The 113917-nt window shown below is 60.3% G+C and carries 109 protein-coding genes and 1 pseudogene (2 of these 110 running past the window's edge); 51 read left to right on the forward strand and 59 right to left on the reverse strand.

All coding sequences use genetic code 11. The annotated features are described in order from the left end of the window. Positions 1-103: the final stretch of a Tim44 domain-containing protein gene (locus V6M90_RS05825; RefSeq protein WP_003177010.1), read on the forward strand. 767 nt of this gene lie to the left of the window's left edge; the window shows 103 of its 870 coding nt (coding positions 768-870); its start codon lies beyond the left edge, outside the window; its stop codon occupies positions 101-103. A 135-nt stretch (positions 104-238) separates the two neighbouring features. Next, a complete protein-coding gene (locus V6M90_RS05830; protein WP_078735291.1) occupies positions 239-646 on the forward strand; it encodes an SMI1/KNR4 family protein in 408 nt (135 codons plus the stop codon). Positions 647-728: 82 nt separating this feature from the next. Here the strand turns inward: V6M90_RS05830 and V6M90_RS05835 are convergent, their stop codons facing one another. Continuing rightward, positions 729-2492 (reverse strand): cation:proton antiporter, encoded by a 1764-nt coding sequence (locus tag V6M90_RS05835; RefSeq protein WP_003177012.1) that lies wholly within the window; start codon positions 2490-2492, stop codon positions 729-731. 294 nt (positions 2493-2786) lie between these two features. On the opposite strand from V6M90_RS05835, the gene V6M90_RS05840 reads away from it, so the two are divergent. Next, a complete protein-coding gene (locus tag V6M90_RS05840) occupies positions 2787-3272 on the forward strand; it encodes an acyl-CoA thioesterase (RefSeq protein WP_003177014.1) in 486 nt (161 codons plus the stop codon). 83 nt (positions 3273-3355) lie between these two features. On the opposite strand, the gene pdxY is transcribed toward V6M90_RS05840, so the two are convergent. Next, positions 3356-4228 (reverse strand): pyridoxal kinase PdxY, encoded by an 873-nt coding sequence (gene pdxY / locus V6M90_RS05845; RefSeq protein WP_078826632.1) that lies wholly within the window; start codon positions 4226-4228, stop codon positions 3356-3358. Positions 4229-4345: 117 nt separating this feature from the next. Here pdxY and V6M90_RS05850 point away from each other — a divergent pair, with 117 nt between their 5' ends. Next, positions 4346-4741, forward strand: a complete 396-nt coding sequence (locus V6M90_RS05850; protein WP_003177016.1) for a DUF3301 domain-containing protein — start codon at positions 4346-4348, stop codon at positions 4739-4741. Here V6M90_RS05850 and V6M90_RS05855 read toward each other — a convergent pair. The 3 genes from V6M90_RS05855 to zigA are packed head-to-tail and all read right to left on the reverse strand — an operon-like array spanning position 4735 to position 7591. Beyond that, positions 4735-5697: a CobW family GTP-binding protein gene (locus V6M90_RS05855; RefSeq protein WP_332846195.1), complete on the reverse strand. Its 963-nt coding sequence runs from the start codon at positions 5695-5697 to the stop codon at positions 4735-4737. The genes V6M90_RS05850 and V6M90_RS05855 overlap by 7 nt on opposite strands. A 44-nt stretch (positions 5698-5741) precedes the next feature. After that, positions 5742-6386, reverse strand: a complete 645-nt coding sequence (locus tag V6M90_RS05860; protein ID WP_332846196.1) for a DUF1826 domain-containing protein — start codon at positions 6384-6386, stop codon at positions 5742-5744. Next, entirely contained in the window at positions 6386-7591 is a 1206-nt protein-coding gene (gene zigA, locus V6M90_RS05865) for a zinc metallochaperone GTPase ZigA (protein ID WP_003177019.1), read from the reverse strand. Before zigA ends, V6M90_RS05860 begins: the two co-directional genes overlap by 1 nt. Positions 7592-7746: 155 nt before the next feature. Here zigA and V6M90_RS05870 point away from each other — a divergent pair, with 155 nt between their 5' ends. Then, positions 7747-8115 carry a hypothetical protein gene (locus tag V6M90_RS05870; RefSeq protein ID WP_003177020.1) on the forward strand — a complete coding sequence of 123 codons (369 nt, stop codon included), beginning with the start codon at positions 7747-7749 and terminating at the stop codon, positions 8113-8115. On the opposite strand, the gene V6M90_RS05875 is transcribed toward V6M90_RS05870, so the two are convergent. Then, a complete protein-coding gene (locus V6M90_RS05875) occupies positions 8112-9314 on the reverse strand; it encodes an N-acetylmuramoyl-L-alanine amidase (protein WP_003177021.1) in 1203 nt (400 codons plus the stop codon). The two genes, V6M90_RS05870 and V6M90_RS05875, sit on opposite strands and share 4 nt — an antisense overlap. 129 nt (positions 9315-9443) lie before the next feature. Between V6M90_RS05875 and folE2 the strand changes: the two genes are divergently transcribed. From folE2 to V6M90_RS05905, 6 genes are read left to right on the forward strand one after another with little or no spacing between them, the layout of a single operon-like run. Beyond that, positions 9444-10334 carry a GTP cyclohydrolase FolE2 gene (gene folE2 / locus V6M90_RS05880; protein ID WP_078735298.1) on the forward strand — a complete coding sequence of 297 codons (891 nt, stop codon included), beginning with the start codon at positions 9444-9446 and terminating at the stop codon, positions 10332-10334. Beyond that, positions 10331-10999 (forward strand): metal ABC transporter ATP-binding protein, encoded by a 669-nt coding sequence (locus V6M90_RS05885; protein ID WP_141062823.1) that lies wholly within the window; start codon positions 10331-10333, stop codon positions 10997-10999. Before folE2 ends, V6M90_RS05885 begins: the two co-directional genes overlap by 4 nt. After that, a complete protein-coding gene (locus V6M90_RS05890; RefSeq protein ID WP_003177024.1) occupies positions 10999-11865 on the forward strand; it encodes a metal ABC transporter permease in 867 nt (288 codons plus the stop codon). The genes V6M90_RS05885 and V6M90_RS05890 overlap by 1 nt, the downstream gene beginning before the upstream one ends. Before the next feature lie 11 nt (positions 11866-11876). Further along, entirely contained in the window at positions 11877-12755 is an 879-nt protein-coding gene (locus tag V6M90_RS05895) for a metal ABC transporter substrate-binding protein (RefSeq protein ID WP_332846197.1), read from the forward strand. Further along, positions 12752-13312 (forward strand): gamma carbonic anhydrase family protein, encoded by a 561-nt coding sequence (locus V6M90_RS05900; RefSeq protein ID WP_003177026.1) that lies wholly within the window; start codon positions 12752-12754, stop codon positions 13310-13312. Before V6M90_RS05895 ends, V6M90_RS05900 begins: the two co-directional genes overlap by 4 nt. A 3-nt stretch (positions 13313-13315) precedes the next feature. Further along, a complete protein-coding gene (locus tag V6M90_RS05905; protein WP_078826641.1) occupies positions 13316-14653 on the forward strand; it encodes a dihydroorotase in 1338 nt (445 codons plus the stop codon). Here V6M90_RS05905 and V6M90_RS05910 read toward each other — a convergent pair. Next, a complete protein-coding gene (locus tag V6M90_RS05910) occupies positions 14650-15171 on the reverse strand; it encodes a DUF3617 domain-containing protein (RefSeq protein ID WP_078826642.1) in 522 nt (173 codons plus the stop codon). The genes V6M90_RS05905 and V6M90_RS05910 overlap by 4 nt on opposite strands. 131 nt (positions 15172-15302) lie before the next feature. On the opposite strand from V6M90_RS05910, the gene cls reads away from it, so the two are divergent. Further along, entirely contained in the window at positions 15303-16742 is a 1440-nt protein-coding gene (gene cls / locus V6M90_RS05915; RefSeq protein ID WP_305428124.1) for a cardiolipin synthase, read from the forward strand. Positions 16743-16811: 69 nt separating this feature from the next. Here the strand turns inward: cls and cfaB are convergent, their stop codons facing one another. The 8 genes from cfaB to hflK (V6M90_RS05955) form a co-directional block, all read right to left on the reverse strand. Beyond that, complete coding sequence (gene cfaB / locus V6M90_RS05920; protein ID WP_078826644.1) at positions 16812-17996, reverse strand: C17 cyclopropane fatty acid synthase CfaB; 1185 nt, start codon at positions 17994-17996, stop codon at positions 16812-16814. Between the two features lie 87 nt (positions 17997-18083). Beyond that, positions 18084-18872, reverse strand: a complete 789-nt coding sequence (locus V6M90_RS05925) for a DNA-binding domain-containing protein (protein ID WP_332846198.1) — start codon at positions 18870-18872, stop codon at positions 18084-18086. Then, positions 18863-19708, reverse strand: a complete 846-nt coding sequence (gene bufB, locus V6M90_RS05930; RefSeq protein ID WP_003177032.1) for an MNIO family bufferin maturase — start codon at positions 19706-19708, stop codon at positions 18863-18865. The genes V6M90_RS05925 and bufB overlap by 10 nt, the downstream gene beginning before the upstream one ends. Before the next feature lie 66 nt (positions 19709-19774). Further along, positions 19775-20026, reverse strand: a complete 252-nt coding sequence (gene bufA2, locus V6M90_RS05935) for a BufA2 family periplasmic bufferin-type metallophore (protein WP_003177033.1) — start codon at positions 20024-20026, stop codon at positions 19775-19777. A gap of 117 nt (positions 20027-20143) precedes the next feature. Beyond that, the gene (locus V6M90_RS05940; RefSeq protein WP_332846199.1) at positions 20144-22030 is read right to left on the reverse strand and encodes a cation-translocating P-type ATPase; all 1887 of its coding nucleotides are present in this window, start codon (positions 22028-22030) and stop codon (positions 20144-20146) included. After that, positions 22027-23061: a protease modulator HflK gene (gene hflK, locus V6M90_RS05945; protein WP_332846200.1), complete on the reverse strand. Its 1035-nt coding sequence runs from the start codon at positions 23059-23061 to the stop codon at positions 22027-22029. The genes V6M90_RS05940 and hflK (V6M90_RS05945) overlap by 4 nt, the downstream gene beginning before the upstream one ends. Next, positions 23058-24047 (reverse strand): protease modulator HflC, encoded by a 990-nt coding sequence (gene hflC / locus V6M90_RS05950; protein WP_181408562.1) that lies wholly within the window; start codon positions 24045-24047, stop codon positions 23058-23060. Before hflC ends, hflK (V6M90_RS05945) begins: the two co-directional genes overlap by 4 nt. 9 nt (positions 24048-24056) lie before the next feature. Continuing rightward, positions 24057-25982 (reverse strand): protease modulator HflK, encoded by a 1926-nt coding sequence (gene hflK / locus V6M90_RS05955; protein ID WP_332846201.1) that lies wholly within the window; start codon positions 25980-25982, stop codon positions 24057-24059. 225 nt (positions 25983-26207) lie between these two features. On the opposite strand from hflK (V6M90_RS05955), the gene V6M90_RS05960 reads away from it, so the two are divergent. The 9 genes from V6M90_RS05960 to V6M90_RS06000 all read left to right on the forward strand — a co-directional run bounded on the left by V6M90_RS05960 (position 26208) and on the right by V6M90_RS06000 (position 33500). After that, the gene (locus tag V6M90_RS05960; RefSeq protein WP_003177038.1) at positions 26208-26831 is read left to right on the forward strand and encodes a CDP-alcohol phosphatidyltransferase family protein; all 624 of its coding nucleotides are present in this window, start codon (positions 26208-26210) and stop codon (positions 26829-26831) included. A 10-nt stretch (positions 26832-26841) separates the two neighbouring features. Beyond that, the gene (locus tag V6M90_RS05965; protein WP_078826652.1) at positions 26842-28596 is read left to right on the forward strand and encodes a bifunctional alpha/beta hydrolase/class I SAM-dependent methyltransferase; all 1755 of its coding nucleotides are present in this window, start codon (positions 26842-26844) and stop codon (positions 28594-28596) included. A 2-nt stretch (positions 28597-28598) separates the two neighbouring features. After that, entirely contained in the window at positions 28599-29897 is a 1299-nt protein-coding gene (locus V6M90_RS05970; protein ID WP_003177040.1) for a phosphatase PAP2/dual specificity phosphatase family protein, read from the forward strand. Beyond that, on the forward strand, positions 29887-30330 hold the full coding sequence (locus tag V6M90_RS05975) for a hypothetical protein (protein ID WP_003177041.1): 444 nt from the start codon (positions 29887-29889) through the stop codon (positions 30328-30330). The genes V6M90_RS05970 and V6M90_RS05975 overlap by 11 nt, the downstream gene beginning before the upstream one ends. 9 nt (positions 30331-30339) lie before the next feature. Continuing rightward, positions 30340-30960: a lysophospholipid acyltransferase family protein gene (locus V6M90_RS05980; RefSeq protein ID WP_332846202.1), complete on the forward strand. Its 621-nt coding sequence runs from the start codon at positions 30340-30342 to the stop codon at positions 30958-30960. A 1-nt stretch (position 30961) separates the two neighbouring features. Beyond that, positions 30962-31894 (forward strand): phosphatidate cytidylyltransferase, encoded by a 933-nt coding sequence (locus tag V6M90_RS05985; protein WP_017528659.1) that lies wholly within the window; start codon positions 30962-30964, stop codon positions 31892-31894. Positions 31895-32057: 163 nt separating this feature from the next. Continuing rightward, positions 32058-32522, forward strand: a complete 465-nt coding sequence (locus V6M90_RS05990) for a helix-turn-helix domain-containing protein (protein ID WP_003177044.1) — start codon at positions 32058-32060, stop codon at positions 32520-32522. Next, complete coding sequence (locus V6M90_RS05995) at positions 32513-33100, forward strand: mobile mystery protein B (RefSeq protein ID WP_141062814.1); 588 nt, start codon at positions 32513-32515, stop codon at positions 33098-33100. Before V6M90_RS05990 ends, V6M90_RS05995 begins: the two co-directional genes overlap by 10 nt. Before the next feature lie 199 nt (positions 33101-33299). Further along, positions 33300-33500 (forward strand): DUF3077 domain-containing protein, encoded by a 201-nt coding sequence (locus V6M90_RS06000; protein ID WP_003177046.1) that lies wholly within the window; start codon positions 33300-33302, stop codon positions 33498-33500. A gap of 10 nt (positions 33501-33510) precedes the next feature. Here V6M90_RS06000 and V6M90_RS06005 read toward each other — a convergent pair whose 3' ends face one another. Next, positions 33511-33984: an Lrp/AsnC family transcriptional regulator gene (locus V6M90_RS06005; protein ID WP_332846221.1), complete on the reverse strand. Its 474-nt coding sequence runs from the start codon at positions 33982-33984 to the stop codon at positions 33511-33513. A 137-nt stretch (positions 33985-34121) separates the two neighbouring features. Between V6M90_RS06005 and V6M90_RS06010 the strand changes: the two genes are divergently transcribed. The 3 genes from V6M90_RS06010 (at position 34122) to pbpC (ending at position 42923) form a co-directional block, all read left to right on the forward strand. After that, positions 34122-34751, forward strand: a complete 630-nt coding sequence (locus V6M90_RS06010) for a LysE family translocator (protein WP_332846203.1) — start codon at positions 34122-34124, stop codon at positions 34749-34751. Positions 34752-34828: 77 nt separating this feature from the next. Next, on the forward strand, positions 34829-40645 hold the full coding sequence (locus tag V6M90_RS06015; RefSeq protein ID WP_332846204.1) for an alpha-2-macroglobulin: 5817 nt from the start codon (positions 34829-34831) through the stop codon (positions 40643-40645). Next, positions 40626-42923 carry a penicillin-binding protein 1C gene (pbpC, locus tag V6M90_RS06020; protein WP_332846205.1) on the forward strand — a complete coding sequence of 766 codons (2298 nt, stop codon included), beginning with the start codon at positions 40626-40628 and terminating at the stop codon, positions 42921-42923. Before V6M90_RS06015 ends, pbpC begins: the two co-directional genes overlap by 20 nt. 7 nt (positions 42924-42930) lie before the next feature. Here the strand turns inward: pbpC and V6M90_RS06025 are convergent, their stop codons facing one another. From V6M90_RS06025 to mnmG, 18 genes are all read right to left on the reverse strand, one after another. Beyond that, on the reverse strand, positions 42931-44133 hold the full coding sequence (locus V6M90_RS06025; RefSeq protein WP_157135748.1) for a Fic family protein: 1203 nt from the start codon (positions 44131-44133) through the stop codon (positions 42931-42933). A gap of 127 nt (positions 44134-44260) precedes the next feature. Next, positions 44261-44626, reverse strand: a complete 366-nt coding sequence (locus V6M90_RS06030; RefSeq protein ID WP_003177057.1) for a hypothetical protein — start codon at positions 44624-44626, stop codon at positions 44261-44263. A gap of 62 nt (positions 44627-44688) precedes the next feature. Continuing rightward, positions 44689-46521 (reverse strand): glutamine--fructose-6-phosphate transaminase (isomerizing), encoded by a 1833-nt coding sequence (gene glmS, locus V6M90_RS06035; protein ID WP_003177058.1) that lies wholly within the window; start codon positions 46519-46521, stop codon positions 44689-44691. 10 nt (positions 46522-46531) lie between these two features. Then, positions 46532-47299 carry a DeoR/GlpR family DNA-binding transcription regulator gene (locus V6M90_RS06040; RefSeq protein ID WP_003177059.1) on the reverse strand — a complete coding sequence of 256 codons (768 nt, stop codon included), beginning with the start codon at positions 47297-47299 and terminating at the stop codon, positions 46532-46534. 228 nt (positions 47300-47527) lie between these two features. Next, complete coding sequence (gene glmU / locus V6M90_RS06045) at positions 47528-48895, reverse strand: bifunctional UDP-N-acetylglucosamine diphosphorylase/glucosamine-1-phosphate N-acetyltransferase GlmU (protein WP_003177060.1); 1368 nt, start codon at positions 48893-48895, stop codon at positions 47528-47530. A 125-nt stretch (positions 48896-49020) separates the two neighbouring features. Then, positions 49021-49437 carry a F0F1 ATP synthase subunit epsilon gene (locus tag V6M90_RS06050; protein ID WP_003177061.1) on the reverse strand — a complete coding sequence of 139 codons (417 nt, stop codon included), beginning with the start codon at positions 49435-49437 and terminating at the stop codon, positions 49021-49023. A 44-nt stretch (positions 49438-49481) separates the two neighbouring features. Further along, positions 49482-50858 carry a F0F1 ATP synthase subunit beta gene (gene atpD, locus V6M90_RS06055; protein ID WP_003177062.1) on the reverse strand — a complete coding sequence of 459 codons (1377 nt, stop codon included), beginning with the start codon at positions 50856-50858 and terminating at the stop codon, positions 49482-49484. 27 nt (positions 50859-50885) lie between these two features. Further along, on the reverse strand, positions 50886-51746 hold the full coding sequence (atpG, locus tag V6M90_RS06060) for a F0F1 ATP synthase subunit gamma (protein WP_003195829.1): 861 nt from the start codon (positions 51744-51746) through the stop codon (positions 50886-50888). 50 nt (positions 51747-51796) lie between these two features. Further along, entirely contained in the window at positions 51797-53341 is a 1545-nt protein-coding gene (gene atpA, locus V6M90_RS06065; protein WP_003177064.1) for a F0F1 ATP synthase subunit alpha, read from the reverse strand. 21 nt (positions 53342-53362) lie between these two features. Then, positions 53363-53899, reverse strand: coding sequence for a F0F1 ATP synthase subunit delta (locus V6M90_RS06070; RefSeq protein ID WP_003177065.1), 537 nt, complete (start codon positions 53897-53899; stop codon positions 53363-53365). A 12-nt stretch (positions 53900-53911) separates the two neighbouring features. Continuing rightward, positions 53912-54382 carry a F0F1 ATP synthase subunit B gene (locus tag V6M90_RS06075; protein ID WP_003177066.1) on the reverse strand — a complete coding sequence of 157 codons (471 nt, stop codon included), beginning with the start codon at positions 54380-54382 and terminating at the stop codon, positions 53912-53914. A 57-nt stretch (positions 54383-54439) separates the two neighbouring features. After that, positions 54440-54697, reverse strand: a complete 258-nt coding sequence (gene atpE, locus V6M90_RS06080) for a F0F1 ATP synthase subunit C (protein WP_002555987.1) — start codon at positions 54695-54697, stop codon at positions 54440-54442. A gap of 133 nt (positions 54698-54830) precedes the next feature. Then, positions 54831-55700 (reverse strand): F0F1 ATP synthase subunit A, encoded by an 870-nt coding sequence (gene atpB / locus V6M90_RS06085; protein WP_034101609.1) that lies wholly within the window; start codon positions 55698-55700, stop codon positions 54831-54833. Positions 55701-55716: 16 nt separating this feature from the next. Beyond that, a complete protein-coding gene (locus V6M90_RS06090) occupies positions 55717-56124 on the reverse strand; it encodes a F0F1 ATP synthase subunit I (RefSeq protein ID WP_003177069.1) in 408 nt (135 codons plus the stop codon). A 148-nt stretch (positions 56125-56272) separates the two neighbouring features. Then, on the reverse strand, positions 56273-57145 hold the full coding sequence (locus V6M90_RS06095) for a ParB/RepB/Spo0J family partition protein (protein WP_017528672.1): 873 nt from the start codon (positions 57143-57145) through the stop codon (positions 56273-56275). 9 nt (positions 57146-57154) lie between these two features. Beyond that, a complete protein-coding gene (locus tag V6M90_RS06100) occupies positions 57155-57952 on the reverse strand; it encodes a ParA family protein (protein WP_003177071.1) in 798 nt (265 codons plus the stop codon). An 18-nt stretch (positions 57953-57970) separates the two neighbouring features. Beyond that, positions 57971-58615 (reverse strand): 16S rRNA (guanine(527)-N(7))-methyltransferase RsmG, encoded by a 645-nt coding sequence (gene rsmG, locus V6M90_RS06105; protein ID WP_003177072.1) that lies wholly within the window; start codon positions 58613-58615, stop codon positions 57971-57973. Beyond that, positions 58612-60504, reverse strand: coding sequence for a tRNA uridine-5-carboxymethylaminomethyl(34) synthesis enzyme MnmG (mnmG, locus tag V6M90_RS06110; protein ID WP_141062811.1), 1893 nt, complete (start codon positions 60502-60504; stop codon positions 58612-58614). Before mnmG ends, rsmG begins: the two co-directional genes overlap by 4 nt. A 542-nt stretch (positions 60505-61046) precedes the next feature. Here mnmG and V6M90_RS06115 point away from each other — a divergent pair. The 3 genes from V6M90_RS06115 to V6M90_RS06125 all read left to right on the forward strand — a co-directional run bounded on the left by V6M90_RS06115 (position 61047) and on the right by V6M90_RS06125 (position 65017). After that, positions 61047-61553 carry a sigma-70 family RNA polymerase sigma factor gene (locus tag V6M90_RS06115; RefSeq protein WP_003177074.1) on the forward strand — a complete coding sequence of 169 codons (507 nt, stop codon included), beginning with the start codon at positions 61047-61049 and terminating at the stop codon, positions 61551-61553. Continuing rightward, positions 61553-62497, forward strand: a complete 945-nt coding sequence (locus V6M90_RS06120; protein WP_332846206.1) for a FecR domain-containing protein — start codon at positions 61553-61555, stop codon at positions 62495-62497. The genes V6M90_RS06115 and V6M90_RS06120 overlap by 1 nt, the downstream gene beginning before the upstream one ends. A gap of 135 nt (positions 62498-62632) precedes the next feature. After that, positions 62633-65017, forward strand: coding sequence for a TonB-dependent siderophore receptor (locus V6M90_RS06125; protein WP_332846222.1), 2385 nt, complete (start codon positions 62633-62635; stop codon positions 65015-65017). Between the two features lie 19 nt (positions 65018-65036). On the opposite strand, the gene mnmE is transcribed toward V6M90_RS06125, so the two are convergent. The 5 genes from mnmE to rpmH all read right to left on the reverse strand — a co-directional run bounded on the left by mnmE (position 65037) and on the right by rpmH (position 68986). Further along, positions 65037-66407 (reverse strand): tRNA uridine-5-carboxymethylaminomethyl(34) synthesis GTPase MnmE, encoded by a 1371-nt coding sequence (gene mnmE, locus V6M90_RS06130; RefSeq protein WP_003177077.1) that lies wholly within the window; start codon positions 66405-66407, stop codon positions 65037-65039. A gap of 79 nt (positions 66408-66486) precedes the next feature. Further along, positions 66487-68190 (reverse strand): membrane protein insertase YidC, encoded by a 1704-nt coding sequence (gene yidC / locus V6M90_RS06135; RefSeq protein ID WP_003177078.1) that lies wholly within the window; start codon positions 68188-68190, stop codon positions 66487-66489. Positions 68191-68192: 2 nt separating this feature from the next. Then, a complete protein-coding gene (gene yidD, locus V6M90_RS06140; protein WP_003213574.1) occupies positions 68193-68438 on the reverse strand; it encodes a membrane protein insertion efficiency factor YidD in 246 nt (81 codons plus the stop codon). Continuing rightward, positions 68431-68838, reverse strand: a complete 408-nt coding sequence (gene rnpA, locus V6M90_RS06145; RefSeq protein WP_020302575.1) for a ribonuclease P protein component — start codon at positions 68836-68838, stop codon at positions 68431-68433. The genes yidD and rnpA overlap by 8 nt, the downstream gene beginning before the upstream one ends. Before the next feature lie 13 nt (positions 68839-68851). Next, positions 68852-68986 carry a 50S ribosomal protein L34 gene (gene rpmH / locus V6M90_RS06150; protein WP_003213577.1) on the reverse strand — a complete coding sequence of 45 codons (135 nt, stop codon included), beginning with the start codon at positions 68984-68986 and terminating at the stop codon, positions 68852-68854. Positions 68987-69572: 586 nt separating this feature from the next. On the opposite strand from rpmH, the gene dnaA reads away from it, so the two are divergent. The 4 genes from dnaA to gyrB are packed head-to-tail and all read left to right on the forward strand — an operon-like array spanning position 69573 to position 75778. Beyond that, a complete protein-coding gene (gene dnaA, locus V6M90_RS06155; RefSeq protein ID WP_141062808.1) occupies positions 69573-71090 on the forward strand; it encodes a chromosomal replication initiator protein DnaA in 1518 nt (505 codons plus the stop codon). Positions 71091-71128: 38 nt separating this feature from the next. Beyond that, entirely contained in the window at positions 71129-72232 is a 1104-nt protein-coding gene (dnaN, locus tag V6M90_RS06160) for a DNA polymerase III subunit beta (RefSeq protein ID WP_003170701.1), read from the forward strand. A gap of 20 nt (positions 72233-72252) precedes the next feature. Beyond that, complete coding sequence (gene recF, locus V6M90_RS06165; protein WP_003170702.1) at positions 72253-73356, forward strand: DNA replication/repair protein RecF; 1104 nt, start codon at positions 72253-72255, stop codon at positions 73354-73356. A gap of 4 nt (positions 73357-73360) precedes the next feature. Beyond that, entirely contained in the window at positions 73361-75778 is a 2418-nt protein-coding gene (gene gyrB, locus V6M90_RS06170) for a DNA topoisomerase (ATP-hydrolyzing) subunit B (protein ID WP_003170703.1), read from the forward strand. A gap of 107 nt (positions 75779-75885) precedes the next feature. On the opposite strand, the gene V6M90_RS06175 is transcribed toward gyrB, so the two are convergent. Further along, a complete protein-coding gene (locus V6M90_RS06175; protein WP_332846207.1) occupies positions 75886-76608 on the reverse strand; it encodes a response regulator transcription factor in 723 nt (240 codons plus the stop codon). A gap of 447 nt (positions 76609-77055) precedes the next feature. Here V6M90_RS06175 and V6M90_RS06180 point away from each other — a divergent pair, with 447 nt between their 5' ends. Continuing rightward, complete coding sequence (locus V6M90_RS06180) at positions 77056-79338, forward strand: CHASE2 domain-containing protein (RefSeq protein ID WP_141062785.1); 2283 nt, start codon at positions 77056-77058, stop codon at positions 79336-79338. A gap of 178 nt (positions 79339-79516) precedes the next feature. Here V6M90_RS06180 and V6M90_RS06185 read toward each other — a convergent pair whose 3' ends face one another. From V6M90_RS06185 to glyQ, 4 genes are all read right to left on the reverse strand, one after another. Next, positions 79517-80287 carry a lysophospholipid acyltransferase family protein gene (locus V6M90_RS06185; RefSeq protein ID WP_141062784.1) on the reverse strand — a complete coding sequence of 257 codons (771 nt, stop codon included), beginning with the start codon at positions 80285-80287 and terminating at the stop codon, positions 79517-79519. Positions 80288-80370: 83 nt separating this feature from the next. After that, complete coding sequence (gmhB, locus tag V6M90_RS06190; RefSeq protein WP_332846208.1) at positions 80371-80907, reverse strand: D-glycero-beta-D-manno-heptose 1,7-bisphosphate 7-phosphatase; 537 nt, start codon at positions 80905-80907, stop codon at positions 80371-80373. A gap of 2 nt (positions 80908-80909) precedes the next feature. Further along, positions 80910-82964 carry a glycine--tRNA ligase subunit beta gene (gene glyS / locus V6M90_RS06195; protein ID WP_141062783.1) on the reverse strand — a complete coding sequence of 685 codons (2055 nt, stop codon included), beginning with the start codon at positions 82962-82964 and terminating at the stop codon, positions 80910-80912. Next, on the reverse strand, positions 82961-83914 hold the full coding sequence (gene glyQ, locus V6M90_RS06200) for a glycine--tRNA ligase subunit alpha (RefSeq protein ID WP_003170711.1): 954 nt from the start codon (positions 83912-83914) through the stop codon (positions 82961-82963). Before glyQ ends, glyS begins: the two co-directional genes overlap by 4 nt. A gap of 81 nt (positions 83915-83995) precedes the next feature. Between glyQ and V6M90_RS06205 the strand changes: the two genes are divergently transcribed. Both V6M90_RS06205 and V6M90_RS06210 read left to right on the forward strand, forming a co-directional pair. Beyond that, a complete protein-coding gene (locus tag V6M90_RS06205) occupies positions 83996-84553 on the forward strand; it encodes a DNA-3-methyladenine glycosylase I (RefSeq protein ID WP_003170713.1) in 558 nt (185 codons plus the stop codon). A gap of 40 nt (positions 84554-84593) precedes the next feature. Continuing rightward, entirely contained in the window at positions 84594-85481 is an 888-nt protein-coding gene (locus V6M90_RS06210; protein WP_078826670.1) for a lysophospholipid acyltransferase, read from the forward strand. 47 nt (positions 85482-85528) lie between these two features. Here the strand turns inward: V6M90_RS06210 and V6M90_RS06215 are convergent, their stop codons facing one another. From V6M90_RS06215 to def, 5 genes are all read right to left on the reverse strand, one after another. Further along, positions 85529-85840, reverse strand: a complete 312-nt coding sequence (locus V6M90_RS06215) for a hypothetical protein (protein WP_003170717.1) — start codon at positions 85838-85840, stop codon at positions 85529-85531. An 18-nt stretch (positions 85841-85858) separates the two neighbouring features. Continuing rightward, positions 85859-87232 (reverse strand): Trk system potassium transporter TrkA, encoded by a 1374-nt coding sequence (gene trkA, locus V6M90_RS06220; protein WP_141062782.1) that lies wholly within the window; start codon positions 87230-87232, stop codon positions 85859-85861. A gap of 22 nt (positions 87233-87254) precedes the next feature. Then, positions 87255-88565 (reverse strand): 16S rRNA (cytosine(967)-C(5))-methyltransferase RsmB, encoded by a 1311-nt coding sequence (gene rsmB / locus V6M90_RS06225; protein ID WP_003170720.1) that lies wholly within the window; start codon positions 88563-88565, stop codon positions 87255-87257. Continuing rightward, positions 88562-89515, reverse strand: a complete 954-nt coding sequence (gene fmt / locus V6M90_RS06230; protein WP_003170723.1) for a methionyl-tRNA formyltransferase — start codon at positions 89513-89515, stop codon at positions 88562-88564. The genes rsmB and fmt overlap by 4 nt, the downstream gene beginning before the upstream one ends. Positions 89516-89584: 69 nt before the next feature. Continuing rightward, positions 89585-90091: a peptide deformylase gene (def, locus tag V6M90_RS06235; protein ID WP_042943972.1), complete on the reverse strand. Its 507-nt coding sequence runs from the start codon at positions 90089-90091 to the stop codon at positions 89585-89587. A gap of 135 nt (positions 90092-90226) precedes the next feature. Here def and V6M90_RS06240 point away from each other — a divergent pair, with 135 nt between their 5' ends. From V6M90_RS06240 to V6M90_RS06250, 3 genes are all read left to right on the forward strand, one after another. After that, complete coding sequence (locus V6M90_RS06240; RefSeq protein WP_332846209.1) at positions 90227-91003, forward strand: peptidoglycan-binding protein; 777 nt, start codon at positions 90227-90229, stop codon at positions 91001-91003. Between the two features lie 63 nt (positions 91004-91066). Beyond that, positions 91067-92170, forward strand: a complete 1104-nt coding sequence (dprA, locus tag V6M90_RS06245) for a DNA-processing protein DprA (RefSeq protein ID WP_332846210.1) — start codon at positions 91067-91069, stop codon at positions 92168-92170. A 75-nt stretch (positions 92171-92245) separates the two neighbouring features. After that, positions 92246-92803 (forward strand): L-threonylcarbamoyladenylate synthase, encoded by a 558-nt coding sequence (locus V6M90_RS06250; protein WP_003170728.1) that lies wholly within the window; start codon positions 92246-92248, stop codon positions 92801-92803. Between the two features lie 148 nt (positions 92804-92951). On the opposite strand, the gene V6M90_RS06255 is transcribed toward V6M90_RS06250, so the two are convergent. Then, a complete protein-coding gene (locus tag V6M90_RS06255) occupies positions 92952-93929 on the reverse strand; it encodes an NADPH:quinone reductase (RefSeq protein ID WP_003170729.1) in 978 nt (325 codons plus the stop codon). Positions 93930-94088: 159 nt separating this feature from the next. Here V6M90_RS06255 and hemF point away from each other — a divergent pair, with 159 nt between their 5' ends. Together hemF and aroE are read left to right on the forward strand one after the other, a co-directional pair. Next, positions 94089-95021, forward strand: coding sequence for an oxygen-dependent coproporphyrinogen oxidase (hemF, locus tag V6M90_RS06260; protein WP_078826678.1), 933 nt, complete (start codon positions 94089-94091; stop codon positions 95019-95021). Continuing rightward, positions 95021-95839 carry a shikimate dehydrogenase gene (gene aroE, locus V6M90_RS06265; protein WP_332846211.1) on the forward strand — a complete coding sequence of 273 codons (819 nt, stop codon included), beginning with the start codon at positions 95021-95023 and terminating at the stop codon, positions 95837-95839. Before hemF ends, aroE begins: the two co-directional genes overlap by 1 nt. 34 nt (positions 95840-95873) lie before the next feature. Here aroE and V6M90_RS06270 read toward each other — a convergent pair whose 3' ends face one another. From V6M90_RS06270 to betC, 3 genes are all read right to left on the reverse strand, one after another. Beyond that, the gene (locus V6M90_RS06270) at positions 95874-97442 is read right to left on the reverse strand and encodes a SulP family inorganic anion transporter (RefSeq protein ID WP_003170733.1); all 1569 of its coding nucleotides are present in this window, start codon (positions 97440-97442) and stop codon (positions 95874-95876) included. A 99-nt stretch (positions 97443-97541) separates the two neighbouring features. Next, a complete protein-coding gene (gene choX / locus V6M90_RS06275) occupies positions 97542-98456 on the reverse strand; it encodes a choline ABC transporter substrate-binding protein (RefSeq protein ID WP_305428154.1) in 915 nt (304 codons plus the stop codon). 16 nt (positions 98457-98472) lie between these two features. After that, a complete protein-coding gene (betC, locus tag V6M90_RS06280; RefSeq protein WP_003170735.1) occupies positions 98473-99987 on the reverse strand; it encodes a choline-sulfatase in 1515 nt (504 codons plus the stop codon). A 103-nt stretch (positions 99988-100090) separates the two neighbouring features. On the opposite strand from betC, the pseudogene V6M90_RS06285 reads away from it, so the two are divergent. From V6M90_RS06285 to V6M90_RS06310, 6 genes and pseudogenes are all read left to right on the forward strand, one after another. Beyond that, positions 100091-101040 (forward strand): annotated as a pseudogene (locus tag V6M90_RS06285) (choline sulfate utilization transcriptional regulator). 31 nt (positions 101041-101071) lie between these two features. After that, the gene (locus V6M90_RS06290; RefSeq protein WP_332846212.1) at positions 101072-101398 is read left to right on the forward strand and encodes a DOPA 4,5-dioxygenase family protein; all 327 of its coding nucleotides are present in this window, start codon (positions 101072-101074) and stop codon (positions 101396-101398) included. 165 nt (positions 101399-101563) lie between these two features. After that, entirely contained in the window at positions 101564-102523 is a 960-nt protein-coding gene (locus V6M90_RS06295) for a 2-dehydro-3-deoxygalactonokinase (protein WP_003170738.1), read from the forward strand. Between the two features lies 1 nt (position 102524). Continuing rightward, positions 102525-103145, forward strand: coding sequence for a 2-dehydro-3-deoxy-6-phosphogalactonate aldolase (locus V6M90_RS06300; protein ID WP_003170739.1), 621 nt, complete (start codon positions 102525-102527; stop codon positions 103143-103145). 48 nt (positions 103146-103193) lie between these two features. Continuing rightward, on the forward strand, positions 103194-104342 hold the full coding sequence (dgoD, locus tag V6M90_RS06305; RefSeq protein WP_003170741.1) for a galactonate dehydratase: 1149 nt from the start codon (positions 103194-103196) through the stop codon (positions 104340-104342). A 115-nt stretch (positions 104343-104457) separates the two neighbouring features. Then, complete coding sequence (locus V6M90_RS06310) at positions 104458-105768, forward strand: MFS transporter (RefSeq protein ID WP_003170742.1); 1311 nt, start codon at positions 104458-104460, stop codon at positions 105766-105768. 39 nt (positions 105769-105807) lie between these two features. On the opposite strand, the gene trpA is transcribed toward V6M90_RS06310, so the two are convergent. Then, positions 105808-106617: a tryptophan synthase subunit alpha gene (gene trpA / locus V6M90_RS06315; protein WP_332846213.1), complete on the reverse strand. Its 810-nt coding sequence runs from the start codon at positions 106615-106617 to the stop codon at positions 105808-105810. Then, positions 106617-107843, reverse strand: a complete 1227-nt coding sequence (gene trpB / locus V6M90_RS06320) for a tryptophan synthase subunit beta (protein ID WP_332846214.1) — start codon at positions 107841-107843, stop codon at positions 106617-106619. The genes trpA and trpB overlap by 1 nt, the downstream gene beginning before the upstream one ends. Positions 107844-107955: 112 nt before the next feature. Here trpB and V6M90_RS06325 point away from each other — a divergent pair, with 112 nt between their 5' ends. After that, positions 107956-108852, forward strand: coding sequence for a LysR family transcriptional regulator (locus V6M90_RS06325; RefSeq protein ID WP_332846215.1), 897 nt, complete (start codon positions 107956-107958; stop codon positions 108850-108852). Positions 108853-108860: 8 nt separating this feature from the next. On the opposite strand, the gene V6M90_RS06330 is transcribed toward V6M90_RS06325, so the two are convergent. Further along, the gene (locus V6M90_RS06330) at positions 108861-109187 is read right to left on the reverse strand and encodes a DUF883 family protein (RefSeq protein ID WP_003170746.1); all 327 of its coding nucleotides are present in this window, start codon (positions 109185-109187) and stop codon (positions 108861-108863) included. Positions 109188-109344: 157 nt separating this feature from the next. On the opposite strand from V6M90_RS06330, the gene V6M90_RS06335 reads away from it, so the two are divergent. Together V6M90_RS06335 and V6M90_RS06340 are read left to right on the forward strand one after the other, a co-directional pair. Continuing rightward, the gene (locus V6M90_RS06335; RefSeq protein WP_003170747.1) at positions 109345-109560 is read left to right on the forward strand and encodes a dodecin; all 216 of its coding nucleotides are present in this window, start codon (positions 109345-109347) and stop codon (positions 109558-109560) included. A 115-nt stretch (positions 109561-109675) separates the two neighbouring features. Beyond that, positions 109676-109900: a DUF1161 domain-containing protein gene (locus V6M90_RS06340; protein ID WP_003170748.1), complete on the forward strand. Its 225-nt coding sequence runs from the start codon at positions 109676-109678 to the stop codon at positions 109898-109900. Between the two features lie 67 nt (positions 109901-109967). Here V6M90_RS06340 and V6M90_RS06345 read toward each other — a convergent pair whose 3' ends face one another. After that, entirely contained in the window at positions 109968-110969 is a 1002-nt protein-coding gene (locus tag V6M90_RS06345) for an LLM class flavin-dependent oxidoreductase (RefSeq protein ID WP_003170749.1), read from the reverse strand. 216 nt (positions 110970-111185) lie between these two features. On the opposite strand from V6M90_RS06345, the gene V6M90_RS06350 reads away from it, so the two are divergent. After that, complete coding sequence (locus V6M90_RS06350) at positions 111186-111617, forward strand: OsmC family protein (protein ID WP_003170750.1); 432 nt, start codon at positions 111186-111188, stop codon at positions 111615-111617. Between the two features lie 155 nt (positions 111618-111772). Next, positions 111773-112012, forward strand: a complete 240-nt coding sequence (locus tag V6M90_RS06355) for a DUF1161 domain-containing protein (protein WP_141062771.1) — start codon at positions 111773-111775, stop codon at positions 112010-112012. Here V6M90_RS06355 and V6M90_RS06360 read toward each other — a convergent pair whose 3' ends face one another. Further along, positions 112013-112435 carry a PA0061/PA0062 family lipoprotein gene (locus V6M90_RS06360; protein ID WP_003170752.1) on the reverse strand — a complete coding sequence of 141 codons (423 nt, stop codon included), beginning with the start codon at positions 112433-112435 and terminating at the stop codon, positions 112013-112015. A gap of 74 nt (positions 112436-112509) precedes the next feature. Between V6M90_RS06360 and V6M90_RS06365 the strand changes: the two genes are divergently transcribed. Then, positions 112510-113553 carry an aminopeptidase gene (locus V6M90_RS06365; RefSeq protein WP_003170753.1) on the forward strand — a complete coding sequence of 348 codons (1044 nt, stop codon included), beginning with the start codon at positions 112510-112512 and terminating at the stop codon, positions 113551-113553. 109 nt (positions 113554-113662) lie between these two features. On the opposite strand, the gene V6M90_RS06370 is transcribed toward V6M90_RS06365, so the two are convergent. After that, positions 113663-113917, reverse strand: partial view of an HAD family hydrolase gene (locus V6M90_RS06370; protein ID WP_003170754.1) — the end only. The gene runs 405 nt beyond the window's last position; the window shows 255 of its 660 coding nt (coding positions 406-660); its start codon lies off the right edge, out of view; the stop codon is at positions 113663-113665.

The following is a 113917-nucleotide window of genomic DNA, read 5'->3' on the forward strand; positions in this document are numbered from 1 at the left end:
GCGCTTCGATCAGGGCGAAGCGTTCAGCGAAAGCTGGAACATGGAACGCGCCCAAGGCGACGACCAGCCATGGCTGGTCGCCGGTATCCGCCAGAACGGCTGATCTCCGTACACATGTGCAAGCTGTAACAAAACCCCGGACTTGTTCCGGGGTTTTCTATTTCACGGTTGCACTTATAGCGAGCTACTGTATAAAACGCCCCTATTAACCGCGCCATCTAGCAAGAGGATCCCGGCCGTGGAAGAAATCATCGAACAACTGCGTGAAGCCAACGAACCGGTCCCGGTTCCCTTGGAGCTACCTGACGAAGATCAACTGGTCGAAATCGAAGAACAGCTGTTCATCGATATCCCATTTGTCTTCCGCGAATTCCTGCTGACCGTCAGCGACGTGGTCTACGGCAGCCTGGAGCCGGTCACCGTTACCGACCCACAATCCCACACCTACCTGCCGGATGTGGCCGCCAACGCCTGGGATGCCGGCGTGGATCGCAGCATGATCCCGATCTGCCAGGACGGCGACGACTACTACTGCGTCGAGGAAGACGGCACTGTGGTGCTGTGGTCCGCCGAAGAAGAACTCGTCCAGGAAGAAACCTGGGAATCGGTCTGGCACTGGGCGCGGGACGTCTGGCTGGAAAGCTGATAACCGCCCCCTATCCACCAGACTTGCTGTGGTGAGCGGGCTTGCCCCGCGCTGGGCCGCGTAGCGGCCCCCATCAGAGCCATTAGTGCTCCGGCGTGTCCTTGTGGTTATCCAGCGTCTCCAGCAACGCGACCTGCATCCGCGTATGCACGCGGATGAACCAGCGCCAGAGCACGGCCGCCACCGCCGCCGCGACCACGGCAATCAGCACCAGCAACTTGTTGGTCGGCAGAATACTGGCCGACAAGGCTGCCAATAGCAGGAAGATCACCAGCAGCGACAAAATGGGGATCAGCTCTGCAATTACCCGGCGCACGCGCTGGGTATGCCGCCCGGCCATCTCCGGTTTCACGCTCATCTGCGCCAGCAACATCGAGAGCGCCTTGAGCTTGCGGTACGCCGCGATCAAGAACGGCAGCGACAACAGCAAAGCCCCACCCCAGATCAATGCCTTCTGCCAGCTTGGATCGCTGATCCAGCCCTGCAGATAGCCGCCGATACGTGTTGCGAAAAAGCTGCCGGTGAAGAAGATCGCAATCACCAGCGCCAAATTGATCCCCACCTGCAGGATGATCTTGCGGATCATCGACGCCAGCATCGCGCCCTCGCCTTGCGGCTGAATGCTGCGCAGCCATTCACCATACATACCGAATACCCGGCTCATGCGCTGGGGCATCAACGCGGCAAGCTTCAATGACAACGGGTCGGCACCGCGAATCAGGTAAGGCGTGAGCAGCGTGGTAATCGCCGACACCGCGACCGCCACCGGATAAAGAAAATCGCTGGTGACCTGCAAGGTCATCCCCAACGCGGCGATGATGAAGGAGAACTCGCCAATCTGTGACAGCCCCATGCCCACACGCAGTGAGGTCCGACCATCATTGCCAGCGATAAACGCCCCCAGGCCGCAGGACAGCATCTTGCCCAGCACCACGGCCACGGTGATGACCGCGATTGGCCAGGCGTATTGCAGCAGGATCTGTGGATCGATCATCAAGCCGATCGCCACGAAGAAGATGGCACTGAACATGTCGCGAACCGGCTCGATCAGGCGCTCGATCTTAATCAACTGTCGGGACTCGGCCATGATCGCGCCGATCAGGAACGCCCCCAGCACCATGCTGTATTCGAGCTTGACCACCAACAGGCAGAAACCGAAGCACAGACCCAGTACCGTGATCAGCAGCATCTCATTGCTGTCGAACGTGGCCACGTAGGCCAGCAAACGCGGCACCAGCAAAATCCCGATGACCAGGGCGACGATCATGAACAGCGACAGCTTGCCGACGGTGGAGAATACTTCGCCGGAACTCACCGTGCCGCTGACGGCGATGCTCGACAGCAAGGCGATGATGCCGATGCCCAGGATGTCCTCGACGATCAGCACACCGAAGATCAGTTGGGCGAAGCGCTGGTCCTTCATCTTCAGGTCATTGAGCGCCTTGACGATGATGGTGGTCGAGGAAATCGCCAGGATTGCACCGAGGAACAGCGAGTCCATGGTGTTCCAGTCGAACCACTGGCCGATCTCGTAGCCGATCCAGATCATCAGGATGATTTCCAGGAAGGCCGCGATAAACGCAGTGGCGCCGACCTTGAACAGCTTGCGCAGGCTGAATTCCAGGCCCAGGCAGAACATCAGGAAGATCACCCCCAGCTCGGCAAGTGTCTTGATGGTGTCTTCGTCGTGAATCAGGCCGAACGGCGGGGTGTGCGGACCGATGATGAAGCCCGCGACGATGTACCCCAGCACCACCGGCTGCTTGAGGCGGTGAAACAGGACGGTGACCACCCCGGCTACCAGCATGATCACGGCCAAGTCCTGGATAAAGCTGATGGCGTGCATGGCGAGGGGCTCCTCCTTATGGGTACTGACGCTTTTGCCACGTCCACCTGCGAACATAAAAAGTCGCAAAGAGCGGAAGGAAAAGTCTGCCTTGATCGTAAGAAATACCCTGAGATGGGCTTTTGAAGGTTAACACCGCGACTTCCACCGGAAAGCCGGTGCAATATATGGAAACAGATCGGTCCAGGCGTGACGGCAAGCCGCCCACCGGCGTCCCGTAAGGGATGGCGCTGCAAAGATTCCAGCACCCGCAGAGGTGCGCCCCAACCAATGCCTACAACCCGTGAGTGTGCTATGGAACCCGGAAACGCCCAGCTGTCGATGACAGTACTGATGACCCCTGATATGGCCAACTTCTCAGGCAATGTCCACGGCGGCACCCTGCTCAAGTACCTCGACGAAGTGGCTTACGCCTGCGCGAGCCGTTATGCAGGCCGCTATGTGGTGACGTTGTCGGTGGATCAGGTGATTTTCCGCGAGCCGATCCATGTGGGCGAGCTGGTGACGTTCCTGGCGTCGGTCAACTACACCGGCAATACCTCGATGGAAGTGGGTATCAAGGTGGTGACCGAGAACATTCGCGAGCGCTCGGTACGCCATACCAACAGCTGCTTTTTCACCATGGTGGCCGTGGACGACCAGCGCAAACCGGCCGCCGTACCGCCGCTGCAACCGCACAACAGCGAAGACAAGCGCCGGTTCGTGCAGGCCCAGCAACGCCGGCAGATTCGCCAGGAGCTGGAGAAGCGGTATCAGGAAATCAAGGCGGACGCGCTGTAGGTCCCAACCTGCAAAGAGGGTCAAATGTGGGAGGGAGCAAGTCGAATCGTCGCACCGCCCCTCCCACATTGGGTTTTGTGTACTTACAGTCCGATCGGTGTTGCTTCAAACCGCACGCGCGGATGAGCAATACGATCCTGCGCCCGCACCAGTTCCAGTTCATAACTGGCACACGCCTGGGTTTCCAGCAGCACTTCATGTACCGCCGCCGCAGTGAACTCAAACGCCGCCAGCAGGCTATCGCCCAACAACACCCTTGCCAGAAACAAACCCGAAGTCAGGTCGCCCACGCCCACCGGCTGGCGCGGAAATGCCAGCAAGGGCCGGCGCAGGTGCCAACTGCCATCGGCCGTCACCAGCAGCATCTCGAAACCATCCGCCAGCTTGCCCGGGTAATCCAGGTGCTTGACCAGTACCGCCTTGGGCCCGCGCGCCAGCAACGCCTTGGCCATGGCCAGGCAATCGAACAGCGACTGCGGCTTGCGCCCGGCAAAGCTGTCCAGCTCCAGCTGGTTGGGGCACAGGAAATCAGCCATGGCGGCGGCTTCATCGAGCAGGAAATCGCTGACGTCCTGGGGCACGATGCAACCTTTTTCCGGATGGCCCATCACCGGGTCGCACAGGTACAGGGCCTTTGGGTTGATGGCTTTGATCCGCGCCACACCGGTAAGAATCGCCCGACCCTGGTCCGCACTGCCCAGGTAGCCGGAAAGGATCGCATCGCAGTTACCCAGCTCGCCAATCGCAGCGATGCCTTCCACCAGCGCAGGAATTTGCTGCGATGCCAACACTTCGCCCGCCCACTGTCCATACTGGGTGTGGTTGGAGAACTGCACCGTGTTCAGCGGCCACACATTTACCCCGACCCGCTGCATGGGGAACACGGCGGCGCTGTTTCCGGCGTGGCCGAAGACTACATGAGACTGGATCGCAAGCAGATGAGGTGTGCGTTTCATGCAGGGGATTTCCGTAAAGCCGTCGAAATTCTGGCCGCGCAGTATGCGACTAAACGCAGCCTGTACGACAGACCGGCGACGCAGTTAAGCTGCGCTCACTTTGTTGGAGTTTTTCACATGCTGACCCTGGGAAACATGTTCGTGTTGATGCTGCTGGCGACGGGCGCCGCCTGGGTATGGCACAACCACGGCTTGCGCGAGCGGGCGCTGGAGCGGGTCAAGCAGCATTGCGCCAAGCTCGATATCGAGTTGCTCGACGGCGCGGTGGCCTTGAAGCGCATAGGCTTTGTGAAGGATGCCAGCGGGCGGCGACGTTTGGCGCGTGTCTACAATTTCGAGTTCACGGTGACGGGTGAGGCTCGCCACAGCGGGACCATCACCCAATTCGGCGCCCACAGCGCGCAGATCGAACTGGCGCCCTACCCGTTCGAAGCCAAGGAACCGCTGCCCAGCGCGGACGTGATCGAGCTGAGCCAGTGGCGTCAGGACCACGCGACCAAGAAGCGTCAGTAACGGCAGGCCGCCAGTGCGGCCTGTAACGCGGCCAGGTCCTGTGGTGCGCTGAAAATCAATTCAATACGCGAATCTCGCCGCCACTCGCTGGGTTGCCAGACGAACGGGCTGTTATCCACAGAATTAGCGCTGAGCCATGCGTCACGGCTGTGGATAACCAGTTTGGCGCGGCGCCAATCAAGGCTTGTCAGCCATAAGACCAGGCGTTGCGGGTCAAATGGCTGGCTCGGGTGCCAGCGCCAGCCCACACTCCAGCCACCCTCCTGGGCCTGGCTCAAGCAAATCGGCACGGCGGGATCGCTCCAGATCGCCGGCATTTGCGCCAATCCCTTGGGTATGTCGAGGTTATCCACAGCCCCCTGCGCTTTTGCGTCCAGCCCCGGTAAACGTGCCAGCGGCAACTGCGCCTGATGGGTCCAGTGAAACGGGCAATCGGGTAGTTGCCGTTCGATTGCCTGGCGCTGTGCGGCGTTGAGCGCTTCGTCCTTGTTCAATACCAGCAACCCGGCACTGACCAGCGCCTGCTGCTGAGCCTGCGGCAAGGGTTTGCCCGCCGCCAGGGCCTGTGCATCGAGTACCAACACGCAGGGCTGAACGGCCAGCACGGTCTGCCACGGCGCTTCGCGCAACTGCTTGAGCAACTGCGCGGGGTGGCCCAGGCCCGAGGGTTCGATAAACAGCCGATCCGGCTTGGCCTTACGCAGCAGGCGACCCAGGCCTACCTGAAACGGTGCACCGTTCACACAGCACAGGCAGCCACCCGCCACTTCCCCAATAGCTATGCCGTCGTCATCCAGGGTCAGCAACGCGGCGTCCAGGCCTATCTGGCCGAACTCGTTGATCAACACCGCCCAGCGCTCGTTGGCCGGGCGTTGGGCAAGCAGGTGCTTGATCAGGCTGGTCTTGCCGGCGCCCAAAGGCCCGGCAATCACGTGAGTGGGAATGTTCTGCAGCATCAGGGGCATCGTTCGGGCCGTGTAGAGCGTTTGATCCTACGCGGTTATGCGAGCCAATCCAGCGTCAGAATCAATCGGCGCTCATCGGCTTTCAGGGCGGGTGAGCGGTGAATCAGGCCATGAGCTTCGTTGCCATGCCATTTGGTGCCCTTGAGCAACGCCACTTCGCCACACTGGATCTTCTCAATCCGCTCAAGGGGTTCGGCGTCCGGTTGGCTCAGTTTGCGTCGGTCCATAACGCCTTCACGCAACCATTGGCTACCGACGCCGGCATAGGTGGTGATCAACCGAACCGGCACATGGTCGACGTGAAAACGCGGGCACATGGCTTTGTCCAGCAAGCGCAGGCGCACGCCGATGCGCTTGGCGCCGAGCAGGCAGGCAAACGCGCTGACCAACCATGCCACATCGGCAATAAAGCCTTCATAGCCTTCAAGATCGCGGCAACTGGACGCCAGACCGCGCAAGTTCGGTTCGGCGTCTTCGCTGTTGAGCTCAATGACCATCGAGTCGGCCAGCGGCTCGTCAAGCGCCACCAGCAAGGCGCCGAATTCGGCGATGTGCAGCGGCAATTGGCGCTGCCACAGCGCCAGGTTGACGCCGTCTTCGAGGATCTCGGACAGCGCCAGCGGGGTGTCGCCACGGGTCTGGCGAATCACCGGACGCAAGGGGGTAAGGGGTGCCAGCATCAGGCTGCCTCTTCATACCAGGGGCCAAATGGATCAGCCAGCAGGCGCCAGCCTTCAACACCCAACGCCATTTCTTCATCAGTGAGCAGGCAGGCGTCCAACTCGGCACGCATCTGTGCAAAGTCGATGTGCTGCCCGATAAACACCAGTTCCTGGCGGCAGTCGCCGGTGCTCAGCTGCCAATTGCCCATGATCGCCGCGACGCTTTCTTCGTCCTGCGGCCATTGGCTTTTCGGCACAAAGCGCCACCAGCGTCCGGCAAAACCGTGGCGCATCAGGCCACCGGCCTGGGACCAACTGCCCGCATCCTGGTGCTTGCTGGCCAACCAGAAGAACCCCTTGGAGCGCAGCAATTTGCCGTTGACCCAAGGGCGGTCGATAAAATCAAAAAAGCGTTGCGGGTGGAACGGGCGACGGGCGCGATAGGCGGTGGAGGCGATACCGTATTCCTCGGTCTCCGGCACATGTTCACCACGCAGCTCCTGCAACCAACCCGGCGCTTGCGCGGCGCGTTCGAAGTCGAAGCGGCCGGTGTTGAGGATCTTGTCCAACGGCACTTCCCCCATGACCATCGGGATGATTTGCGCCTGGGCGTTGAGGCGTTCGAGGATCGCCATCAACTCTTCGCGCTCATGGCTGCCGATCAGGTCGATCTTGCTGATCAGGATGACGTCGGCGAATTCGATCTGTTCGATCAGCAGGTCAGTAATGGAGCGCTCATCCTCTTCGCCGAGGGTTTCGCCCCGTGAGGCCAGGCTTTCGGCGGCTTGGTAGTCGAGCAGGAAATTCATGCCGTCGACCACGGTAACCATGGTATCCAGCCGCGCGATATCGGCCAGGCTTTGCTCGTTTTCATCGCGGAAAGTGAAGGTTTCGGCCACCGGCAAAGGTTCGGAGATGCCAGTGGATTCGATCAGCAGGTAATCGAACCGACCTTCCCTGGCGAGTTTTCCGACCTCTTCGAGCAGGTCCTCACGCAAGGTGCAGCAGATGCAGCCGTTGCTCATTTCCACCAGTTTTTCTTCGGCACGATTGAGCGTGACGTCGCGCTGCACCTCACTGCCGTCGATATTGATTTCACTCATGTCGTTGACGATCACAGCCACCCGCAGGTTTTCGCGGTTGCGCAGAACATAGTTGAGCAGCGTGCTTTTACCGGCGCCGAGAAAGCCGGACAACACGGTAACGGGGAGACGATTGGGCATCAGGTGGTTCTCATCAGGGGTGGCCGATCATGGCAAGCGGTTCACGGGTCAGGCTGTTTTTAATGTTATAGTATAACAACACAAATAAGCCAATCCCCTTGTTCCTTACGACGAAGGGCGCAATGCTTGAACCCTTCCCCGCCCCGAGGAACCTTATGAAATACCTGGTGTGCGCCCTCTTAATCACAGCGGCGGGACCTGTCTGCGCCCAAGCACCAAGCCTGCTGGCCAACTGCACGCGCAGCGCCAATCTGTTGGCCTGTAAGGATCCGCTGGGCAATGCCTACAGCGTGGCGACCGCAGGCAACACCACGTACTTGCGCGGTTTCGAGGTCGTCGGCAAACGCTACTGGGCACAAACCAATAGCCGCTATGGGCAGCTGACGTTCTTTACCGGGTTGGCTTCGGACGGTGAGGCGTGGGTCGGCTATACGCGGCGCGTGGGCTGGACCACCATCAACCGGTTTTCCAGCTCAGGCGGTGCCAGCGCCAAGTTCACCTGCAGCCGTATCACCGGCTGTTAAGCCTGGACGCCCTTCTGCTCCTGGACCCAGGCCATGTAGCTGTTCATCGGCGGGTTCTTCTGGAAGTAGTTTTTCAACCCTTCGAACAGGCCATCCGCCACCGCTTGTTGATGGCGTGCCGTTACCAGGCGCTGGGCATCGCGGGCATTGGAGATAAAGCCGGTCTCCACCAGGATCGACGGTACATCCGGTGACTTGAGCACGGCGAACCCGGCCTGCTCCACACGCTTTTGATGCAGGCTGGTGATGCCTTGCAGGCTACCCAGCACCGAGCTGCCCAGTTGCAGGCTGGAGGCGATGGTGGCGTTCATCGACATGTCCAGAATCACCCCGGCCAGCATCGGGTCCTTATCTTTGAGGTTGAGCAGCGTGGTAGCGCCGAGCAGGTCAGCGCCGTTTTCGCGCTGGGCCATAAAGCGTGCCGTGGCCGACGTGGCGCCGCCCTCGGACAACGCATACACCGAGGCGCCCGAGGCCGTGAGCCGTGGCGCCGCGTCGGCATGCACCGAGATGAACATATCGGCCTTGTGCTGGCGGGCGATGTCCACACGCTTGCGCAGCGGCACGAAGAAGTCGTCGTTGCGCACCAGCTTCACGTCAAACCCCTTCTCGCGCTTCAAGCGTTTGGCCAGCAACTGGGCGATCGACAACACCACGTCTTTTTCGCGCTGGCCCTTGGAGCCGATCGCGCCCGGGTCTTTGCCGCCGTGGCCGGGGTCGACCACCACGATGATGTCGCGCTTGGGATGGGCCTTGTCCACCAATGGACTGGGCTCATGCGCAATCTGACGAGGCGCCTGGGTAGCGCTGGTGAGATCGAGCACCAGGCGATGCCCCTGCCCGTCCTGGGGCGGCAGTACAAAACTGTTGAGCTGCATCGGCGCGGCCAGGTCGAGCACGATACGCGTGTCGTTCGAACCAAAATGCCCCGAGCGAATCGAGGTGATGCCGCTGTTCTTCAACTCCAGCTGAGAAAAGTCACCGCTGAGCCCCGCGCCGCTCAGATCAATGATCAGGCGTTCCGGCGCAGTCAGGGAAAAGGTCTTGTATTGCACCGGGCCACTCAGATCGAAGACCAGCCGCAGCTTGTCGTCCGAGCGCCATAGGCGCGCGTTGCGAATCTGCGTGGCATTCGCCGCGAACGGCAAGGTGAAGAGCGGGCTGACCAGGAGCAGGTTAAGGAGCTGACGTCTGTGCATGACAAATACCGCAAATAAAAGGAGCGTCCGTACTCGACATGACTGAAAAAAGACCGGTGCAGAAAATTCATCGTCGGCTCTATTGTTATACTATAACATGTCTAATTATTTCCAACGATGGACCTGCTTATGAATGCGCTGACTCTGCCGGATATCGCCGCGCAGGCTTCACGCCAAGCCTTGCCACTCGATTGGGTGGGCATGTGCGGTATCGCCCTACCGATCCTGATCGACGGTCAGCGTCTGACCGCCACCGCCGATGCCGGCGTCAGCCTGGACGATGGCACCGCCCGTGGCATTCATATGTCACGTCTGTACCTGGCGCTGGAGATGTTCGACGAGCAACCTCTCACGCCCGCACTTCTGCGCAATGTACTGCAGCGTTTTCTTGAGAGTCATGAAGATTTATCTAAGAACGCCTACCTGCGTCTTCATACGAATTTACTGCTCAAGCGCCCAGCGCTGGTCAGCCCTTTGGCCGGTTGGAAGCGCTATCCGATCAGCATCGAAGCGCGTCTGGAAAACCAGATGTTCCACGTGGAACAAAAAATTGACGTGACTTATTCATCCACTTGCCCCTGCTCCGCCGCCCTTGCCAGGCAGTTGATTCAGCAGCAATTTCTCGACGATTTCGCCAACACGCCGTTGCACCATGAAGATGTACTGACCTGGCTCGGCAGCGCCAACGGTATCGTCGCCACGCCCCACAGCCAGCGCAGCAGCGCGCAACTGCATGTGCACCTGCAAGGCGATCATCTGGCACTGACTGAACTGATCGACGCCGCCGAAGCTGCACTCGGCACCGCCGTGCAAACCGCTGTAAAGCGCGCGGACGAACAAGCTTTCGCCCTGGCCAATGGGCAGAACCTGATGTTCTGCGAAGACGCCGCCCGCCGCCTGAACCTCGCCTTGAAGCGCTCGGATGCCGTCAAAGCCTTCCACCTGAAAGTGATCCACGCCGAAAGCCTGCACGCGCACGATGCCGTGGCTGAAAGCCGCTGGACGAGAAACCCTGCATGATCACCTGCACCGCTTTGCGCTGGGGCGCCCCCGGCCAACCGCTTACGCCCGCTGTGGACTTCACTCTGGAAAGAGGCAGCCTCACCGGGGTGATAGGCCCCAACGGCTGCGGCAAAAGCAGCCTGCTCAAAGTCATCGCCGGACTGCAAAAACCGCTGGCGGGGAAAGTCAGCGTGGAGGTTCCACGCCGCGGTGGCCTGGCGTTCTTGCCGCAGCAGCAGCACCTCGACCGTCAATTCCCCATCAATCTGCAAGAACTGGTGGCCGCTGGTTTCTGGGGCACCCAACTCGCCCCACAGCAACGCAGCCAACGCCTGCACGCAGTACTGGAAGACTGGTGCCTCAGCGGTCTGGAGCAAAGGCCCTTGATGGCCTTGTCCGGCGGGCAACTGCAACGCGCCCTGCTCGCCCGCATGAGCCTGGCCGATTCGCCGGTGTTGCTGCTCGACGAGCCCCACGCCGCCCTCGATGAAGACGGCCAGGCGCTGTGCTGGAGACATATCCATGCCTGGCACGCCGAAGGCCGCACAGTGGTCGTGGTTTGCCACGATTTGGCTTCAGTCCGCCAGCATACCCAGCAGGTCGTGCAGATCAAAAGCAGCGGCTGCCTCGTCGGCCCCAGCAAAGAGCTGATCCGCCCACAGCCCCAGATGCAGGTGGCCTGATGCACTTCGCTGCCCACCTGTGGATGCCCTTTGCTGATTTCGTATTCATGCGCCGCGCCCTGCTCGGCGGGCTGGTGCTGGCGTGCAGCACCGCACCGCTGGGCGTATTCCTGATCCTGCGCCGCATGAGCCTGATCGGCGACGCGGTGGCCCACGGTATCCTGCCCGGCGCGGCCCTGGGCTTCTGGTTCGCCGGCCTCAGCCTGCCCGCGCTGACCATCGGCGGCCTCGGCGCCGGCCTGGGCATGGCCGGTTTGTCGGCCTGGATCACCCGCCGCACCGGTCTGCGTGAAGACGCCAGCCTCGCCGCCATCTATCCCATCTCCCTCGCCGCCGGCGTGCTGATCCTCGGCATCGCCGGCAAACGCCTGGACCTCCTGCACCTGCTGTTCGGCTCGGCCCTGGCGGTGGACGAAACCACCCTCACCGGCATGCTCTGGGTCTCCGGGTTCAGCCTGATCGCCATGGGGCTGATCTACAAACCGTTGCTGCTGGACACCCTCGACCCGCTGTTCCTGCAAACCGTCAGCCGCCTGGGCCCGCTGGCCCACGGGCTGTTTCTGACCCTGGTGGTGCTGAACCTGGTGATCGGTTTCCAGGCCATCGGCGCCTTGATGGTGGTGGGTTTGATGATGTTGCCGGCCATCGCTTCACGTTTCTGGAGCCGGCGCCTGCCGGTACTGATCGCGGTATCGGCGGTGCTGGGATGCCTGTCGGTGTGGCTTGGTCTGTTGCTGTCGTTTTACTACTCGTTGCCCAGCGGCCCGGCGATTGTGCTGGTGGCGGGTGCCGGGTATTTGCTGTCCGTGGTCTTCGGTCCGGTGCACGGTTTGCTGCGCCGCCCGCCTTTGCTGTCATCCCAATGAGGTGTTTCCCGATGCGCGCTCTACTCGTGCTGTTCAGTCTGCTGCTGCCGCTGTCGATGGCCCAGGCCGCCGACAAACTCCAAGTGGTCACCAGCTTCAGTATTCTCGATGACATCACCCATCAGATTGGTGGCGATCACATCCAGATCAGCAACATGGTCGGCCCCGACGCCGACGCCCATACCTACGAGCCGACGCCGGACGACGCCAAGGCGCTGCTCAGGGCCAAGCTGATCATCAAGAACGGCCTGGGCTTTGAACCCTGGCTGGACCGCCTGGTGACCAGCACCGAAACCAAGGCCACGGTGGTCACCGCCAGTAAAGGCGTGGTCTCCCACACCATGGACGAAGACGGTGAAACCATTCCCGATCCGCACGCCTGGCATAACCTGGCCAACGCCGAAATTTATGTGAACAACATCACCAAGGCACTGATCGCCGCCGACCCGGCCAACACCGCCGACTACCAGCGCAACAGCCAAACCTACCTGAAAGAAATCTACCGCCTGCTGGCCGAAGCCAAGACCAAGTTCGGCGCGCTGCCGCCGGGCAATCGCCGCATCGTCACCTCCCATGATGCCTTCGGCTACCTGGGCCAGGCCTATGGCATTCAGTTCCTGGCGCCGCAGGGCTTGTCCACCGAGCGTGAACCGTCGGCCGCCGAAGTGGCGGCGCTGATCACCCAGATCCGCAAGGACAAGGTCAAGGCGGTTTTCATGGAGAACATCAAGGATTCACGCCTGCTCAAACAGATCGCCGATGAAAGCGGCGCGCAGATCGGCGGCACGCTGTACTCCGATGCCCTCGCCGCAGAAGGCCCGGCCAGCACCTTTACCGGTCTGTTCGAATACAACCTCAACACCCTGTGCGCTGCGTTGGGCAAGCCATGATCCGCAAGAACCCTTCCGGCGATCTGCCGGTGATTGCCGAATCGGCCTACGTCGACAAGACCGCCATCATCTGCGGCAAAGTGATCATCGGCGAGAACGTGTTCGTCGGCCCTTACGCCGTGATCCGCGCCGATGAAGTCGACGCCAGTGGCGCCATGGACCCGATCACCATCGGGGCCAACTCCAATATCCAGGACGGGGTGGTCATCCACTCCAAGTCCGGCGCGGCAGTGACCATCGGCGAATTCACCTCGATCGCCCACCGCTCTATTGTCCATGGGCCGTGCAGCGTCGGTGACCGCGTATTTATCGGCTTCAACAGCGTGCTGTTCAACTGCGTCGTGGGTGACGGTTGCGTGGTACGCCACAACTCGGTGGTCGATGGCCGGGATTTGCCGGATGCGTTCTATGTGCCGTCCACCACCCGTATCGGGCCCAACACTGACCTGTCGCAGTTCCCGCCGGTGAGCGTCAGCGCCTCGGAGTTTTCCGAAGACGTGGCGCGCACCAACGTTGACCTGGTGCGCGGTTACAAAGCCTTGCAAAACGAGTTCTGAACCATGAGCCGCCTGCTGATCCGCAACGCTCGCCTGGTGAATGAAGGCCGGATATTCGACGCCGACGTACTGGTCGCCAACGGCCGCATCGAGAAAATCGCCGGCAGCATCGAGGGTTGTAACGCCCCCCTTGCCATTGATGCCGCCGGCCAATGGCTGCTGCCCGGGATGATCGATGACCAGGTGCATTTTCGTGACCCTGGCGCGCCGGACAAGGGCAGCGTTTACAGTGAATCCCGGGCGGCCGTGGCCGGTGGCATCACCAGCTTCATGGACATGCCCAACACCCAACCGGCGACGCTTGACCTGCAAGCCCTGGCCGACAAAAAGCGCCGTGCGGCGCTGCATTCGGTGGCCAACTACGGCTTTCACTTCGGTGTAAGCAATGACAACCTCGACACGGTTGCCGCCCTCGATCCGCGTGAGGTAGCCGGGGTCAAGGTGTTCATGGGTGCTTCCACCGGCAACATGCTGGTGGACGATCCGCGAATCCTTGAGCGGCTGTTCGCAGAAGTGCCGACCCTTTTGCTGGCCCACTGCGAACACACACCCAGTATCCAGGCCAACGAGCGGCGCCTGCGCGAACGTTTCGGCAATCACATTCCCGCCGTCGCGCACCCGCTGATCCGCGATGCCGAGGCGTGCTATCGCTCCTCGTCCCACGCGGTGGAATTGGCGACGCGTCACGGCACCCGCCTGCATGTGTTGCACCTGACCAGCGCCCGCGAGCTGGCGCTGTTTGAAGACAAGCCCCTGGCGCAAAAACGCATCACCGCCGAAGTCTGCCTGCACCACCTGCTGTTCGATGACCGCGACTATGCACGGCTGGGCCACCAGATCAAATGCAACCCGGCGATCAAGACACGCGCCGACCGCGACGCGCTGCGCCTGGCTTTATTGAGTGATCGTCTGGATGTGATTGGCACAGACCATGCGCCACATACCTGGGCGCAAAAGCAGTTGGAGTATCGCGAAGCACCGTCGGGGCTGCCACTGGTGCAACATGCGCTGCCGGCGTTATTGGAGTTGGTGGCGGACAGCGTTCTACCGCTGACCACACTGGTCGCTAAAACCAGTCACCGGGTTGCCGACCTGTTCGGCATCCCCGACCGTGGCTACCTGCGCGAAGGCTACTGGGCCGACCTCGTGCTGATCAAACCCGAACCAGAAGGCAAGCCGGTCCGCGAAGAACCGATCCTGGCCCGCTGCGGCTGGACCCCGTTCGCCGAACGCCGTTTTCGCCACAGCGTCAGCACTACCTTGGTGTCCGGCCACCTGGCGTGGCACAGCGGCCAGGTGGTCAACAGTTGTCAGGGCTTACCGTTGCTTTTTGAACGTTAGGCGCGAGGCTTGACCGTCCCGCAATTGTTGCCAAGCCACTGGGCGTGGGTATCCAGGCTGCCCTTTTGCTGAATACCGGTGGCATTGAAGGTGCCGTTGACGGTGGTGGTGAATTCCTTCTGGCTTTGGAAAGTGGCGACGCCGGTGCCCTGGGCTTTCGGGCAACTGAAGCGAAATTTCCACTGGTTGCCGGTCTTGTCGGTCACTTCTTGCTTGCAGCCCGATTGCGGGTCGGTCAGGGGGATCGAGTCGGAGGCAACCTGGGCGGGGGTGAGGCACACCTGCACGCCTTTGCCGGCCATGGTGATGCCCTGTTTCTCCAGCATGGCGCGCTGTTCGGGGGTCATCTGTTGCTTGAGCTGACCGAGGATCAGGGACAAGTCCGGCAGGTCCTGGTTATCGACCTTCATATTGCTGGTGGTCAATTCCCACAAGCCCGGCGCCAGCATCTGCGCCTGTGCTGCCACCGGCAGCGACAAACCAACAACCATGGCTAAACCAAGCAGACGAGCATTCATCGGGTAACTCCTGGGTAATTGTGGGCGTTAGACGCTGCAAACGTGCCAGTGTTGCATGGCAAATAAAATAGCGACATTCAAGGCCGAACATGGTCTGTTAGGGCACTGGATTGTCTGGAGTAACGTCGTCCATGGATTTCTTTGGCCCGCACCTGCTCGCCTACGTCATCGCCACGCTGCACTTTCTCGGGACCCTTGCCGCGATCCATGCGGTGCTGACCGTCAGGACCGCCCAAGGCTCGATCGCCTGGGCCTTGTCACTGATGTTCATGCCCTACCTCACGCTGATCCCCTACCTGATTTTCGGCCGCAGTACGTTCGACGCGTATATCCAGGCGCGCCGCCAGGCCAACCAGGAAATGCACACCGCCATCACCGCGCTGAACTGGCGCCCCTGGGTCGAGGAAGCCCTGGCCGCACGCAACTCCAGCGCCTACGCCTCGCTGCGCGCCATGCCCAAACTGGGGCGCATGCCGTGCCTGGCGAACAATGAAGTGCGCCTGCTGGTGAATGGCGACGCCACTTTCAGCGCGATCTTCGACGCGATTCGCGCTGCAAAAACGGCGGTGCTGTTCCAGTTTTTCATCATTCATGACGACGAGCTCGGCCGCCAGTTGCACGTCCTGCTCAAGGCAAAAGCCGCCGAAGGTGTCGCGATTCACGTGCTGTACGACCGCATCGGCAGCCATGCCCTGCCCCATCGGTATGTGCAATCGCTGCGCGACGCGGGCGTCAAGGTCAAGGCCTTCGCCACCCGCAGCGGCTGGCTCAACCGCTTCCAGGTCAACTTCCGCAACCACCGCAAGATCGTAGTCGTGGATGGCATCACCGGGTTTGTCGGCGGGCATAACGTGGGCGATGAATACCTGGGCAAAAAACCGCCGCTGGCGCCGTGGCGCGATACGCATGTGCAAGTCACCGGGCCGGTGGTGGCGTGCCTGCAAGAGTCGTTTGCCGAAGACTGGTTCTGGGCCGCACGGGAACTGCCGCCGATGATATTGCCCGACGCCTACCCCGAAGACGGGGTGCTCTGCCAATTACTCGCCAGCGGCCCGGCGGACCCGTATGAAACCTGCTCGCTGTTTTTTGTCGAGGCCATCCACGCCGCGACCGAGCGCGTCTGGATCACCAGCCCGTATTTCGTCCCCGATGAGGCGGTGTTTGCCGCCCTGCGCCTGGCGGTGCTGCGCGGCGTCGATGTGCGCCTGCTGCTGCCGTCGCGGCCCGACCACCGCATCGTGTACGCGGCCTCCAGCCTTTATGCGATCGAAGCCGTGCGCGCCGGGGTGCGGGTGTTCCGCTACACGCCAGGGTTTCTACATCAGAAAGTCGTGCTGGTCGACAGCGAAATCAGCGCCATCGGCAGCGCGAATATGGACAACCGTTCGTTCCGGCTTAACTTCGAGGTGATGCTGCTGACCGTCGACGAAGCCTTCGCCAAGGAGGTCGAGCACATGCTGCTGGGTGACTTCGCCCAGGCCCATGAAGTCAGCCAGGAAGAAAGCCGCGAGACGCGGCGGTTGCAGCAACTGGGCATGCGGGTGGCGCGCTTGATCTCACCGATTCTCTAACAAACAATGCGGTAGAAAATGTGGGAGGGGCTTGCTCCCTCCCACATTTAAATCTCCACCGGTCTTCAGTTACCGGTAGATATCTTCCCGTGTCCACGGCAGTTCATGGCTGCCATCGGCATGCGGTTTCACCGCCAGGATCTGATGCAAGTTGATCCAACCCCGCGCAAACGCATAGGCGCAGCCGGCCAAATACAGGCGCCAGATACGCAGCGCCTGCTCCGGCACCATCTTCGCCGCCGCTTCCAGGTTGTCTTCCAGGCGTTCGCTCCAATGGTCCAGGGTGCGCGCGTAATGCAGGCGCAGGCTTTCGACGTCGACCACTTCCAGCCCCACTTCGCTGATTTCGGCGGTCATCATCGCCAGGTGCGGCAGTTCGCCATTGGGAAACACATAGCGCTCGATAAACTCGCCAGCGCCACGCCCCACCGGGCGGCCATCGGTATGCTTGGCGGTAATGCCATGGTTCATCACCAGGCCGCCTTCGCGCACCGCGCCAAATAACGTCTGGCAGTACTGCGCCAGGTTGGCGTGGCCGACGTGCTCGAACATGCCCACGCTCACCACTTTGTCGAAGCGGCCGTCCTGGGGCAGGTCGCGGTAGTCGAGCAGTTGCAGCTCGACCTGGTCTTCCAGGCCTTCGGCTTTCACCCGCTCCCGGGCCAGTGCCAACTGTTCTTTGCTCAGGGTAATGCCAAATACTTTTACCCCGAATTCCCGTGCCGCGTAACGCGCCAGCCCACCCCAACCACAGCCGACGTCGAGCAAATAATCCCCCGGCTGCAAGCGCAACTTGCGGCACAGGTGGCGAAATTTGTCTTGTTGCGCCTGGTCGATGGATTCGCTGCCGGTTTCGAAATAACCGCAGGAGTACGCCATGTCCTGGTCCAGCCACAGCTGGTAGAACTCGTTGGACAGGTCGTAGTGATAGGAAATCGCCGCTGCGTCAGTGGCCTTGTCGTGGATCGAGCGAACCGGACGACTGTCTTCGTCGTCCTCGACCAGGGCGTGACTCAACTCGTCACACACCCGGATCACCTCGCTGATGGAGCCTTCCAGCTCCAGTTTGCCCTCGACGAAGGCCTCGCCCAGTGTGTCGAGCGTCGGATGGGTCAGTTGCGTGACGACCGTGGGGTCCTTCACCACGATGGTGACACTGGGCTCGGGGCCCAAGTTGAATTCATGGCCATCCCAGAGTCGAAGACGCAGCGGCAGCTGAAGATTCTGTAAGGCCGGTGGAAGTTGCGCGAGCATGAGTAGTCCCCCCTTGTTTCAGACGTCTGCTGAGAGGGTAGACCATCCCCAGAAAAAGTAGGAGGCTATCGATTTAATAGCCTTCTTCTATGGAGCTCGGCGTTGGAGTAACCCCTCCTGGAGCCATTGTTTGAGCCACGTAACAGCCTGCAACGGCGCCCCCTCAGAATAAGTGACTGCCAGTTGCTCGCACAGTTCTGCGAAGGTCCAACCGGTCGTCACCATGCCTGCCAGGGCGCACGATTCGGCGGGCTCCAGGCTACGGTAATTGCATACGTTCTGATGGCGCCAGACCAAGCAGATCTGCACGCAATCCAAGGCATGGCTGTCGGGAAAATCCGACTCACCCTTACTCGCTCGCCAGATCGCCAGTGTGTTGAAACGGCATAGCAGCGTCTGCACCGAAGGCGTCAGCTCGACCTGCAAACCCGGCCAGGCTTGCGGCGGCAGCACCGCCATATCCTCCAGGTTCAGCGGCGCGCCCTGTGGCGCATCGAACGCCAGCGTAAAGGCCCGCTCCAACCGCGCCAGCTCCGCCAACGGCGCGCTTTGCTCGGCCACAAAATGTTCGAGGATGAACGTCGGCAACCGCTCACCCAGCCAGCGCAGGCTGTAATGGGTCGACGGATAGCGACGCACATAAGCCTCGGCCAGCGCGGCAAACTCGTCATCTCCCAGCCAATAGAAAATGGCGCTGAAGTCATGGCGCAGTACCTCCTGCAACCGCGCCCTGTAGGCGTTGTGGTAGATCGCCAGGCCCGTGTCCACATCCAGCGTCGGCCCACCGAGCAAAGTGGCGGCGAAGCCACTGTCGGCCTCAGGCGTTTGCGCTAATAAATGCTGCTCAAAGGCCAACTGCCAATCGATCAGGCGCATAACGCCCTCCTGGCCAAGGCGCCGGCGCCCAGTGCGCGGGCCTTGCTCAATTCGCTGAGCAGCTCTTCGAAGGGCGGGAAATGGTCGTCGCGTTCCAGCAGCGTCGAGACCGGCCCCAGATGCTCCAGCGTTTGTTGATACAGGGCCCACACCGGATCGCACACCGGATGGTCATGGGTATCGACCACGTAGTCGCCATAGTCCATGTGCCCCGCCAGGTGCAATTGGCGAATGCTGTGGGGCGGCAAATTGCGGATGAACGTCCAGGCGTCGAACCCATGATTGCGCGAGCTGACATACACGTTGTTCACGTCCAGCAACAACTGGCACCCGGACAGGTGAGACAGCGCGTTGAGAAATTCCCACTCGGTGAATTCATTCGTCTTGGCGCGCACATAACTGGAGACGTTTTCCAGCACCAGCGGGCGCTGCAACACATCCTGCACCTGGCGAACGCGGCCAGCCACGTGGTAGAGGCTTTCTTCGGTGTACGGCAGCGGCAGCAGGTCATGCAACTGGTGCGCGCTGCCACGGCTCCAGCACAGGTGGTCGGAAACCCACGCCGGCTGGATACGCTCGGCGAGCTGTTTGATTTGCTTCAGATAACTCATATCGAGGGCGTGAGGCCCGCCGATGGACAGGGACACCCCGTGCATCACCAGCGGGTAGCGCTCGGCAATGGCGTCCAGGAAGTACAGGGCCTTACCGCCCTGCACCAGATAATTCTCGGAGATCACTTCGAACCAATCCACAGGCGGCGATTGTTCAAGGATCTGCTGGTAGTACTCATTGCGTAAGCCCAGGCCGTAACCCAGACTTGGAAGGCAAGCGGACATGACTCGCTCCTGAGAAACGTGTCCGCAGCGGTGGGGGGCTCCGCTGCGGTTGCACGCGTTGGCCGGTTATTCGCCGACTTTGCCGCCCGCCTTGGCGCACTCAGCCTTGGTCATGGCCTTGAAGCCGTGGCCCTTGCAGACGGCCTGGCCTTTGCAGGCGTTTTCAGCGGTCTTGCAATCGTTCATGCCTTTGCACGACGTCACGCCGTAGCAATGCACTTGCGCGTCTGCTGCTTGTACTTGGGTGGCAACACCGGCAAACATCGTAGCGGCGGCCATCGCGAGAGCAGCACCAGCAGCAGCGGATTTAATCTTCATTGTTGTATTCCTCATGATCGGTAGGGGTGTCGGTCTGAACGGATTGTTCAGTCTCGACACACCACTAGAGTGAGGCCCCCATCCGGCGTTACAGCCCTGTGCAAATATTTCTGGAATTTATTCGTCGAGCTTCAACAGAGGCTCTTGGAAGCGCAGCAAACGCCCGGCATTCCCCAGCACCAACAACGTACTAAGGTTGTGCAGCACCGCCGCAATCATCGCACCGGCCGCGCCCAACCAGCCGAATGCGGCAAACACCACGATCGCCAACGTCCACCCCAAACCGATGATCACATTGACCTGCAACGTATGCCGGCACTGGCGGCTCAAGCGCACGCAGGTGCCCAGTCGGCGCAGGTCGCTGCCAATCAACACCACATCCGCCGACGCCAGGGCGATATCCGCACCGCCCGCGCCCATCGCCACCCCCACCACTCCGGCCTTGAGCGCCAGGGAATCGTTGATGCCGTCGCCCACCACCATTGGCCGGAAACCGCTGGCGATTTCCCCCAGCACGCGGTTGAGCTTGTCCTCGGGCAACGCCTGGGCTTCGACATCACTGATGCCGACGTCCAGCGCCAGGCTGTCGGCCACGCTTTGACGGTCGCCCGTCAGCAGCAATTGGCGGCCAAGGCCCAGGTCGCGCAGCTCCTGCAGGGCCTGGCGCGCTTCCGGCTTGACGCTGTCGGCCAGCAACAGCCAGGCAAGGAGTTGCCCGTTCAACGCCAGCCCGGCAATCGGGCCGTCATGGGTTGGGACCGTGGTGGTGACGATGCCCAACTGTTCGAACAACTCCGGCCGCCCCAGCGCCGCTTCGCCCCGCTCGGTCTGCGCCACCACGCCGAGGCCCTGGCGTTCGCGAATATCGGTCAATGCCAGCAGGGATTCCTGAGCCGCCAGCCCGGCCAACGCACGGCTGACCGGGTGGCTGCTGGCCGAACCCAGGCTGGCCGCCAGGTTGAGCAGCGCCTGGCGATCGGTGAACGAGGTTTCGATGGACTGCAAACGCAGGGTGCCAAAGGTCAGGGTGCCGGTCTTGTCGACCACCAGCGAGGTCAAATCAGCCAGTTCTTCAAGGAACGCCGAGCTGCGAATCAGGATCCCGTGGCGCGCCGCCACGGCAATCCCGGCAATCGCCGTGGCCGGTGCCGACAACACCAACGCACACGGGCACGCCGCCACCAGCACGGCGAGCATCGCCTGGGCGTCGTTAGTCACAAACCAGGTCACCGCCGCCAGCAGCAATACCAACACCATATAGCTGCCCGCATAACGTTCCAGCAGCCGAGTGATCGGCGGCTTGGAACGTTCGGCGTTCTGCATCAGCGCAATGACTTTGCCCAGGGTCGACTCATTGCCGGTGCGCGTCACTTGCAAACGCAGCAGCCCGTCGAGGTTGATCGCACCGCCAAACACCTGCACACCCACGCTGGCTTCCAACGGCACCGACTCGCCGGTGATCGGCGCCGTGTCCAGGCTCGCCTGGCCGGACAGCACCATGCCATCGGCCGGCACGCGGTCACCGGCGCGCACTTCGACGATATCGCCGGTGTTCAGCGTGCCGTTGTCCACTTCGACGATGCTGCCGTCGGCCTGCACCAAGCGTGCGTGGCTGCGGGTCAGTTTGCCCAGGGCATGGATCGCCTCCTGGGAGCCGATCACGCTGCGCTCTTCCAGCACATGGCCGAAGATCATGATGATCGGCAGCAACGCAGCGGTCAGCAGATCGCCCGTGGCCCAGGCACCGAGCATGGCCAGGGCGATCAGTTGGTCGGTGATGCCATGCAGGCTGGGGAACCGCAGGCTGAACCAGGCCGAGCGCATCACCGGCACGGCCACCAGCAAGGACGCCACGCCCAGCAGCAGCTGGCTGACACCCGTCTGGTCCGGCGCCAGCCAGCGCCACGCCAGGCCCAGTAGGAGCAGGCCCAGCGCCAACATTGCCAGGGTCAATTGCCGGGCGGCGCTGCGCTGCTCGGCGGAGGTCAGCATGGGTGCGCTCATTGTTCGGCTCCCTGGATGATCAAGCGGGAGTCGTCTTTAGGGTCGACCGTGGTCACAGAACCGGCCTGCCCGAGAATCTTCGGCAGGCGCTCGCGGTACAGCCGCAACAGCAAGCCAGGGTCTTTGACCTGGGCAAGGCTGGCGACAGTGGCGGTTTGCGCCTGGGCATTGGCCAGGCGCTCGCTGGCCTGGGCATGGGCAACCTGCACCAGGCGGTCGGCGGCCTGAGTCGCGGTCTGGGTGAGTTTTTCCGCGTCGGTACGCGCGTTGGCCACCGCTTTGTCAGCCTGCTGGCTGGCGGTGAGCACCGCATTGAACGCATTCACCGCCGGGCTCGGCAGACTCGATTGCACGTCCACGCGGGTGACTTCGATGCCCAGGCCCAAGCCGCTGGCGGTGAGTTGCGCCACGCGTTTATTGATGCCTTGCACCAGGTCACCACGCAGACGCTCACGGCGCTCGGCGGCGCCGTTGTCAGTGCCGATCAACTCGGGGCGCGCCACCAGGATCGTGTCCAGGTCGCGCGCCGCCGTCAGGGCCACGGCGCTGCGCGTCACCAAGCGGTCCAGGGCCGGCAATACGTGGTCGCCCTGCAAGACAAAGGCATACGGCTGCGTGACCTTGTAGAACACCCGTACATCCAGTTGCACCACCCCGGCATCGCCGGTCAGCAGGTAACCGGAGCCGGCCAGGGCATCGCTCAACGGCGTCGCAAAACTGGCCACGCGGTCGGCCTGGATGGCGGCATCGGAACGCAGCAGGTTCTCCACCCGCCGCTCGATCACACGATCGGCCGCCGGCAACAGCACCACCTGCTCGAACGGTTGCGGCCAGGCCAACAAAAGCCCGGCGTTCTGGATACGGTCCAGGGCGCCAAAGTGCAGCACCACGGCACGGTTCTGCGGGTCGATCTGGCGCACATTGGAAAACGCCCAGGCCAACGCCGCCAATACCGTCACCGCGTAGAGCGCCATGAATGTCAGGCGTCCGGCCTGGATCCACGGGCTGTCCGGGCTGTCACGCTCGGTCATGGCTGAACGTCCTTGGGCCCATCCACCAGCGCGCGAAATGGCGCGGCGTCGGTGCGCAGGATAATTCTGGTGCCCGGCGTGACCACCGTGCCCAAGGTATCCAACGAACGCAGCAGGTTATACAACTGCGGATTGCCGGCGTAGGCCCGCCCGTAGATCTGCGCCGCCTCGACCCGCGATTGCGCTTCGATATCGGCGGCTTTCACCGTGGCGTCGGCCTGCACGATGCGCGCATCGCGCTCGGCGGCGGAGCGGATCTGCGCCGCTTCGCGCTTGCCCACGGCGGTGCGTTCGGTGGCGATGGTCTCGCGCTCGGCCCGCATGCGGTCGACGGTGGCGGTGAGCGTCACCGACGGCAACGTCAGGCGTTCGATGCCGACCTGCGCCACGCGCACGCCATAGGTGGTGAGCAGTTGTTGATCGATCTGCTGGCGCAACTGCGCCTCGAAATCGGCAATGCGCACCTCGCTGGCGTCGGTATTGATCAGGCTGGACAGGTCGAAGCTGGCCGCCGTGGTTTCCAGCGCCGAGCCGACAAACGTGCGAATCTGCCGCGCCGCTTCATCCGGCTGGTTCTGCACAGCCCGCATAAAGCGCTGAACATTGTCGGCATCGCCTTGTACCTGCCACGCCACGTAGGCCTGCACGATGATGCGCAGGCCATCGCGGGTGCCCACGTCCTGCAAACCGCTGGAGGTGGTGCGCAGGCGCAGGTCCACCGGGATCGCCGCTTCGAACGGCGCCGGCCAGCGCCAACCCAGGCCCGGCTCCAGCAGCACCCGTGAGGGGTTGCCGAACCGTGTGATTACCGTGGCTTCGCCGGAACGCACCTGCACCAGGCTGGCCGCCGCAACCGCAAACAGCACCAGCAATACCGCCCAGGCCATTCGCCGCCACGGAAAGGGGCCGGCAGCCTGTTCGTCGCCATGATGATGATGGCCGTGATGATGGTGATGACCGTGATCGTGAGAATGAGCGCTCAACAGACAGACTCCTTATTGAACGGCTTTACGCGGCACCGAGGGGTCGGCCGGCAAGGTAAAAGAACGCAGATCGATCGTCGGTGCGCCGTTGGCGCCCAGGCGGTGATCCAGAATCAGCAGCTTGGCGTGGGCCAGGCCTTGGCTCAGTTGGCCAAGGTATTGCTCCAGCACGAAGGCCTGGCCCGCGCTGGCGTAGGCTTTTTGTTCGGCGGCAAAGCGCAGGTTCGCCGCCTGGGCGCCGGCATTCACTTCGCGCGCGGTGGCCACGGCCTGGTCGCGGGCGGTGCTGGCTTGCAGCAACGCCTGGTTGGTTTGCTCACTGGCGGCGCCGCGTTCGCGGGCGATCAGCGCCTGGGCGCCGATTTGCGCGGCTTGCACGCCGTGGTAGGCATTGGCGGCACCGGCGGGTGGGTGGATGGCCTCCACCACAGTGGCGAGGATTTCCACGCCGCTGTCGAGTTTTTGCAGGTCGGCCTGCACGGCGCGGCCGATCTCGTCGGCCAGGAGGGTGCGCTGCTCACCGAGCAATTCGTCGAGGGTGCGCGAGGCGAAATCGTGGACCAGGATGCGGCTGGCGGTGCTGCGAATCAGGCTCGGCACATTCGCGCTGTGATAGGTCGCGGCCAGCGCGGCCTGGTCGGTCAGGCCGATGCGGTAGACGAAACGCACGTCCATATTGACGATCTGGAAGCCCTGCTTGTCGCCGCTGCTGCTGGCGATCACCTGGGATTTGTCATTCACATGGCTGGCGTCCCACAAGCGGTTGGCGATGGCGGGCGGAGGGCCTTCGGCGGCGGCCAGCTCAGGCGCGGCGGCTTCGCTGACGCTGGTGGCCAGCTCATGCACCACGCCGTTTTCCACCGGGATGACGCGACCCAGCGGCCATGGCAAGCCGGCATGCAGGCCGGGGCCGAACACCTGCACCGGTTTGCCGAAGCGCTCATAAATCCCACGGCCTTGCAGAGGCACTTCATGCACGCCGGTCAGCGCCCATCCCACGGCCAGCACCACCAGCAGTACCGGCAGAAAGGCGCGGCGCATGTAGGTAAAGGCCCAGATCTGACGCAGGTCGATGCCGAAGCGGTTATGCAATTCGTGCTGCAACGCCAGCAGCGGCTGAGGCGGCCAGCGCAGCAACCCGGCGATAAAACTCTGCGCCATCAGGCGCGGTTCGAGGCGCGGTTGGCGCGGGCTGAACAGCGACAACGCGGCCCTGAGCAGAAACTCCACCGCCACCAGCGCGGGTAGCAGGCCGATCAGCACGGCCAGGCGCAACGGCCACACCGATTCGGCACCGGCAAACAACAGGCAAACCGCACTGACCAGCAGGCAAATGATCGCCACACGGCTTAACTGTGCCAGTTGCGAAGCTTCCGGCCATTGCGCGGCGGTTTCCTGGGCCAGGCGCCGTTCAAACACCAGCAAACCAAATGCGAGTGCCAACGCCAGCGCCGCGCCGATGCTGGCGGACTGGCCGACCACCGCGGCCGGCAGCGCCAGGTTCCAGAATTCGATAATGCTGACCAGCGCCAGCAGCGACCAACCCGCGAGCCACAACACCGGCGTGCCGATCTGCGCCAGCAAGCCGCTGCCCAGGCGCCCGACGAGGCGCGCATAAGCGCTGGTGTCTTCAGCCGGCTGGGGGATCAACTCAACGGTCGGCTCTTCCAAGGCCTGGGCGCGCCAGTCCGCCACCCACCAGGCCGATTGCAACCCGGCCACCAACACCAGCAAGGCCGACGCACAGTTGATCAGCATCACCGGCCAGATCGACAACGATGCGAACAGCGCGACAAACAGCGCCAACACCCAACCACCGACGGCCAGCACCGTGAGGCTGATACCGGCCTGGCGCAACCGACGAGCATGGAACAGCCCCTGCTGAAAACGCGGCAGGCCTTCCACCGAAGCGCCGTCCGCTTCTAGATCCACTTGCATCGACTCAACGCCCGCTCATACACAGTTCGTTACGATATAACACGCGGCGTGAAATTTTTGTTTGTGAATACGTCACAAGCGCCCTCCCACATTTGTCCCCGTGCGCGTTCGAAATCGTGATTAACCCCCCATAAACACGAGCCATCACTGGTGCATGCTGCGTTTAATCGGCACACTCCCAACCAGCTTTTCGCGGGCCCACGGACAAGGAAGCGTCACCCCCCCATGATTTCGATCTATCAGCTCAAACCGCGTTTTCAAAATCTGCTGCGGCCTCTCGTGCAGCGCCTCTACGACAACGGCACCACCGCCAACCAGATCACCGTGCTGGCCGGGGTGGTTTCGCTGCTGGTGGGCCTGCTCATCGCCAGCTTCGCCCAGCATTTATGGCTGTTTGCGCTGATCCCGCTGTGGATGATCCTGCGCATGGCCCTCAACGCCATCGACGGCATGCTCGCCCGGGAATTCGGCCAGCAGTCGCGCCTGGGCGCCTACCTCAATGAACTGTGCGACGTGATCGCCGACAGTGCACTGATCCTGCCGTTTGCGTTGATCCCCGGCGTAAGCCTGGCGCCGGTACTGCTGGTGGCACTGCTCGCGGTATTCAGCGAGTACGCCGGCGTGCTCGGCCCCATGGTCGGCGCTTCGCGACGCTACGACGGGCCGATGGGCAAGAGTGACCGCGCGTTTGTACTCGGCGTGCTGGCCACCGGCGTAGCGCTGGGCTGGCTCGGTGCCGGTTGGGTCGACACGGTGATGTGGCTGGTCGCCGCCCTGCTCGCTTACACCCTGGTCAACCGGGTGCGTCAGGGCCTCAAAGAAGAACACTCCATTTCCCCTTCTGCATAAGGATTTTGCGATGCGCGAACAGCAACAGCACACCTTCAGTACCCATGATGGCGTCGAGCTTTTCTATCGACACTGGCCGGCCACCGCCTCAACGGATGGCGAGCCCCGCCAAGCCATCGTGCTGTTCCATCGCGGCCACGAGCACTCGGGGCGCATCGCCCACCTGGTCGATGAACTGAACCTGCCGCAATTCGATTTCTTCGCCTGGGACGCCCGCGGCCATGGCCAGTCCCCCGGCGAGCGCGGTGACAGCCCCAGCTTCGCCACCAGCGCCCGGGACGTGCAGACCTTCTGCGACCATATCGGCGCCACGTATGGCATCGAGGAAGAAAACTTCGCGGTGATCGCGCAAAGCGTTGGCGCAGTGATCGCGGCCACCTGGGTGCACGATTACGCCCCCCGGATCCGTGCGCTGGTGCTCGCCTCCCCGGCGTTCAAGGTCAAGCTGTACGTGCCCTTCGCCCGCCCGGGCCTGGCGCTGATGCGCAAGTTTCGCGGCAACTTTTTCGTCAATAGCTACGTCAAGGCCAAGTTCCTCAGCCATGACCCGGAGCGTGTGGCGTCCTACGACAGCGACCCGCTGATCACCAAGGCGATTTCGGTAAATGTGCTGCTGGGCCTGTACGAAGCGGCCGACCGGGTGGTGGCCGATGCCCAGGCGATCCAGGTACCGACCCAATTGCTCGTCTCCGGCTCAGACTTCGTGGTGCACCGCAAACCCCAGCAGCAATTTTTCGACCGCCTCGGCAGCCTGAAAAAAGAGCTGCACATCCTTCCCGGGTTCTTCCACGACACCCTCGGCGAACGCGACCGCGCCGTGGCCGTGAGCAGCGCCCGGCGCTTTATCCTGCAGAATTTCGCACACCCGCTGGACCGCGCCTCGCTGCTGGACGCCGACAAACTGGGCGCCACCTGTGCCGAGTCCGAATCCCTCGCAGCACCCTTGCCGCGCAATTCCCTTCGCGACCTGTACTGGCGCATGACCCGCGCCAGCATGGGCCTGGGCAAGAACCTGTCGGACGGCGTGAAACTGGGCTTCGACACCGGTTTCGACTCCGGCAGTACCCTCGACTACGTGTACCGCAACACGCCCACCGGTAAAGGTGGGCTGGGGCGGATGATCGACACCAACTACCTCAACTCCATCGGCTGGCGCGGCATCCGCCAGCGCAAGCTGAACGTCGAAGAACTGCTGCGCCTGGCCATGGCCAAGCTGCGCGCGGATGATCGTGAAGTGCGTATCGTCGACATCGCCGCCGGCCACGGGCGTTACATCCTGGAAGCCTTGCAGGGCGTGTCGCCGCTGCCGGAGTCGATCCTGTTGCGTGACTACAGCGATATCAACGTGCGCGATGGCGGCGCGTTGATTCGTGAGAAAGGCCTGGGGGACATCGCACAGTTCGTCAAAGGCGATGCATTCGACCGCCTGGACTTGGCGGCACTGGAGCCCAAGCCGACGTTGGCCGTGGTGTCCGGGCTGTATGAGCTGTTTGCCGACAACGGCATGGTCGGCGGTTCGCTGGCCGGCCTGGCCGAAGCGGTCGAACCGGGGGGCTACCTGGTGTACACCGGCCAACCGTGGCATCCGCAGCTGGAACTGATCGCCCGCGCCCTCACCAGCCACCGCCAGGGCCAGGCCTGGGTGATGCGCCGACGCAGCCAGGCGGAAATGGATCAGTTGGTCGAAGCTGCGGGCTTTCGCAAAATCACCCAACGCGTGGATGAGTGGGGCATCTTCACCGTGTCCCTGGCGCAGAAGATCTGAGCATGCGCGAACCCGGTTTATTAAAGCCCGCGGTCTTATGGCTGCTGCTGTTGGCGCCGCTGTTCTTCAGCACCTATGGCTTTGCCACCTGGGTCACCAGCCAGCGCAGCGACGTGGGCACGCTGGTGTTCGGCTGGGAAACCCATATGCCGTTCTGGGCGTGGACCATCGTGCCCTACTGGTCCATTGACCTGCTCTACGGTTTTTCCCTGCTGCTGCCCAACACCCGCCACGAACTCAAGCAACATGCCCTGCGCCTGCTGAGCGCGCAGGTGATTGCGGTGAGCTGCTTCCTGATCTGGCCGCTGCGTTTCACTTTCGAACGGCCGGAACTGGATGGCGTGTTTGGCTGGCTGTTCGCCGTGTTGGCGGGCTTCGATAAGCCGTTCAACCAGGCACCGTCGCTGCATATCGCGTTGCTGGTGATCGTATGGGTCATGTTCCAACGCCACACCCAAGGCTTCTGGCGATGGCTGGTACATGGCTGGTTCGCGCTGATCGGTATTTCGGTACTGACCACTTACCAACATCACTTTGTCGACTTACCCACAGGTGCCCTCGCCGGGTGGCTATGTGTGTGGTTATGGCCGGTGGAACACCCAAGCCCGCTGCTGAACGCGCGGTTAACCCGGGATTCTAAGCGCTGGCGGCTGGGGGCGCGCTACGGGTTGGGCGCGCTGGCGCTGATCATCGTGGCGTTCAGCCTGGGCGGCGGGTGGCTGTGGCTACTGTGGCCGGCGGTCTCACTGGGCTTGGTCAAGGCGAACTATTTCGTACTGGGCGCGGCGGGCTTCCAGAAACGCGCCGATGGCCGGCTGACGCCCGCTGCGCGCTGGCTGTATGCGCCTTACCTGGCGGCCGCATGGGTCAATTCGCGGTGGTGGACACGCCAGCATCCACAGCCGGACCTGATTGTGGATAACGTTTGGCTTGGGCGGATTCCTACCTCTACAGAGCAGGATTCGTTCAGTGCTATCGTCGATCTCTGTGCCGAATTGCCGATTAATCCACAAGCGCGAGCGTATCAATGTATCCCCGTGCTGGATTTGATCGCGCCGACTTCAGCCGAATGCCGGCACGCGGCTGAGGCCATCGAACGCTTGCGCGCAAGCGGCCCGTTGCTGGTGTGTTGCGCGCTTGGCTACTCGCGCAGCGCCACCGCCGTGGCCGCCTGGCTGTTGCACAGCGGGCGCGCTGCAACGGTGGAGGATGCGCTGACTATCATTCGTTCAGCGCGGACCGACGTTGTCCTGCACCCCGCTCACCGTGAAGCATTGGAGGGTCTGCCCCATGCCTGCTGATATGGAACTCCAAGTGGTTGCCAGCCTGTTGCGCCGTGGTCGCGCGCTGGATCAGTTATCCACAGGCCTGACCGTGGCCGGCGTAATATTTGGCCTGGCGCAATTGCTGATGCCGAGCATCACGCCGATCTGCCTGCTGCTCAGCCTGTGGATGATTATCCTCGGGCTGCTGCAAAAGTACTGGGCGCTACGCGTGGCCTTCGATGCCGACCTGTTTGCCCTGCTGGCACGCGATATCGAGCGCACCGCAGACCTCGACCAGGCCCTGCAGACCCTCGGCCTGCAATCGCCCAAACGTGCCGGCCGGCCCTGGGCTGAACGGCGTCGCGGTGCGCTCAAACTGCTGCGCAAACAAGCCTGGCTGCTCGGTGCGCAAGCGCTGCTGACCCTGGGTGTGATCCTCGCCAGCCCTTGGCTGCCTTTTGCCGGATAAGGAATCCCCATGTTCGAACCTGTGGTTGCCACGCTGATAACCTCCATGGCTCGCACTGTCACCGGTGCTCGCAGCCTGTGGCTGGGTTGTGCGCCAGTGCCGGTGCAGCGCATCTACTTCGCCAACCACAGCAGCCACGGCGACTTCGTGCTGCTGTGGGCCTCGCTGCCGCAAAACCTGCGCAAATTCACGCGCCCGGTGGCCGGCAGCGATTACTGGAACAAAAGCGCGCTGCGTCGCTACATCATCAACCGCGTGTTCAACGGCGTGCTGATTGATCGCGAGCGCAAGGATCCTGTGGATAACCCCTTGCAGCCGATGCTCGCCGCACTGGAGGGTGGCGATTCGCTGATCATCTTCCCCGAAGGCACGCGCAATCTGGAGGACGGCTTGCTGCCGTTCAAGAGCGGTTTGTATCACTTGGCGAAAAGTTACCCACAGGCCGAACTGATCCCGGTGTGGATCGCCAACCTCAACCGGGTCATGCCCAAAGGCCGCGTCTTGCCGCTGCCGCTGCTGTGCACCACCAGCTTCGGCGCGCCGCTGCAACTGGAAGACGGTGAAGACAAGGCGCTGTTCCTCGCCCGTACCCGCGACGCCCTGCTCGCCCTCGCCCCGGAGCATTCCTGACATGGATAGCCAAACCCTGATGTTGTTCGGCGGGATCGGCGCGATCCTCGTGCTGGCCTCGCTGATCGGCCTGATCCTCAAACTGCGCACCCGTGGCACGCCGAATGCGGTGATCGACAACCTCAACGCGCGCATCAACGCCTGGTGGGTCATGGTGGTGGTGATCGGTATCGCCTTCTGGCTCGGCACCGGCGCGGTGATTCTGCTGTTCTACGCGGTGTCGTTCTACGCCCTGCGCGAATTCCTCACCCTCACCCCCACCCGCCGCAGCGACTACCCGGCGCTGGTGGCCGCGTTCTACCTGGCGCTACCGCTGCAATACCTGCTGATCTATTCCGATTGGTACGGGCTGTTCTCGATCTTCATCCCGGTGTACGTGTTTTTGCTGCTACCCATCCTCGCCTCGCTGGGCGGCGACAGCACGCACTTCCTGGAGCGCGCCTCCAAGGTGCAATGGGGCCTGATGATCGCGGTGTTCTGCGTGTCGTTCGTGCCGGCGCTGCTGACCCTGGACATCCCCGGCTACGAAGGGCGCAACCTGCTGCTCATCGCCTATCTGGTGATCGTGGTGCAGCTGTCGGACGTGCTGCAGTACGTGTGCGGCAAGCTGTTCGGCAAACACAAGATCGCGCCCAACCTGTCGCCCTCCAAAACCGTGGAAGGCTTTGTCGGCGGGATTTTGCTGTCATCGCTGATCGGCGCGGCGCTGTGGTGGACCACGCCGTTCAACCCGTGGCAGTCGTTTTTGATTGCACTGCTGATCAACCTGCTGGGGTTCGCCGGTGGGATTGTGATGTCGGCGATCAAGCGTGATCGGGGGGTTAAAGACTGGGGCCATATGATCGAAGGGCACGGCGGCATGCTGGATCGGCTGGATTCGGTGTGTTTTGCGGCGCCGATTTTCTTTCATCTGGTGCGGTACTGGTGGACCTAAGCTTCCTGAAACGTTAAAAGCCTGAATTCATTTGTAAGCCTATCGGCAAACAGAATCATGTATTTTGTTAGCTTACAGGCTTATTTTTTATATTTTTTGTACGCCTATAGGCTAATATTTATTCCTATATTGATAGCCTATAAGCTTACAAAGGTCTTTTATGATGAATAAATCCACCCTCTACAAGCTGCGCCTCTCTCAAGTAGAGCGCGCTATCGAACCTTTTAATGCCGTTAAAGGCGCCCCCGTACCGCCAGGCGGTTGGCTGCGGTCTATCAGAGAATCGTTAGGTCGCTCATTAAAAGTTCAAGCCGAAATGGCGGGCGTCTCTTCAGTCACCTTGACCAAGTCCGAGCGCTCCGAGGCTGAAGATCGAATATCGCTGGCACAGCTAAGAAAACTGGCGGCAGCACTGGACTGTGAACTCGTCTACGGCCTTGTCCCCAAAAAGCCTCTGCATGAAGTCATCCAAGACCGCGCCGAACTCATGGCCAAGCAAGAAATCCTAGGCGTCGCACATTCCATGAGCCTCGAAGATCAACGCCCCTCTGATGCCTTCATCGAACGTCAGATTGATGAACGGCGCAAAGAACTGCTCGACGGTTCGTGGACACGTCTATGGCAATAGAGCTGGAACTTAAACCAGGCCAAACCCCGCTCGACCCCGACGAAGTCGCTGGCCTAAAACCGAGACACATCGCCACCCAGGGCGAATTGGATGAGTGGGAGGCGCAAAACATCCTCAAAGCTTCACGTTGGGTAGCTCGGCAAAAAAAGCTGGATGTGCTGAACGATCATTTCTGCCGTGAACTCCACGTGAAAATGTTCGACGACACTTGGAAATGGGCCGGCACTTTCCGCAAATCCGATAAAAGTATTGGCTGTGACTGGACGCAGATTGCCGTCAACTTGCGTCAGTTGCTCGACGACATGGCTTATTGGCTGGAGCACAACGTCTTCCCGCCAGAAGAGGTTGCCGTGCGCTTTCATCATCGACTTGTTTGGCTACACGCCTTCCCAAATGGCAACGGTAGACATGCTCGCCTCATGACCGACTGCCTGCTGAGGCAATGTGGTCTTGCTCCCTTCTCCTGGGGGCGCGCTAACCTGATGACCGCGAACGAAGTCCGCCAACGCTACATCCAGGCGCTTCGCGCTGCCGACGCCAATGAATACGCTCCGCTGTTGGCGTTCGTGCGCAGTTGAAGCGCCGATTAAGGATGACGGGCAAAGTCTGAAACTACCGCTCCTACATCCCACGTCCCTTTCTTTCGCAGGACATTTCCGAGAGAATCCCAGCCGCTTGTGCCCTGCCTTTTTGATGACTAGTCTGCGTTCGTCACTGCCAATTCAGTGACCGGGTTTAGCAGCTCGAATGTACATTGGGCTACTTGGAGTTGTCGAAATGACCAAAGTAAAGTCCAACCCACCCCATCCATTCTTCATCACCCATCCCGAACTCAGCCTCGAGGATGCCCTGGCCTATGCCTCCGACCTGCTGCACTGCGCCGAGCAGTTACTCGACTCCCGACAGGCTGCCGGCCATCTGGTCGAGATGGCCAAGGTCATGGTGGACCGCTCGCTGGACTGCATGAATCCGCAATAACCCTGTACATTTATTCTGGTAGATGCCCCAGCGGCAACGCCCCTGGGGTTTTTACCGTCTGGATCGCGAAATTACTGCGAATGTCCCTCACCCCCGGCAGCTTCAATAAACTGCCGGTCATAAACCGCTCATACCCGCGCAGATCCGGCACCACCACCTGCAACAGAAAATCCGACTCCCCCGACACCAGGAACGCCGAGATCACTTCCGGTAATGCGCTCACCGCCTCGCGAAAGGCATTCGCTTCGGTGTCGTTATGCCGCTCCACCTTCACCCCCACGAACACCATCATGCCCAGCCCCACTTCATCGCGGTCGAGGGTGGCCTGGTAGCCGCGGATCACCCCGGCCTCTTCCAACAGGCGAACACGGCGCAGGCAGGGTGACGCCGACAGGCCGATTTCGTCGGCCAGTTGCACATTGCTCAGGCGACCATCTCGTTGCAGGGCTTCCAGAATTCTGCGGTCAAAAGCATCAAGTTTCAGATTTGGCATAAGTGAATGGCCGGATAGCTATTAAGTGGCAGATAGTGCCAAGACTAGACAATTTTATGGCTGATTACGCAAGCACCTGCCCTGCCTTCCCGCCCTAGAATTAGCCGAGAAATCAAAAGGGGGTGGGGATGAAAGAGCTCTGGTTGTTCTTCATGGCGCTGTCGGTGGCATACCTGCTGCCGGGGCCGGACATGATCCTGCTGCTGCAAACCGGCGCGCGCCAGGGCAAGGCCTTGGCGCTGACCACGGCGATCGGTTTGGGCATCGCCCGGGCATGCCATGTGGCATTGGCGGCCACGGGCCTGGCGACCTTGTTCAAGGTGGCACCCTGGACCTTCGATGTGGTGCGCCTGTGTGGCGCAGCGTACTTATTGTGGCTGGGTGTTCAGTGCCTGCGCGCGCCCATGTTGCCTACCCTTGATCCGGCACAGGGTATTCCCGCAACAAAGGCCTGGCGCACTGCGCTACAACGCGGCCTGCTGACCAACCTGCTCAACCCCAAGGCGCTGTTGTTCTGTTCGGTGTTGCTGCCGCAGTTCATCAACCCCCAAGGCGGCTCGGTGGCGGCGCAGTTCGCCTTGCTGGGCATGATCCTGGTGGGCGTGGGTTTTATCTTCGACTGCGGCTATGCCCTGGCCGGTGCGCGTATGGGCCAGTGGCTGGCGCGCAATCGCTCGGTACAGCGTATCCAGCAGTGGTTATTCGGCAGCCTTTTGATCGGTTTTGCGGTGCGTCTCACTTTTGTGCAACACGCCTAGCAATACAGCGTATCGACGACATCTTTTGTAGCAAAGACGCGTGTAAGATACGCCGCACTTAGCCAGGGATGCTCACCATGTTCGATTCGCTCAAAGCCATCAGCCGTCGTGTTGTCGGTGTGTTTCTGACCGTGGCGAGGGCCGTTTTCGGACAATGGCAGCCGCCGCAATGGCTGCGCGCCGTCGGCCGTGGCGTGGCGAACCTGGGGGGTAAAGCCCGTGCTTACCCGCGCCAGACCGGTGCCGGGGTGCTCGGCCTCGTGCTGCTCGCCGCTGCGGGGTTCTACGGCTGGCACTGGTATTCCAACCTGCCGAAGCCGCACACCGCGAGCTATTCACTGCATAAACCGAACCTGACCGACTACACCCAGCCAACCCCGGTTGTGGATAACTTGCAGGTGCGCTTCGCCGAATCCGTGGCTCCACTGGCGGCCATCGGCAAACCGGTGACCGAGGGCATTACCCTCAAACCCGAGGTTGCCGGCACCTGGCGCTGGGCGGATGACCGCAGCCTGTTGTTCGTGCCGGAAAAAGACTGGCCCATCGACGCCCATTACACCTTGGATCTGGCGAAGAAAAACCTGCTCGCCGACGGTGTATTGCTCGACCAATACAGCACGCAATTTTCCACCCAGCCGTTCCGCGCCACACTGGCGCAAAACGAGCTGTACCAAGACCCGTCCAATCCGACGCTGAAACAGCTAGTTGCAACCTTCCATTTTTCCCACCCGGTAGATGAAGACAACCTACGCAAACGCGTAACAGTAACCCTCGGAAAAGGCTTGGCGTACCGCGACGCCCAGTTGCCCAACCGTCCGGAAATCACCTTCGACGAGAAAAAACTCAACGCCTACGTACGCTCCGCCGCCCTGGCGACGCCGCTGGAAAGTACCCCGGTCAGCGCCAAACTCGATGAAGGCATCAAGGCGCGCGACGGTGGCAATGCCAGCACCGCGCCGTTGGTGGCGGAAGTTACCGTGCCCGGCCGCTATCGCCTGACCTTTACTGGCGCCGAAGTCAGCTTTGTGGACAACGAGCGCGGCGAGCCCGAGCCGGTGCTGATGTTCAGCAGCTCCAGCGCCGTGGCCGATGAGACCATCGCCGGTAAGGTGCAAGCCTGGCTGTTGCCGGAAAAAGCCCAGGACGACACCCGCCCCTATAACACCAACGAGATCGACGACGCCTTGCTGGCCCGCAGCACCAAGGTCACGCTGACCCACGTGCCCAGCGTCGAACCGCTGAACACCCTGCACGCCTTCAAATTCAAGGCGCCGGCCGGCCGCGCGCTGTATGTGCGCGTGCCCGCCAACCTGGAAGCCATCGGCGGATATCTGGCGAAGAATCCTACGGCGTCGCTGGTGAGCATGCCGGCGTATCCGCGCACGTTGCAGTTCTTGTCTGACGGAGCCTTGCTCAGCCTCAATGGCGAAAAACGCCTGGGCTTCATGGCCCGTGGTGTACCCGGCGCCCATGTGGAAATCGCCCGTCTGTTGCCCAACCAGTTGCAACATTTGGTGGACCAGAGCAGCGGCAGCTTTGCCCGGCCGAACTTCGGCAATGAATACTTCGATCGCATGGTTGAGCGTCAGACGTTGGACATCCCGCTGTCGTCCAACGACCCGGCCAAAACCGTCTACGACAACGTGGACCTGAGCCACTACCTCACCGCCAATGGCGGCCGTCGCGGTATTTTTGTGCTCAAGCTCAGCCCACAGGATGAACCGGCCGAGCGCACCTTCGACTACGATCGCAGCAGTACCAGCGACCTGCGGTTTATCGTGGTGACTGACCTGGGCATCATTGCCAAGCGCTCCAGCGACGGCAGCCATGATGTGTATGTGCAGTCCATCGGCAATGGTTCGCCGGTGGCCGACGCGCAGGTCGACATCATCGGCCGCAACGGCTTGCCGGTGAGCAGCGGCCACACCGACGGCGAGGGCCATGTGCATTTCGCCAAGCTGGACGAACTGCGCCGCGAGAAAACGCCGCTGATGTATGTGGTCAGCCGCGGCAATGACCAGTCGTTTCTGCCGATTGCCCGTCAGTCCCAGCAACTGGATTTGTCGCGCTTCGATGTAGGCGGTTTGGAAGAAGACGGCGCGATTGATCGCCTTAGTGCCTACCTGTTTACCGACCGTGGCCTGTACCGGCCCGGCGAAACCGCGCACTTGGGCATGATCGTGCGCAGCGGCAACTGGAAAGGCGCCTTGCAAGGCCTGCCTGTGGAGTTGCAAATCACCGACCCACGCGGCCTGGAAGTGATCCGCCAACCGCTGAAGCTGTCGGCCAGCGGTTTTGAGACCTTTGATTTCCCGAGCAGCGAAGTCAGCCCTGCCGGGGAATACACCGCAACCTTGCAACTGATTGGCCAGAAGCAGACCCGCACCGACCTGGGCAGTGTCAGCTTCAAGGTTCGCGACTTCGAGCCGGACCGTATGAAAGTCAGCCTGAGCCTGCACGACACACCGGTGCAGGGCTGGATTCCACCGGACCAGGTGGTGGCCAAAGTCACTGCGATGCACCTGTTCGGCGCCCCGGCCGCCGGCCGTCGCGTGACCGCGAAGATGGCCCTGAGCCCGACGCTCGCGGCTTTCGAGCGCTACCCCGATTACCGTTTCCGTCTCAATGACTCGCTGGAAGACGCCAGCACCGAAGATCTGGCCGAAACCACTGTCGACGATAACGGCCAGGCCGTGCTCGACCTCAACCTGCAACGTTTTGCCAACAGCACCTATCGCCTGCAAGTAATGACTCAGGTGTACGAGGCCGAAGGTGGGCGCAACGTGGCCGCGCAAAGTGCGGTGCTGGTGTCGTCCGCGCCCTACCTGGTGGGTGTGAAAAGTCAGGATTCGCTGTCGTACGTCGCCAAGGACGCCCCGCGCCAGGTGCACTGGCTCGCCGTCGCACCGGACCTCACACCGCTGGCGGTGGACGGCCTGACCAGCGAAGTGGTCGAACACCGATATGTGTCGGTGCTGGTGAAGCAATCCAACGGCACCTACAAGTACGAATCGCGCATCAAGAACATCAGCCAACCGGCCGCACCGCTGGTGATGACCAAAGAGGGCGCCAAGCAGAGCCTGAACACCGGCACGCCGGGGGATTTCACCCTGCAACTGAAGGACGCCAACGGCAACCTGCTCAACCAGATCGACTACAGCGTGGCCGGGCGCGGCAACACTTCGCGTTCGCTGGAACGCAACGCCGAGTTGCAACTGCGCCTGGATAAACGCAGCTACGCCACCGGTGATGAGATCGCCATCAGCATCCGCGCGCCGTATACCGGCGCGGGCCTGATCACCATCGAGCGCGACAAGGTCTACACCCAGCAGTGGTTCAAGGCCGACAGCACCAACAGCGTGCAACACATCCGCGTGCCGGCCGGGCTTGAGGGCAATGCCTATGTCAACGTGCAGTTCGTGCGCGACATCGGCTCGGCCGAGGTCTACATGAGCCCACTGTCCTACGGCGTGGTGCCGTTCAGCATCAACCTCGATGCGCGACGCATGGCGCTGAAGGTCGAAGGCCCGGCGAAAATCGAACCGGGGCAGACCCTGGATATCAAGGTCAACGCCGACCGGCCAGGCCGCGCCGTGGTGTACGCCGTGGACGAGGGCATCCTGCAAGTGGCGCGTTACCAGACACCGGACCCATTGGGATTCTTCTTCCAGAAACGTGCGTTGGAGGTGGGTACCAGTCAGATCCTTGACCTGATCCTGCCGGAATTCTCCCGCCTGCTCAGTGGGGCGGCGCCCGGTGGCGATACGGAAGGCGCACTGGCCAACCACCTCAACCCGTTCAAACGTAAACATCAACCGCCAGTGGCGTGGTGGTCCGGGCTGGTGGATTTGCCGGCCGGTGAAACCGTGCTGCATTACCAGGTGCCGGACAGCTTCAACGGCAAGTTGCACCTGTTTGCGGTGGCGGTGGATACCGACAGCGTGGGCGTCAGCGAGGCCACCACCGACGTGCGTGGGCCCATCGTGATCACGCCAAACGTACCGGCCTTCGTCGCACCGGGGGATGTGTTCAATGTCAGCGCCGGGGTGTTCAGTAACCTCGACGCGGCGGCGGATGTGAAGTTCGAAGTGCAGACCAGCGCCGGCCTTGTGGTGCAGGGTGACAAGGGCAGCACTCTGTCGCTGCAACCGCGCAAGGAAGGCACTGCCGAGTTCAAGATCAAGGTCGGCGACACCCTCGGCTCGGCGGACCTGCGATTTGTCGCGGTATTGCCGGGTGGCAAGCGCATCCAGGTGGCGGAAACCACCTCGATCCGCCCCCTGAGCGAACACCGCGTGGCGCTGAGCCTGGGCCGTTTCGACAGCGCCAGCAAAGAGCTTAAACCGACGCGTGAGCTGTTCAGTCAACTGCGCGACGTACAGTTGGGCGTGGCCGCTTCGCCGCTGGTATGGGCCAACGGCCTCAAGCACTACCTGGATGACTACGGCTACGCATGCACCGAGCAATTGGTGTCCAAGGCCATGCCGGCGTTGATCTGGGGCGGCACCGCACCCGAGGCCGAACAGGCCTTCGCCAGCGCGGTACGCATGCTGCGCCAACGCCAGAACCAGGCCGGCGGTTTCGGTTTGTGGGCGGCCAACCCGGATGTGGCGCCGTACGCCAGCCTGTACGCCACCGACTTCCTGATCGAAGCCAAGGAACGCGGGCTGCCGGTACCGGAAGACCTGCTGGTGCGCGCCAATACCTATCTGACCGACCTGGCCAACGGCCCGAGCGAAGGCTTATCGGAATTGCGCAACCGCGCCTACGCCAGTTACTTGCTGAGCCGTCAGGGGATTCTGGTAAGCGGCGCCTTGAGCGATATCCGCGAACGCTACGAAAGCTACTTCAAGGACAGTTGGCAGAACGACCTGGGCGCCGCTTACCTGGCCGCCAGTTACAAGCTGCTCAAGCAGGATCGCCAGGCCGATAGCCTGTTCCGCAAGATCCCTTGGCGTTCACTTTTGGATAAGTGGGACAGCGACGGTCTGTACTACGACCCGCTGGTGCACGACGCCGAACACTTGCACCTGTTGGCGCGCCACTTCCCTGAGCTGATGGACGACGTGCCCACGGCGCTGCTGGATAAACTCGGCAAGCGTCTCAACGAGCAACGCTACAACTCGCTGTCGGCGGCCTTGTTGCTGCGGGCCCTGGACAACTATGGCCAGCGTGCGCAAAGCGACATGACCCTCAAGGCCACCGCCTGGCTGGGCGACAAACAGCAACAACTGCTGGAAATGGCCGGCCAGCCGCCCCGCGCCTCCGTACCGGGCACTACGCAAAAGCTGGTGATGGAAAAGTCCGACGGCCCAGCGGCGTTCTACATGCTCAGCGAAGCCGGTTTCGATAAAGGCGCCAAGCTCAAGGCCATCAACAATGGCCTGGAGATCATCCACGAATACCTCGACCTCAAGGGCGAGCCGGTGAGCAAGGTCGCGGTGGGCGATGAGTTCCTGGTGCGCCTGCGTCTGCGCGCTACCGACCGTGATCAGGTGCAGCAAGTGGCGGTCGTCGACCTGCTGCCCGGTGGCGTCGAGCCTGTGTATAACTTACCGCCGGAGCCGGAACCGCAAGCCGCCAACAGCGAGGAAAGCGAAGGTGAAGGCGAGGAATCCGAGTACGTGGAAGCCAGCGACGAAGCAGCCGACACCTGGCAGGCGCCAATCGGTGAAACCGAGCTGAGCAACTGGCAGCCGGACTATGTGGATGTGCGTGATGACCGCGTCGTGTTGTACGGCACCGCACTGCGTGATGTAGGCACTTTCGTGTACCGCGTGCGCGCTACCAACGCAGGGACGTTCAATACGCCACCGGCCTACGCCGAAGGCATGTACGAAACCACCCTGCAAGGGCGCGGTAAAGTAGGCCAGCTTGAAATTACCAAGCCTTAAACGCCTGACGCCGCTGCTGGCAACAGCGGCGGTACTGGCGGGGCTGCGATTGTGGCCCCATGCGCCACTGGAACAGACCGTCACCTCCTCCAGGGTGGTGCTGGCTGACGACGGCTCACTGTTACGCATGACCCTCGCGGATGACGGCCAATACCGCCTGTGGCTACCGCTGGAGCGGATTTCGCCATCATTGGTCCAGGCGCTGTTGCTCAAGGAAGACCGCAATTTCTACTGGCACCCGGGGGTCAATCCTGCGGCGTTGCTGCGTGCGGCCATGGCCACTTACAGCGGCGGCCAACGCCAGGGCGGCTCGACCTTGAGCATGCAACTGGCGCGACGCCTGTGGGACCTGAACACCCGCCAGATCCCCGGCAAACTGCAGCAGATGGCGTTGGCGCTGTGGCTGGAGGCGCGCTACAGCAAGCACGACATCCTTGAGGCCTACCTGAACCTGGCACCCATGGGCGGCAATATCGAAGGCGCCGAGGCGGCCAGCCGCATCTACTTTGGCAAGTCGTCGGCGCAGTTGTCGTTGTCCGAGGCCCTGGCCCTGGCGGTGATTCCGCAACAGCCGGGACGGCGCGCGCGCTTCGGCCCCTCACTGCAAACCGCGCGGCTGCGCCTGATGAATGACTGGTGCGAGACTTATCCACAAGACCCGCGCAACGACAGTCTGCTGGACCTGCCGCTGGAGGCGCGCAACCGCCAGCAAATCCCGTTTCTGGCGCCGCACCTGAGCGAACAACTGCTGGCGTCCCAGGCCGGCAATGAATTGAACAGCACGCTTAACCTGCCCTTGCAGCAGTTGCTCGAACGGCTGATCACAGGTTTTGTTGCCGAGCGGCGCAGCACCGGGGTGGAAAACGCCACGGCGATTCTGGTCGACAGCCGCGACCAGAGCGTCAAGGCGCTGGTGGGCTCGGCCGATTACTTATCCACAGGCATCCACGGGCAGGTCAACGGCGTGCTGTCGCGACGGTCTCCAGGTTCAACGCTTAAACCGTTTCTGTACGGGTTGGCGCTGGACCAGGGGGTGATCCATCCCATGAGTATCCTCAAGGACTTGCCGAGTAACTTCGGCTACTTCCAGCCGGAAAATTTCGACGGCAGTTTTGTCGGGCCGCTGACAGCACGCGACGCATTGATCCGGAGTCGCAATATCCCGGCGGTGTGGCTGGCCAGCCAGGTTAAATCGCCTTCGCTGTATGGGTTGTTGCAACGGGCCGGTATCAAGGGAATGCGCGACGAAAGCCATTACGGCCTGGCCCTGGCGCTCGGCGGCGGCGAGATGACGCCGGAGGAGCTGGCGCGGCTGTATGTGATGCTGGCCGGCGACGGACACCTGCGGCCGTTGCGTTATCTACAGGAACAAACGCCCTCTACCGGCGCGCAACTGCTCACGCCCCAGGCGGCCTTTATGGTGCGCGACATGCTGCGCCGTAACCCGCGCCCGGATGGCCTGCCTGGCCGACATTGGCGCGTCGCATGGAAAACCGGCACCTCGTGGGGCTTTCACGATGCTTGGAGCGCGGGCCTGGTCGGCCCCTATGTGCTGGTGGTGTGGGTGGGTAATTTCGATGGCCGGCCGAATCCGGCCTTTATCGGCGCCAAGACCGCCGCGCCGCTGTTCTTCCGCATCGCCGACGCCCTGCCGCTGGCTTTACCCAACGTCGCCGTCAAAGCCGATAAACCGCCCGCCGGGCTGGTGCGCATCGACGTTTGCGCGGCCTCCGGCGAACTGCCCAACCGCTGGTGCCCGCAAACCCGCAAGACGTGGTACATCCCTGGCGTTTCACCGATTCGCGTGTCCAACCTGCACCGCCCGGTGCTGATCGACACCCGCACCGGCAAGGCGGCGTGCCCGCCGTTCGATGCGCAGTACACCCGCGAAGAAGTGTTCGAGTTCTGGCCCAGCGACGTACAACGTCTGTACCGCGCCGCCGGCCTGCCCCGCCGCACACCGCCCAACGTGATGAAAAATTGCCAGCCCAACCGCATCAGCGACCAGAGCGAAGCACCGCAAATCCGCTCACCGCTGACTCAGGTGAGCTACCAGCTACGCCTGTCCCAGCCCCAGGAAAGCATCCCGCTGAATGCCAACGCCGCCAGCGATGCGGCGACCCTGTACTGGTTCGCCGACCAGACATTGATCGGCCAGGGTCCGCCGCAAACCACGCTGAACTGGCGTCCAGGCAAGTCCGGGGAATATCGGTTGCGGGTCAGTGATGATCAGGGGCGCAGTGCGAGTCGGGGGCTGCGGGTGGAGTTTGTGCCGTGAGTGCGGCTCAGTAAAAGCGTCGGTGAAGATCCGGAAAGATCATCTGTGCAAACCAGACAGGGAGCCCAGGAAAGATTGAGCGCGACTTCGCCGACGGCGCTTCGACCACACCCATATCAATCAATTTCTTAAGCTGGTCGCTCGCCACACGGTCATGCAGGCCAGTGAAAATCTTGAAGTCCGCTCGAGCGATCTCTCCCTGGGTAAGCAAGATGTGGATTGCCTTGGCCATTTCTTGCTTCACTCCGGATTCCACGAACCGCCCTTCAAGCCCAATCACTTTTTCGAGCCGGCGGCGCAGATTTACAAGATCCATCGCCTGCTCTACGTACTCCATTTGGTCAATACAGACCTGAAGCATGAACTCTACAAATTCGAACAACCCGCCCTGAGTGAGTTGACCGCGACCGTCTAGATCGCCTCGACGAGGTTGATCGGCAGCACGCAGACGTCCGTAGTATTCGTCCTGTTTTCGTGCCAGCCCGCGGGAAAGCGACCAAAGAGGCGATGCGAGCCCAAGTCGCATCAGTTGCAAATGCGTCATCATGCGCACCACGCGTCCGTTGCCGTCTTCAAATGGGTGAACGAACGCAAGACGGTGATGGTAAGCGAGGGCGCTCAAAATTCGGGCGGCGAGATCGGATTGCCCACCGTATACCTGTTGTAGGCGGGTGAGCATAGAAGTAACAGACTCCCACGCAGGCGCAGCATGGGCGCCGACCAAGACATTGCGTTGTGCTACATCTCGCAGTTGGCCCGGTACGAGTAAGCGCCCGTCATTTAGTCCCAGTTCTTCGTCACTGGCGCCGGCAAAAAGGCGACGGTGAATAGCAGAAAGGCATTCAGGCGCAAAAAAAACACCCCAAGGCGCCTGAATAGATTTCGGTCGCCGCACCGTTCGCTCAAGCAGCTCCTGAACACCAATATGACTTTCGGCGAGCTCCCGCAACTCTTTGGTATCGCGCCTCGGCACTCGTGCAGAAAGCGTGGCAGGCTCGGTGTACTGGCCTTCAATCAAGTTGCTGTAATAGCTATTGGTGATTCGCATGAGGCCGCCAATTCGGGCGGCGGTGCTGGCGGGCAATAAACCAGTCAGTTTGCCTGCACGAAACGACAGCGTTTCTGCAGTACGTAAAATCGACGCAGGGAAACCAGGGGATGGCCAGGCAGGTTCCAGCCAGTGGTTTCCGGATATGAATTTCTGCGTCATCTGACTTACCTTTTTCCGATTTATTTTCGGATCTATTTTTCCCGTAAGTCCAATAGTAATGGGATGGATAGAAGGTTTTATACAACTTTCTTCTTTAGTTTTTTCCGATTTATTTTCTGATTTCCGGCTAGCCAACCAGCTCGAGATAAGCGGACTCCCCGCCCCCCGCCGCCCCCGACAACCAACCCCAGACAAAACTCAGGCGAGTACGCCCAGACTTATCCACAGCCACCGTGCCCCGCGACCAACCGGACAGCAGTTCACCGTCCAATGTCAGGCAATGAAAAAGCAGCTCGAGGGTATCGGCACCGGTTACGCGTCCGACTTGCGTGCCCAGGCGAATTCGACCGCCCTGGTAGGTACTGGAAATGGCGTCACCCTCGACAAGGTAATGAAACACCGTGCCGGCACCGGATAACCCGTGGGTATTGTTGGAGACCGCAAATCGGCGATTGTGCAAACGCTCGCCGAGTTGGGAAAAGGGAGGTGTCATCACTGTCGCGTCCTTGCGTGGGCGTCTGGAGGTCCAACGCGGGCCTCCAGACGCAGGGCGGGTTATTCCACCGTCACCGACTTGGCCAGGTTGCGCGGCTGGTCAACGTCGGTGCCCTTGAGCACGGCCACGTAGTACGACAGCAGCTGCAGCGGGATGGTGTAGAGGATCGGCGACAGGGTGTCGTTGATGTGCGGCATGTTGATGACGTGGGTGCCTTCGCCGTTGGTCATGCCGGCTTTCTCGTCGGCGAAGACCACCAACTGGCCGCCACGGGCGCGCACTTCCTGCAGGTTGGATTTGAGCTTTTCCAGCAGTTCGTTGTTCGGCGCAACGGTGACCACCGGCATGTCGTCATCCACCAGGGCCAACGGGCCGTGTTTGAGCTCACCGGCCGGGTAGGCTTCGGCGTGGATGTAGGAGATTTCCTTGAGCTTGAGCGAGCCTTCCATCGCCACCGGGTACTGCGCGCCGCGGCCGAGGAACAGGGTGTGGTTCTTGTCGGCGAACAACTCGGCGACTTTTTCCACAACGCTGTCCATGGCCAGGGCTTCGCCCAGGCGGGTCGGCAGGCGGCGCAGTTCTTCGACCAGCGTGGCTTCGACGCCGCTGGCCAGGGTGCCGCGTACTTGGCCCAGGGACAGGGTCAACAGCAGCAGGCCGACCAGTTGGGTGGTGAAGGCTTTGGTGGAGGCCACGCCGATTTCGCGACCGGCCTGGGTCAGCAGGGTCAGGTCGGATTCACGCACCAGGGAGCTGATGCTGACGTTGCAGATCGCCAGGCTGGCGAGGAAGCCCAGCTCTTTGGCATTGCGCAGGGCGGCCAGGGTGTCGGCGGTTTCGCCGGACTGTGAGATGGTCACGAACAGGGTGTCGGGCTGTACCACCACTTTGCGGTAGCGGAACTCGCTGGCCACTTCGACCTGGCACGGGATGCCGGCCAGTTCTTCCAACCAGTAACGGGCAACCATGCCGGCGTGGTAGCTGGTGCCGCAGGCAACGATTTGCACATTGCGTACTTTGGCGAACAGCTCGGCGGCTTGTGGGCCGAAGGCGTTGACCAGTACGTGTTTGTCGCCCAGGCGACCTTCCAGGGTGCGTTGCACCACGGCCGGTTGCTCGTGGATTTCCTTGAGCATGAAGTGGCGGAATTCACCTTTGTCGGCCGCTTCGGCACCGTCGCGGTATTGCACGGCTTCGCGTTCGACGGATTGACCGTTCACGTCCCAAATTTGCACGCTTTCACGGCGAATGTCGGCGATATCGCCCTCTTCGAGGTACATGAAGCGGTCAGTGACCTGACGCAGGGCCAGTTGGTCGGACGCAAGGAAGTTTTCCCCCAGGCCCAGGCCGATCACCAGCGGGCTCCCACTGCGAGCGGCAACCACACGGTCTGGTTGGCTGGCGCTGATCACGGCCAGGCCGTAGGCGCCGTGCAGTTCCTTGACCGTGGCCTTGAGGGCGGTGGTCAGGTCGCTGTGGTCCTTGAGTTTATGGTTGAGCAGGTGGGCAATGACTTCGGTGTCGGTGTCCGAAGTGAATACGTAGCCCAGGCCCTTGAGCTGTTCGCGCAGCACTTCGTGGTTTTCGATGATGCCGTTGTGCACCACGGCCAGGTCACCGGAGAAGTGCGGATGGGCGTTACGCTCGCACGGTGCGCCGTGGGTGGCCCAGCGGGTGTGGGCAATACCCAGGCGACCCACCAGCGGCTCACCGGCCAGGGCCTGGTCCAGTTCGCTGACTTTACCCGGGCGACGCACGCGCTCAAGCTTGCCGGCGTTGGTGAAAACCGCCACACCGGCGCTGTCATAGCCGCGGTATTCGAGGCGCTTGAGGCCTTCGATCAGGATCGCGGTAACGTTACGTTCGGCAACTGCGCCAACAATTCCACACATGGTGTTTCTCCTAGATGATTGCCGCGCATATCAGCGTAATGCCGCGGGCTTGGATCTGGTCGCGGGCCTCCAGCGGCAGGCGATCATCGGTGATAAGGGTATGGACGCTGCTCCAGGGCAGTTCCAGGTTGGGAATCTTGCGGCCGATCTTGTCGGATTCGACCATCACCACCACTTCACGAGCGACCTCGGCCATCACGCGGCTCAGGCCCAGCAGTTCATTGAAGGTGGTGGTACCGCGCTCCAGATCGATGCCATCGGCACCGATGAACAGTTGATCGAAGTCGTAGGAGCGCAGTACCTGCTCGGCCACCTGGCCCTGGAACGAATCCGAATGCGGGTCCCAGGTGCCGCCGGTCATCAACAGCACCGGCTCATGTTCCAGTTCGCTCAACGCGCTGGCCACGTGCAGGGAGTTGGTCATGACGACCAAGCCAGGCTGGTGGCCCAGTTCCGGGATCATGGCGGCGGTGGTGCTGCCGCTGTCGATGATGATGCGGGCGTGTTCGCGCAAGCGCACCACGGCAGCACGGGCAATGGCGCGTTTGTAGATCGAGATAGGTTGGGCGGGGTCGCCGACCAGCTCCTGAGGCATGGTGATAGCGCCACCGTAGCGGCGCAGCAGCAGGCCGTTGCTTTCGAGGGCGGCCAAGTCTTTGCGGATGGTCACTTCCGAGGTTTCGAAACGCTTGGCCAATTCGTCCACGCTGACTTCGCCTTGTTCGTTGAGCAAGGTGAGGATGTTGTGGCGCCGTTGGGGTGTATTTCGTTTCGACATGGCGATGATAAGTTTCGTTTCGAAAGATAACGAAGGCAATCAAAACCTATTGGTGAAAGATCGTCAAGCGCCGGACCGCATTTTTTATTAACAACGTAGAGCAAATGTGGAGGGGGCTTGCCCCCGATAGCGGTAGATCAGTCAGCTTATGTACCGACTGACACATTGCTATCGGGAGCAAGCCCCCTCTCACATTGGAGTTATCTTGTCTGGGAGATTGTGGATAACTCAGGTCTTTTTGATTTTGACCGGGCGTTTCCAGCCGTCGATGTTGCGTTGGCGGGCGCGGGCGACGGCCAACTGGGACTTATCCACATCCTGGTTGATGGTTGAGCCTGCTGCGGTGCTGGCGCCATCGTCGAGCGTAACTGGGGCGACCAACGAATTGTTGGAGCCAATAAAGACGTCCGCACCGATGGTGGTCTGGTGCTTATTGGCGCCATCGTAATTGCACGTGATGGTGCCAGCGCCGATGTTGGTACGCGCCCCCACGGTGGCATCACCCAGATAGGTCAGGTGGCCGACTTTGGCCTCGTCACCTAATTGGGCGTTTTTCATTTCAACAAAGTTACCCACATGTGCCTTGGCTCCCAGCACGCTACCCGGACGCAACCGCGCAAACGGCCCGGCATCGCTGCCCTCGCCCATCACGGCACCGTCGAGGTGGCTGTTGGCCTTGACCACAACGCCTTTGCGCAGGGTGCTGTCCTTGATCACGCAGTTCGGGCCAATCACCACGTCATCTTCGATGATCACGCGGCCTTCGAGGATCACGTTGATGTCGATCAGCACGTCACGGCCCACAGTGACCTCACCGCGTACATCGAAGCGAGCCGGGTCGCGCAGGGTCACGCCCTGCGCCATCAGGCGGCGGCCTTCGCGCAGTTGATAGTGACGCTCCAGCTCTGCAAGCTGCTTGCGGTCGTTGGCGCCCTGCACTTCCATCGGGTCGTGAGGCTGTTCGGTGGCGACCAGCAGGCCGTCACTCACAGCCATCTCGATGACGTCGGTGAGGTAGTACTCGCCCTGGGCGTTGTTGTTGGACAGGCGGCCCATCCAGTCGGCGAGCTTGTTGGCGGGGACGGCGAGGATACCGGTGTTGCCTTCGGTGATGGTGCGCTGGGCTTCGCTGGCGTCCTTGTGTTCAACAATGGCGGCGACCTTGCCATCGGCATCGCGCACGATGCGTCCGTAGCCGGTGGGGTCTTCCAGCTCGACGGTGAGCAGGCCCATCTGGCCCGGCACTACGTGCGTGAGCAAACGTTGCAGGGTTTGTACTTCAATCAGCGGCACGTCGCCGTAGAGGATCAGCACCGTGTCAGCGGTGATGAACGGCACGGCTTGCGCGGCGGCGTGGCCGGTGCCCAGTTGTTTGTTTTGCAGCACGAAATTCAGGTCGTCCGCGGCCAGGCGTTCACGCACCACATCGGCACCGTGGCCGATTACTACGTGAATGCGCTGGGGGTCGAGTTGCCGGGCGCTGTGTATAACATGGCCCAGCATGGAGTTGCCGGCTACCGGGTGCAGCACCTTGGGCAAAGCCGAACGCATGCGGGTGCCTTGGCCTGCTGCGAGAATGACGATTTCAAGAGACATGAATGGCTACCAATCCTGGGCGGTCCGGCTTCAGACCAAAGAAGTGTTTTGCTAAAAAAGAAAAAGGGTAGCCGAGGCTACCCTTTTTAATCAATCGCACAGTCAGTATTACGACAGATGCCGTTTTACTTCTTGCGGATCTGCTGGAGAGTACGCAGCTGGGCTGCGGCCTCGGCCAGACGGACTGCAGCAGCGCTGTAGTCGAAGTCTGCGCCTTTTTCGTTCAGCGCCTTCTCGGCAGCCTTGACGGCTTCCTGAGCGGAGGCTTCATCCAGGTCGCCAGCACGTTGCACGGTGTCGGCAAGTACCTTGACCATGTTCGGCTGAACTTCGAGGAAACCACCGGAGATGTAAAACACCTCCTTTTCCCCGCCTTGCTTGGTCAGCGTGATCGGACCTGGCTTCAAGCTGGTGATCAACGGCGCGTGGCCCATGGCAATACCCAGGTCACCGAGTTCGCCGTGTGCAATCACCATTTCTACCAGACCGGAGAAAATTTCCCCTTCCGCGCTGACGATATCGCAATGGACTGTCATAGCCATCTGATTGCCTCAACCTGATGAGCGCCCGTTTCCGGGCGCTTGGATTACAGTTTCTTGGCTTTCTCGATCGCTTCTTCGATGCCGCCGACCATGTAGAACGCTTGTTCTGGCAGGTGGTCGTAGTCACCGTTGAGGATGCCTTTGAAGCCAGCAATGGTGTCTTTCAGGGAAACGTATTTACCCGAGGCACCGGTGAAGACTTCAGCCACGAAGAACGGCTGCGACAAGAAACGCTGGATCTTACGAGCACGGTTTACCAACTGCTTGTCGGCTTCCGACAGCTCGTCCATACCCAGGATCGCAATGATGTCCTTCAGTTCTTTGTAACGCTGCAGCACGTACTGAACGCCGCGAGCGGTGTCGTAGTGCTCCTGGCCGATCACGTTCGGGTCCAGCTGGCGCGAAGTCGAGTCGAGTGGATCGACCGCTGGGTAGATACCCAGGGAAGCGATGTCACGGGACAGTACGACGGTGGCGTCCAAGTGGGCGAAGGTGGTCGCTGGCGACGGGTCGGTCAAGTCATCCGCAGGTACGTATACCGCTTGGATCGAAGTGATCGAACCTTCCTTGGTCGAAGTGATACGTTCTTGCAGAACGCCCATCTCTTCAGCCAGGGTCGGCTGGTAACCTACTGCCGAAGGCATACGGCCCAGCAGTGCGGATACTTCAGTACCGGCCAGGGTGTAACGGTAGATGTTGTCGACGAACAGCAGAACGTCGTTACCTTCGTCACGGAACTTCTCGGCCATGGTCAGGCCGGTCAGTGCTACGCGCAGACGGTTACCCGGCGGCTCGTTCATCTGACCGTAAACCAGCGCCACTTTGTCCAGAACGTTGGAGTCCTTCATCTCGTGGTAGAAGTCGTTACCCTCACGGGTACGCTCACCCACACCGGCGAACACGGAATAACCGCTGTGCTCGATGGCGATGTTACGGATCAGTTCCATCATGTTTACGGTCTTGCCTACACCGGCACCACCGAACAGACCGACTTTACCGCCTTTGGCGAACGGGCAAACCAGGTCGATAACCTTGATGCCGGTTTCCAGCAGGTCGTTGCCGCCCGCTTGCTCGGCGAACGAAGGTGCTGGACGGTGAATGCCCCAGCGCTCTTCGGTGTCGATCGGGCCCGCTTCGTCAATCGGGTTGCCCAGTACGTCCATGATCCGGCCCAGGGTCGCTTTACCGACCGGTACGGAGATGGCTGCGCCGGAGTCGATAACGTCCAGACCGCGCTTCAAGCCTTCGGTGGAACCCATCGCAATGGTACGAACTACGCCGTCGCCCAGCTGCTGCTGAACTTCCAGAGTAGTTTCCGCGCCTTGTACTTTCAGCGCGTTGTAGATGCTCGGTACGCTGTCGCGTGGGAATTCCACGTCGATAACGGCGCCGATGATTTGAACGATACGTCCGCTACTCATAGCTGGATCCTCTGAATATTTGAACCGTTAAACCGCGGCAGCGCCGCCGACGATTTCCGAGATCTCTTGGGTGATCGCAGCCTGACGCGCCTTGTTGTAGATCAGCTGCAAATCGCTGATCAGATCACCGGCGTTATCGGTAGCGTTTTTCATCGCGATCATCCGCGCCGCTTGTTCAGCTGCGTTGTTCTCGACCACCGCCTGGTACACCTGCGACTCCACGTAGCGCACCATCAAGCCGTCAAGCAGCTCTTTGGCGTCTGGTTCGTAGAGGTAGTCCCAGTGGTGCTTGAGTTCCTGATCCGGAGTCGCCACCAGTGGAATCAATTGCTCCACGGTTGGCTGCTGGGTCATGGTGTTGATGAACTTGTTGGATACCACGGACAGGCGGTCAATCCGGCCTTCCAGGTACGCATCCAGCATCACCTTCACACTGCCGATCAAATCATTGATCGACGGCTCTTCACCCAGGTGGCTGATAGCTGCAACGACGTTACCGCCGAAGTTACGGAAAAAGGCCGCACCCTTGCTACCCACAACACACAGATCGATCTCGACGCCGTTTTCGCGGTTTACCGCCATGTCCTTGACCAGGGCCTTGAACAGGTTGGTATTCAGACCACCACACAAACCACGGTCACTGCTCACTACCACATAACCCACACGCTTGACGGCGCGCTCGATCATGAACGGGTGGCGGTATTCCGGGTTGGCGTTGGCCAGATGCCCAATTACCTGGCGGATACGCTCCGCATAAGGACGGCTAGCAGCCATGCGCATTTGTGCCTTGCGCATTTTGCTGACCGCCACTTTTTCCATGGCGCTGGTAATTTTTTGCGTGCTTTTGATGCTCGCAATCTTACTGCGAATCTCTTTTGCGCCTGCCATGTAACACCTATCAGGTTAGCAAGCGGGAGCCTTGCGGCTCCCGCTGCGGCTTACCAGGTTTGGGTGGCCTTGAACTTCTCGATACCGGCTTTCATGCCAGCGTCGATATCGTCATTGAAGTCACCCTTCACGTTGATCTTCGCCATCAATTCGGCGTGATCGCGGTTGAAGTAAGCAATCAGCGCTTGTTCAAAGCTGCCGACCTTGGCGATTTCAACGTCGGTCAGGAACCCACGCTCAGCGGCATACAGCGACAACGCCATGTCAGCGATCGACATTGGGGCGTATTGCTTCTGCTTCATCAGCTCGGTAACGCGCTGACCATGCTCAAGTTGCTTACGGGTCGCTTCGTCCAGGTCAGAAGCGAACTGGGCGAATGCCGCCAGTTCACGGTACTGAGCCAGAGCGGTACGGATACCACCGGAGAGCTTCTTGATGATCTTGGTCTGAGCGGCACCACCCACACGGGATACCGAAACACCGGCGTTCACTGCAGGACGGATCCCGGAGTTGAACATGGCCGATTCCAGGAAGATCTGACCGTCGGTGATGGAAATCACGTTGGTCGGAACGAACGCGGAAACGTCGCCAGCCTGGGTTTCGATGATCGGCAGTGCGGTCAGGGAACCGGTTTTGCCGGTCACTGCGCCGTTGGTGAACTTCTCTACGTACTCTTCCGAAACGCGGGAAGCACGCTCCAGCAGACGGGAGTGGAGATAGAACACGTCGCCTGGGTAAGCTTCACGGCCTGGTGGACGGCGCAGCAGCAGGGAGATTTGGCGATAAGCCACTGCCTGCTTGGACAGATCGTCATAAACGATCAGCGCGTCTTCACCGCGGTCACGGAAGAATTCACCCATGGTGCAACCGGAGTACGGTGCCAGGAATTGCAGCGCAGGAGATTCCGAAGCACTGGCAGCCACGATGATCGTGTTGGCCAGGGCGCCGTTTTCTTCCAGCTTGCGAACCACGTTGGCGATGGTCGATTGCTTCTGACCAATGGCGACGTAGACGCAGAAAATGCCGCTGTTCTTCTGGTTGATGATCGCGTCGATGGCCAGAGCGGTTTTACCGATCTGACGGTCACCGATGATCAGCTCACGCTGGCCACGGCCGACAGGAATCATGGCATCGACAGCCTTGTAGCCAGTCTGTACAGGCTGGTCTACCGACTTACGCCAGATCACGCCTGGAGCAACTTTCTCGACCGCGTCGGTCTCGGTGTTGCCCAGTGGACCTTTACCGTCAACAGGATTACCCAGTGCATCGACGACGCGACCCAGCAGTTCCTTACCAACCGGAACTTCCAGGATGCGGCCTGTGCACTTGGCGCTCATGCCTTCAGCCAGACTGGTGTACGCGCCCAATACAACGGCACCTACGGAGTCTTGCTCCAGGTTGAGGGCCATACCGTAGACGCCGCCCGGAAACTCGATCATCTCGCCGTACATGACGTCGGCCAGACCGTGAATCCGCACGATGCCGTCAGATACGCTGACGACAGTGCCTTCGTTACGGGCTTGGGAGGTCACATCGAGCTTGTCGATGCGGCCCTTGATAATTTCACTTATTTCGGAAGGATTGAGTTGCTGCATTGCTCTGCTGCCCCTTCAAACTCAAGATTTCAATGCTTCGGCAAGTTTCGCGATTTTGCCGCGAATCGAGCCATCGATAACCAGGTCGCCGGCACGGATAACAACACCACCAATCAGGGATGCGTCCTCCGAAGCTTGCAGGCGCACTTCCCGATTGAGTCGTGCACTGAGAACCTTGGCGAGTTTGTCTTGCTGTTCTTGGTTCAATGCAAAAGCACTGGTCACTTCAACGTCTACCGACTTCTCTGCTTCGGCCTTGTACAGGTCGAACAGAGCGGCGATCTCCGGCAACAGCGGGAGACGGTCGTTTTCGGCAACGACATTGATGAAGTTCTGCACTTTCACATCAAACTTGTCGCCGCACACTTCAATAAAAGTGGCGGCCTTGTCTGCGCTCGTCAGGCGCGGGGCCTTGAGCACGCGCTGCATGGTGTCGTCTTGCGACACTGCTGCAGCCAGGCCGAGCATGGCTGACCAAGAGGCCAGCTGCTGGTGGGCCTGGGCGTGCTCGAAGGCTGCCTTAGCGTAAGGTCGGGCCAACGTGGTCAGTTCTGCCATGATCGCCCTCGCTTAAATTTCAGCAGCCAGTTTGTTAACCAGCTCCGCGTGCGCGTTTTGATCGATTGTGGCACCGAGGATCTTCTCGGCACCGCCGACCGCCAGAGCACCCAATTGGGCACGCAGCGCGTCTTTGACGCCGTTCAGTTCCTGTTCGATCTCGGCATGAGCCGAAGCCTTCACACGGTCAGCTTCGACGCGGGCTTTTTCAACAGCCTCTTCGACGATCTGGTTACCGCGCTTCTTGGCTTGCTCAATGATTTCAGCTGCCTGTGCTTTAGCTTCGCGCAGTTGATGACCCACTTTCTCTTGGGCCAACTCCAGGTCGCGAGCTGCACGACTGGCAGCGTCCAAACCATCCGCGATCTTCTTCTGACGTTCGTGCAAAGCCGCGATGACCGGAGGCCACACGAACTTCATGCAAAACACTACAAAAATGAAGAACGCAACGGATTGGCCAATCAGGGTTGCATTAATGTTCACGCCAACACCTCGCTCATTCGTTGTCCATCACTCCAATCAACTCGAAAATTCGAGTGATCAGCCAGCGAGTTGACCAACGAAGGGGTTCGCGAAGGTGAAGAACAGAGCGATACCAACGCCGATCATGGTTACGGCGTCGAGCAGGCCGGCAACGATGAACATTTTAACTTGCAGCATTGGAACCATCTCTGGCTGACGCGCTGCGCCTTCCAGGAACTTGCCGCCCAGCAGGCCGAAACCAATGGCAGTACCCAGGGCGCCCAGGCCGATCAACAGTGCAACAGCGATAGCGGTTAGACCAACTACAGTTTCCATCTTTCCTCCCGACTTTTACGTCGTATGGTTTAGGTTTTTTAGATTTTAAAGCGGTAAAACAAATCGTTTCATAGCCCTGGTGGGCCACCTTCCCGTTTCACCGGGAAGGACATCAGACTAGTCGAGACTGGCCTTAATGGTTCTCTTCGTGCGCCATCGACAGGTAGACGATGGTCAGCATCATGAAGATGAAGGCCTGCAGGGTAATGATCAGGATGTGGAACACAGCCCACGCCCACTGCAGAACTACGCCCAGGCCGCTAAGCCAGAGCAGACCGCTGCCGAACATCACAGCGATCAGAATGAACACCAGCTCGCCGGCATACATGTTGCCGAACAGTCGCAGAGCCAGGGAAATTGGCTTGGCGACCAGGGTGACGAACTCCAGCAGGAAGTTCACCGGAATCAGCAGGGCTTGAACGAAGATGTTCTTGCTGCCGAACGGGTGCAGGGTCAGTTCGCCGATGAAGCCGCCGATGCCCTTGACCTTGATGCTGTAGAAAATGATCAACGCGAACACCGACAGGGCCATGCCCAAGGTGGCGTTAGGATCCGTGGTGGACACCGCACGGAATGGAATGTGGTGATCGCCGGAGATCAGGATGGCCAATTGAGGAATCCAGTCGACCGGGATCAGGTCGACGGCGTTCATCAGGAACACCCAGACGAAGATGGTCAGTGCCAGCGGTGCAATCACCGGGCTGCGGCCATGGAAGCTGTCTTTGACGCTGCCATCGACGAATTCGACCAATACTTCAACGAAGTTCTGCAAAGCACCTGGCTGACCGGATGTCGCCTTCTTCGCCGCCATGCGGAAAATCAGGACGAAGATCAGACCCAATGCGACCGACCAACCCAGAGTATCCAGGTGGAAAGCCCAGAAACCCATTTCCTTGGCCTCTGCTGCGGTGTGGGCAAAGCCCCAGCCGCCGTTGGGAAGCTGACCGAAAGTCAGGTTCTGCAAGTGGTGCTGGATATAGCCCGAAGCGGTTGTTTCTGCCATGGTTGCCTCAAACGCCCTAAGGTTTCGAAAGTCTTGTTTTCATTAGCAGGGGAGCGAACCAGCTGACCAGTTGGGTCAACACGAAGACGCCGAATACAGCCAGCGGCGCCAATGGCTTCACACCTGCAAAGGTCAGTGCAAACAGCACTGCCGTCAAAATCAGTTTCCCTGCCTCGCCGGCATAAAAAGACCGGACGATAGCCTGGGCTGCTCGGGCGCCGGAAAACCGAAAGGCCCTGTGAGCAAAATACATATTGGGCAGCAAGGCTATCAGGCCTCCGCAAAGTCCTGAATACCCAGCTACGACTCCATGCCCGTACCAAAGCGCCAACGCGGCGATCAGCAGGATGACAAATTGAGCCAATAAAACCGGGAAAACGGCCAAGCGATGGAACGGCAACGTGTTTGGCGTGCGGGTTTCCATCACTCTTGCTCCTCAATGGTCGGCTGCCGGAAATCAATAACTTGGCATAATTTGTGCCGACAAAATGCGCGCAGAGTATAGGGGCGGTTCTGCCCCTATTCAACTGTCGGGTAGTGATTTCCGATCACGCGCTACATAAGCAAATGTTTCAGCGGATGTGGGCAAGGACGCCTTGAAGCTCATCAAGGGAGTTATATCCGATGACCAATTGCCCTTTGCCTTTCTTGCCGTGGCGAATTTGCACCGCAGAGCCCAGCCGCTCGGCCAGGCGCTGTTCGAGACGGGCAATATCCGGATCAGGTTTGGCTGTTTCGACCGGTGCAGGTTTGCCACTGAGCCACTGGCGAACCAAGGCCTCGGTCTGACGAACGGTGAGCCCTCGTGCGACAACGTGTCGCGCCCCTTCAACCTGCTGATTTTCGGGCAAACCGAGCAATGCACGGGCGTGACCCATTTCCAGATCACCATGGGACAACATGGTCTTGATGACTTCCGGCAGCGCGATCAGGCGCAGCAGGTTGGACACGGTGACGCGGGATTTACCCACCGCCTCGGCCACTTGTTGCTGGGTCAGCTGGAATTCCTGCTGCAAACGCTGCAGGGCGATCGCTTCTTCGATCGGGTTGAGGTCTTCACGCTGAATGTTCTCAATCAACGCCATGGCGATCGCGGTTTCATCCGGCACATCGCGCACCATCGCCGGGATGGTCTCTTTACCGGCCTGTTGGCTGGCGCGCCAGCGGCGTTCGCCGGCGATGATTTCAAAGCGCCCGGCACCAATCGGACGCACCACGATCGGCTGCATCACGCCCTGGGCCTTGATCGAGTTGGCCAGCTCTTCCAGCGCCTGGGGATCCATGTCACGGCGCGGCTGGTATTTACCGCGTTGGATAAGGTCCAGCGGCAGATGCTGCAGCTCGCGCTCGTCGGCCTGCACCGCTTGTTCTTCAAGCGATGTGACGGTCGGACCACTCAACAGTGCATCCAGTCCACGTCCGAGACCTCGTTTCTTGACGGCCATGGGGATTCCTTAAGTTGGCTGGGCTGCAGCGGGGCGGGAGGTGCGGCGTTGACGGCGAACCATCTCGCCGGCCAGCGCCAGGTAGGCAATGGCGCCACGCGAAGTCTTGTCGTACGCCAACGCCGGCATGCCGTAGCTCGGCGCTTCGGCCAAGCGGATGTTACGTGGGATCACGGTGTCATACAGCTGCTCGCCAAAGTGTTCCTTGAGCTGGGCCGACACATCATTCATCAGGCTCAGGCGCGGGTCGAACATGGTGCGCAGCAGACCTTCGATCTGCAGATTCGGGTTGAGCAGTTCGGCGATGCGCTTGATGTTATCCACAAGGTCGCTCAACCCTTCCAACGCGTAGTACTCGCATTGCATCGGGATAATCACCCCGTCGGCGGCCACCAACGCGTTGAGCGTGAGCATCGACAGTGACGGAGGACAGTCGATCAAAATGTAGTCGTAGTTATCGCGGATCGGCGCCAGGGCGCTGCGCAGACGGCTTTCTTTCATCTGCATTTCCAGCAGCACCACTTCCGCCGCGGTCAGATCGCGGTTGGCCGGCAGCAGTTGATAACCACCGTGTTCGGAGAAGTGCATGGCCTGGGCCAGGTCGCACTCGCCGATCAGCAAGTCATAGACCGAGTTTTCCAAGCCGTGTTTATCCACACCGCTACCCATGGTGGCGTTGCCCTGTGGATCGAGATCGATCAGCAGCACCCGGCGCTTGGTCGCGACCAGGGATGCTGCGAGGTTGATGCAGGTGGTGGTTTTGCCCACGCCACCTTTCTGGTTCGCTATCGCGAATACCTTAGCCATTCTTGCTTGTGTTCCCAATCATGCCGTGCGGCGCAGTATCAGCAGATGGCGTTGGCCTTGGCAACCGGGTACGGCCAAGGCGTGTTCGCTATCGAGGTGGAAGTCTGCCGGCAATGCTAACAGCTCATCGCTTGGATGGACGCCCTTCATTGCCAGCCAGCGGGTGTCACGGTCGCCCAGGTGACGGGTCCAGTTGCTGAAGTTCTCCATGCTGCTGAACGCCCTGGACACGATGCCGTTGAATGGCAGTTCAGGCGTGAAGTCTTCGACGCGACTGTGGATAACTTGCAGGTTATCCAGCTTGAGTTCGAGTTTGACCTGGGTGAGGAAACGGGTTTTCTTGCCGTTGCTGTCCAGGCAGGTTACTTGCGCCTCGGGAAACAGGATGGCCAGGGGAATACCCGGCATGCCGCCGCCACTGCCGACGTCCAGCCAGCGACCGTTTTCGATGAAGGGCATCACGCTCAAGCTGTCCAGCAAATGCCGGGACACCATTTCGTCGGGATTGCGCACCGCCGTGAGGTTGTAAGCCTTGTTCCACTTGATCAACAGGGCCAGGTAGCCCAGCAGCAATTCGTGCTGCGCGGCGCTGAGGTCAATGCCTAACTGGCGTGCCCCTGTGGATAACTCTTCAGCATGTAGCGAGGTGACCAACGAACTCAAGCGCTTTGCTCCAACTGACGGCCCGCGCCGCGTTTTTTCAAATGAATCATCAACAGCGAAATGGCTGCCGGGGTGACGCCAGGGATACGTGACGCCTGGCCCAGAGTTTCCGGCCGAGTTATCCCCAGCTTGCTTTGAATTTCCTTGGACAACCCGGAAATCCCGGTGTAGTCGATATCCATAGGCAGCTTGGTGTCTTCACTGGCGCGCAGTCGGGCGATCTCGTCCTGCTGGCGGTCAATGTAACCGGCGTATTTGGTCTTGATTTCAACCTGCTCGGCGACCTGTGGATCTTCTGCGCCGCTGCCGGTCACTTCGACCAGGCCAGCGTAGTCGATTTCCGGACGGGACAGCAGGTTCAACAAGTTGTATTCGTGGGTCAGCGGCGTACCGAACTTTTCGGCGATCGCGTCGCCCTGCTCGGTCCCCGGACGCACCCAAGTACTCTTCAGGCGCTGTTCTTCCAGCGTAATGCTCTCGCGTTTTTTGCAGAACGCAGCCCAGCGCGCATCATCGACCAGGCCCAGTTCGCGACCCTTTTCGGTCAAGCGCAGGTCGGCGTTGTCTTCACGCAGGATCAAGCGATATTCGGCCCGGGAAGTGAACATCCGGTACGGTTCCTGGGTACCCAACGTAATCAGGTCATCGACCAACACGCCGATATACGCTTCATCGCGGCGCGGACACCAGCTGTCTTTGCCCTGCGCGCGCAGTGCCGCGTTGGTTCCGGCCAGCAAACCTTGGGCCCCGGCTTCTTCGTAGCCGGTGGTGCCATTGATTTGACCGGCGAAGAACAGGCCGCCGATCACCTTGGTTTCCAGGCTGTACTTCAAGTCACGTGGGTCGAAGTAGTCGTATTCGATGGCGTAGCCCGGACGCACGATGTGTGCGTTCTCCATGCCGCGGATCGATTGCACGATCTGGATTTGCACGTCGAACGGCAGGGAAGTGGAAATCCCGTTCGGGTACAGCTCATGCGTGGTCAAGCCCTCGGGTTCGATGAAGACCTGGTGGCTTTCCTTGTCGGCAAAGCGGTGGATCTTGTCTTCGATCGATGGGCAGTAACGCGGGCCGATGCCTTCGATCACCCCGGAATACATTGGCGAACGGTCGAGGTTCGCAGCGATGATTTCGTGTGTACGCGCATTGGTGTGGGTAATCCAGCAGCTCACCTGTTTGGGATGCTGCTCCTTGGAGCCCATGAACGACATCACTGGAATTGGCGTATCACCGGCTTGTTCGGTCATCACCGAGAAATCCACAGAACGCCCGTCGATACGCGGCGGGGTTCCGGTTTTCAAGCGACCGACGCGCAGCGGCAATTCACGCAGGCGTTTGGCCAGGGCAATCGACGGCGGATCACCGGCGCGGCCGCCGGAATAGTTCTGCATTCCGATGTGGATAAGTCCGCCGAGGAAGGTGCCGGTGGTCAACACCACGGATTGCGCGAAAAAACGCAGGCCCATTTGGGTGACGACACCCTTCACCACGTCCTGTTCGACGATCAGGTCATCAGCAGCCTGTTGAAAAATCCACAGGTTGGGTTGGTTTTCCAGGGTTTCACGCACCGCAGCCTTGTAGAGGATACGGTCGGCTTGAGCCCGTGTAGCCCGCACGGCTGGGCCTTTGCGGCTGTTGAGCACGCGAAATTGAATGCCACCCTTATCGGTAGCCATGGCCATGACACCGCCGAGGGCATCGATTTCCTTGACCAGATGGCTTTTACCGATCCCGCCAATGGCGGGGTTGCAACTCATGGCGCCGAGGGTTTCCACGTTGTGCGTCAGCAACAGGGTTTTTACGCCCATGCGTGCTGACGCCAGTGCTGCCTCGGTACCGGCATGACCGCCGCCGATGACGATCACTTCAAAACGGGAAGGGAAATCCACCACGCACCTCGTGCCTGCTTATGTAGGTAATCAGGAATTGTCTGTTGAAAGAGTTTTGGAGCAATGCCGGCAAGTATAGGGACTTAGCCGTTCCTAAAGAACCCTTTGCACAAAATTTAACCAGCTGTGGATGATTCACGGACAATAGAAATTAAAAAGAAAGAAATTTATAAGATCTTTGTTTTTATGTTTATTTCTACTGAGCATCATTTCTGTGGATAGATCTCTACAGGGCTTGTTTTACGTTGTGTACAGCGATTCAAAAGTCTGTGGTCATGTGCCAATGAGGTGCTTGGATAAGTGCTTTAAGCCTGTGGATTAAACAGGTGCTTATCCACAGATGGTTTTTTACTCAGGTTTCGAGCCCTGTTATCAACTGGGCACAAGAGGGGTTATTCACAGGGCTTAATCCACAGAAACAGCGGATTAAGCCTACGATGAAGCCCCGAATTCCTCATGAGAAGGAAGAAAAGACATGTGTTGTGAGAAAGCAGATGGGTAGTTAATAATAGCGATTATCATTAACCCACTTTGTCTCGCTTATGTCCCCTCCTTCACACACGGCAGTTGTCCAGCACATCTACGAGCAACACCATTCGTGGTTGCACGGGTGGCTCAAAGGCAAATTGAATAACGCCTGCGATGCCGCCGATGTAGCTCACGATACATTCGTACGTATTCTGGGCGGACGACACGCGGCGCAGATCCTTGAACCCCGCGACTACTTGGCGACTATTGCCAGGGGCCTGGTGATTGATCGCTATCGCCGGCATGCCGTCGAACAGGCTTACAGGCAAACCTTGGCCGAGCGCCCTGAAGCCGGCACGATCAGTGAAGAAGACAAGGCGATCATCATCGAAACCCTGGTGGCGGTGGATAAGGCGCTGTCCGGTTTGGGTGAACGAGCACGGCAAATCTTCCTGCTGTCGCAGATCGAGGGCCTGACTTATCAACAGATTGCCGACCAATTGCAGGTGTCGCTGACCACCGTGAAGAAACACATGATTCGCGCCCTCACCGAATGCTCATTGATGATGGCCAGCCGGTAATGGCCGCCCCTGATCGCGAGACATTCGAGGCCGCTGCCAGTTGGTACGTGCAGTTTCAATCGCAAACGCCGACGCCCGCGCAATGGCAGGCCTGGCAGCAATGGCTCAATGGCGATCCCTCCCATCAGGCGGCATGGAACCAGATGGAGCAGTTGCAGCGTAGCCTCAGCGCCCTGCCCCAAGACTTCACGCGTCGCGCGTTATCAACCACGCAACAACGTCGCCAGGTGCTCAAGTGGATGCTGGTACTCGGTGGAACCGGGTACTTGGGCTGGAATGTCCAGCAACATGCGTCGCTGGGCAACGTTTGGGCTGATTACGAAACCTCTGTGGGTAAACGCCGGCGTGTCGAACTGGCGGACGGTACGCGGATTGATCTCAACACCAACACGGCCATTGATGTGGTGTTTGACGGACGCCAACGCTTGATCCGCCTTCGCGAGGGTGAAGTCCTTATCCACACCGGCGCGCAGGGCAGGCACACGCCCTTTTATGTCGAGACTCGCCAAGGTCGTGTCCAGGCCTTGGGCACTCGGTTTACCGTACGCCAATGTTCGGATTCCACTCGGGTCGGCGTCTTGCAAGACCGGGTCAACCTGCTCCCACGCGACCAACCCGAGCACAACCGAATCCTCGTTGCGGGTCAAAGCGCAGCGTTTGATCGACACACCATAAGCCTTACACAGCCATATGGCGGGACACAGGCGGCCTGGGTCGACGGTCAGTTGATCGTGCTCGATGCCGAACTGGGCGATGTGATCGATGAATTGGCGCGCTATCGGCCGGGCGTATTGCGCTGTGACCAGGCCTCGGCGCGCCTGCGCGTTTCCGGTACGTTCCGACTCGACTCAACCGATGCGGTACTGGCCAACCTGCAAGCGACTCTGCCGATCCAGGTGAAGTACTTCACGCGTTATTGGGTGTCGGTGAACCGAATCGGTTGATCGCAAAAATAGTCCACTGGGGGGTTATCTTTTTTTTACCTGGCCCGGCCCTACAGGTATTACGACGCTACCTTCAGGGCTTACCTACCTATGCGCCTTTCCAGCAAGCTACGCCAACGACTTTCCTGCCATGGCATGACCTACGGCCTGTTGCTCATCACCAGCGGTGCGGTGTTATCCACAAGTGTAATGGCCGCCAGCACGCTGCAACACTACGCCATTGCGGCCGGCCCGCTGGCCAATGCGTTGAGCCAATTCGCCGCCAGGGCTAATGTGATTCTGTCCTTTTCACCCCAGCAAACCGAGCGTTTGAATACGCCTGGGCTGGAAGGTGATTATTCAGTAGACCAGGGCTTTGCCCTGCTACTGCGCAATAGCGGACTGCAGGCTGTGGCCCGGGCTCCCGGAAGCTATGTGCTGCAGGAGGCAGCCGCAGACCAACTGACCCTATCACCGACGACGGTGAGTACTTATCAACAGGGTGGTTTCAACCAGGAGATCGCCGGGGACGCGGGTTACAAGGCGCAGAACAGCCGGGTAGGGACCAAGACCAGCACACCATTATCGGAAACACCGCGTTCGGTATCGGTCGTCACTGGCCAGCGCATCAAAGACCAGAAGTCCCAAACCCTGACTGAAGTGTTGGGCTACGTACCGGGTATCTTTGCCCCGCCGTTCGCGGCCGGCGATGGTCTGGCAGGTGATCTGTTCTTTATTCGTGGTTTCAACGCCACGGACTACGGCTACGGACTGCTGCGAGATGGCCTGCGTGTGCAGGGCAATCGGTATGACACCACCAGCGAGCCCTATGGCTTGGAACGTGTCGAAATTTTCCGGGGTCCTTCTTCTCTGCTTTATGGTGAAAACGCACCCGGTGGCCTGGTGAATCTGGTGAGTAAACACCCTACCGCAACCCCATGGGGTGAGGTGCAGCTGGGTTATGGCTCGAACAACCGGCGCCAGCTGGGTGTGGATATCTCCGGTCCGCTCAACGACAGCGGCAATATCCTCGGTCGCGTGGTGATGCTGGGTCGTAAATCCGATACACAGACCGATCATGTCCCGGATGATCGGCTCTACATCGCCCCTTCGCTGACGCTTGACGTTGACGACTACAACACCCTGACGTTGCTGGCCAACTATCAGAAAGACCATACCAACCTGGAACTTGGCCTGCCTGCTGCCGGGACGTTGCTGAACAATCCCAACGGTAAACTCTCCAAGCACACCCTGCTCGGTAATCCTGACTGGAACACCTTCGAACGCGAATCCTGGAGCACAGGCTATGAATTCAGCCACAGTTTCAACGATGACTGGCAGTTCCGTCAGAATGCTCGCTACATGCAATCACGTATCAACCGTCATGAAACATGGCCGAGCGTGCTGAACAACAGGGGCTTTGGCACCCAACTGAACATGACGGCCTACGACCGCTATAACAAATCGATGGTGTATTCCCTGGATAACCAGCTCGAAGGCAATTTCCAGCTGGGTGGCCTGGAAAACACAGTTCTGTTAGGTGCCAGCTATGACCGCACGTCCTTCAATCAGGATTGGGATGCCGGATTTGCCGGCACTATCAATGCGTTCAACCCTGTTTATCTGCGCGATCCGCTCACCCCGATCGCCGTACAGAACACCTTGCTCGAACAGCAGATGAAAGGGGTTTATGCACAGCTGCAAAGCAAATATGACCATTGGCTATTCCTGCTCGGCGGCCGACAGGACTGGGTCAACAGCGATTTTCGCGACAAAGTGAACCAGGCCAGCAACACCGGCTCCGAAGATCGCAAGTTCACCTACCAGGGCGGCGTGATGTACCAGTTCGACAACGGCCTGACCCCGTATGTCAGCTATTCCACCGCATTTGTTCCGGTGCAGCAGATTTCCAACGCCGGTTCACCGTTGAAGCCGATCACCAGCAGCCAGTATGAAGTCGGTGTGAAATACGAGCCCATTGGCTGGGACACGGCAATGACCCTGTCGGTGTATGACTTGCGCAAGGAGGATGACACTTACCTGGACGCCACCACCAATAGCTATCGCCAAGTGGGCGAGAGCCGTGCCAAGGGGGTAGAAGTGGAGGTTAACAGTGCGATCAGCCCCAACCTGAATGTCACTGCGGCCTATACCTACACGGATGCACGGATTACCAAGGACTCCGCCACTTCATTGGTAGAAGGTCATCAGATGACAGGCGTTCCGCGTAACCAAGCGTCGGTGTGGGGCAAATACCGTTTTCTTGATGACCAGCTCAAAGGGTTGTCACTGGGTGGCGGTGTACGTTACTTCGACAGTACCTTTTCCTATACGGCACCGACACTCTACGGGAAGTTGGACGCCGGGAGCGTCACGTTGGTGGACGCAGCCGTTGGCTATCAGATCGACCCACACTGGTCGGTGGACCTGAACGCCAAGAACCTGTTCAACAAGGAATATGTATCCGGTTGCAACGATGCGGGACGCTGCTATTGGGGGGACAGCCGCACCCTGCTCGGTACAGTGTCCTACAACTGGTAAAGCACTGTGGATAACTTTGCTACTTACCGATGCAGAAGCTGGAAAAGATCCGCCCCAGCAAATCATCCGAGCTGAACGCACCGGTGATCTCCCCCAACAGCTGCTGCGCTTGACGCAGATCCTCCGCCAGCAGCTCCCCTGCCCCCGCCAAGGTCAGCTGTGCCCGACCGTGCTCCAGAGCCGCACTGGCATGGCGCAGCGCCTCCAAGTGCCTGCGGCGCGCACTGAAGCTGCTTTCCGAGGTTTGCTCGTAGCCCATGCAGGCCTTGAGATGATCACGCAGCAGTTCAAGGCCATCCCCGGCCGACTTGGCACTCAGGCTGATAGTCACGTGGCCATCTGCGCTGGTTGCCAGGGCGATGGCTTCGCCCGTGAGGTCCGCCTTGTTGCGGATCAACGTGACTTTGGCGGGGTCCGGCCGTTGCTCGAGAAATTCCGGCCACAAGGCAAAAGGATCCACAGCCTCCGGTGCCGTGGCGTCTACCACCAGCAACACGCGATCGGCTTCGCCGATGGCCTTGAGCGCCCGTTCCACGCCGATTTTTTCCACCTGGTCGTCGGTATCGCGCAAACCCGCGGTGTCGACCACGTGCAGCGGCATGCCATCGATGTGGATATGTTCGCGCAAGATATCCCGGGTAGTACCGGCAATCTCCGTGACGATAGCCGCTTCGCGACCCGCCAGGGCATTCAACAGACTGGATTTGCCGGCATTGGGCCGCCCCGCGATGACCACGGTCATACCGTCACGCAGCAAGGCACCCTGCCCGGCTTCGCGCAGCACTGTGGATAACTCGTCGCGAACTTTATCCAGCATTGTCAGAACGTGACCGTCGGCGAGGAAGTCGATTTCTTCCTCTGGAAAATCAATCGCCGCTTCAACATAGATGCGCAGGCTGATCAATTGCTCGGTCAAGTTATGCACACGCAACGAAAAGGCGCCCTGCAGCGAGCGCAGGGCATTGCGCGCCGCCTGTGCAGAACTGGCCTCGATCAAGTCGGCAATGGCTTCGGCCTGGGCCAGGTCAAGCTTGTCATTGAGGAAGGCCCGCTCGCTGAATTCACCTGGACGTGCCAGGCGGCAACCCAGTTGCAGGCAGCGTTGCAGCAGCATATCCAGTACGACCGGACCGCCGTGGCCTTGTAATTCGAGGACGTCTTCACCGGTGAAGGAGTTCGGTCCGGGAAAATAGAGGGTCAGTCCTTCGTCCAGCACGCTTTCGTCGGCATCCAGGAATGGACCGTAATGGGCATAACGCGGTTTCAGCTCCCGACCGCTGATCGCCTTGGCTGCATGACCGGCGAGCGGCCCGGAAATACGCACAATACCGACACCGCCGCGACCTTGAGCGGTTGCAACAGCAGCGATGGTTTCACGGGGAGCGCTCATCAGCAGGTTCCAGGAGAAAAATGACGGAAAGCAAAACGCCCCACTAGGGGGCGTCTTGAGTGGTTACCCACAGAGTAAATTACGCCTCGGCTTTTTTGGTAGCCGCTTCGATTTTACGTGTGATGTACCACTGTTGAGAGATCGACAACACGTTGTTGACCACCCAGTACAGCACCAGACCGGCTGGGAACCACAGGAAGAAGAAGGTGAAGATGATTGGCATCATTTTCATCACTTTGGCCTGCATCGGGTCCGGCGGAGTCGGGTTCAGACGCTGCTGGATGAACATGGTCGCGCCCATGATGATCGGCAGGATAAAGAACGGGTCTTTGATCGACAGGTCAGTTATCCACAGCATGAACGGCGCCTGACGCATTTCCACGCTTTCCAGGAGCACCCAGTACAACGAGAGGAACACCGGCATCTGCACAAGAATCGGCAAGCATCCACCCAACGGGTTGATCTTCTCTTTCTTGTACAGCTCCATCATGGCCTGCGACATTTTCTGCCGGTCATCGCCATGTTGTTCTTTGAGCGCGGCCAGTTTCGGGGCCACTGCACGCATACGCGCCATCGATTTGTAGCTGGCAGCCGACAGAGGGAAGAAAAGTCCCTTGATCAGCATGGTCAGGAAGATAATCGACCAGCCCCAGTTACCGACGATGCTGTGGATATGTTGCAGCAACCAGAAGATTGGCTGGGCAATGAACCACAGGATGCCGTAATCCACAGTCAGTTCCAGACCTGGGGACAACTCTTTCAGGACAGCCTGGCTTTTAGGGCCGGCATACAGTGTGGCGCTGGTTTCAGCCTTGGCACCTGGAGCGACCGTCATCGCCGGGCCAGTGTAGCCAATGATGTAATTGCCTTTGCTGTCCTTGCGCGCCAGTACCGCGTTGTTCTGGCCGGGCTGAGGAATCCACGCCGTCACGAAGTAGTGTTGCAGCCAGGCTACCCAACCACCGTTCACGTTGTAAGTGATCGGTGCTTTGAGTTTGTCTTCGGCCACTTTATCCATGTCTTTCATGGATACTTTTTTATACGGCTCCGAACTTGTCCACAGGGCGGCGCCCAGGTAAGTCGCGGTACCGGTCGCCGTGCTCGACGATGGATCCGAGCTGGCGTCGCGCTTGAGCTGGGCAAACATTGCACCGGTCCAAGGTTGAGCGCTCTGGTTGTCGATCAGGTAAGTGACAACGATATCGTACAGGCCACGCTTGAGTGTGAAGCGCTTGATGTAGTTGACGCCGTCCTTGCTGAACTTCAGGTCAACGACCAGTTGGTCCTGGCCATCGGCCAGTTGGTAGCTCTTCTTCTCCGAAGAGAAAATCGGACGACCGGCTGCGCTCGCGTCCGGGCCGTTGGTGCCGATCAGGCCACTTTGTGCCTGGTAAACACGTTCGCCACCGTTATCGAACAACTGGAATGGAATTTCCGGGTGATCCTGACGACGCGGATACAGCGGCAGTGTCAGCTTGGCAACATCGCCACCTTGCGGGTCGATCGCCAGGTCCAACACATCCGTTTTGATCTGAATGAGGTCGGTGCTTGTGGCAACTGCCACTTCGGCAGGTGCTTTTGTTTCGCCCGCTGCGCGTGGAATGTCATCACTGGCGGCAGTATTGGTGCCACTCGCTGCATCGGGTAGCCCCGTTGGAACAGCATTGGCAGCAACATTCTGAGTCGGCAGGGCAGCCTGGCCGTAGTCCTGGTTCCATTTAAGGACCATGACGTAGGACACGATTGCCAGGGCGACGATCAGGATCGTGCGTTTAATATCCATGATTACTCGGCCATCGAAGAAGAACGGGAGGTAGGGATAGGCGGAACCGGGTCATAACCACCGGGATTCCACGGATGACAGCGACCTAAACGACGAAAGGTCAGCCAGCCACCGCGCAGAAGACCATGATTTTCTATGGCTTCTAACGCGTAGCAGGAACAACTGGGGTAGAAACGACAGTGGTTGGCCATCAGAGGACTAATGGCATAGCGATAAAACTGGATCGGAACGAGCGCCAGTTTACGCATCAAGACTGTCTACCCCTACAGTTTCGGTGCTGACTGCTGGTGCTGGCTTGTGGGTACGCGCCAAACGTTTCCAGAGCTTGCCGAAATGCTGAATCAATTCGGGGTTTTCTACATCACCCAAGCCTTTGCGCGCGACGATAACAATATCCCAACCAACCAGAGTGTCCTGGTGGAGGCGAAACGATTCGCGCATCAGACGCTTGAGGCGATTGCGCTCAACGGAGAGCTTTACGCTCTTCTTGCCGATCACCAACCCGAGACGGGGATGATCAAGATCGTTGTTACGCGCAAGGAGCAGGAGATTTTTCCCCGGAACCTTGCCGGTGGGGGAGTCAAAGACTGCCTTGAAATGCCGGGGGGTTAGCAGACGCTTTTCCCGACTGAAGTCCTGACTCACCACCAGTACCGGATTATCAAACTGCCAGACGCGCACGACCTTTGGCGCGACGACGCGACAGGACAGCACGGCCGTTCTTGGTAGCCATGCGAGCACGGAAGCCGTGGGTGCGGGCGCGTTTGATGGTGCTTGGTTGGAAAGTACGTTTCATGGCGTTGTTACCTGGTTCGTCCACAACGGGCCGGAATGGCCCCCGTTTTAAGAGACCGGCGATTCTAGAGAAAGCAAGCCTCTAGGTCAATTTCCAACCAGCTTTTCCTTCTAATTAGATATTCATGGGCAACGCGACCTTTTCCATCTGCTCGGCTTCCAGGGGCAATGCCATAGATATAAAAATAAAGAAGGAAGTTATTTAAAGCTTTTCTGTAAAGCTTATAAAAGCTAGGCAGGCCATCCTCTGTGGATAAGTGCCTTTAGGCCATATTCCGCCTGATGTACAGAGAATGACAACATGGGGGAGAAACGGTGCCCTGCCTGTGCTGCGCTGTCGGATAAGCTGTGCATGGAAAGGGTTGTTATCCACAGGCCAGTTACCCACAGACTTTCGACCCCACTTGTACAACGAGCTTAGGGACGCTTATCCACAGAGCTTATGCACAGACCATTGGTCGCCTTTTTTTTGCATAAGACGTTGATTTTGACTGGCCCGTGAGCAAGCTACATGTGGATAAGTGGACGGCTGGCCGCTACAATGGCGGCTGTTTTTGCCTCACCGGCTTTCAACTTAGGGGATATCCGTGTCAGTGGAACTTTGGCAGCAGTGCGTGGAGCTTTTGCGCGATGAGCTGCCTGCCCAGCAATTCAACACCTGGATCCGTCCGCTACAAGTCGAAGCCGAAGGCGACGAGTTGCGTGTCTACGCACCCAATCGTTTTGTTCTCGACTGGGTCAACGAGAAGTATCTGGGCCGCGTTCTCGAATTGCTCGATGAACACGGCAACGGTCTCGCGCCCGCGCTCTCCTTATTAATAGGCAGCAAACGCAGTTCCGCACCTCGTGCCGCGCCGAATGCGCCATTGGCTGCCGCCGCTTCGCAAGCCCAGGCTGCAGCCGCGCCGGCCGCGGCTGCTCCCGCACCGGCACCTGCGCGTTCCAAGTCCTCTGCGCCAAAAAATGCCCCAGAGAACGAAGAGCCCTCCCGCGACAGCTTCGACCCGATGGCGGGCGCCAGCTCCCAACAAGCACCGGTGCGCGCCGAACAGCGCACCGTGCAGGTCGAAGGTGCGCTCAAGCACACCAGTTATCTGAATCGCACCTTTACCTTCGAGAACTTCGTAGAAGGTAAATCCAACCAGTTGGCCCGTGCGGCCGCCTGGCAAGTCGCCGATAACCCCAAGCACGGTTACAACCCGCTCTTTCTTTATGGTGGCGTCGGCTTGGGTAAGACGCACTTGATGCATGCTGTGGGTAACCACCTGCTAAAGAAGAATCCGAATGCGAAGGTCGTGTACCTGCACTCCGAGCGCTTCGTGGCAGACATGGTCAAGGCCCTGCAGCTCAACGCCATCAACGAGTTCAAGCGGTTCTACCGCTCCGTGGATGCCTTGCTGATTGATGACATCCAATTCTTCGCCCGCAAGGAACGTTCCCAGGAAGAGTTTTTCCACACCTTCAACGCCTTGCTCGAAGGTGGCCAGCAGGTCATCTTGACCAGCGACCGCTATCCAAAGGAAATCGAAGGCCTGGAAGAACGCTTGAAATCCCGCTTCGGCTGGGGCCTGACCGTTGCTGTAGAGCCACCGGAACTGGAAACCCGCGTCGCGATCCTGATGAAAAAGGCCGACCAGGCCAAGGTCGACCTGCCCCACGACGCGGCGTTTTTTATCGCCCAGCGCATTCGTTCCAACGTGCGTGAACTGGAGGGTGCGCTCAAGCGGGTCATCGCGCACTCGCACTTCATGGGCCGTGATATCACCATCGAGTTGATTCGCGAATCCCTCAAAGACTTGTTGGCACTGCAGGACAAACTGGTGAGTGTGGATAACATCCAGCGAACCGTGGCTGAGTACTACAAGATCAAGATTTCCGACCTGCTGTCCAAGCGTCGCTCGCGCTCGGTCGCACGCCCGCGTCAGGTGGCCATGGCCCTCTCCAAGGAGCTGACCAACCATAGCCTGCCGGAAATCGGTGATGTATTTGGCGGTCGCGACCACACCACGGTCTTGCACGCATGCCGCAAAATCAACGAACTTAAGGAATCCGACGCGGATATTCGCGAGGACTACAAGAACCTGCTGCGTACACTGACTACGTGATGACACCAGCGCAGCTTATTAAGGCAAGGGACTAGACCATGCATTTCACCATTCAACGCGAAGCCCTGTTGAAACCCCTGCAACTGGTCGCAGGCGTCGTCGAGCGCCGACAGACCTTGCCGGTGCTTTCCAACGTATTACTGGTTGTAGAAGGCCAACAGTTGTCCCTGACCGGTACCGACCTTGAAGTCGAACTGGTTGGTCGTGTACAGCTGGAAGAGCCTGCCGAACCGGGCGAGATCACGGTACCGGCGCGCAAGCTGATGGACATCTGCAAGAGCCTGCCGAACGACGCGCTGATCGACATCAAGGTTGATGAGCAGAAGTTGGTGGTGAAGGCCGGCCGTAGTCGTTTCACCTTGTCGACACTGCCGGCCAATGATTTCCCGACGGTAGAAGAAGGCCCTGGCTCGCTGACCTGCAGCCTGGAGCAAAGCAAATTGCGCCGTTTGATCGAGCGCACCAGCTTCGCCATGGCCCAACAGGACGTGCGTTACTACCTCAACGGCATGCTGCTGGAGGTGTCCGAGGGCATTATCCGCGCTGTAGCCACTGACGGTCACCGTCTGGCAATGTGCTCAATGCGCGCCGATATCGGCCAGCCGGACCGTCACCAGGTGATCGTGCCGCGCAAAGGTATCCTTGAACTGGCGCGCCTGCTGACCGAGCCGGACGGCAATGTCAGTATCGTGTTGGGCCAGCATCACATTCGCGCGACCACTGGTGAGTTTACCTTCACTTCCAAACTGGTCGACGGCAAGTTCCCGGATTACGAGCGCGTGTTGCCAAAAGGCGGTGATAAGCTGGTACTCGGCGATCGTCAGGCGCTGCGTGAAGCGTTCAGCCGTACGGCGATTCTGTCCAACGAAAAGTACCGTGGTATCCGCCTGCAGCTGGCCAATGGTCAACTGAAAATCCAGGCCAATAACCCGGAACAGGAAGAGGCAGAAGAAGAAATCAGTGTTGATTACAACGGCGGCTCGTTGGAAATCGGCTTTAATGTCAGCTACCTGCTCGATGTACTGGGTGTGATGACCACCGAACAGGTTCGCCTGATTCTGTCGGACTCCAACAGCAGCGCCCTGGTGCAGGAATCCGATAACGACGACTCGGCTTACGTTGTCATGCCGATGCGCCTGTAATCATGCTCAGCAGAAGCTAGATGTCCCTCAGTCGCGTCTCGGTCACCGCGGTGCGCAATCTGCATCCGGTGACCTTCTCTCCCTCTCCCCGCATCAATATCCTCCACGGCGCCAATGGCAGTGGCAAAACCAGCGTGTTGGAAGCCATTCACTTGCTGGGGCTCGCCCGTTCCTTCCGCAGTGCGCGCCTGTTGCCGGTTATCCAGTACGAACAACTGGCAGCTACGGTATTCGGCCAGGTTGAATTGGCGGAAGGTGGGCACAGCAATCTAGGAATATCCCGTGATCGCGGCGGTGAGTTTCAAATTCGTATCGACGGACAAAATGCTCGCAGTGCTGCGCAGCTGGCGGAAATCCTTCCGCTGCAATTGATCAACCCTGATAGTTTTCGTCTGTTGGAAGGGGCACCGAAAATCCGCAGGCAATTCCTCGATTGGGGAGTGTTCCACGTGGAACCACGGTTCATGGCCACTTGGCAGCGCCTGCAGAAGGCCCTGCGGCAGCGGAACTCATGGCTTCGACATGGTACACTTGACGCCGCTTCGCAAGCGGCTTGGGACCGGGAACTGTGCCTGGCCAGCGACGAAATAGATGAATACCGCCGCGCCTATATCAAAGCCTTGAAACCAGTCTTTGAACAGACCTTGAGCGAGTTGCTGGATCTCGAGGGACTGACCCTGAGCTATTACCGTGGCTGGGACAAAGATCGTGAACTGAGTGCGGTACTTGCCACCTCTTTGCAGCGAGATCAGCAAATTGGTCATACCCAGGCAGGCCCCCAACGGGCTGATTTGCGTCTTAGGTTAGGCGCTCATAACGCCGCGGATATCTTGTCCCGTGGCCAGCAGAAGTTGGTGGTGTGCGCATTGCGTATCGCCCAAGGCCACTTGGTTAGCCAAGCCCGACGTGGTCAGTGTATTTATCTTGTGGATGACTTGCCGTCCGAACTCGACGAGCAACACCGCCGCGCGCTATGCCGCTTGTTGGAAGACTTACGCTGCCAGGTGTTTATCACCTGTGTAGACCACGAATTATTGAGGGAAGGCTGGCAGACGGAAACGCCAGTCGCTTTGTTCCACGTGGAACAAGGCCGTATCACCCAGACCCACGACCATCGGGAGTGAAGGCATGAGCGAAGAAAACACGTACGACTCGACCAGCATTAAAGTGCTGAAAGGTTTGGATGCCGTACGCAAACGTCCCGGTATGTACATTGGCGACACTGATGACGGTAGCGGTCTGCACCACATGGTGTTCGAGGTGGTCGACAACTCCATCGACGAAGCTTTGGCCGGTCACTGCGACGACATCAGCATCATCATCCACCCGGACGAATCCATTACCGTGCGTGACAACGGTCGTGGCATCCCGGTAGACGTACACAAAGAAGAAGGCGTTTCGGCGGCAGAGGTCATCATGACTGTGCTCCACGCTGGCGGTAAGTTCGACGACAACTCCTATAAAGTCTCCGGCGGTTTGCACGGTGTAGGTGTGTCGGTGGTGAACGCGCTGTCCGAAGAGCTGATCCTGACCGTTCGCCGTAGCGGCAAGATCTGGGAACAGACCTATGTCCACGGTGTTCCACAAGAACCGATGAAAATCGTCGGTGACAGTGAAACCACCGGCACCCAGATCCACTTCAAGCCATCGGCCGATACCTTCAAGAATATCCACTTCAGCTGGGACATCCTGGCCAAGCGTATTCGTGAGCTGTCTTTCCTTAACTCCGGTGTGGGTATCGTCCTCAAGGACGAGCGCAGCGGCAAGGAAGAGCTGTTCAAGTACGAAGGCGGTCTGCGTGCGTTCGTTGAATACCTGAACACCAACAAGACTGCGGTCAACCAGGTGTTCCACTTCAACATCCAGCGTGAAGATGGCATCGGCGTAGAAATCGCTTTGCAGTGGAACGACAGCTTCAACGAGAACCTGTTGTGCTTCACCAACAATATTCCACAGCGCGACGGCGGTACTCACTTGGTGGGTTTCCGTTCCGCACTGACGCGTAACCTGAACACCTACATCGAAGCCGAAGGTCTGGCCAAGAAGCATAAAGTCGCCACCACCGGTGACGATGCGCGGGAAGGCCTGACTGCGATCATCTCGGTGAAAGTGCCTGACCCTAAGTTCAGCTCCCAGACCAAAGACAAGCTGGTGTCTTCCGAAGTGAAGACCGCCGTGGAACAGGAGATGGGCAAATACTTCTCCGACTTCCTGCTGGAAAACCCGAACGAAGCCAAGCTTGTTGTCGGCAAGATGATCGACGCCGCACGTGCCCGTGAAGCCGCGCGTAAAGCCCGTGAGATGACCCGCCGTAAAGGCGCGCTGGACATCGCCGGCCTGCCGGGCAAATTGGCTGACTGTCAGGAAAAGGACCCTGCCCTTTCCGAACTGTACTTGGTGGAAGGTGACTCTGCTGGCGGTTCCGCCAAGCAGGGTCGCAACCGTCGCACCCAGGCTATCCTGCCGTTGAAGGGTAAGATCCTCAACGTTGAGAAGGCACGTTTCGACAAGATGATTTCCTCCCAGGAAGTCGGCACCTTGATCACGGCGTTGGGCTGCGGTATTGGCCGTGACGAGTACAACATCGACAAGCTGCGCTACCACAACATCATCATCATGACCGATGCCGACGTCGACGGTTCGCACATCCGTACCTTGCTGCTGACCTTCTTCTTCCGTCAGTTGCCGGAGCTGATCGAGCGCGGCTACATCTACATTGCCCAGCCGCCGTTGTACAAAGTGAAAAAGGGCAAGCAAGAGCAATACATCAAAGACGACGACGCCATGGAAGAGTACATGACGCAGTCGGCCCTGGAAGATGCCAGCCTGCACTTGAACGACGAAGCCCCAGGTATCTCCGGCGAATCGCTGGAGCGGTTGGTCAACGATTTCCGCATGGTAATGAAGACCCTCAAGCGTTTGTCGCGCCTGTACCCGCAGGAGCTGACCGAGCACTTCATCTATCTGCCGGCCGTGAGCTTGGAACAACTGGGTGATCACGCTCACATGCAGGATTGGTTGGCACAGTACGAAGTACGTCTGCGCACCGTCGAGAAGTCTGGTCTGGTTTACAAAGCCAGCCTGCGTGAAGACCGTGAACGTAACGTCTGGCTGCCAGAGGTCGAACTGATTTCCCACGGCCTGTCGAACTACGTCACTTTTAATCGTGACTTCTTCGGCAGTAACGACTACAAGACCGTGGTGACCTTGGGCGCACAACTGAGCACCCTGTTGGACGACGGCGCTTATATTCAACGTGGCGAACGCAAGAAGCAGGTCAAGGAATTCAAGGAAGCCCTCGACTGGCTGATGGCTGAAAGCACCAAGCGTCACACGATTCAGCGATACAAAGGTCTGGGGGAAATGAACCCGGATCAATTGTGGGAAACCACCATGGACCCGGCCCAGCGCCGCATGCTGCGCGTGACCATCGAAGACGCCATTGGCGCAGACCAGATTTTCAACACCCTGATGGGTGATGCGGTCGAGCCTCGTCGTGACTTCATCGAGAGTAACGCCTTGGCAGTGTCCAACCTGGACTTCTGATCCAGATGTAACGTGCCACAATAAAAAGGCCAACGCTCAGCGTTGGCCTTTTTTATGGCGTGAAACTAACGACTTTCTTAAATGCTCCACGTGGAACATCTCGGTTTTCAGCTCTGGTTCGCCATTGCCACACTTTCCAATCGATACCCATACCCATAGATCGTCAACAGCTGCCAACCCCGATCAGCCGTGAGTCCCAGCTTGTTGCGCAGTCGATAGATATGCGTATCCAACGGCCGTGAGGACACCATTTCTTCATGGGTCCAGAACCGCTCATACAGATACTCGCGTGAAAGCGGTCGTGCCAGATTGGCGAAGAGGCAACTGGCCAATCGGTACTCGCGTTCGGTGAGGTTGATGGGTTTACCCGCACGTGTGACGGTCAACTCGGCATCGTCGAAGGTCAGGTCGTTGAAGCTCTGCACTTCATGGGCCGGCGATTTTTGCAGACCATGGCGCCGTAGAACAGCAGTGACACGGGCTTTGAGTTCGTTGGGGCGAAAGGGTTTGCTGACGTAGTCGTCGGCGCCGCTGTTCAGCGCGGTGACGATATCGCTCTCGGCGTCTCGGCTGGTCAGCATGATCACGGCCGGTGGCGATTCCATGTGGTCACGAGTCCAGCGCAGCAGTGCGATACCGGTGATATCGGGTAATTGCCAATCGAGTATCAGCAGGTCGAAGGTTTCTCGGCGCAGTTGGCGCAACAGGTCTTCACCGCGTTCGAAGCAATGCAGGGCCCAGGGCTGTTCGGCGGTGCTGGCGATTTGTCGCAGTGTCTGTTCTACCCGACGCAGTTCTGCGGGTTCGTCATCCAGTATTGCGACACGCATGGGAAGGTCCTTTCTTCTTGAAGAGTTCGACAGCCATCTGCCTTTTTCGATTGAAGGCAATACTGCGTAGATGCCGGTCGGTGAATCTGAATAATTGTGCTCAGATTCGTCGACCCCCTGGATCTCTCGGTACGCTGGGATCAATAAGGAATAACCCACTGAAAGTACTCGATACCTAAGTGGGAAAGATACCGGCTCCCGACCGCAAGGAAAAGGATCTGCCGACGCGTGCGCTGTCGTAAACTTCAGTGCGCGCTTGGTGGATGATCTCTGGACCCCCAGCGTCATGAACACCCGGCAGGAAAACTTTTCCACAGCGTCGAAAATGAGCTTCACTGGGCTCAACGCGTCGCTCCATCTCGCGCGTGTATCGGTTTGCGGCGAGCACCGCCAGGAGGGGTCTATGGCATCTTCTACCACATGCCAGCAACACAGGCGCGCTGACCCATGATGCTCTGGGGCAAGGCTGAAAAACGTCAACCCACCCATGCCCAGCGCCTGTTCCACGGTCTGGTGCGTGAATGGTTATGGATCGGCTTGCTGTTGTTGCCGATCACTGCCTATCTCTCAATCAGTCCTGGGCTGGCCTTTAACAACACCTTATATGACAGCCTTCGTCGTCTGACGCCATTGCCGGCGGACCCACGCATCTTGCTGGTCACTATCGACGATCCCAGCTTGAAAAAACTCGGCCAATGGCCCTGGCCTCGCAGGGTCCACGCTGACCTGATCGATCGCCTGAGCGCCGCGCAACCTGCCGGCATTCTATTTGACGTGATCTTCAGTGAGCCCGGCGACCCCGCCAGTGACAAGCGTCTGGCGGACGCGGTGTGTAACGCCGGCAACGTAGTGCTGCCCCTGGCACCCGACGACGTCGTCAGCTACAGCCAAGCCAGGGCACAAATTCTGCCAGTGCTCAAATGCGCCAGGGGCGTTGGGCACATCAATGTGGAAGCCGATAGTGACGGCGTGGTTCGCAGTCTGTACCTGCGTGAGGGCCCACCCGATGCTACGGTGCCGCATTTGGTATGGCTGGCCTATACGATGAGCGGCCAACCCGCACAGATGCCAGGAGCAGCGCCTCAGGAACCGATCACGCAGGACTGGCAACGCGCACACGCGGTCCGCATCCCGTTTATCGAGCCAGTCAGCCATTTTCGAAGCGTTTCGTATGTCAGCGTACTCCAAGGTGAAATTCCTCCCGAGCAGCTACGTGATCGTCTGATTCTGGTCGGAGCAACGGCTTCGGGGATGGGCGATCGTTTTTTCACGCCGCTCTCCTCCACGGTCGGTACCACGGCGGGTGTGGAGATCCAGGCCAATGTGCTCAATGGCTTTTTGCAGGACCGTAGCATCGTGGATTTGCCTGGGTGGCTCGCAGCACTGATGGCGACGTCCCTGGTGGCAATACTGCTGGGCTTGCTGCTCTACCGTCCACGTTATGCGCTATGGATGGCACTGGGCTGCATGGCCGTGGCGCTGATGGGTTCCTGGCTTCTGTTACGACTGGGCCACTGGTGGTCGCCCGCTGCTTGTTTGATCGGCTTGCTGCTCAGTTACCTGATCTGGAACTGGCGCCGTCTCAGCGTAATCCTCGCCTACTTCGGTTGGGAATTGGCGCGTCTGGATAACGAACCCAAAGTGCTGCCTGAACGTCGTCGTGCGCCGGCCAGCAAAGGTGACGTGTTGCAGACACGCATCTTTGCCCTGGAGCAGGCCGTAAGCCGTACGCGGGATACCCGACGTTTCATGGCCGATGGGCTGGAGTGTCTTCCGGTGGCGACGCTGATCACCGACACCCAAGGCAATATCCTGCTGGCCAACCGCATTGCACGCGATGTCTTCGGCAATGACCTGGTCAACCAGAACCTCTTGGAACAACTGGTTGACCTGGGTTACCCACCTCTGCACAACGGCGTGCGCCCTGCCCTTTCGGCGTTGGAACTCGTTGAGTTTCGCGATATTCACCAGCGCAGCCTGCGCATGGAACTCGCCCCTTTATTGCCCGCTGAGGGTGATGTGGCGTTGGGATGGTTGTTGAGTCTCACCGACCTGAGCAAGGAGCGCGAGGCGCAGCAGCACCGGGAAACTATGTTGCGCTTCCTCTCTCATGACTTGCGTGCACCGCACTCGGCGATCCTGGCGCTGCTGGACGTGCATAACGCCGAGTCACCGGTTTTTGCCCAGATCGAGCAGCAAGTGCGCCGTGCCCTGAGCCTGACTGAGTCTTTCGTCCAGCTGGCGAAAGCCGAGGCCGACGGCTACCACTTCCAGCCGACACTGTTCGCGATGCTGGTGATGGATGCCTTCGACCAGGTTGCGCTGATTGCCCAGCTCAAGGGCATTCATCTGGTTCATGATCTGGACGAAGCCGATGAGGGAATGGTGTCAGCCGACCAATCGCTGCTCACCCGTGGCTTGTTCAATATGCTGGAGAACGCAATCAAATACTCGCCTTCGGGCACCACGGTGAGGTTGCGCCACAGCAGTGCCGACGGTTGGTTGGAGTGCCGCATCAGCGACCAGGGCCCGGGGATCGCCGCCGAGGATTTGCCGCAACTGTTCAGCCAATACAAACGCTTTGATTCTGCTCAGGGCAGCGAAGGATTGGGGTTGGGCCTGACGATGGTCAAAGCGGTTGTGGAGCGCCACGGTGGCCATATCGACTGCGAAAGCACAGTGGGCAAAGGCACGACGTTCACTGTGCAACTGCCCTTGCTGGATGACTGAAAACGTACGTTTTCACTGTGCATAAAAAACCGATCACAAGAATCGGTTTTTTTATGCGAAAAACTTATGCACGTTTTTCGTTGTTTTGGCAGAAAAAGAAATATCTATTGAAAACAGTCAGTTAAATCCTAAAAAAGCCAATTTTCGAACAAACCGTACACAGGTTATCCACAGATGCTCATACCACCGGTGTGTCCACCACAACCGGCTCCGGCGGCAGGGAGCCCATGGCGCGCTGCTGCGCTTCATTCCAGGCCTGGGCACGCTCGTTCAGCGCGGCGATGGCGCGCGGGCCTTCGCCCGTTGCATACATCGGCTCGCCAATCACCACGGTGATTGTGCCTTCGCGCTTGGCCCAACCGGTCTTCGGCCAGAACTTGCCGGCATTGTGTGCAATCGGCAGTACCGGCAGGTTGGCATTGACTGCCAGAGCGGTACCGCCTCGGGAGAACTTGCCCACTGTGCCATAGGGCACTCGCGTGCCTTCCGGGAAGATCAGTACCCAGACGCCATCCTTGAGCAACTCGTCGCCCTTCTTGGCTACATGCTTGAGCGCTGCCTTGGGGTTGTCCCGGTCGATGGCGATCGGACGCAACATGGCCATGGCCCAGCCGAAGAACGGCACATACAGCAGCTCGCGCTTGAGCACCTGGCTCAAGGGCGAGAAGTACGCCGAGAGGAAGAACGTCTCCCAGGTGCTCTGGTGGTTCGACAGAATCACGCAGGGCTGTTCCGGGACGTTTTCAGCGCCCTTGATCTCGAAACGGATGTTCAGAAACACCTTGGTCAGCCACAACGCGCAGCGGCACCAATAGACGTTGATGAAGCGATAACGCGCCTTGAATGGCAAAAAGGGCGCAATAAAAAAGCTCAGGGTGCACCAGAGAAGCGAACTGGTGCCCAGCAGCAGGTAAAAGAAAAAGGTTCTGATGGCCTGCAAGATCGACATGGCGGCATTTACCGTTGCGGGACACGGCCCGCCTGTTGAAAAGCGCACTCCCGAACAATCCTTGGTCAGGAAGTCGAGGGCGGCTAGTTGTTGATAAGTTCTGCGGCGACTGCCGCCAGATCGTCAAAAATCAAAGTGCCTACCGGCAGGTTTTTCGCCTGGGTCTTCTCGCCTTTCCCGGTTTTTACCAAAACTGGCTGAGAATCGACGGCTTTGGCTGCCTCCAAGTCACCGAGGCTGTCACCGACGAACCATATCCCAGCTAACGGCACGTTGTAATGTTCTGCAATGGTTTTCAACATGCCCGGTTTGGGCTTGCGGCAATCGCAGCCCTCATCCGGCCCGTGGGGGCAGTACGTCACCAACCCCACCTCACCGCCCTGCTCCTCCACTAACGTGCGCAAGCGCGCGTGCATGGCGTCCAGGGTGGGGATGTCGTAGTAGCCACGGGCAATGCCGGACTGGTTGGTGGCGATGGCCACGGTCCAGCCGGCTTTGCTCAACTGCGCGATGGCCTCGATCGAGCCAGGCAGTGGAATCCACTCCGCCACCGACTTGATGTAATCGTCGGAGTCGTAGTTGATCACCCCGTCCCGATCGAGAATCAGCAGTTTCAACATGGTCAGCTCAGCGTCGAAATGTCAGCGATATTGATGAACAAGCTACGCAGACGCGCCAGCATGGCGTAGCGGTTTTTCCGCACGCCGGCATCTTCGGCATTGATCATCACCGCTTCGAAGAATGCATCCACCGGCTCACGCAAGGTGGCCAGGCGTGCCAGGGCTTCGGCGTAGTTGCGTTCGGCGATCAGCGGCTTCACGGCGTTTTCTGCCTTGGCGATGGCCGAGTTCAGCGAGAACTCCTTGGCATCGGCAAACAGGCCAGGGTCGACGTCGGCGTTGCCCAGGCCTTCGGCCTTGCTCAGCAGGTTCGACACACGCTTGTTCACCGCGGCCAGGGCATCGGCTTCCGGCAGCTTGCGGAACGCTTGCACAGCTTGCACACGCTGATCGAAGTCCAGCGCCGAAGCCGGTTGCAGGGCACGTACCGACAGGTAGACGGAAACGTCCACGCCTTCGTCTTCGTAACGCGCGCGCAGACGGTCGAACACGAACTCCAGCACTTGCTCGGCCAGGCCGGCTTGCTTGACCTTGGCACCGAACTGGCCGACGGCGAACACCACGGCCTGGGTCAGGTCGAGGTCGAGCTTCTTGTCGATCAGGATGCGCAGCACGCCCAGGGCGGCACGGCGCAGGGCATAGGGGTCTTTGCTACCGGTAGGCAGCATGCCGATACCGAAGATACCGACCAGCGTATCGAGCTTGTCGGCGATGGCCACAGCCGCACCGGTCAGGGTGGTCGGCAGTTCTGCACCGGCACCGCGCGGCATGTACTGCTCGTTCAGCGCCAGGGCGACGTCGTCTGCTTCGCCGTCGTTGAGGGCGTAGTAGTAGCCGGCAACACCCTGCATCTCAGGGAATTCGCCGACCATCTCGGTGGCCAGGTCGCACTTGGACAGCAAGCCGGCACGCGCGGCCCAGGCTGCGTCGCCACCGATGCGCGGGGCAATGTAGGCCGCCAGCTTGGACACACGCACGGCCTTGTCGTAGACGCTGCCAAGTTTTTCCTGGAACACCACGTTTTGCAGGCGCAGGTTGAAGTCTTCGAGCTTCTGTTTCTTGTCCTGCTTGAAGAAGAACTCAGCGTCGGTCAGGCGCGGGCGAACGACTTTTTCGTTACCGGCGATGATCTGCTGCGGGTCCTTGCTCTCGATGTTGGCCACGGTGATAAAACGCGGCAGCAACTTGCCGTCCACGTCCAGCAGGCAGAAGTACTTCTGGTTGTCCTGCATGGTGGTGATCAAGGCTTCCTGCGGCACGTCTAGGAAACGCTCTTCGAACGAGCACACCAGCGGCACAGGCCACTCGACCAGGGCGGTGACTTCGTCGAGCAGGCTTGGCGGCACGATGGCGGTGCCTTCCTGCAGACGGGCCAGTTCTTCGGTGCGCTTGCTGATCAGCTCGCGACGCTCATTGGCGTCCGCCAGTACATAGGCGGCGCGCAGGTCGTTGAGGTAGCTGGCCGGCGACGTGATGCGCACGCTTTGCGGATGGTGGAAGCGGTGTCCACGTGAGTCGCGACCGGCCTTCTGGGCAAGGATGGTGCAGTCGATGACCTGGTCACCGAGCAGCATCACCAGCCATTGGGTTGGGCGTACGAACTCTTCCTTGCGTGCACCCCAGCGCATGCGCTTGGGGATAGGCAGGTCATTCAGGGAATCTTCGACGATGGTCGGCAGCAGGCTGGCGGTCGGCTTGCCGGTGATGACCTGGCTGAAACGCAGTTTCGGACCGCTCTGGTCGATCTCGCTCAGCTCCACGCCACACTTCTTGGCAAAACCAAGGGCGGCCTGGGTCGGGTTGCCGTCGGCGTCGAACGCGGCCTGACGCGGCGGGCCGTCGAGGTTGATGCTGCGGTCCGGCTGCTGGGTTTCCAGCGCGGTCAGCAATACAGCCAGGCGACGCGGCGCGGCGTAGACCTTCTTGGCTTCAAACTTCAGGCCGGCGGTGTGCAGACCTTTTTCGATACCGGCCAGGAACGCCTCGGCCAGGGTGTTGAGTGCCTTGGGTGGCAGCTCTTCGGTGCCCAGTTCAACCAGGAAATCTTGAGCACTCATTGCGCAGCCTCCAGCTTAGCCAACACTTCATCACGCAAATCCTCGGTTGCCATCGGGAAGCCCAGCTTGGCGCGGGCCAGCAGGTAGGCTTGGGCGACGGAACGCGCCAGGGTGCGTACACGCAGGATGTATTGCTGACGCGCGGTGACCGAGATGGCACGGCGGGCATCCAGCAGGTTGAAGGTATGGGACGCCTTCAACACCATTTCATAGCTCGGCAACGGCAGCGGCTGGTCGAGTTCGATCAGGCGCTTGGCTTCGCTTTCATAGAAATCGAACAATTCGAACAGCTTGTCGACGTTCGCGTGTTCGAAGTTGTAAGTGGACTGCTCCACTTCGTTCTGGTGGAACACATCGCCGTAGGTCACCTTGCCGAACGGGCCGTCAGCCCACACCAGGTCGTAGACCGAGTCCACGCCCTGCAGGTACATAGCCAGGCGTTCGAGACCGTAGGTGATTTCGCCGGTTACCGGGTAGCACTCGATGCCGCCCGCTTGCTGGAAGTAAGTGAATTGCGTCACTTCCATGCCGTTGAGCCAGACTTCCCAGCCCAGGCCCCAGGCGCCCAGGGTTGGCGACTCCCAGTTGTCTTCGACGAAACGGATGTCGTGGACCAGTGGGTCCAGGCCGACGTGTTTCAACGAGCCCAGGTACAGTTCCTGGAAATTGTCCGGGTTCGGCTTCAATACCACCTGGAACTGGTAGTAGTGCTGCAGACGGTTCGGGTTTTCGCCGTAGCGGCCGTCAGTCGGGCGGCGACTGGGCTGCACATAAGCGGCGTTCCAGGTTTCCGGGCCGATGGCCCGCAGGAAGGTAGCGGTGTGGAAAGTGCCGGCGCCTACTTCCATATCGTAGGGCTGAAGTACCACACAACCTTGCTCGGCCCAGTATTGCTGGAGGGCGAGGATCAAGTCTTGGAAGGTACGCACGGCTGGCGTAGGCTGGCTCACGAAATTCACCTGTTACTTGGGCTGCGATTTAAAGAGCGGGAGTATACCCGATTCGGCCCCGCCACCACTCCCTGGAGCCTTATGCCACGCTGCTTTTGGTGTTCTGAAGATCCGCTGTACATGGCTTATCACGATCAAGAGTGGGGAACGCCGCTGCGCGATGCGCAGGGTTTGTTCGAGTTGCTTTTACTCGAAGGGTTCCAGGCGGGCCTGTCCTGGATCACCGTTTTACGCAAACGCGAGCATTATCGAAAGGTCTTGTTCGGGTTCGATGCGCAACGCCTGGCACGCTTGAGTGATGCCGAAATCGAAGCGCTGATGCTCGATCCGGGCATCGTGCGCAACCGCCTCAAGCTTAACGCCACCCGACGCAACGCCGCCGCCTGGTTGGGGTTGGAAGATCCGGTGGGCTTGCTCTGGTCGTTCGTCGGCGGCGTGCCCAAGGTCAATCACTTCAAGGACCGCAGCGAAGTCCCGGCGATTACGCCCGAGGCTGAAGCGATGAGCAAAGCGCTGAAAAAAGCCGGCTTCACCTTCGTCGGGCCGACCATTTGCTACGCGTTCATGCAGGCTTCGGGCATGGTCATGGACCACACTCAGGACTGCGACCGTTACGCGGACTTGGCCAACGCCGGTTAGAATGCGCGTTTTGCGCACCACACACGATCAGGAGTGACCTGTGGAAAAGTTAAAAGGCGCCTTGCTGGTAGGCGCTCTGCGGTTGTTTGCCCTGCTGCCCTGGCGGGCCGTACAAGCCGTCGGCACGGCCATCGGCTGGATCATGTGGAAAACCCCCAACCGTTCCCGTGACACGGTGCGGATCAACCTTTCCAAATGCTTCCCGAACATGGACCCGGCCGAGCGTGAGCGCCTGGTGGGTCGCAGCCTGATGGACATCGGCAAGTCCCTGACCGAAAGCGCCTGCGCCTGGATCTGGCCGGCCCAGCGTTCCATCGACCTGGTGCGTGAAGTCGAAGGCCTGGAAGTGCTGCACGAAGCCCTGGCCTCGGGCAAAGGCGTGGTCGGCATCACCAGTCACCTGGGCAACTGGGAGGTGTTGAACCACTTCTATTGCAGCCAGTGCAAACCGATCATTTTCTATCGTCCGCCCAAGCTCAAGGCGGTGGATGAGTTGCTGCGCAAGCAACGCGTACAACTGGGTAACCGCGTGGCCGCGTCGACCAAGGAAGGCATCCTCAGTGTCATCAAGGAAGTGCGCAAAGGTGGCCAGGTAGGCATTCCAGCGGATCCTGAACCGGCCGAATCCGCCGGGATCTTCGTGCCGTTCTTCGCCACCCAGGCGCTCACCAGCAAGTTCGTGCCGAACATGCTCGCGGGCCACAAGGCGGTTGGGGTCTTCCTCCACGCGCTGCGCCTGCCGGACGGTTCGGGCTACAAAGTGATCCTGGAAGCGGCGCCCGAAGATATGTACAGCACCGACACCGCCACGTCCTGCGCGGCGATGAGCAAGGTGGTGGAGCGTTATGTCGGCGCTTACCCGAGCCAGTACATGTGGAGCATGAAACGCTTCAAGAAACGTCCGCCGGGTGAAGCGCGCTGGTACTGATTCGCGACTGACTGAAGGTCAATGCAAAACCAATGTGGGAGGGGCGCTCAAGCCTGGCGGTCGAGTTTCTTCAGGAACACCGTCATTTCTTTTTCGGCCTGTTTGTCGCCATGGGCCTGGGCCGCTTCGATGCCCTTTTCCCACGCCAAGCGCGCTGCCGCACGATCTTCCAACCCCAGTTGCGCCTTGCCCAACAACTTCCACGCGGCGGAATATTTAGGGTCGAGCTCTACGCATTTGCTGAGGTGCTCGGCCGCCTTCGCATTGTCCTTCAAGTCCAGGTAACCCTTGCCCAAGCCAAAGCGCAGCAGTGAGTTATCCACACCCTTGGCGAGCATTTTTTCCAGGGATTCGAGCATTTCAACTACTCCGTTTGATCAGAAAAAGCTCAACCCCACGTGGAACAGTTTCTCCACATCGCGGATGTGTTTTTTATCCACAAGGAACAAAATCACATGGTCACCCGTGGCGATCACCGTATCGTCGTGGGCAATGATCACTTCCTCATCGCGAATGATCGCGCCGATGGTCGTGCCTGGTGGCAGGCCGATGTCGCGGATGGCTTTGCCGATCACTTTGCTCGACTTCGAATCACCGTGGGCGATCGCCTCGATGGCTTCCGCCGCGCCCCGGCGCAGGGAATGCACGCTGACGATATCGCCACGGCGTACGTGGGCGAGCAAGGTGCCGATGGTCGCCTGCTGCGGGCTGATGGCGATGTCGATATCGCCGCCCTGGATCAGGTCGACGTAGGCCGGGTTGTTGATGATGGTCATCACCTTCTTCGCCCCCAGCCGCTTGGCCAGCAACGACGACATGATGTTGGCTTCGTCATCGTTGGTCAGGGCCAGGAAGATATCGGCGTCGGCGATGTTTTCTTCCATCAGCAGGTCGCGGTCGGAGGCGCTGCCTTGCAGTACGACGGTGCTGTCGAGGGTGTCGGACAAATGCCGGCAGCGCGCCGGGCTCATCTCGATGATCTTCACCTGATAGCGGCTTTCGATGGCCTCGGCCAAGCGCTCGCCGATCTGTCCGCCGCCGGCGATGACAATGCGTTTGTAGTTCTCGTCGAGCCGGCGCATTTCACTCATTACGGCGCGAATATTCGCTTTGGCGGCGATGAAAAAAACTTCGTCGTCGGCCTCGATCACCGTATCGCCCTGGGGCAGGATCGGTCGGTCACGCCGAAAGATCGCCGCGACGCGGGTTTCCACATTTGGCATGTGTTCGCGCAACTGGCGCAGTTGCTGGCCGACCAGCGGACCGCCGTAATAGGCCTTCACCGCTACCAGTTGCGCCTTGCCACCGGCAAAGTCGATTACCTGCAAGGCGCCGGGAATCTCGATCAGGCGCTTGATGTAGTGAGTGACCACCTGTTCCGGACTGATCAGCACGTCGACCGGAATCGCGTCGTTGTCGAACAGGCCCGCGCGGGTCAGGTAGGCGGCTTCGCGCACCCGGGCGATCTTGGTCGGGGTGTGGAAGAGGGTGTGGGCGACCTGACAAGCGACCATGTTGGTTTCATCGCTGTTGGTCACGGCCACCAGCATGTCGGCATCGTCGGCACCGGCCTGGCGCAGCACCGTCGGAAACGATGCGCGGCCCTGTACGGTGCGGATATCCAGGCGGTCGCCGAGATCGCGCAGGCGCTCGCTGTCGGTGTCGACCACGGTGATGTCATTGGCCTCGCTGGCCAGATGTTCAGCCAGTGTGCCGCCAACCTGCCCTGCTCCAAGGATGATGATTTTCATCCGGTCACTCCCTTAAACGCATTCAGCCGCGCGCAGCAGCAATCTTGATCAGTTTGGCGTAGTAGAAGCCATCATGCCCGCCTTCCTGCACCAGCAATTGGCGGCCGTGGGGTTGCTTGATGCCGGCGGTCGTGGCGAGGTCCAGTTCCCGTGCGCCGCTGGTGCGGGCGAGGAAGGCTTCGATCACTTCGGTGTTTTCCGTGGGCAAGGTCGAGCAGGTGGCGTAGAGCAGGATGCCGCCGACTTCCAGGGTAGGCCACAGTGCGTCGAGCAGTTCGCCTTGCAGCACGGCCAGGGCGGCGATGTCGTCGGGCTGGCGGGTCAGCTTGATGTCCGGGTGACGACGGATCACGCCGGTGGCGGAGCAAGGAGCGTCAAGCAGGATGCGCTGGAACGGTTTGCCGTCCCACCAGGTGGCAGTGTCGCGGCCGTCGGCGGCGATCAGTTCGGCGCTGAGGCCCAGGCGGGCAAGGTTTTCCCGTACACGTACCAGGCGCTTGGCTTCCAGGTCGACGGCGACTACACCGGCCAGGTCTTTTTCGACTTCCAGAATGTGACACGTCTTACCGCCGGGGGCGCAGCAGGCATCGAGCACCCGCTGGCCTGGGGCGAGGTCGAGCAGGTCGGCGGCCAGCTGTGCGGCTTCGTCCTGCACACTGATCCAACCTTCGGCAAAGCCCGGCAGGCTGCGCACGTCGGCGGCGGCTTCGAGCACGATGCCGTCGGTGCTGTACACACACGGCGTGGCGTTGATGCCTGCCGCTGTCAGCAATTGCAAATACGCGTCACGGCCGTGATGGCGACGATTGACCCGCAAAATCATCGGTGGGTGAGCATTGTTGGCCGCGCAAATCGCTTCCCACTGCTCAGGCCAGAACGCCTTGAGGGATTTTTGCAGCCAGCGCGGGTGGGCGGTGCGCACCACCGGGTCGTGTTCCAGCTCGGCCAGCAGTGCTTCGCTTTCGCGCTGGGCGCGGCGCAACACGGCGTTGAGCAGGGCTTTGGCCCAGGGCTTTTTCAGCTTGTCGGCGCAACCGACGGTTTCGCCGATGGCGGCGTGGGCCGGCACGCGAGTGTAGAGCAACTGATAAAGACCGACCAACAGCAGTGCCTCGACATCGGCGTCCGCCGCCTTGAACGGTTTTTGCAGCAGCTTGGCCGCCAGCGCCGACAAGCGCGGCTGCCAACGGGCGGTACCAAAGGCCAGGTCCTGGGTGAAGCCGCGATCGCGGTCTTCAACCTTGTCCAATTGCATGGGCAACGAACTGTTCAGCGAGGCCTTGCCATTGAGTACGGCGGCGAGGGCCTTGGCGGCGGCCAGACGTGGGTTCATTGCGCAGCCACCCCTAGTACGGTGCCCAGGGCAAATTTCTCACGACGGCTGTTGAACAAATCACTGAAGTTCAGCGCCTTGCCACCGGGTAATTGCAGACGAGTCAGGCACAGCGCCTGTTCACCGCAGGCGACTGACAAGCCGTCCTTGCTGGCGCCAATGATCTCACCGGGGGCGCCTTTGCCGTCGGTGAGGGTCGCCGCCAATACTTTCAAGGCCTCGCCGTTGAGCGTGCTGTGGCAGATTGGCCACGGGTTGAACGCGCGTACAAGGCGCTCCAGTTCCACGGCCGGGCGGCTCCAGTCGAGGCGTGCTTCGTCTTTGTTCAATTTGTGGGCGTAGGTGGCCAGGCTGTCGTCCTGCACTTCACCTTCCAGAGTGCCGGCTGCGAGACCGGCGATGGCCCGGATCACGGCAGGCGGACCCATCTCGGCCAGGCGGTCGTGCAGGCTGCCGCCGGTGTCTTCGGCAGTGATTGGGGTGATGACTTTGAGCAGCATCGGGCCGGTGTCCAAGCCCGCCTCCATGCGCATCACGGTCACACCGCTTTCGCTGTCACCCGCCTCCACCGCGCGCTGGATCGGCGCCGCACCGCGCCAGCGTGGCAGCAGCGAGGCGTGGCTGTTGATGCAACCCAGGCGCGGGATGTCCAGCACCACCTGCGGCAGGATCAAGCCGTAGGCCACCACCACCAGCAGGTCGGGCTTGAGCGCGGCCAGCTCGGCCTGGGCCTCGGCGTTGCGCAAGGTCGGTGGCTGCAGCACAGGGATGTTGTGTTCGAGCGCCAGTTGCTTGACCGGGCTGGGCATCAGTTTTTGTCCGCGACCGGCCGGGCGATCCGGCTGTGTGTACACCGCGACGATGTCATAAGGGCTGGCCAGCAGCGCCTTGAGGTGTTCGGCGGCAAATTCGGGTGTACCGGCAAAAACAATGCGCAGTGGCTCGGTCATGGGAGGTCTCGGTTAAAAGCAGTCACAAAAGAAAAAGGCTTGCCGCAGCAAGCCTTTGGAAGGAGGGCATCAAGCTTGCTGGCGATGCTTTTTTTCCAGCTTCTTCTTGATTCGGTCGCGCTTGAGCGTGGACAGGTAATCCACAAACAGCTTGCCGTTGAGGTGGTCGCACTCGTGCTGGATACACACCGCCAGCAGGCCTTCGGCAATCATCTCGAACGGCTTGCCGTCGCGGTCCAGCGCCTTGATCTTCACGCGCAGCGGGCGTTCGACGTTCTCGTAGAACTCCGGCACCGACAGGCAGCCTTCCTGGTATTCGCCCATCTCGTCGGTCAGCGGTTCGAACTCGGGGTTGATGTACACCCTCGGTTCGCTGCGATCTTCGGACAGGTCCATGACCACCACGCGCAGGTGCACGTTGACCTGGGTCGCGGCGAGGCCGATGCCTGGGGCTTCATACATTGTTTCAAACATGTCATCGACCAACTGACGAACCTTGTCGTCCACTACGGCCACCGGTTTGGCGATCGTGCGCAGGCGCGAGTCGGGAAATTCGAGGATGTTCAAAATAGCCATAAGCGTAATTGCTGCACATGTGAGGTAGAGGCAAATCGGCGGTGGGATGGACCCACATGGCCGGTGTGGAACGCTCGCAAGCCGCGAAGGCCCTGGCATTTCACGCGAACGCACATAATAAAGGAGATTCACCCCATGAGGAAATCGCTACTCGTCTTGCTGCTGTGGGCGCCGTTCGCCATGGCCCTGCTGCCCCCGCCCGAGCAACGCCTGGATCGGTCAATGCAACAGGCCATCCAACACTTTTTAACGCACAACCGCATTCTGGATTCGCCCCAGGATCTGGACAACGCGCCTTACATCGTCGCGGCAGGCGTCGGCCGCGTGCTGGGCGCGACGGGGGAACGCGTGCACGCCAGAGGCGCCCTTGACCCAACTCAGCCGAGCTATGGGATCTTTCGCCGGGGCAAGGTCTACACCGACCCGCGCACCGGAGAGCTGCTGGGCATCAACGCTGATGATATTGGTACTGCGCGTTTTGTCACCGCCGGTGACCTCAGTACCATGGCCGTGCAGCGCGTCACCCAGGAAGTGCGCCCCGGTGACCGTCTGCTGCGTGTCGAAGTGCCCGTTGCCGGTACCCGCGTCGATACCACCAAGCCCGCGCCCCTCGTTGAAGGACAGATCATCGATATCCCCAAGGGCGTCACCCAGATCGGTGTGCTGGATACGGTCATCCTGAACAAAGGGCGCCGCGACGGCCTGGTCGAAGGCCGACTGCTCACTGTGATGAAGGCCGGCGTCAGCGTGCGCGACACGCTCACCGGTGCTGCGGCGAACCTGCCGGATGAACGCGCCGGCACGCTGTTGGTGTTCCGCACTTATGAAAAGCTCAGCTATGGGCTGGTGCTCAGCGCATCGCATCCGCTGGCAGTGATGGACCGTTTCGAGACTGTCCGCCAACCGCAATAAATAGCCTGCTAAATAAGTTACCAACAGAGTTATCCACAGCTTGTTATGGTCAAGGATGATCCGATGTATCCGTCAAACAGCCATGAAATATCCCCGTCAGAACTGGAAGCGCGCTTACGCTTGCACAGGCTGCCGGAAGTCGGTCCCAAGCGGTTTCGCGTATTGATCGAAGCGTTCGGCAGCGCGTCAAAGGCCATCAGTGCGCCTGCCAGCGCCTGGCGGGCGTTGGGCTTGCCATCCGCCAGCGCCGATGCCCGGCGCAGCCCTGAAATCCGCGACGGCGCCAGTGAGGCATTGGCATGGCTCAGGCGCCCGGCCCAGCATTTGCTGATGTGGGACCAGCCGGATTACCCGGCGCTCCTGGCCCAGATCGATGATGCGCCGCCGCTGTTATTCGTCACCGGCGACCCTGCAATCCTGGAAAAACCGCAACTGGCGATGGTCGGCAGCCGGCGCGCCTCGCGTCCGGGCATGGACACGGCTGCGGCGTTTTCGCGTAGTTTGGCCAGCGCCGGTTTTGTCATCACCAGCGGCCTTGCACTCGGCATCGACGGTGCGGCGCATCAGGCGGCATTGGACGTGGGAGGCCAGACAATTGGTGTGCTCGGCACCGGGCTCGAAAACTTTTATCCACAGCGCCATCGATGTCTCGCTGCCGCGATGATTGCCCAAGGCAGTGCCGTGGTTTCCGAGTTTCCGCTGGATGCCGCGCCCCAGGCCGGCAACTTCCCACGGCGCAATCGCATCATCAGTGGTCTGTCCCTCGGCGTGCTGGTGGTGGAGGCCAGTATGGCCAGCGGCTCGCTGATCACCGCGAAGCTGGCGGCCGAGCAAGGGCGCGAGGTGTATGCGATCCCGGGTTCCATTCATCATCCCGGCGCCAGGGGCTGTCACCAGTTGATCCGTGAGGGTGCGACGCTGGTGGAAACCATCGAACATATCCTGGAAGGCTTGCGTGGCTGGCAGGCACTGTCGCGTCCGACGCCGACGCCGGTGACTCACCCGCTGGTGGCGCTACTGCACGCCTCGCCCCACACCAGCGAAGCCTTGGCGATTGCCAGTGGGCGGCCGCTGTCGCAGGTGCTGGCGACCCTCACGGAGCTGGAGCTGGAAGGCCAGGTGATCTGTGAAAGCGGGCGCTGGCTTGCGCGCTGCCAGCTTTTGTAGCCGCCAGTTTTTTGGAACTGGGTTTTGTAACGAAGATCGGTAAACTGCGCAGAGCTTTAGTCTGGAGAGTGAGCAATGGTCAACAGGTGGCGTGTGCTGGAAACCGCACGGGAAATTCGCGCAGGCGCGGTGATTGCTTATCCGACCGAAGCAGTTTGGGGGTTGGGCTGCGACCCGTGGAACGAAGAAGCGGTAGACCGTTTGCTCGCCATCAAGAATCGCTCGGTGGACAAGGGCCTGATCCTGGTGGCGGACAACATTCGCCAGTTCGATTTTCTGTTCGAAGACTTCCCGCAGGATTGGATCGACCGCATGGCCAGTACGTGGCCGGGGCCGAACACCTGGCTGGTGCCTCATCAGGACTTGTTGCCCGAATGGGTCACCGGTGTGCACGACACGGTCGCGCTGCGAGTTACGGACCATCCACTGGTGCGGGATCTGTGCTCGTTGGTGGGCCCGTTGATTTCCACCTCGGCCAATCCTCAGGGCCGCCCGGCTGCGCGCACGCGGATTCGCGTAGAGCAGTATTTCCGCGGGCAAGTGGATCTGGTGCTGGGCGGGGCGTTGGGCGGGCGCAAGAACCCGAGCCTGATTCGCGATCTGGTGACGGGTGAGGTGGTGCGTCCCTCGTAGGGCTTATGTGGCGAGGGAGCTTGCTCCCGTTGGGCCGCGAAGCGGCCCCAAAACAGGCAATGGTGTTTTTTTCAGGTAAACCGCATTCTCTGGTTTTGGGCCTGCTTCGCCGGCCAACGGGAGCAAGCTCCCTCGCCACAAAGGGCAGTCAAGGCAGCAAAATGGTTGAACCTGTCGTACGCCGCGCCGACAACGCCGTCTGCGCTTTCGCCGCATCCGCCAGCGCATACCGCTGGTTGATATCAATGCGCACCTTGCCGCTGTTGATCATCGCAAACAGATCGTCCGCCATCGCTTGCAGGTTCGCCGGATTGTTGGCGTAGGTCGCGAGGGTCGGCCGGGTTACGTACAGCGAACCTTTGGCCGACAGAATCCCCAGGTTCACCCCATCCACGGCGCCCGATGCATTGCCGAAGCTCACCACCAGCCCACGCGGTGCCACACTGTCCAGCGAGGTCAGCCATGTGTCCTTGCCGACGCCGTCATACACCACCGGTACCTTTTTGCCGTCAGTCAATTCCAGCACGCGCTGTGCGACGTTTTCCTTGCTGTAGTCGATGGTTTCCCAGGCGCCGAGGGATTTTGCCACGGCGGCTTTTTCCGGCGAACTGACGGTGCCGATCAACTTTACGCCCAGGGCCTTGGCCCATTGGCAGGCCAGGGAGCCCACACCGCCGGCTGCGGCGTGGAACAGGATGGTTTCGCCGCCCTTCAATTCATAGGTCTGGCGCAGCAGGTACTGCACCGTCAGGCCCTTGAGCATGGCGCCGGCGGCCTGTTCGAAGCTGATGCCGTCCGGCAGGTGTACCAGGTTGACGGCGGGCAGTACGTGGAATTGGCTGTAGGCACCCAGCGGGCCGCTGCCGTAGGCCACGCGGTCGCCGACCTTGAACTGGGTGACTTCGCTGCCGACGGCATCTACCACGCCGGCGCCTTCCGCGCCCAGGCCCGATGGCAAGGCCGGGGGTGCATACAGGCCGCTACGGAAATAAGTGTCGATGAAGTTCAGGCCAATCGCCTCGTTGCGCACGCGCACCTGCTGTGGGCCAGGCTCCGCTGGCGTGTAGTCCACATACTCGAGCACGTCGGGGCCACCATGGGCACTGAACTGGATACGTTTTGCCATCTGCCTTCTCCTTGGGTCGAATTCGCGTAGCCCCCTATCCCACTCCTAAGCTTGATCCTCGTCAACTGCGGCGAACCTGAGTGCAGTGGTATCCTGTGCGCCCATTTGCCGCCGACGCCCACTGGCCTCGCGTAGCGTTGCCCGATTCAAGGTGATCTCATGACTACCCGCACCGAGGCTGTCAAAGCCTACCTGCTCGACCTGCAAGACCGCATTTGCAGCGCCCTGGAAACCTTTGAGACGGACACTCGCTTTACCGAAGACGCCTGGACCCGGCCTGCGGGCGGTGGCGGTCGCACCCGTGTGATTGCAAACGGCGCGGTGATCGAAAAAGGCGGCGTTAACTTTTCCCACGTGTTCGGCAGCGGTCTCCCACCCTCCGCCAGCGCGCATCGCCCTGAACTGGCCGGTCGCGGTTTTGAAGCCCTTGGCGTGTCCTTGGTGATCCACCCGCACAACCCCCATGTGCCGACGTCCCACGCCAACGTACGTTTTTTTATCGCCGAAAAAGAAGGCGAAGAGCCGGTGTGGTGGTTCGGTGGCGGCTTCGACCTCACGCCCTACTACGGTAACGATGAAGACTGCATCCACTGGCACCGTGTGGCCGAGCAGGCCTGTGCGCCATTCGGCCCGGACGTGTACGCGCGCTACAAGGCGTGGTGCGACACTTATTTCCATATCAAGCACCGCAACGAGCCCCGTGGCATCGGCGGTCTGTTCTTCGATGACTTGAACGAGTGGGACTTCGACACCTGCTTCGCCTTCATCCGCGCCATCGGCGATGCCTACATCGACGCCTACCTGCCGATCGTGCAGCGTCGCAAAGCCACGGCCTATACCGCGCAGCAACGTGAATTCCAGGAGTTCCGTCGCGGCCGCTACGTTGAATTCAACCTGGTCTACGACCGTGGCACCCTGTTCGGCCTGCAATCGGGTGGGCGTACCGAGTCGATCCTGATGTCGCTGCCGCCCCAAGTGCGCTGGAGCTATGACTGGAAGGCCGAGGCCGGCAGCGAAGAAGCGCGTCTTACCGAATATTACCTGCAGGACCGCGACTGGCTCGGCATTGCAGTGCCCAAGGCGGCGGTCTGATGGATCGTTATGTCGTCTTCGGTAACCCCATCGGCCACAGCAAGTCGCCGCTGATTCACCGTATGTTCGCCGAGCAGACTGGCGAACAACTGGACTACAACACCTTGCTCGCACCGCTGGAGGATTTTACCGGCTGCGCTCGTGAGTTTTTTCTGCGAGGTCGGGGTGCCAACGTCACCGTGCCGTTCAAGGAGGAGGCCTATCGCCTGGCCGACAGCCTCACCGAGCGCGCCCAACGTGCCGGTGCGGTGAACACCTTGAGCAAGCTGGCCGATGGCACCTTGTTGGGCGACAACACCGACGGCGCGGGCCTGGTGCGTGACCTGACGGTCAACGCCGGGGTGCGCCTCGAAGGCAAACGCATCCTGTTGCTGGGCGCCGGTGGCGCGGTACGCGGAGCGCTGGAGCCGTTGCTGGCCGAGCGACCCTCGTCGTTGATCATTGCCAACCGCACCGTGGAAAAAGCTGAATTGCTTGCCGAGTTGTTCGACGATCTGGGCCCTGTATCCGCCAGCGGTTTCGACTGGCTGCGTGAGCCGGTGGACGTGATCATCAATGCAACGTCCGCCAGCCTGTCAGGCGATATACCTCCGATTGCCGGCAGCTTGATCGAACCGGGCAAGACCTTTTGCTACGACATGATGTACGCCAAGGAGCCGACTGCATTCTGCCGTTGGGCCAGCGAGCAGGGTGCAGCGGTAGCGATGGACGGCCTGGGCATGCTGGTTGAACAGGCAGCCGAAGCGTTCTTCCTGTGGCGCGGTGTGCGTCCGGAGTCGGCACCTGTATTGGCGCAGCTGCGCCGCCAGTTGGCTTAACGCCTATCTAAAGTGGGCACAGTTTTAACCGCGTTCAGTCTTCGAAATGGATGGGGCATTTATCGGCCCCCTCCAGCTTCTTCAACTCCTCAACCACCTGCGGCCTGGCTCGACGCAATGTCAAACTACGTCCCAGACCGCGCAACCGCCGCGCCTCCTGATGCAGCATCTCCACCCCGGAATAGTCGATAAAGTTGATCTGCTGCGCCTCGATCACCACCTTTTCGCCCTGCAAGCTTTGCAGGCGCACTTGCAGATAGTGGCTGGCACCAAAAAAGATCGAGCCGCCCACCCGCAGCACATCTTCTTCTCCATCCCGCCATTGCTGAACCCGTGGCTGCGAGGTGCGTTTGAGGTAGAAGAACAACGAGGCCAGCACCCCCGCATAGATCGCCGTTTGCAGCTCCAGCAACAAAGTGGCGATGCAGGTGAGGCTCATCACCACAAACTCGGCGCGGCTGACCCGGAACAGCGCGCGTATACCGCGATGATCCACCAGGCCCCAGCAGATCAGCAGGATGCTCGCCGCCATGCTCGTGATCGGGATATGCGCGATCAACGCCGCGCCAAACAGTGCAAACAGCGCCACCCACAGCGCAGAAAACACCCCGGCCAGCGGCGAACAGGCACCGGCTTCATAGCTGAGGCCTGAACGGGTAAAAGAACCGGCCGACAAGTAGCCAGAGAAAAATCCACCGACGATGTTGGATAAACCCTGCGCGCGCACTTCCTGATTCGCGTCAAGCAATTGCTGCGAACGGGCCGACAGCGAGCGGGCAATCGACAGGCTGGTCACCAGCCCCAGCATGCCCACCGCCACGGCACTCGGTAGCAGGCGCAGGATCATGTCCAGGTCCATCGGCAACGGGCTGAACGGCGGCAGTTTGCCGATAAACGAACTGACGCGTGCCACATGCCCGAACATCGATGGCCACAGCCAGGCTGTCAGGCTGCTCAATGTCAGGGCGATTAACAGCGTTGGCCAGCGTGGCATCAGGTACTTGAGCAGTGCGCCCACCAGCAGGGTGCCCAGGCCCAGGGCCAGCGAGGCGTGGTCCCACTCGCCGGCATGCTCGATCAGCGCCAGCAGGCTATTGATCGCCGTGGCCTGGCTCGGCAAAACCAGCCCCAGCAGGTTGGGTAACTGCCCCAGGGCGATCACCACGGCGGCGCCCAGGGTGAACCCCAGCACCACCGAATGAGAGACGAAATTTACCAGCGCGCCGAAGCGCAGCATGCCCAATAACCACTGGAAAACGCCGGCGAGGAATGTCAGCAGCAGGATGAGCGTGATGTAGTCCTGCGATCCCGGCACGGCCAGCGGGCTGACGCTGGCGTAGAGCACGATGGAAATCGCTGCCGTCGGGCCGCAGATCAGGTGCCAGGACGAGCCCCACAGACACGCGATCAGTACCGGGATGATGGCGGCGTATAGGCCGTACTCTGGTGGGAGGCCGGCGATCAACGCGTAGGCAATTGACTGTGGCAAGGCGAGAACCGCGCCACTGAGGCCGACGATTGCATCCCGGCCGACGCGGGCGCGGGTTTGGCGCGGGAGCCAGCTGAGGAAGGGGAAAAGTGTATGGCGGTTGGGCCGGGGCATTTATAACTCGGCTGAAAAGGTTTGACTCAAGGGTATCAGTACACGCCAATCCCTGTGGGAGGGAGCTTGCTCCCTTCCACATTGGAACAATGCAGGGCTTTAGAGTTTGGCTTTGACCGCCGCCAGCGCATCCTGGCCATCCACGGTTTTTACACCCTCCAGCCATTTATCCAGCACCGCCGGATTGGCCTTGATCCACGCCTTCGCCGCCTCGGCATTGCTGACCTTGTTGTTGGCCACCTCGGCCATGATGCTGTTCTCCATTTCCTGGGTGAAGCTCAGGTTGGTCAGCAGTTTTCCTACGTTCGGGCAGGCCTGCGCATACCCTTTACGGGTCAGGGTATACACGCTGCCGGTGTCGCCAAAATACTTCTCGCCGCCCTTGAGATAGTGCATTTTCAACTGCACGTTCATGGGGTGCGGGGTCCAGCCGAGGAAGGTGACGAAGCGCTGTTTTTTCACCGCCCGCGATACTTCGGCAAGCATCGCCTGTTCGCTGGACTCGATCAGCTTCCACTGGCCCAGATCGAAGTCGTTCTTCTTGATGATCTCCTGCAACGAGATGTTCGCCGGCGCGCCGGAGCCGATGCCGTAGATCTTCTTGTCGAACTTATCGGCAAACTTATTCAGGTCGGCAAAGTCGTGCACACCCGCGTCCCACACATAGTCCGGCACGGCGAGGGTGAACTCGGTGCCGTCAAGGTTCTTGGCCAGTTGCACCACCTCGCCATTGGCCACGAACTTGTCGTAAAAGCCTTGCTGCGCCGGCATCCAGTTACCGAGGAACACATCCACCTGGCCATCCTTGAGCCCGCCAAAGGTGATCGGCACCGCCAGGGTGTCGACTTTCGCCTTGTAGCCCATGCCCGTCAGCAGGAACCCGGTGATGGCATTGGTCGCGGCAATGTCGCTCCAGCCGGGATCGGCCATTTTCACCGTTTCACAACTGGCATCTGCGTACACATTGGCGCTGCTTAACGCCAGAATGCCCAGCACTACCGTTAATTTTTGCATGGCCTTCCCTCTGTATTTATTGGTTTTGGCAGGGTTGTGGATAACGTGCCTTGCGCTCCAGGTCGTCGAGGTCGATGTGGTTGCGCATGTATTGCTGACTGGCGTCCACCAGTGGCTGGTGATCCCAGCTCTTCAGCTTGCCCTGGGTCAGCGCCTCGAATACCAGGCGACGGCGGCGTTGGCTGGCGAGCACTTGCTGGTGGATCGCCGGGATGTCCCATTTGGCCCGCGCCTCGTCCAGGAAGGCGGCAAACAGCGCCTGATGCTGCGGCGACTGGCTGAGTTCCTCCTGCTCCCGTGGGTCGTTGTGTACATCGAACAGTAGACACGGGTCGTCTTCGCTGTAGATGAATTTATAGGCGCCCCGGCGAATCATCATCAGCGGGCTGATGGTGCCTTCGGCCATGTATTCGCCGAACACTTCGTCGTGCCCACCCTGCCCTTGCAAGTGCGGCACCAGCGAGCGGCCGTCCAGCGGCAGGCGTGGGTCCAGCTCGCCGCCGGCCAGCTCCACCAGCGTGGGCAGCAGGTCGGCGGTGGACACGGCTTTTGATACGCGCCCCGCCGCAAACTGCCCCGGCGCGCTGACCAGCAGCGGCACGCGGGCGGCCATTTCAAACCAGTGCATTTTGTACCAGAGGCCACGCTCGCCGAGCATGTCGCCGTGGTCGCCGGAGAACACGATGATGGTGTCGTCGGCCAGGCCGGTGTCTTCCAGGGTTTGCAGCAGTTTGCCGACATTACTGTCGATGTAGCTGCAGGCACCGAAGTAGGCGCGGCGCGCATCGCGGATCTTATCCACGGGCAGTGGTTTGTCCCACAGGTCATAGACCTTGAGCAGGCGCTGGGAATGTGGGTCGAGATCACGCTGTGCCGGAGTCGCAGGCAAAGGGATGTCGCTGTCGTCGTACAGGTCCCAGAACGGCTTGGGAATGGTGTACGGGTCGTGGGGATGGGTCATCGACACGGTCAGGCAGAACGGCTGGTCGCCGTCCTCGCGAATATGGTCGAACAGATATTGCTGGGCCTTGAATACCACCTCTTCGTCGAAATCCAGCTGGTTGGTGCGCACGCATGGGCCGGCTTGCAGCACCGAAGACATGTTGTGGTACCAGCTGGGGCGTACGTGCGGCTCATCCCAGTTCACCGCCCAGCCATAGTCGGCGGGATAGATGTCGCTGGTCAGGCGTTCTTCATAGCCATGCAACTGGTCGGGGCCGCAGAAGTGCATCTTGCCCGACAGCGCGGTGCGGTAGCCGAGGCGCCGCAGGTAGTGAGCATAGGTGGGGACATCGGCGGGAAAATCCGCCGCGTTGTCGTAGGCGCCGATCTTGCTCGGCAGTTGCCCGCTGACCAGCGTGAAGCGCGATGGCGCACACAGCGGGCTGTTGCAATATGCAGCGTCGAATACCACACCTTGCTCGGCGAGGCGGCTCAAGTTCGGCAGCTTGATGGGCGAAGAACCGTAGAACGGGAGCAACGGCGCGGCCATTTGATCGGCCATGATGAAAAGAATGTTCTTGCGCTTCATGGGTTCTCGGCATTCCATAGGCGGTGTTTATGCGAATGAGCATGCAGTCCATGTAAATTGGGGTAAAGCCCATGAAAGGCAATGTCTAGGATAAGCACAGCTTATGTATGAATCTCTCGGTGATGTGTCCCTCGACCTGCTGCGCGTATTCGAAGCAGCGGCTCGTCATCGCAGCTTTACGGCGGCGGCGATGGAGCTGGGCACCACCCAGCCGGCGATCAGCCAGCAGATCAAGCGCCTGGAAGAACAACTGGCGATTCGCCTGTTTGATCGCATCTACCGCGGCATCGAGCTGACCGAGGCCGGCGCGGTGCTGTTCGAACACGTCCAGGGTGGGTTACTGGCCATCAACGAGGGCCTCAGCGCCATCACCCAACAGGACCAGCACGAAGTGCTGCAAGTGGCTACCGACTTCGCCTTCGCCGCCTATTGGCTGATGCCGCGCCTGCATCGCTTCCACCAGGCCAACCCGCAGGTCGATGTGAGCCTGGTGACCAGCGAGCGCAACCACGCCACCCTGCGCAGCGACATCGATGTGGCGGTGCTGTTTGGCGATGGGCGTTTCAAACAGGGCGACAGCCTGTGGCTGTTCAACGAGGAAGTCTTCCCGGTGTGCAGCCCGCAGTGGCTCAAGGACCAGGCCGCGCCGCTGACCCTGCACAACCTGCACGACGTGCCCCTGCTGCACCTGCGCCAGGAAACAACAGCCGGTGGTTCGACTGGAGTGGGGTGTTTCGCGAGCTGGGCATTAGCGTTGCGCCGACGCCAGGCCAGTTGCGCTTCGACAACTACACCCTGCTGATCCAGGCAGCGATTGCCGGTCAAGGCGTGGCCATCGGCTGGCGCCACCTGGTGGATAACCTGCTGGAGCAGAACTGGCTGTGCCGGCCGATCAGCAACACGGTGATCTCCCGCTTCGGCTATTACGTCGTGCAGCCGCAGCGCAAACGCCGCGGGCAGTTGGTTGAGCGTTTTGTCGATTGGTTGGTGGCTGAGCAGGCCAGCAGCGCGCAGTCATTGACCGGGCTGGCACTGCCGTCGATTGCGGTCTAGCATCTGGCGCACAGTGGGTAGGGAGTTCCGCATGCAACGTATCAAGGGCTATCACGCCCACATCTACTTCGACGCCAGCACCCTCGATCAGGCGCGCACCCTGTGTGAAGACGGCGCAAAAATGTTCCCGCTGCGCATGGGGCGCGTGCATGAGCGCCCTGTGGGCCCGCACCCGGACTGGAACTGCCAACTGGCCTTCGACCCCGAATACATCGGCGTGGTGCTGCCGTGGCTGGCGCTGAATCGCAATGGGCTGGTGGTATTCCTCCACCCTGAAACCGGCGATGAGCTCAAGGACCACACCGATCACGCCATCTGGATGGGCGCGATGCGTACGCTGGACCTGTCTGCTTTTTAACCATCCTTTCTGATCCGCAAGCCTCTCCTTCTTTAAAGGATGTAGGGATTTGCGCAGTTGTCTCCCATTATATGGGATTGATATTTATATATTGAGATATCGTCAGGCTTAGGTTTATATTCGCCCATCTGCTTTTTTCAGCACCCACTCATTTCAGGTGAAGCGATGCAGGCGCAATTGATCGCGCTCGATTGGGGAACCAGCTCCCTTCGTGCTTACAAACTCGGCCCCGCAGGTGTGGTGCTGGAACAACGCTCGCTGGCGTCGGGCATCATGCATTTGCCCAGCGAGGCCCGGGAGATTGCCGGCGTGCTGTGCAGTGATGGCTTCGAATTGGCCTTCGATGCGGCGTGCGGCGATTGGCTTGAGGCTGAACCTGGCTTGCCGGTGATCGCCTGCGGCATGGTCGGCAGCGCCCAGGGCTGGAGCGAGGCGGCGTATCGCAATACCCCCGTCGACGTCGCCAGCCTGGGTCAGGCACTGCACAAGGTGTGCAGTCTGCGGGGTGTCGAGGTGCATATCGTGCCCGGCGTGATCGAGCAGGTCGGTTTGCCCAATGTGATGCGCGGCGAAGAGACCCAAGTGTTGGGTGTCTTGCACGGGCTGGAGGCCGAGGTGTTGATTGGCCTGCCGGGCAGCCACTCCAAGTGGGTCGAGGTAGTGGGTGGCCGCATCACCCACTTCGACACCTTTATGACCGGCGAGGTGTTTGCGGTGTTGAGCAAGCACAGCCTCCTGGGCCGCACCCAAAAGCCTTCTGAAACATTCCAGGCCGATGCCTTTGACCGAGGCGTGCACGTGGCGCTGTCCGACGAGGGCGAGCGTGGTGTGCTGTCGACGCTGTTCAGTGCGCGCACCCTGGGCCTGACCGCTGAACTCTCGCCCGAACAGCAGCCTGACTACCTGTCGGGCCTGTTGATCGGTCACGAACTGTCCGGCCTGCCGGACCGCGCCAAACACCTGCCGATCATTCTGGTCGGCGCCGCCCCCCTCTGCGCCCGCTATCAACGCGCCCTCGCCCTGTGTGGTTTTGCCCATGTGAGCCTGGCGCAAGAGGCCACCGAGCGCGGCCTGTGGCAACTGGCCGTGGCGGCCGGGCTCACTCAACCTGTATCGGAGGCCTGACATGCTCAAGCAAGCACTCGCACAAAACGGTTTGATCGCGATCCTGAGGGGTGTGCGCCCGGACGAAGCCAAGGCGGTCGGCCAAGTGCTGTACGACGCCGGTTTTCGCGTGATCGAAGTCCCGCTCAATTCGCCGGACCCCTACACCAGCATCCGCACCCTGCGCGACAGCCTGCCCGCCGATTGCCTGATCGGTGCCGGCACGGTGTTGACGCCCGAGCAGGTTGAGCAGGTGAAAGCGGCCGGCGGCCAAGTGATCGTCATGCCCCACAGCGATGCCAAGGTGTTGCGCGCCGCGAAGGCCGCGGGCCTGTACCTGTCGCCGGGTGTGGCCACGCCCACCGAAGCCTTCGCCGCACTGGCCGAAGGTGCCGACGTATTGAAGCTGTTTCCGGCCGAGCAAATGGGCCCGGCGGTGATCAAGGCGTGGCTGGCGGTATTGCCGCAGGGCACGTTGTTGCTGCCGGTGGGCGGTATTAACCCGGACAACATGCAGGTGTTCACCGACGCCGGCGCCAAAGGGTTCGGGCTGGGTTCCGGGTTGTTCAAACCGGGTATGACCGTGGATCAGATTGCGAGCCGCGCCCAGGCGTATGTCGCGGCCTGGAAAGCCCTGAGCTGAGATCAAATTCCGCGCCCACAGGCGCCGCATCTATAAGAGAGATAACAGATGAAAATCACCAAACTGACGACCTTTATCGTCCCGCCGCGCTGGTGCTTCCTCAAGGTCGAAACCGACCAGGGCGTGACCGGTTGGGGCGAGCCCGTGGTCGAAGGTCGTGCTCATACCGTGGCCGCCGCCGTTGAAGAACTGTCCGACTACCTGATCGGTAAAGACCCACGCAACATCGAAGACATCTGGACCGTGCTCTATCGCGGCGGCTTCTACCGGGGCGGCGCCGTGCACATGAGCGCCCTCGCCGGCATCGACCAGGCGCTGTGGGACATCAAGGGCAAGGCCCTCGGCGTCTCCGTCAGCGACCTGCTCGGTGGCCAGGTGCGTGACAAGATCCGCGTGTATTCGTGGATCGGTGGCGACCGTCCAGCCGACACCGCCCGCGCTGCCAAAGAGGCCGTGGCCCGTGGTTTTACCGCCGTGAAAATGAACGGTACCGAAGAATTGCAGTTCGTCGACAGCTTCGAAAAAGTCGACCTGGCCCTGGCCAACGTCGCCGCTGTGCGTGATGCGGTCGGCCCTAACGTCGGCATCGGCGTCGACTTCCATGGTCGGGTGCACAAGCCCATGGCCAAGGTGCTGATGAAGGAGCTGGACCCGTACAAACTGATGTTTATCGAAGAGCCGGTGCTCAGCGAAAACTACGAAGCCCTCAAGGAGCTGGCGCCGCTGACCAGCACCCCGATCGCCCTGGGTGAGCGTCTGTTCTCGCGTTGGGACTTCAAGCGCGTGCTCAGCGAAGGCTACGTCGACATCATCCAGCCGGATGCTTCCCACGCCGGCGGCATCACCGAAACCCGCAAGATCGCCAACATGGCCGAAGCCTACGATGTGGCCCTGGCCCTGCACTGTCCGCTGGGCCCGATTGCCTTGGCCGCTTGCCTGCAACTGGACGCGGTTTGCTACAACGCGTTTATCCAGGAGCAAAGCCTGGGCATTCACTACAACGAGAGCAACGACTTGCTCGACTACGTGCGCGACCCTGGCGTGTTCGACTATGACCAAGGCTTTGTGAAGATCCCCAACGGGCCAGGCCTGGGTATCGAGATCAACGAGGAGTACGTGATCGAGCGCGCCGCCATCGGCCATCGCTGGCGCAACCCGATCTGGCGCCATGCCGATGGCAGCTTTGCCGAGTGGTGATTCCCTCCTGAAGAAACACGGTTAAAAATGTGGCAGGGGGCTTGCTCTCTTCCACATTTTGATTCGGTTTCATCAGTAAGTCCGTCCTCAATAAACATAATAAGAGGCACTTCCCATGCACCCTGAATCCCTCACCGGACAGGCTTCTTTAGTCACGCCTAGCCGAAAGCGCTTCTTCATCATGGTGCTGCTGTTCATCACTGTGGTCATCAACTACCTCGACCGCAGTAACCTGTCGATTGCCGCCCCTGCGTTGACCAGCGAGTTGGGTATCGACCCGGTGCATGTCGGCCTGATTTTCTCGGCATTCGGCTGGACCTACGCCGCCATGCAGATCCCCGGCGGTTGGCTGGTCGACCGGGTGCCGCCGCGCATCCTCTACACCGCCGCCCTGCTGCTGTGGTCCATCGCCACCGTGATGCTGGGCTTTGCCGCCAGTTTCATCGCGCTGTTCGTGCTGCGCATGGCCGTCGGTGCGTTGGAGGCGCCGGCCTACCCGATCAACAGCCGCGTGGTCACTACCTGGTTTCCCGAGCGCGAGCGTGCGACGGCGATTGGCTTTTACACCTCGGGGCAATTCGTCGGGCTGGCGTTCCTCACGCCGGTACTGGCCTGGCTGCAGCATGAGTTCGGCTGGCACATGGTGTTTGTCACCACCGGTGGTGTCGGCATCTTGTGGGCGGTGATCTGGTACGCGGTGTACCGCGAGCCGAAGGATTTCAAAGGCGCGAACGAGGCTGAAATCCAACTGATTCGCGACGGTGGCGGCCTGGTGGACATGCAGGCGCAAACCGCCAAAGCGCCGTTCAGTTGGGTCGATCTGGGCATCGTGCTGAGCAAGCGCAAACTCTGGGGTATTTACCTGGGGCAGTTCTGCCTGAACTCCACCCTGTGGTTCTTCCTGACCTGGTTTCCGACCTACCTGGTGAAATATCGCGGCATGGACTTCATCAAGTCCGGCCTGCTGGCCTCGCTGCCGTTCCTGGCCGCATTTGTCGGTGTGCTGTGTTCCGGGATTTTTTCCGATTGGCTGATTCGTCGGGGCGCGTCGGTGGGCTTTGCGCGCAAGTTGCCGATCATTGGCGGGCTGCTGATTTCCACGGCGATCATCGGTGCCAACTATGTGGATTCGACGGCGTGGGTCATCGCATTCCTGGCGGTGGCGTTCTTCGGCAATGGCCTGGCGTCGATTACCTGGTCGCTGGTATCGACCCTGGCACCGGCACGGTTGCTGGGCCTGACGGGGGGCGTGTTTAATTTCATCGGCAACCTGTCCGCGATTGCCACGCCGATCGTGATTGGTTTTCTGGCCAGCGGCGATTCGTTCGCGCCAGCGATCACCTACATCGCGGTGCTGGCGTTGCTGGGGGCATTGTCTTACATATTGCTGGTGGGCAAGGTCGAGCGGATCAAGCTGGACGAATAAACGGCGGCGAGGGAGTACGCTCCCTCGCCACAGCAAGCCTTACTTGCGTGCGTTGCGCACGCCTTCGGACAGCGCCGCGCAATGGCTCAACACGCCATCAATCGCCTGCTGTTCGCTGCCGGCGTTGGCGATGTGATCGATCAGCGCCGAGCCCACTACCACACCGTCCGCCAGGCGCGCGATGGCCGCCGCTTGTTCCGGCGTGCGGATACCGAAGCCGATGCTGATCGGCAGGTCGGTATGGCGACGCAGGCGGGTCACGGCTTCTTCGACGTGTTCCAGGGTGGCGGCACCGGCGCCGGTCACACCGGCCACCGACACGTAGTACACAAAGCCGGAGCTGCCGTTGAGTACGGTCGGCAGGCGCACGTCGTCGGTGGTCGGCGTGGTCAGGCGGATAAAGTCGATGCCGGCGGCTTGGGCCGGGTCGCACAGCTCGCCGTTATGCTCGGGCGGCATGTCGACCACGATCAGGCCGTCGACACCGGCTTCCTTGGCGTGCGTGATGAACGCAGGTACGCCGTATTTGTGGATGGGGTTGAAGTAGCCCATCAACACCAGCGGGGTGTCGTTGTTGTCTTTGCGGAACTCGCGGACCATCTGCAGGGTTTTCGCCAGGTTCTGCTTGGCCTCCAGCGCGCGGATGTTGGCGAGCTGGATGGCCGGGCCGTCGGCCATCGGGTCGGTGAAGGGCATGCCCAGTTCGATCACGTCGGCGCCGGCGGCCGGCAAACCCTTGAGGATCGCCAGGGAGGTGTCATACCCCGGGTCGCCGGCAGTGACGAAGGTCACCAGGGCGGCGCGGTTTTGTTCTTTGAGCTGGGCAAAGCGCGTTTGCAGGCGGCTCATCAGTGTTTCTCCTGCTTAGACTGTTCCATGTGGTGCATCACGGTCTGCATGTCTTTGTCGCCACGGCCGGACAGGTTGACCACCATCAGGTGATACTTCGGCAGGGTCGGTGCGCGTTTGAACACTTCGGCCAGGGCGTGGGCGCTTTCCAGTGCAGGAATAATCCCTTCCAGGCGGCAGCATTTGTGAAAGGCTTGCAGGGCTTCGTCATCGGTCACCGAGGTGTACTGGACGCGGCCAATATCATGCAACCACGCGTGTTCCGGGCCGATGCCTGGGTAATCGAGGCCTGCGGAAATCGAGTGGGCATCGATGATCTGACCATCGTCGTCCTGCAGCAGGAAGGTACGGTTGCCGTGCAGCACGCCCGGTACCCCGCCGTTGAGGCTGGCGGCGTGCTTGCCGGTCTCGATACCGTGGCCGGCGGCTTCAACGCCGATGATCTCGACGCTGGTGTCATCCAGGAACGGGTGAAACAGGCCCATGGCGTTGGAGCCGCCGCCGATGCATGCCACCAGGCTGTCCGGCAGGCGGCCTTCCTGGGCTTGCAGCTGGGCGCGGGTTTCCTTGCCGATCACCGCCTGGAAGTCGCGGACCATCGCCGGGTACGGGTGTGGGCCGGCCACGGTGCCGATCAGGTAGAAGGTGCTGTCGACGTTGGTCACCCAGTCACGCAGGGCTTCGTTCATCGCGTCTTTGAGGGTGCCGGTGCCGGCGACCACCGGGATCACTTCGGCGCCCAGCAGCTTCATGCGGAACACGTTGGCCTGTTGGCGCTCGATGTCGGTGGTACCCATGTAGATCACGCATTGCAGGCCAAAGCGCGCCGCGACGGTGGCGGTGGCCACGCCGTGCATGCCGGCGCCGGTCTCGGCGATGATGCGTTTTTTGCCCATGCGCCGCGCCAGCAGGATCTGGCCGATGCAGTTGTTGATCTTGTGCGCGCCGGTGTGGTTCAGCTCTTCACGCTTGAGGTAGATCTTGGCGCCACCACAGAACTCGGTCAGGCGTTCGGCGAAATACAGCGGGCTCGGGCGACCCACGTAGTCGCGTTGGAAGTAGGCCAATTCCTCGTTGAAGGCCGGATCAATCTTGGCTGCTTCGTATTCGCGAGCCAGTTCGAGGATCAACGGCATCAGGGTTTCAGCGACGTAACGGCCGCCGAACGCGCCAAACAGGCCGTTGGCGTCGGGGCCGTTGCGTAGATCGGTCTGGGACTGAGTCATGGGACGCTCCAGGAGAAAAAGGGGGTGTAGGAAACAATGAGGGCCACTCTACCCCTGACGCGCCAGGCTGAAAACCGATAAGATCGCCGCAACCTGTCAGGAAAACTCACAGATGAGCCGAGACCTCCCGCCCCTCAATGCCCTGCGTGCGTTTGAAGCCGTTGCGCGGCTTAACAGCGTCAGCCAGGCTGCCGAGCAACTGCACGTGACCCACGGGGCGGTCAGTCGCCAACTTAAAGTGCTGGAAGAACACTTGGGTGTCAGCCTGTTCGTCAAGGATGGGCGAGGCATTAAACTCACAGATGCCGGCGCTCGGCTGCGCGATGCCAGCTTTGAGGCGTTCGAGCGTCTGCGCGATGCGTGCGTCGAACTCACCCAACGCAGCGCGGATGCGCCGTTTGTGCTGGGGTGTTCGGGCAGTTTGCTGGCACGCTGGCTGATCCCGCGCCTGGGCCGCTTGAATGCCGACCTGCCGGACTTGCGCCTGCACCTGTCGGCGGGTGATGGCGATCTCGACCCGCGCCGTCCTGGCCTGGACGCTTTGCTGGTATTCGCCGAGCCGCCATGGCCGGCGGATATGCAAGTGTTTGAACTGGCCAGCGAGCGCATCGGCCCGGTGCTGAGCCCGCGTTTCGCCGGTTACGAGCGTTTGCGCCAGGCGCCGGCATCAGCCCTGTGCGGCGAGCCGCTGTTGCACACCACCTCGCGTCCTCAGGCCTGGCCTATTTGGGCGCAGCAACACGCCATCGCGCCCGATGCGTTGAAGCACGGCCAGGGTTTTGAGCATTTGTATTATTTGCTGGAGGCAGCGGTGGCGGGGTTGGGGGTGGCGATTGCGCCTGAGCCGCTGGTGGCAGAGGATCTGCGTGCGGGTCGCCTGGTGGCGCCGTGGGGGTTCACTGACACCCCGGCGTACCTGGCGCTGTGGCTACCCAAGCGCGCCGCGGACGGGCGCGCCCGGCAGTTGGCGCAGTGGCTCAAGGCTGAGCTGATGCGCCAACCGAGTTAGCCGGTCTATCAGTCACCGCGTTTGCACAGCAGGTACGCCGCAAGCAGTCCCAGCGCGCCTACAGCGACACCGGCTGTAGTCCATGGGTGCTCTTGCGCGTAGTCACGAGTGGCAACGCCGGTTTCGCGAATTTTGACTTTGCTTTCTTCGTAGGCGTCGCTGATCAGGTGGCGCGAGTGCTTGAGGGCGTTCTCGGCGTTGCTTTTCAGGGCCTTCAGGGTCTTGCGCGACTCATCGGACGCATCGTCCTTGAGGCTCTCAAGGGACTTGAGCAGGCTCGAAATCTCGGCTTCCATGCTTTCCAGCGACGCTTTGCGTAAAGAAGTGTTGGCCATGTGGACATCTCCTGAAGTGATTGAGTGGCGTGTGTAGATACCGACTGCGCCGGTTTCAGAAAGTGCAGTAAATCTGAACTTTCGGGTAGGAATGGTCGCCAGAGGCAGTATGAACTTTGACTGCTAGGCTTTATTGACGACCCTCAGGAGAAACGCTATGTCTGATCATCACACCTACAAGAAAGTCGAATTGGTCGGTTCCTCGACCACCAGCATCGAAGATGCGATCAACAATGCGATTGCCGAGGCCAACAAGAGCCTCAAGCATCTGGAATGGTTTGAAGTGACCGAAACCCGTGGCCATATCGAAAACGGCAAGGTCGCCCACTACCAGGTCACGCTCAAGGTGGGATTCCGAATTGCCAGTAGTTGATCCGCTGAGTTGAACTTGCTGGCTGGCCGATTGCCATAACCTGCGCTACAACGATGGGGTGCCGACGCGAAAAGCGTCGGCATGTTCTTTTCGATCAGCGCAAGGAAAGTAACGGATGAAGAAGTTTCTGCTAGCGGTAGGTTTGTTGAGCATTGCGGGTACGGCCCTGGCGGCGGGCAAGCCTTGTGAAGAGCTGAAAAGCGAGATTGCAGCGAAACTCGACGCCAAAGGCGTTTCGGGTTATTCGCTGGAAGTCGTGGATAAAGGCGCCTCAACCGACGCAAAAGTGGTCGGTAACTGCGAAGGCGGCACCAAGGAAATCGTCTACAAGCGCGGTTAATCCAGTGTTGCAGACATAAAACCGACGCACTTGCCCACAGGTGCGTCGGTTTTTTTTCGCCTGCGGTTCAGCCCTTCATCAACTGCGCGAGCAGTTCGTAGGAATGAATCCTGTCGGCGTGGTCATACAGGTCGCAGGTAAAGATCAGCTCATCGGCGCCGGTTTGCTCGATCAGCACCTCCAGTTTGGCGCGAATCTTCGCCGGGCTGCCGACCATCGCCAGGCCGAGGAAACTGCCGACCGCGTCCTTTTCATGGGGCAACCACAGGCCGTCCATGGTTTTGACCGGCGGACGTTGCACCAGGCTTTGGCCGCGCATCAGCGCGAGGATGCGCTGGTACACCGAAGTGGCCAGGTAGTCGGCGTGTTCATCGGTGTCGGCGGCGACCAACGGGATACCGAGCATCACGTAGGGCTTGTCCAGCACGGCAGAAGGCTTGAAGTGATTGCGATACACCCGAATCGCCTCATGCATCAAACGCGGTGCGAAGTGGGAGGCGAAGGCGTAGGGCAAACCGCGCTCGCCGGCCAGTTGCGCACTGAACAGACTCGAGCCCAGCAGCCACACCGGTACATGGGTGCCGGTGCCCGGTACGGCAATCACGCGCTGGTCCGGCGTGCGCGGGCCCAGGTAAGCCATCAGCTCGGCGACGTCTTCGGGGAAGTCATCAGCACTGCCGGAGCGCTCTCGGCGCAGGGCGCGGGCGGTCATCTGGTCGGAACCGGGCGCACGGCCCAGGCCCAGGTCGATACGGCCGGGATACAGGCTTTCCAGGGTGCCGAACTGTTCGGCGATCACCAGCGGCGCATGGTTGGGCAGCATCACGCCGCCGGAGCCGACGCGTATCGTGGACGTGCCGCCGGCCAGATAGCCCAGCAATACCGAGGTCGCCGAGCTGGCGATGCCGTCCATGTTGTGGTGCTCGGCTACCCAGAAACGGTTGTAGCCGAACTTTTCCACGTGCTGGGCCAGGTCCAGGGAATTGCGCAGCGATTGCGCCGGACTGCCGTTGGCCCGCACGGGCACCAGGTCGAGGGTCGAGAACTTCACGTCGGACAGCGATTTCATAAGCCTGCTTCTCCAATAGGGGCGCAGGCTTCTTAGACGAACCAAAACCTGCCGCTTCATGTGCATGTTCTATGCAATGAGGGCATATACCCGAGATTCAATAGCGTGCGCGAAATTTCCTACTGATTCACTAGGTTTCTCTTACGAGTGAACTTTGGCACAGCGTCTATCCTCAGAACCCTTACTGACGCAAAACCACCGTTCGAGGAGACCGCTATGAGCATCGTAAAAAAAGCATCCGCGCATTGGGAAGGCGACCTGAAGACTGGCCTGGGTTCCATCTCCACCGAAACCGGCGTACTGCGCGAAGCACCCTACGGCTTCAAGGCGCGTTTTGAAGGCGGCAAGGGCACCAACCCTGAAGAATTGATCGGCGCGGCCCATGCCGGCTGTTTCTCCATGGCGTTCTCCATGATTCTGGGCGACGCGGGGCTAAAGGCTGACAGCATCGACACCCAGGCTGAAGTGACCCTGGACCAGGTGGATGGTGGCTTTGCGATCACCGCCGTGCATTTGATCCTCAAGGCCAAGATCCCGGGCGCAAGCCAGGCGCAGTTCGATGAGCTGAGCAAGAAGGCCAAGGAAGGATGCCCGGTATCCAAGGTGCTGAATGCGACCATCACCCTGGATGGCACGCTGGTTAACTAACACGCCTTACTTAATGTGGAGGGGGCTTGCTCTCGATAGCCCTCTCCCACACGTTGTCCTGCGTTAAATCAGAACTCGTGTTTGCAAATTGTGGTCGAATAGCCTTATGCATCCTAGGCGCACACCCGTGCACATGCATTCAGGGAGCTTCACACATGAAACGTTTTGCCTTGGCGATCATCTGCGCTGTATTGGCCACCTCGGCCGTGGCCGCGCCAAAAGATTGTGAAGAGCTCAGGAAAGAGATTGAAGTCAAGATCCAGGCCAATGCCGTCCCGTCCTACACCCTTGAGATCGTTAGCAAGGAAGAGGCCGACAAACACGACGTAGCAATGGTCGTGGGTAGCTGTGAGAACGGCACCAAGGCAGTCATCTATCAGAGAAATAACGACTGATCAGAGGCAGTTCACACTGCGCTCTTCGGCCAATAACTGTCGCGCTGAGTCATACAGCCGAATGTTGGGCGTGAAGGCCAGTGAGCGGCCTTCCAGCACATAACGTTGCCCAGCCTTGAAGTGGTCGTACTGCAAGGTCATAAAACACGTGCGGTACAGCATCTGGCTGAGGCCGCCCAGGCCACCGCCGGCGGGCACCTCGAAGTCAAAGCGCACCATCAGCTCATGGGGGCCGGGCGGCATTTGGAAGTAGCGCCCGTCGTCCAGGTTCTTTGCGTCAAGCCGCTGCGCCATCACCAGTTTCGCCCCCGGCGTCGGCGTGGTGAAATCGACCCAGGCCTGTTGCGGATCGGCGGGAGGTACTGGGGTCGACGTACAGGCGCCGACGAATACGGCGGCGGCGCAAAGCAAAAACTGACGCATGACGGGCCCTCGGCGATAGGATGGGGGTTTGCGTCAGTATAAACACGAACCTATCACCCAGGAGCAGTCAGTGCATGATCAGGCGTTTTCTTCCAGGGTTGATGGTTGTGCTGCTCAGTGGTTGCTCCAGCGTCGGTTATTACAGCCAATTGGCGGACGGCCAATGGCAACTCTTGCGGGCTCGGGAACCGGTTGCCAAGGTGATTGCCGACCCATCCCGCCCGCAGCAGCTGCGTGACCACCTCACGCAGTCCCAGAAAGCGCGAACCTTCGCCAGCGAGCACCTGCACCTGCCCGACAACCAGAGTTACCGGCTGTATGCCGATATTGGCCGGCCCTATGTAGTCTGGAACGTCTTCGCCACGCAGGAATTTTCTCTGTCGCCTGAGAACCATTGCTTCCCCATCGCCGGTTGCGTGGCCTATCGCGGCTATTACAGCCAGGGCGCGGCGCGTGGCGAGGCGGCGTTGTTGCGCCAGCAAGGCATGGACGTGTCGATAGGTGGCGTGGAGGCTTATTCCACGCTGGGCTGGTTCAATGACCCGATCATGAGCTCAATGATGAACTGGGGCGATGAACGCCTGGCCACGTTGATCTTCCATGAGCTGGCGCATCAGCGCTTCTATGTGAAGGACGACACCGAGTTCAACGAGTCATTTGCCACCTTCGTCGAGCAGGAAGGCACTCGCCAGTGGCGCGCCGCTCGTGGTTTGACGCCTCAAGGCGACACGCTGTTGAAACAGCGTGACCAGTTTATTCAGTTGATCCTCGACACTCGCAAGCGCCTGGAAAAACTCTACGCCCAGCCCTTGGCAACGGGTGTGATGCGCCAGGCCAAGGCTGCGGAATTTGAGCGGTTGCGCAGCGATTATCGCGAATTGCGCGATGGCCAATGGGGTGGCGATAAACGTTATGACGCCTGGATCAACCAGCCGATGAACAACGCGCGTTTGTTGCCGTTCGGGCTGTATGACCAGTGGGTGCCGGCGTTTGCGGCGTTGTTCAGGCGGGAAAGCGGGGATTGGGTGAAGTTCTATGCCGCGGTTGAGAGGCTGGGCGGATTGCCGGTGGCGCAGCGCAAGGTGGCGTTGAAACAATTGGAAGGTGTTGATTTTTAGGGCCTCATCGGGGGCAACCCCCCTCCCACACTGACCGAATTCCAACATGGAGATGCGGTCTCTTGTGGGAGGTGCGGTGCGACGATTCGACTTGCCCCCGATGGCGACCTCAAGGCTGCCGCAAAAACGCCTGATGCATCTCAGCCAACGTCTCAAAATGCCAGGTCGGCGCCTCGGCATTCAATTCCTCATAACTGCCAAACCCATACCCCACTGCCGCCGAATCCAGCCCGTTGCTGCGCGCGCCGATCAGGTCGTGCTTGCGATCACCGATCATCAAGGTGGTGGTGGGGTCCAGGCCTTCTTCGCTCATCAAATGCGCAATCAACTCGACCTTGTTGGTACGCGTACCATCCAGCTCGCT

This window comes from Pseudomonas lactucae (genome assembly GCF_036688725.1).
Classification (GTDB): domain Bacteria; phylum Pseudomonadota; class Gammaproteobacteria; order Pseudomonadales; family Pseudomonadaceae; genus Aquipseudomonas; species Aquipseudomonas lactucae.

Coding starts and splice junctions, on each gene's coding strand:
- V6M90_RS05835 (WP_003177012.1), bottom strand. CDS start 2,492: ATGCACGCCATCAGCTTTATCCAGGACTTGGCCGTGATCATGCTGGTA.
- V6M90_RS05840 (WP_003177014.1), top strand. CDS start 2,787: ATGGAACCCGGAAACGCCCAGCTGTCGATGACAGTACTGATGACCCCT.
- pdxY (WP_078826632.1), bottom strand. CDS start 4,228: ATGAAACGCACACCTCATCTGCTTGCGATCCAGTCTCATGTAGTCTTC.
- V6M90_RS05850 (WP_003177016.1), top strand. CDS start 4,346: ATGCTGACCCTGGGAAACATGTTCGTGTTGATGCTGCTGGCGACGGGC.
- V6M90_RS05855 (WP_332846195.1), bottom strand. CDS start 5,697: ATGCTGCAGAACATTCCCACTCACGTGATTGCCGGGCCTTTGGGCGCC.
- V6M90_RS05860 (WP_332846196.1), bottom strand. CDS start 6,386: ATGCTGGCACCCCTTACCCCCTTGCGTCCGGTGATTCGCCAGACCCGT.
- zigA (WP_003177019.1), bottom strand. CDS start 7,591: ATGCCCAATCGTCTCCCCGTTACCGTGTTGTCCGGCTTTCTCGGCGCC.
- V6M90_RS05870 (WP_003177020.1), top strand. CDS start 7,747: ATGAAATACCTGGTGTGCGCCCTCTTAATCACAGCGGCGGGACCTGTC.
- V6M90_RS05875 (WP_003177021.1), bottom strand. CDS start 9,314: ATGCACAGACGTCAGCTCCTTAACCTGCTCCTGGTCAGCCCGCTCTTC.
- folE2 (WP_078735298.1), top strand. CDS start 9,444: ATGAATGCGCTGACTCTGCCGGATATCGCCGCGCAGGCTTCACGCCAA.
- V6M90_RS05885 (WP_141062823.1), top strand. CDS start 10,331: ATGATCACCTGCACCGCTTTGCGCTGGGGCGCCCCCGGCCAACCGCTT.
- V6M90_RS05890 (WP_003177024.1), top strand. CDS start 10,999: ATGCACTTCGCTGCCCACCTGTGGATGCCCTTTGCTGATTTCGTATTC.
- V6M90_RS05895 (WP_332846197.1), top strand. CDS start 11,877: ATGCGCGCTCTACTCGTGCTGTTCAGTCTGCTGCTGCCGCTGTCGATG.
- V6M90_RS05900 (WP_003177026.1), top strand. CDS start 12,752: ATGATCCGCAAGAACCCTTCCGGCGATCTGCCGGTGATTGCCGAATCG.
- V6M90_RS05905 (WP_078826641.1), top strand. CDS start 13,316: ATGAGCCGCCTGCTGATCCGCAACGCTCGCCTGGTGAATGAAGGCCGG.
- V6M90_RS05910 (WP_078826642.1), bottom strand. CDS start 15,171: ATGAATGCTCGTCTGCTTGGTTTAGCCATGGTTGTTGGTTTGTCGCTG.
- cls (WP_305428124.1), top strand. CDS start 15,303: ATGGATTTCTTTGGCCCGCACCTGCTCGCCTACGTCATCGCCACGCTG.
- cfaB (WP_078826644.1), bottom strand. CDS start 17,996: ATGCTCGCGCAACTTCCACCGGCCTTACAGAATCTTCAGCTGCCGCTG.
- V6M90_RS05925 (WP_332846198.1), bottom strand. CDS start 18,872: ATGCGCCTGATCGATTGGCAGTTGGCCTTTGAGCAGCATTTATTAGCG.
- bufB (WP_003177032.1), bottom strand. CDS start 19,708: ATGTCCGCTTGCCTTCCAAGTCTGGGTTACGGCCTGGGCTTACGCAAT.
- bufA2 (WP_003177033.1), bottom strand. CDS start 20,026: ATGAAGATTAAATCCGCTGCTGCTGGTGCTGCTCTCGCGATGGCCGCC.
- V6M90_RS05940 (WP_332846199.1), bottom strand. CDS start 22,030: ATGAGCGCACCCATGCTGACCTCCGCCGAGCAGCGCAGCGCCGCCCGG.
- hflK (WP_332846200.1), bottom strand. CDS start 23,061: ATGACCGAGCGTGACAGCCCGGACAGCCCGTGGATCCAGGCCGGACGC.
- hflK (WP_332846201.1), bottom strand. CDS start 25,982: ATGCAAGTGGATCTAGAAGCGGACGGCGCTTCGGTGGAAGGCCTGCCG.
- V6M90_RS05960 (WP_003177038.1), top strand. CDS start 26,208: ATGATTTCGATCTATCAGCTCAAACCGCGTTTTCAAAATCTGCTGCGG.
- V6M90_RS05965 (WP_078826652.1), top strand. CDS start 26,842: ATGCGCGAACAGCAACAGCACACCTTCAGTACCCATGATGGCGTCGAG.
- V6M90_RS05970 (WP_003177040.1), top strand. CDS start 28,599: ATGCGCGAACCCGGTTTATTAAAGCCCGCGGTCTTATGGCTGCTGCTG.
- V6M90_RS05975 (WP_003177041.1), top strand. CDS start 29,887: ATGCCTGCTGATATGGAACTCCAAGTGGTTGCCAGCCTGTTGCGCCGT.
- V6M90_RS05980 (WP_332846202.1), top strand. CDS start 30,340: ATGTTCGAACCTGTGGTTGCCACGCTGATAACCTCCATGGCTCGCACT.
- V6M90_RS05985 (WP_017528659.1), top strand. CDS start 30,962: ATGGATAGCCAAACCCTGATGTTGTTCGGCGGGATCGGCGCGATCCTC.
- V6M90_RS05990 (WP_003177044.1), top strand. CDS start 32,058: ATGAATAAATCCACCCTCTACAAGCTGCGCCTCTCTCAAGTAGAGCGC.
- V6M90_RS05995 (WP_141062814.1), top strand. CDS start 32,513: ATGGCAATAGAGCTGGAACTTAAACCAGGCCAAACCCCGCTCGACCCC.
- V6M90_RS06000 (WP_003177046.1), top strand. CDS start 33,300: ATGACCAAAGTAAAGTCCAACCCACCCCATCCATTCTTCATCACCCAT.
- V6M90_RS06010 (WP_332846203.1), top strand. CDS start 34,122: ATGAAAGAGCTCTGGTTGTTCTTCATGGCGCTGTCGGTGGCATACCTG.
- V6M90_RS06015 (WP_332846204.1), top strand. CDS start 34,829: ATGTTCGATTCGCTCAAAGCCATCAGCCGTCGTGTTGTCGGTGTGTTT.
- V6M90_RS06025 (WP_157135748.1), bottom strand. CDS start 44,133: ATGACGCAGAAATTCATATCCGGAAACCACTGGCTGGAACCTGCCTGG.
- V6M90_RS06030 (WP_003177057.1), bottom strand. CDS start 44,626: ATGACACCTCCCTTTTCCCAACTCGGCGAGCGTTTGCACAATCGCCGA.
- glmS (WP_003177058.1), bottom strand. CDS start 46,521: ATGTGTGGAATTGTTGGCGCAGTTGCCGAACGTAACGTTACCGCGATC.
- V6M90_RS06040 (WP_003177059.1), bottom strand. CDS start 47,299: ATGTCGAAACGAAATACACCCCAACGGCGCCACAACATCCTCACCTTG.
- glmU (WP_003177060.1), bottom strand. CDS start 48,895: ATGTCTCTTGAAATCGTCATTCTCGCAGCAGGCCAAGGCACCCGCATG.
- V6M90_RS06050 (WP_003177061.1), bottom strand. CDS start 49,437: ATGGCTATGACAGTCCATTGCGATATCGTCAGCGCGGAAGGGGAAATT.
- atpD (WP_003177062.1), bottom strand. CDS start 50,858: ATGAGTAGCGGACGTATCGTTCAAATCATCGGCGCCGTTATCGACGTG.
- atpG (WP_003195829.1), bottom strand. CDS start 51,746: ATGGCAGGCGCAAAAGAGATTCGCAGTAAGATTGCGAGCATCAAAAGC.
- atpA (WP_003177064.1), bottom strand. CDS start 53,341: ATGCAGCAACTCAATCCTTCCGAAATAAGTGAAATTATCAAGGGCCGC.
- V6M90_RS06070 (WP_003177065.1), bottom strand. CDS start 53,899: ATGGCAGAACTGACCACGTTGGCCCGACCTTACGCTAAGGCAGCCTTC.
- atpE (WP_002555987.1), bottom strand. CDS start 54,697: ATGGAAACTGTAGTTGGTCTAACCGCTATCGCTGTTGCACTGTTGATC.
- atpB (WP_034101609.1), bottom strand. CDS start 55,700: ATGGCAGAAACAACCGCTTCGGGCTATATCCAGCACCACTTGCAGAAC.
- V6M90_RS06090 (WP_003177069.1), bottom strand. CDS start 56,124: ATGGAAACCCGCACGCCAAACACGTTGCCGTTCCATCGCTTGGCCGTT.
- V6M90_RS06095 (WP_017528672.1), bottom strand. CDS start 57,145: ATGGCCGTCAAGAAACGAGGTCTCGGACGTGGACTGGATGCACTGTTG.
- V6M90_RS06100 (WP_003177071.1), bottom strand. CDS start 57,952: ATGGCTAAGGTATTCGCGATAGCGAACCAGAAAGGTGGCGTGGGCAAA.
- V6M90_RS06115 (WP_003177074.1), top strand. CDS start 61,047: ATGTCCCCTCCTTCACACACGGCAGTTGTCCAGCACATCTACGAGCAA.
- V6M90_RS06120 (WP_332846206.1), top strand. CDS start 61,553: ATGGCCGCCCCTGATCGCGAGACATTCGAGGCCGCTGCCAGTTGGTAC.
- V6M90_RS06125 (WP_332846222.1), top strand. CDS start 62,633: ATGACCTACGGCCTGTTGCTCATCACCAGCGGTGCGGTGTTATCCACA.
- mnmE (WP_003177077.1), bottom strand. CDS start 66,407: ATGAGCGCTCCCCGTGAAACCATCGCTGCTGTTGCAACCGCTCAAGGT.
- yidC (WP_003177078.1), bottom strand. CDS start 68,190: ATGGATATTAAACGCACGATCCTGATCGTCGCCCTGGCAATCGTGTCC.
- yidD (WP_003213574.1), bottom strand. CDS start 68,438: ATGCGTAAACTGGCGCTCGTTCCGATCCAGTTTTATCGCTATGCCATT.
- rpmH (WP_003213577.1), bottom strand. CDS start 68,986: ATGAAACGTACTTTCCAACCAAGCACCATCAAACGCGCCCGCACCCAC.
- dnaN (WP_003170701.1), top strand. CDS start 71,129: ATGCATTTCACCATTCAACGCGAAGCCCTGTTGAAACCCCTGCAACTG.
- recF (WP_003170702.1), top strand. CDS start 72,253: ATGTCCCTCAGTCGCGTCTCGGTCACCGCGGTGCGCAATCTGCATCCG.
- gyrB (WP_003170703.1), top strand. CDS start 73,361: ATGAGCGAAGAAAACACGTACGACTCGACCAGCATTAAAGTGCTGAAA.
- V6M90_RS06175 (WP_332846207.1), bottom strand. CDS start 76,608: ATGCGTGTCGCAATACTGGATGACGAACCCGCAGAACTGCGTCGGGTA.
- V6M90_RS06180 (WP_141062785.1), top strand. CDS start 77,056: ATGATGCTCTGGGGCAAGGCTGAAAAACGTCAACCCACCCATGCCCAG.
- V6M90_RS06185 (WP_141062784.1), bottom strand. CDS start 80,287: ATGTCGATCTTGCAGGCCATCAGAACCTTTTTCTTTTACCTGCTGCTG.
- gmhB (WP_332846208.1), bottom strand. CDS start 80,907: ATGTTGAAACTGCTGATTCTCGATCGGGACGGGGTGATCAACTACGAC.
- glyS (WP_141062783.1), bottom strand. CDS start 82,964: ATGAGTGCTCAAGATTTCCTGGTTGAACTGGGCACCGAAGAGCTGCCA.
- V6M90_RS06205 (WP_003170713.1), top strand. CDS start 83,996: ATGCCACGCTGCTTTTGGTGTTCTGAAGATCCGCTGTACATGGCTTAT.
- V6M90_RS06215 (WP_003170717.1), bottom strand. CDS start 85,840: ATGCTCGAATCCCTGGAAAAAATGCTCGCCAAGGGTGTGGATAACTCA.
- trkA (WP_141062782.1), bottom strand. CDS start 87,232: ATGAAAATCATCATCCTTGGAGCAGGGCAGGTTGGCGGCACACTGGCT.
- rsmB (WP_003170720.1), bottom strand. CDS start 88,565: ATGAACCCACGTCTGGCCGCCGCCAAGGCCCTCGCCGCCGTACTCAAT.
- fmt (WP_003170723.1), bottom strand. CDS start 89,515: ATGACCGAGCCACTGCGCATTGTTTTTGCCGGTACACCCGAATTTGCC.
- def (WP_042943972.1), bottom strand. CDS start 90,091: ATGGCTATTTTGAACATCCTCGAATTTCCCGACTCGCGCCTGCGCACG.
- V6M90_RS06240 (WP_332846209.1), top strand. CDS start 90,227: ATGAGGAAATCGCTACTCGTCTTGCTGCTGTGGGCGCCGTTCGCCATG.
- dprA (WP_332846210.1), top strand. CDS start 91,067: ATGTATCCGTCAAACAGCCATGAAATATCCCCGTCAGAACTGGAAGCG.
- V6M90_RS06250 (WP_003170728.1), top strand. CDS start 92,246: ATGGTCAACAGGTGGCGTGTGCTGGAAACCGCACGGGAAATTCGCGCA.
- V6M90_RS06255 (WP_003170729.1), bottom strand. CDS start 93,929: ATGGCAAAACGTATCCAGTTCAGTGCCCATGGTGGCCCCGACGTGCTC.
- hemF (WP_078826678.1), top strand. CDS start 94,089: ATGACTACCCGCACCGAGGCTGTCAAAGCCTACCTGCTCGACCTGCAA.
- aroE (WP_332846211.1), top strand. CDS start 95,021: ATGGATCGTTATGTCGTCTTCGGTAACCCCATCGGCCACAGCAAGTCG.
- V6M90_RS06270 (WP_003170733.1), bottom strand. CDS start 97,442: ATGCCCCGGCCCAACCGCCATACACTTTTCCCCTTCCTCAGCTGGCTC.
- choX (WP_305428154.1), bottom strand. CDS start 98,456: ATGCAAAAATTAACGGTAGTGCTGGGCATTCTGGCGTTAAGCAGCGCC.
- betC (WP_003170735.1), bottom strand. CDS start 99,987: ATGAAGCGCAAGAACATTCTTTTCATCATGGCCGATCAAATGGCCGCG.
- V6M90_RS06290 (WP_332846212.1), top strand. CDS start 101,072: ATGCAACGTATCAAGGGCTATCACGCCCACATCTACTTCGACGCCAGC.
- V6M90_RS06295 (WP_003170738.1), top strand. CDS start 101,564: ATGCAGGCGCAATTGATCGCGCTCGATTGGGGAACCAGCTCCCTTCGT.
- V6M90_RS06300 (WP_003170739.1), top strand. CDS start 102,525: ATGCTCAAGCAAGCACTCGCACAAAACGGTTTGATCGCGATCCTGAGG.
- dgoD (WP_003170741.1), top strand. CDS start 103,194: ATGAAAATCACCAAACTGACGACCTTTATCGTCCCGCCGCGCTGGTGC.
- V6M90_RS06310 (WP_003170742.1), top strand. CDS start 104,458: ATGCACCCTGAATCCCTCACCGGACAGGCTTCTTTAGTCACGCCTAGC.
- trpA (WP_332846213.1), bottom strand. CDS start 106,617: ATGAGCCGCCTGCAAACGCGCTTTGCCCAGCTCAAAGAACAAAACCGC.
- trpB (WP_332846214.1), bottom strand. CDS start 107,843: ATGACTCAGTCCCAGACCGATCTACGCAACGGCCCCGACGCCAACGGC.
- V6M90_RS06325 (WP_332846215.1), top strand. CDS start 107,956: ATGAGCCGAGACCTCCCGCCCCTCAATGCCCTGCGTGCGTTTGAAGCC.
- V6M90_RS06330 (WP_003170746.1), bottom strand. CDS start 109,187: ATGGCCAACACTTCTTTACGCAAAGCGTCGCTGGAAAGCATGGAAGCC.
- V6M90_RS06335 (WP_003170747.1), top strand. CDS start 109,345: ATGTCTGATCATCACACCTACAAGAAAGTCGAATTGGTCGGTTCCTCG.
- V6M90_RS06340 (WP_003170748.1), top strand. CDS start 109,676: ATGAAGAAGTTTCTGCTAGCGGTAGGTTTGTTGAGCATTGCGGGTACG.
- V6M90_RS06345 (WP_003170749.1), bottom strand. CDS start 110,969: ATGAAATCGCTGTCCGACGTGAAGTTCTCGACCCTCGACCTGGTGCCC.
- V6M90_RS06350 (WP_003170750.1), top strand. CDS start 111,186: ATGAGCATCGTAAAAAAAGCATCCGCGCATTGGGAAGGCGACCTGAAG.
- V6M90_RS06355 (WP_141062771.1), top strand. CDS start 111,773: ATGAAACGTTTTGCCTTGGCGATCATCTGCGCTGTATTGGCCACCTCG.
- V6M90_RS06360 (WP_003170752.1), bottom strand. CDS start 112,435: ATGCGTCAGTTTTTGCTTTGCGCCGCCGCCGTATTCGTCGGCGCCTGT.
- V6M90_RS06365 (WP_003170753.1), top strand. CDS start 112,510: ATGATCAGGCGTTTTCTTCCAGGGTTGATGGTTGTGCTGCTCAGTGGT.